Raw genomic sequence first — 108,871 nt, forward strand, 5'->3', positions numbered from 1 at the left:
AAACTTTGTGCATATGAAGTTCCTAAAGAATTCCCAATCAACGGCTTTATGGTCTTAAAACAAATGAACAATCCTATTAAGACAAGAATAAATAAAACATAGATTTGATTTCTCGTTACCATATTATTGGCTCCAAAAGACCATAAAATAAAGTTTTTTAAACTTTGATTTTCTGCATAAAACTGCAGTAAAGAAACAATTGCACCAGCAAATGCAGATACTAAAAAACCGAAAATAATTAAATAAGATTTATCCTGAAATTTATTGGATATAGACAACAAAACCAGCATTAACAATAAGCTTCCTGCAATAGCTGCCAAACTTAAAAAACTATTTTGAAGAAACTCCGGAAGCAAAATATCATGTGAAAAGAATATATAAAATGCAACCGATAAACTTGCTACGGATGTAATTCCTAATATATCAGGTCCTGCTAATGGATTTTGAAAATATTCCTGCATCAAAAAACCTGAAGTTGGGATGGAAATTCCTGCCAAAAGCATTACCATCACACGATTAACCCGAATTTCAGCAATTTGACTATTCGAAGAATCCTGAAAAAAATCCTGAAAGCTTAAACTTAAAAATCCTGTGTTCAGATTAAGAAGCGCGGTTAAAATAATTGCGATAAATAACAAAAAACACAGGATTTTAAACTTATTTGACATTATAAAGTCTGAAAAGTTTTATTTTAAAAGAGTATTAATCTTATTATTCAACTCATCTTCTGTCATCATTCCTAGAAACTCTTCAGTTTTAGCTCCTTTTCTAAAGAAAGTAAAAGGAATAGAACCTCCGTCCCATTTTTGAAAGTTTTTAGGAAAAAAATTAGCATCAAGTTTTTGACCATCAAGCAAAACGATATTTTTAGCTAAATCATGCTCTTCAGCAAAGTTTTTCACATCGTCATTCCATACCGTTCTTTCATCCAAGCTCACAAATGTAAATTTTACAGGTTTTCCCTTCAATTCCTGCATTTTATTCTTAAAATGAGGTATTTCTCTCATGCATGGTCCGCACCAAGTAGCAAAGAAATTCGTAACATACAGAGTATCGTTATTTTTAGCCAGATAATCCCCTATTTTTTCAGGAGCTATTTCCGGAGAAATAAATGTATTGTTAACAACATCAGTATTTTCCGTTACAGAAGTTGAGTCTATACCTGTTTCGTTATCATTTTTAGGTTCTTCTTTTTTACAGCTTGATAATGCTAATAGAACCAACGTGGATAAAATTATCTTCTTCATAAATTATTTTTTGTCTATTTTTGAATTGAAGTATGGAACAACAAATCTATAAAGGGAAACTTACACAGTTTCATTGGCTAAAAATAGCGAAAAAGGAAGAACTGACCAAAAATACTTTTTCTCTGGAGTTTGAAATTCCTGAGAATTTGAAGGAGAATTTTAAGTTTGAAGCGGGTCAGTTTGTAAGTGTAAAATTTCAATCAAACGGTCAAGAAGTTATTAATGATTATTCAATGACTTCAGCTCCGTATGAAAAGAAAATCACTTTAGGAATGAAAATAAATTCTTCTAGTGGAACGACTTCACAATTGTCTAGAAATTACAATGTAGGTGACCAATTACTGGTAAGTGAACCTAGCGGAAGATTTACCTTAATCTCAAAACCAAGTGAATTCAGAACTATTGTTGGTTTTGCTGCCGGAATTGGAATTACACCAATCTTAAGTCATTTTAAGGATATTCTTCATAATGAACCAAGAACACGAATGTTCTTATTTTTTGGTAATAAAAGTTCAGAAGATATAGCTTACAGACAAGATTTAGAGAATCTTGCAAAAAAATATAGTGACAGATTGCAAATTTTTTATTTCTATTCACAAGAAAAAACTGCCAACAATTTCTTCTATGGAAGGCTGGATGAGAAAAAATTAAGTTTAATAATCAATCAAATTCTTCATTTGGATGATACGGACGAAGAATCTACCATTTGGGATGCCGTAGATGAAGTTTTAATTTGCGGAAAAGGGGAGATGATTAAAAATCTTGCCAACGCATGTTATCATCACGGAATACCTAAAAAGAATATTCATTTTGAACTTTTTGAAGAATTTAATGATGACATTTATCCTATTGAAAAAGAATTTCCGTTAATAGAAAACGTAGAAGTTGAGTTTAAAATGCTTGGAAAAGAATATCAAACAGAACTTCCAACAAATAAAGAAAAAATTTTACAACAATTATTAGTTCAAAAATTTCCGGTTCCATACTCATGTAAATCAGGAATTTGCGGAAGCTGCGAATGTATTTTAGAAGAAGGCGAGGTTGAACTTTTAGAAAATGAATATTTAACGGAGAAAGAAGAGGAAAAAGGACACATTTTAGCATGTATGTCTATAGCGAAAAGTAAAAAAATAAAGCTTAACTTTGACTTGAGTTGAGAATTATAAAAAACATATTAAATCTTGCTTTCATATCAATTGAAATTGGTATCTTATTGATATGCCTTTGTAACGCCTGGGTTTTTGGCCTTACAAACGGTAGAACCTATACTAAAATATCAAAAATTCCTCCAAGAGAGGTAGCTCTGGTATTGGGTACTTCGCCTAAAATGAGGTCAGGACTTTCAAACCCTTATTTCACAAAAAGAATGGATGCTGCATCTTTGCTTTACCATCATGGGAAAATAAAAAAAATTATAGTAAGTGGTGAGAAAAGTAAAGGATACAATGAGCCTGCCGCTATGAAAAACTACCTGATTTACCAAGAAGGCGTACCAGAAGATATCATTATTGAAGATCCTAAAGGTTTTAATACTTACAAAAGTATTTTACGTTGTAAAGATGTTTATAACCAAAAAAATGTAATCATAGTTTCACAAGGCTTTCATAATCTTCGTGCCTTACTTTTTGCAAGAAACAAGGATATGAACGCATTAGGTTTTGATGCACAAGACGTAACCAAACCCGAAAGCTACTACAGAAACCAATTTCGGGAAATACTTGCACGAACTGTTGCTGTAGTATATTTTGCTCTAGGAATTTCTCCCGATTAAACTTAAAAAATTAGAAGAAATTAGAACGGATATCCAAATGCAATGTTTAAAGTAGGTTTGAATGGGTTAAAATTATTAAATCTCCATTTTTCACCAGAAGGTTTATTTGGATCATAAATTTTATAGGCTAAATCGAGCCTCAATGTAATGTACGCTACATTTACCCTTAAACCTAATCCACTACCAATTCCCATTTGTCCTAAAAATTTATTGAATTTAAATTCGTCTCCATAACCATCATTGTAATTTTTAAGACTCCAGGTATTTCCTATATCTGTAAATAAAGCACCTTCATACATATCATTAAAAGGAACTCTAAGCTCAATGTTTGTAGTCAGCTTTAAATTATTTGTCATATAGGTACGAACTCTTTCATCAACCTGAGAATCAGCAGGTCCCAAACCTCCAAAAGCAACCCAAGCTCTAATATCATTTGAACCACCATTAAAGTAAGACCTCACAACAGGCATGTCTTTAGAGTTTCCGTATGGAATTCCTATACCTATAAATTGGCGTAAAACCAGTGTATTTCTATTAAATTTAAAATATTTTCTAGTATCAATATCAAACTTCACAAATTGAGCATAAGGAACCCCGAAAATTGTTCTTTGAGGACTCGTTACAATACCTCCTTCATCTCTCTTTTGATTAAAAATACTTAAAAGATTACCTGCTAATTCTACTTTTCCGTTAAAATAAAAAGCATTGGGATAATCTTTTTTACCAACTTCATTATATACAAAATTGTAAATCATTGAAGAAATAAGAACATCCTGTGTTTGTCTATCTTTATTTACCAAAGTACCGATGAATGCTGTATAAAGATCTGCTCCTTTAGAATCTAGCCCTCCCTGATATTCCAAATCTTCTGTAATATATTGAGACACCTGATCTCTGGTTAATTGCCCTGTCTCAAAATCTTGCTTAACATCCGGACGATATGCAAAATAATTACCAAAAATCTCTTCTCTTATTGCATTATCATTCACGAAATAATCATAATAAGCAGACTTATTTTTAGTTAAACTCAATTGAGTATTAAAAAGTGTAAGCTTATGATAAACTTGGTCATTTACGCTTGCCTGAAAATTAAGACCTGTATTAAAGTTTACTCTTCCCAAGCCAATATTATTCTGAACAGAAGCTCCTAAAAGAATAGATGAAGTAGGAGTATATTTTTTAGGAATTAATTTATAATAGTTAAACGGTAATAACAATCTTGGGAAATTAAGTGAAGCCTGAGCTGACAATTCATATGCTAAAACTCTTTTATTAATATCCTGAGTACTTCTTATTGAACCAAATGTTCCAGATAAACTTGTGGAAAGATTTTCCATTCCTCGAAATACATTTCTGGTTGTTAAATCAATTGAAGGAGAAACACCAAGATTCAAAATCTGAGAATAATTGATATCTGTTCCGACTTTCAATTCATATTTGTCCAGAGGTTTTAATAAATATAAAACATCTACAATACTATCGTTAGGAGTTGTTCCGCCTCCTTGTCTTAAAGAATCTCTAGCTTTCAGAATACTAAAATTGTTAGTTGCTAACAAGTTCCTTTTTGTTACATCAAGCTTTTTTTGGTCATAAACCTGTTTACTATCAACAATAATAGATCTCCAAAGCGAAGAAATTTTATATCTATCATCCATTTTATGGAATCTTATTCTTCGTAAGCTATCTTTTATTGTATTTCTGGGAAAATCACTTGCCTTATCCACTATAGCAACATCAATATTTCCAATGGTCGCAACTTTATAAGGAGAGTCAATAGAATCTTTATGTATTTCTAATGTTAAAGGAACCTGTTTTGTACTTTTCAAAGAATCAGCAATAAAATAAACTTCATCATTAGAACTATTAAATCTATAATATCCATTTTTTCTCATCAGATCAGTAAGCCTTGTAACTTCTTTTTCAAGAACTGTTTGATCCAGAATTTGTCCGGATTTCACATGTGTCTCTCCAATAGAATATTTATAAACATTCTTAATGTTTTGATCAGGAATATTATAATAATAATCTTTTATATAAGTTGGTTCGTTATGCTTTATAAAATAAGTTACAGCCGCTTTTTTTGTAGCAGAGTCTAAATCATGCTTAAATTTCACTTCTGCATCCCAAAAACCTTTGTAAGTAAGCCTTTTTTCAATTGATTCTGCACTTTTTCCTGTTCTTGACTGATCCAAAATAACCGGAGGAGTTCCCCAACTGTGATATAATCTATCTAAAAACAAACTTTTACCCACACTGCTTTTCATATTATATTTAATGAATAATGAATCTCTCAATTTCTGATCTCTCATTTCACGAGGATAGGTCATATATTCATTAAGAATAGTATCATATTTCGGGTTTGCAGCATTATAGAGCAACAAACTTAAAGGCATGAAAAGAAGTTGTTTCTTATTAGGCTTTTGCTGAACGTAGCTTTTTAATTCTTCATCAAAATTTTCTTTCTTATCTTCAAACTGAAAATTGTTCTTTGCAAGTAGATATTCACCTTCAGGAACCTTCTTTGTTGTACTACAAGCGTAAAGGAGACCAACAAATGTTGCAAATGAAATAATTTTATAATATTTTTGAGGAGAATTCTTATAATGCTTACAGCTCATACAATAAAAATTTTACAGTCTTTAGATAAAAAGAAGTTCAGACAAAAATACAACTTGTTTTTGGTTGAAGGTAATAAAATCATTTGTGAACTTTTTAATTCTAACTTTAAAATTAAAGAAATATTCTCTACTGATCCACAAAAATTAGACCGCACTAGTGTACCTATCACTCATATCTCTGAAAATGAGCTTAAAAAAATTAGTTTTTTGCAACATCCAAAAGATTCTGTAGCAGTTTGTTGGCTCAATGAGAAAGAAATACAGGAAGATAAAAATATTCAACTTGTTTTAGACGGCATTCAGGATCCAGGAAATTTAGGTACAATTATACGTTTGGCAGATTGGTTTGGAATAGAACAAATCATTTGTAGTGAAGACACTGTTGATTTCTATAATCCTAAAGTAATTATGGCAAGTATGGGCTCTTTTACAAGAGTAAATATCGTTTATACTAATCTGATAGAATACCTTTCAAATACGCAAAACGTGAATATTGGAACCGACATGGAAGGAGAAAATATTTATACTTTTCAGAAACCTGAAAAGATTAATTTAATTCTAGGAAATGAAGGAAACGGAATGCGTACCGAAACAGAAAAACTTCTTCAAAAAAGCATCAGTATTCCAAGGTTTGGAAAATCACAATCCACAGAAAGCCTAAATGTTTCTATGGCTGCAGGAATTATTTTAGGGCAGTTATTTTCAAAATAAAAAAATTAAGAGATTAGAAATTAACATTAAAATAACTAATTTCTAATCTCTATTCTTAATATTTTGCTTAATAAATCTATATAAGCTGTTCCAAACTAGAAACACTTTTATTTTTTTGATAAGTTTCTAATTTTTTTCTTACAAATTTTAATGCAACAGGTGCTAGATATATTAAAGCTGCTCCCAAAAGTTTTTTCTTCCAGTTTGAGCTTTTAATATTTTTTCTTGCATAATTACCCACTAATGCGGTCACTCCCAATCTTACAACATTATCTAAAGCGTTACCTGTAAGCGCAGTTCCGGCAATTCCTAAAGCTGTATTTTTACTGATTAGCCTATCTTTTACTTCAGATGCAACCTGTTTTGCAATAACATCTTTTCTCAGTACAATTTTTTCATCACCATTTTCATCCACTTTTTCTTGCAGATATTGGTCTGTCAACCCATTTGTGAATGCACTTAAGCTTTCTTTTGTATTTTTAAACGTCAAAAGATCCTCCAGCTCATTAATTTCTCCCTTCAAGAGTTTTTTCTTTATCCTTAACTCATTTAAACTTTCATAATTTCTCCCCATAGTTAGTGGTTTAAAAATTTAATAACATTATCTGCAACAGAATTCACTATCTTATTTTTAAAGATAACAATAATAACCATGATTACAAAATAGAATGCTGCTACAATCAGGAAACCCCATGCCGTACTGTCTAAGGCTTTACCTATAAGAAAGGCAATTCCGAAGTTGAATAAAACAATAAAAAAAGCAAACGCAACAAGCAATACTACAAAATAGGTGATAAGCCCCGCAGAAAGAGAAGATTTTTCAGTCGCCTCTATTTTCAATAAGTCAATTCTCTTAGATGCGTATTCTTTAATAGTCTCTATCATTGTTTTTTTTTAAAATTACAAAAAAAGGAACTTTTATACCCAAAGTTCCTTCTATAATTTAATAAAAAAATTAAATTATTTATTTTTTAAGATCATTTAATTCTGCTTCTACATCTTTTACAACATCTGTAGTTTTAGAAACAATTTGATCTTTATATTTATCATAACCATCTTTTACTGTGTGAGCTACGTTATTAGCTGTTTCTTTAAAAGTAGATGAAATATTACTATATTGATCTTTTACCTTTTCAGAAACTTCACCGTATTTATTTTTAGCCTGATCTTTTAAATCATTAGCTTTAGTTTTGATTTTTTTTCTGGTTTCTTTACCTTCTTCAGGAGCATATAACATTCCTAAAACCACACCTGCCGCAGCACCTGCAAGAAGTCCTGCCAATATACCTGCTGTATTTTTTCCTTTTCTAGACATTTTTTGCTTTTTTAATAGTTAATAAATATTAGTTTTTTACGATAATAAAGGTACAATTAATATACCAAAAGGTAAAGTCATCCTATTAAAAATTGTTAAATCTTTTCAACATAGGACAAAATACTTTCTATTGTTTCTTCCTTTGTAAGATTTGTATTATCTATTACAATAGCATCTTCTGCCTGTTTTAACGGTGAAATTTCTCTTTCGCTATCAATTTTATCACGCTCAATAAGATTTTCTTTCACTTGCTGCTCATCTGCTTCAATACCTAAACTTAGGAGTTCATTATATCTTCTTTTTGTTCTTTCATCAATACTTGCAGTAAGAAAAAACTTATAATCTGCATTGGGTAAAACAACTGTTCCAATATCTCTTCCATCCATAATAATTCCTCCTTTTTCCGCTAAAGAGCGTTGAGACTGCAATAAAAAGTCTCTCACTTCTTTTTGTTTGGCTACCAAACTTACATTATCAGACACCTCATTAGTTCTGATTTGCTTTGAAATATCAATATTATTAAGGAAGAGAATTAGCTCTCCATTATTATTTTTAAATTCAAGATTGATTTGGTTAAGAGAAGAAAAAAGATTATCAAAATCTATTAAGCCATTTTCATTAAGACAATTTTGTAGAGCAAACCAAGTAACCCCTCTATAAAGAGCACCTGTATCTAAATGAATAAGACCAAGTTTGTCTGCAATGACTTTAGATATTGAACTTTTTCCCGTAGATGAGTACCCATCAATTGCTATTACTGGTTTTTTCATTTCACAAATTTCCTGAATTTTTCTTAAAAACCAAGAAACCTTAAGAAAATATCTTAAGGTTTCCATATATATTTTTATTGTTTAAGACCAAAACTATTCCCCACGATGACTGCTAAGATCCACAGAAACACCAATTTGATTTACATTTGAAGAATTATGATATCTGATATGAGCATAGTCTAAACGGAATCTTGAAATTTTAATTCCAAAACCTCCCGAAAGACCTGAAAAGTTTCTTTGATCTGCTACAGCAAGTTCATTCCCTCTCTTTACATTATATCCTAATCTTATATTGAAATTTTTCTCAGGAAACAGTTCTGCACCTACTGAAAAATGATCTGCAATTTTCCTTCCGACATTTACTTCCTGTCCGTTTACATTATATTCCGAAGAAATATCAAACTTTTGCAAATCATGAGCTGTAACAGTAATAGCAAGAGGAATTGCCTTCAAAATTTTTGTATATCCTAAATCTATTCTAAAAGGAAGATTTTCTCTTGTTCCGTTGAAAGATTTAAACTGATATCCAAAGTTTCTTAAAACTAATGAAGCGACTTCTTTACTTTTCTTATTATGATAAGTAATACCTGCGCTACCTGCAATAGCAGAAGAAGTATAATTATCAATTTTTGAAGTGATGAAGTTTAGTCCACCTCCGATTGTCCAGTCTTCTTCAAACTGATAAGCATATCCGGCTCCAATGGCTACATCTGAAGCGGAAAAAGTTCCGTTTTCAAAACCACTTTCATCCGTTCTTGGTATACTTCCATAACTCATGTACCGTGCATTGACAGTAGCCATATGACCATTATCAAAATCTTTGGCATAAGCAATTGTTCCGTATTTAGAGTCTGCCAAATAAGCCGCTCCGTTGATTGAAAGCTGTTTGTCTGAATCTTTATTCAACAAAGCAGGGTTTGCAATAGCAAATGATGCATCATAATCTCTTATAGTAATTGCATCTCCGCCTAAAGCAGCCTGTCTGGCAGATACAGGAATATTTAGGAAAGGATAAACATTTGTTCCCGTTTGTGCAAAAGAAACAATTCCTGATAGAAATAATGAAAAAATGACAATTTTCTTCAATTCAGTTTATTATTAATGCAAAAATAATTCTTTTTCGTACTTTTCAAAATATTTCCTACATTATTTATACTTAAATATTTTTCTTTTATCAATATTTTTAATGATTATATTTGCAAAGTCAAATTTTTGACAAGCTAATCTAACAAAAAGTTATTTAATATAAAGATGAAATACAAAAGAATCCTTCTAAAACTTAGTGGTGAGGCCTTAATGGGGAACAGACAGTACGGTATTGATAATGAAAGATTGCAAGAATATGCCACTGAAATAAAGAAAGTAGTTAATAAAGGCTGCGAAGTTGCTATTGTAATTGGAGGAGGAAATATTTTCCGTGGAGTAGCAGGTGCTGCAAAAGGAATGGATAGAGTACAGGGAGATTATATGGGAATGCTTGCAACAGTAATCAACGGAATGGCTCTACAAGGTGCTTTGGAAGATGCAGGGATTAAAACAAGACTTCAATCTGCTATCGAAATGGATAAAGTAGCCGAACCTTTCATCAAAAGAAGAGCTGTAAGACATCTTGAAAAGGGCAGAGTAGTAATTTTCGGAGCAGGAACAGGAAACCCTTATTTTACAACTGATACCGCTGCAACATTAAGAGCTATTGAAATTGGTGCCGATGTTATTTTAAAAGGAACAAGAGTAGACGGAATCTATGACAGCGATCCTGAAAAAAATGCAGATGCTGTAAAATATAATTCTTTATCTTTTGATGAAGTTTTCGAAAAAAATCTTAAAGTAATGGACATGACTGCATTTACTTTAAGCCATGAAAATAAATTACCAATCATTGTTTTTGATATGAATAAAGATGGTAATCTGGAAAAAATCGTAGACGGAGAAAATGTTGGTACTTTGGTTGATTTGTAATTAAGACTTTACTACTACTTATCAATCAACAATTATATAAATGTGTAACCTTTCAAATTTTTATTATATAATGGAAGAATTAGATCTTATATTAGAATCTGTAAAGCAGGACATGGAGGCAGCTGTAAAGCACTTGGATCATGCATTTCAAAGAATTAGAGCAGGACGTGCTTCTACAACAATGGTTCAGGATGTGATGGTAGAATATTATGGAGCAATGACTCCCATCAACCAGGTTGCTAACGTTTCTATTCCGGATGCAATGACAATTTCTATTCAACCTTGGGATGCAAAAGCAATTAACGATATTGAGAAAGCAATCATTAATTCAAACTTAGGTTTTGCTCCTTCTAATAATGGTATTAATATAATTCTTAACGTACCACCTTTAACAGAGGAAAGAAGAAGAGATTTAGCAAAACAGGCTAAAGGAGAAGCAGAAGACACTAAAATTGTTGTAAGAAATGCAAGACAAAACGGATTAAAAGAACTTAAAAAGTTAGAAGGCGTTTCTGAAGATGTTGTTAAAGGAATTGAAGCTGAAATCCAAACTCTTACTGATAAGTATGTTAAACTTTGCGATGAACAACTTAAAGTAAAAGAAGCTGATATTATGAAAGTATAATTTTCAGTTTTGAAAATAAAATATTTAAAAGAGATTTCAACATTGAGATCTCTTTTTTATTTTGAATAAATCTTAAAAAATAAAAAGATTCAGAAAAAACTGAATCTTTTTATTTATAGATATTTTAGTAATACTACTGATACCTTTTATGTTCTTTATTTTTACTAAATCTTCTGGTAATAGGTTTAAATAACGCTTTGTATTTCTCCGCATCAAACAATTGAGAATCTGTAAGTGCTTTATAAGTCATCAAAACCCCAAAAGGAAACAAAATCATATTCGGAAGCCAAGCTGCTAGATAAGGATTCATTTTCCCACCCCAAGCTACGTTTTCAATACCTAAATTCATCACATAGAAAATAATAAAAATTACAATCGCAATGATAACCGGAACACCCATTCCTCCTTTTCTAATAATGGAACCCAAGCTCGCCCCAATCAAGAAGAAAATAATACAGGTAACCGAATAAGAAAGAATTCTTTGCTGATAAATAACAACCTTACTGAAATACTTTACATTTTGTTTGATTTCCGTAGTTTTTCCGTCTAAAGTGGTTTTAAGATTCTCTAGTCTATTATGAGCATTGTAGATCATTTCAAGCTTTTTGTCTGTTTTTACAGTATCAATTTTTACTTGAAGTTTGGGTTTTGCTTTAGTTTTGCTTTTTTCCATATAGCTAACCACAGAATTCGTCTGATTCAATGCATCATTGGTTGTATTTTCAAAAAACTGTTTGTTATCTTTTTTAATATTCGCAATGGTTGTATTAAGCTCATTGAATGTATTAAAACGATAATCATCAGTAATTTGTTCTTTTTCAATAGCTTTATTAATGATTTCACTAATATCAAAATGAGAAACTAAAGTATCAAATTTTATTGCCTGATCTGGTTGTCTTTCACGAGCATTTCCTCCTTTACCCTCCAAAGCATCTTCATAAACATATCCGTTGTGCAAAACCAATTTCAAAAAATTCTTATTTGCTGCAGGAACAAATTGTCCTTTTTCGGCAACAATTGATTGTTGACTTTCAAAAGCACTGGATTTCTTATGAACAAAAACACCTTCTATATTTTCACCATTTTCACCATAAATCTTATCAAACTTCACCATATATCCTGGAATCTGATCTATAAACTGCCCTGGTGTAAAATTCAGTGCCGGTTTAGTTTGAGCAATATTAAAAAGCATATTCTTTGCTTTCTTCTGAAAATCTGGAATAATATTATTTGAAAAGAAATACAGCATGATTGCTAATAGAGTAGTAACTCCCAATAAAGGCAACATCACTCTCGTTAATGAAATTCCGGCGGCTTTCATGGCTGCAAGTTCATACCGTTCACCAAATTCTCCAAACGACATAATACTTGCCAAGAGAATAGTAAGCGGAAGTACCAAGCTTACCACACTTACTCCCATATAAAAAAGAAGTTTGAGGATTTGCCAATAGCTCAATCCTTTTCCCATAAATTGCCCCAATTGAACCCAGATAATGTTTACAATAAATATGAAAAACAATACACTGAATATAAAGAAAAACGGTCCGAAGAAGGTTTTTATGATATATTTGTCCAGAATTTTTAACATGCGCCAAAATTAATGAAAAAGCCACAAAGTTTTCTTTGTGACTTTAATATTTATTATTTTTTTAAGATGTGAAATCTAAAATTCAGTTTACAACTCGGTAATAATGTAGTTTTTGAATTTATTTTTATCGAAAACAAACATATTCGGGTCTAAGTCCTGATTTTCTTTGTATTCTTTAATGGCAATTACTGCAACATCTTTATTATTTCCATGCTGTTCGAGTTTCACCATTTGTTTTTTTGAAGAATCAACAAAAAGGTAAACATATTTTAATCCGTTTGCTTTCACTGGAGTAAGTTTAATAAAATCTGTACTTACACCATTCACGGTTTTCTTACCGTTATATGTTACATTGTAATCATTTCTATAGGTTGTAAGATAGTTGATAGGGGAGAACATTGTAGAGCTTCCGTTTGGCTTAGCAATGGTAACTTCCATATCTTCTGCATTAATATTATAGATTTTATTTCCATCAAAAATCTGTTCTGTATCCATGATTTTCAACTTATATTTATCTCCGGCTGCATAATATATTCCCGGTTCTGTTTTTTCAACCTGACCATTTACACCACTTCCAAAAGAAAATTTGAAATATGTATTCTTTTTAGAATTGTAGTTTGCTGTGATATCATCTAATATTTTCTTTGCTTTTGCATCTATTTTTTGTGCATTTGAAAAACCAATAGCTCCTACAACAAAACTTCCTAATATAATTTTTGAAACAATTCTTTTCATTTTATTTATTTATAATTCTTAGACATCCTTAATTCATAAAAGTTAAACCTGAAATGTCTGTTTATCCTTTATCCACGCAAATCTTCCAAAAACTGTTCCAAAGAATGAAGGTCGCTTATTAAAACTTCTCTGGCTTTTGCCCCATTAAATCCTCCAACAATTCCACTTGCCTCCAATTGATCCATAATTCTTCCTGCTCTGTTATACCCTAACTTCAATTGTCTCTGAAGCATAGAAGTAGAACCTTGTTGAGTAGAAACAATAATTCTTGCGGCATCTTCAAACAAAGCATCTTTTTCGTTAGGATCAAATGCACCTACAGTACTTGTTGAATCTTCAGAAACATATTCAGGTAGCATAAATGCAGAAGCATACCCTTTTTGCTCACCGATATATTCTGCGAGTCTTTCAACTTCAGGAGTATCTACGAAAGCACACTGAAGTCTTAGAATTTCATTTCCGTTGAAATAAAGCATATCTCCTTTACCAATCAACTGATCTGCTCCCGGAGAATCCAAAATTGTTCTGGAATCTACACTTGAAATTACTCTAAATGCAGCTCTTGCTGGGAAATTTGCCTTAATCATACCCGTAATTACGTTTACAGAAGGTCTTTGTGTTGCAACAATAAGGTGAATACCTACTGCTCTTGCTAACTGAGCCAATCTTGCAATCGGTAATTCAACTTCTTTTCCTGCAGTCATAATCAAGTCTGCAAACTCATCAACCACCAAAACGATATAAGGTAAATAACGATGTCCGTTTTCAGGATTTAATTTTCTTTCCGCAAACTTTTTGTTGTATTCTTTTAAATTTTTACAGAAAGCATTTTTAAGCAAATCATATCTTGTATCCATTTCGATACAAAGAGAATTCAGTGTATTAATTACTTTATTGGTATCTGTAATAATTGCTTCTTCTGCATCCGGTAATTTTGCCAGATAATGTCTTTCAATTTTAGAATATAAAGAAAGTTCTACTTTTTTAGGGTCAACCATTACGAATTTCAATTCGCTTGGATGCTTTTTATAAAGTAGGGAAGTAAGAATAGCATTAATACCAACCGATTTACCCTGACCTGTTGCACCCGCCATCAATAAGTGAGGCATTTTTGAAAGGTCTGCCATGAAGATTTCGTTAGAAATCGTTTTACCGAAAACAACTGGTAAATCCATATCTGTATTTTGGAATTTTTGCGATGCAATTACTGAACGCATAGAAACCATTGTAGGATTTTTTCTCGGAACCTCAATTCCGATAGTTCCTTTTCCCGGCATTGGTGCGATAATTCGGATTCCTAAAGCTGAAAGATTTAATGCTATATCATCTTGTAATTTTTTAATTGCAGCAACTCTGATTCCCGCTTCGGGTACAATTTCGTATAATGTAACTGTTGGACCGATTGTCGCTTTAATTTCAGCGATACCGACATTAAAGTTTTTAAGAAGTCCAACAATTTTGTTTTTATTTTCTTCTAATTCTTCTTTGTTGATTGAAATTTCTTCGTTTCCGTAATCTTTTAAAAGCTCGATAGTCGGCATCTGGAAATTTGCTAAATCCAATTTATGATCATATAAGCCATGCTTATCAACCAATTCTTGAGATTTTTTATCCGAATCATCCAAAATATCTACAACCGGAGCAACTTCTACGTTAAATTTAATATCTTCTTTTGGTTCAGAAGAAAAAGAATTTGATGATTTGATATCGAAGGCTTGTTCTGGAGATGATGTAGGAATACTTGGCTTTGTATTTATATTTAAATTAACTGATTGTGAAAAATCGTTCTTATCATTTTCAAAAGAAGTCTGGTTAGGAGTTACAATTGTATCTAAATTAGTTGAGACAGGAACTTCAGGAAACCCTTTAGGAATATTTACAGGTTCTGGCTCTGTAACTTTTACGGTAGGTTTAGGTTCTACCTCTGTAATGGTAACTTTTGACTGACGCTCTTCGGTATTTTCATTTTCTTCAATTAATTCTTCATCTGCTTCAAAATTTTCATCAGAATTAGGCATCATAGATTTTACCTTTCCGATGGTATTTTCATTAATTTGATTTAGTTTATTTTTGATAGAACTCGGTCTCAAATTAAACTCCAAAATAAAATACAAAAGAATACTTGCTACCAAAACTAACCAAAGCCCTACAGTTCCGATAATAGCATTCATAGAATCCATAATTTGATAACCATAAACTCCACTCAAAACTCCCTGACCTTTCGTAATAGCTCCGAATAAAATTGGAAGCCAACAAATAAAAAACAGAGAGTGACCAACCGTTTTCCATGGCTTGAAAATTTTCTTTTTCAGAATTAATGTTCCGAATACAAAAAATAAAAATGCGATTATAAATGAGGCAACTCCTATACTTTCAAAAATGAAAATATTGCCCAACCAATCACCTAATTTCCCAAAAATATTTGAAGATTTAATGGTTTTATCGAGCATGGTTCCTGCCTGACTTTGATCTGCCTTCCAATTTGCTAAATATGAGACAAATGAAAAAGTAAGAACTAAAGAAAAAAGTATAAAAGTAAGCCCGAAAAATACTCTCGGCTTAGATAAAAACTTGCCTTTTTCAGGCGATTCCGGCTGTTGTTTTTGTGTCTTTTTGTCCATAATATCAATGTTCGCAAATTTAATGTTTTTTCAACATTAAAGAACCCTTTTTAACTAAAAAGAACGATTAAACATTCCTTAAATATTTACATATTTCGTTTCCAATCGATTTAAAATGAGAAATGATAATGTTTAATTATAGAAGCATGGAGAAAAAACACATTCTCAAAAAATAAAAACAACGAATCCGAAAAATATTTTTTTCGGATTCGCTATAAAATGAAATATTAAGATTTTCTTAAAAGAGCTTGTGTACTACAACGAAAAGCTCCTCCAAAACTTCTGCTAATAGAAAAATCAACATATTCAACAGTTACTCCTTCTTTTTCTATTTCTTTTCCTATATGTTCGAAGGTAGGATCAGTTATATAGACTTGAGGTGAAACTGGTAAACCATTTGTTGCCAATTTCGTTGCTTCTTCAAACGAAACTTTGATTTTCTTCCAATTTTTAAATGTTTCAGGAATTCCGTCTAAAAATGCTTCTTCGCAGACAACCATTAAACCTTCTTTTACTAAGCCTAATGCACAATCCAAATGCAGTATATTGGGATGCAATCTTACAGACTCTACTGTATATCCCTGTGGTTTTAATAATTTAGACAACCACGAAATGCCTAAATTATTTGATGCTAATCCTGAATTTCCTACAAAGATTTTATTACCTAAAACCAGCACATCTCCTCCTTCAAGAAACGGACCGTTTCCCAAATCTTTACTTGTCAGCTCCGCAACTTCGGGTTGAGGAACTGCCACATACCAACAATCTTCAGGATATACATTTTCATTAAGCAAATTTCTAAGCGGAAAAACTTCTCCACGCCTGTGCAAAAAACGCAAAGAACCTTCTATAACAAAATTACCAATTGTAAAAAAGGGATCTCTGGCAAAAAAATTTGAATATCCTTTTGAACCTGTAACCTCTTTTTCTATAGCTGTCAGTTTTCTTGGCCGAAGAACTTCTACATTATATTTTTCAAGAACCGATTTTAAATTGGCTCGTTCCTGTTCCCATTGTTTTTGAAGAATAGGGAATGCTTCTGAAAAATCTTTTCCTAGATTTTCCTTCCCCATACTTTCTTCTATTAGCGATTTATCTAAAAAACGCAAATCATCTTCTCTTAGTTCTTTTGGGTAACCAAATTCAGATTGGGCAAGAACTACTTTTTTCAACGGCGCAAATTCGCTTTCAACAAAAATCATAATTGTACTATTTTTATGGTTCAAATTAAAATACAAGCTGTTTATTCACTCACTAAAATTCCCTTAAATAGATAGGTGTAAGTTACTGATAAAAATTCACATTAAATTGAAATATATAAAAAATTGAAACACTTAAAAACAAACCAGCTGAAAATTCTATTTCAATAATTCTTATAATAAAACATTATATATTAAAACTCATAAAACATAGACTGATCTCATAACGATAATAGATACTATAAATCTCTTTTGGCATCACATTTAAAATTAAATATTTCCCAATAAAAAACGTGTTATTAAGAATCATTCAAAATAACAAAAAGAGGCTCTAAAATGATAAAAAACATCTTTTTTTATATGCTTTATTGTTTATCATCCTTATTTTTGCAAGTCAAGTAAAAAAATCATGAAGAAGCTCCAGGATATTATTATCTCAACCAGAACAATGGCTGTGCTGTTATTGGTGTATGCATTTGCCATGGCTTATGCAACGTTTTTAGAAAACGATTACGGAACACCAACAGCCAAAGCCTTAATTTACGAAGCAAAGTGGTTTGAACTTATCATGTTCTTACTGATTCTCAATTTTATAGGAAATATCGGGAGATATAGACTTTGGAAAAGAGAAAAGTGGCCGGTTTTGATTTTCCACCTGTCTTTTATACTAATTTTTATTGGTGGTGCCATTACAAGATACATCAGTTTTGAAGGTACAATGCACATCAGAGAAGGTGAAAGCTCAAACGAAATTGTAACGGACAAAAATTTCTTTAAAATTCAAATTGAAGAAAAAGGCGATGTTCTTAATTATCAAGACATTCCTTATCTGATGTCTCCACTACATAAAGACCTGAAAGCAACGTACGACTTTCATGGGAAAACTGTAAAAATTGAAGCAAAAGAATATATTCAAAGAAAAAAAGACAGTTTAATTGCTCAAGCAAATGGGACTGAATACCTTCATTTAGTTTCAACGGGAAATACAGGAAGACAGAACATCTACATCAAACCAGGTGAAACAAAATCTATTAATGGTACTTTAGTTACCTTTAACAGAGCCATTGAAGGAGCGGTAGAATTCAGAAATGACGGAGGAAAATTGATGATAAAAACTCCTGTTGATGCGTCTTTTATGACGATGGCAACTCAAGCTACTGGAAATACAAAGAAAGATGAATTTCAACCTTTAGTATTAAGAAGCTTATATACAATTAACGAACTGAAACTTGTTGTTCCGGAAGGTCTAAAAAAAGGGAAACTGATTGCCATTGAAGGTGACAGAAAGAAAGACCAAAATGTTCCTGACATGCTAACTATTGAAATTCAGGGACCAAAAACAAAGCAATTAGTAGATTTATCTGTAGAAAAAGGAAATCCAAACGCATACAAACAAGTAACAATGGATGGATTGAATATCATGGTTGGTTTCGGACCTAAAATTTATAATACTCCATTCTCACTTAAGTTGGATGATTTCGTAATGGAAACTTATCCTGGAAGTTCATCTCCAAGCGCATATGAAAGTCATGTAAAAATCATTGATGAAGGAAAGGAAACTCCCTATAAAATTTATATGAATCATGTTTTAAACCATAAAGGATACCGTTTCTTCCAATCTAGTTTTGATCCTGATAGAATGGGAACCGTTCTCTCTGTAAATCATGATTTTTGGGGAACTTTAATTTCTTATATTGGTTATGCCTTTTTATTCATTGGTATGTTCATCATTTTCTTCTGGAAAGGAACTCATTTCTGGAAATTAAATAAAATGTTGACTGATGTTAGCAAAAAGAAAATGATAACTGTTCTTTTATTGTTTTTAAGCCTTGGGTTAAATGCTCAAAAGATAGAAACACACGGAACTACAGACGGAAGCAGAGAACATATCCATGTAGAAGGAGACGGTCACACTCATGATGCAGCTCCGCAACAACAACCTAAACAAAACTCTTTAGCAGCTCCATTAAACAAAATGAGAGTTATCTCTCCTGACGAAATTATTGCGAGAAATAAAATCAGTGCAGAGCATGCTGATAAATTTGGATATCTTTTGGTTCAAAATTATGACGGAAGAATTGTTCCTATCAATACTGAAGCTCTTGACGTTTTAAGAAAATTATACAAAAAAGACGAGTTTAAAGGAACTGACGGGAAATCTCTTACTGCGAACCAATGGTTTCTTTCAATCAATACAGATACTCCAAGCTGGACGATGGTTCCAATGATTAAAATAGGATCGAAAGGAGGTGATGAATTGAAAAACAAAACAAAAGCTAATGAAGATGGTTACACCTCTTTAATGAATCTTTTCCCAGCTGATGCCAACGGAAATTTATCTTATATTCTTGAAAATGATTACAATATTGCATTCCGTAAAAAACCAGCAGAACAAACAAATTACGATAAAGAAGTAATTGCTGTAAATGAAAGAGTTCAGATTTTTAATGAATTTTTCAGTGGCCAGTTTATGAGAATTGTTCCTGTTAAAAACGACCCAAATCATACTTGGCATTCTTGGTTAGACCAAAAATTTGAACCGGATATGGAGTCTCAGCAAGTAATGGGACCATATTTTGCAGAAGTTTTACAGGCTCAACAATCCGGAAACTGGGCAAAAGCCGATGCTGAATTGGCAAAACTTTCAGATTATCAACAAAAATGGGGTAAAGCAGTGGTTCCTGCAAAATCTAAAGTTGATTTAGAAGTTTTCATGAACAAAGTAAACATTAACTTCAAACTATTAATTTTCTATACTTTAATTGGCGGATTGTTATTGCTTTTGGGCTTTGTTGAATTATTCAAGCCCAACAGAATTTTAAACAAAACCATCAAAACAATTATTGTAATTGGTATTGTAGGATATGCTTTCCACTTCCTTGGATTAGTTGCAAGATGGTACATTTCTGGACACGCACCTTGGAGTAATGGATATGAAGCAATTATCTTCATCTCTTGGGTAGGCATTACAGCCGGATTATTGCTTTACAGAAATTCGAATGCGCTAATTCCTGCAGCCGGATTTATGGTAGCTGTTATTATGATGGGATTTGCCCACGGAGGTTCGGCTCTTGACCCACAAATCACACCGCTTGTTCCCGTATTAAAATCTTATTGGCTGATTATTCACGTTGCAATTATTACGTCAAGTTATGGTTTCTTTGCATTGTCTATGATTATTGCTGTAATCAGTTTGGTATTCTATATAATTTCAAACAAAAAGAACTACAAACTACATCACGATACAACATTAAAAGAATTAGCTATTGTTTCCGAAATGTCTTTAACAATTGGTTTGTATGCTTTAACAGTAGGAAATTTCTTGGGAGGAATTTGGGCAAATGAATCTTGGGGTAGATATTGGAGCTGGGATCCTAAAGAAACTTGGGCATTCATTTCTATTATGGTTTATGCTTTTGTATTACACATGAGATTAGTTCCTGGATTAAGAAGCCGATGGGCATTCCACGTTGCGACGATGTTTGCGTTTTGCTCTATGGTTATGACATATTTCGGAGTTAATTATTATCTGAGCGGACTTCACTCTTACGCAGCGGGAGACCCTGTTCCTGTTCCGGCTTGGGTATATATAGGATTAGCAACCATGATAACTTTAGCATCAATATCTTATTTTAAATTTAAAACTTTAAACAGAAAATAGATTTTAAAATATCAATAAATAAAATCCCGAAAAAGTTATTTTCGGGATTTTTCATGCATTTACATTATCTAAAGTATAGAATCGAAGTTAAAAAAAAATAATAAATCATGAAGTATAACTCAAAATTTTATTATATCTTTATGATATCAAAATAATATCAAATTCTTAAAAAACTTGTCTATGGAAAAAATCTTAAAACCAATGTCGGGATACCTTACTTTAGTTATCTGTCTGGGACTTTTTGTTGCAGCTGTTTATCTTTTTATTACAGGAGTTGACAACAACATCACATTTGTTATTTTAGCTGTTTTATGTTTTATTCTTTCATGCTTTTTCTTGAAAGGGTTAATGATTATTCAGCCTAACCATTCAAGAGTTTTGAACTTCTTCGGTAAATATGTAGGAACTGTAAAAGAAAACGGATTATTCTTCATTAATCCATTGTATTCATCGCAAAAAATAAGCCTTCGTTCAGAAAACCTGCAAGGTCAAACTTTGAAAGTAAATGACAAAATGGGTAATCCCATCGAAATTGCAGCTGTAATTGTATGGAAAGTAGGAGACACTTATAAAGCAGCTTATGAAGTAGAAAGGTACACTGAATACGTAAGAATGCAGAGCGAAGCAGCTGTAAGACACTTAGCCGTAAGTTTTCCTTATGACAATCTTGAAGATGAACATGCAGACATTACACTAAGAGATGGAGGAGACCAGGTAAACAAAATCTTGGAACAGGAATTATTAGAAAGATTAGCACCCGCAGGAATTATCATTCAGGAAGCGAGAATTACACATTTAGCTTATGCATCAGAAATTGCAGGAGCAATGCTTCAGAGACAACAGGCAACCGCAATTGTAGCAGCAAGAACCAAAATTGTAGAGGGAGCTGTAGGAATGGTAGATTTGGCTTTGAAAAAACTTTCTGAAGACAACATCGTTGAACTTGATGATGAAAGAAAAGCAGCAATGGTAAGCAATTTAATGGTGGTACTTTGTGGTGAAAAAGCCGCAACACCTATCCTAAATGCCGGAACTCTATATAATTAAAACGTAATCAAAAATTAAGATTAAAAGCCTTTACGTTAAAAAAACAGAATAAAATGAAATCAGAAAAAGCTCAAAATCCTTCCGAAAACAAAGGCAAAAAATCTTTTGTCATAAGGATAGATGAGTCTACATACAAACTTCTGGAGAAATGGGCAAATGACGAATTCAGAAGTGTAAACGGACAGATTGAGTATTTACTTCATCAAAGTTTAGTAAGTTCCGGAAGAAAAAAGAAAGAATAATTTATGATAATCAATATTTCAATTAACCTTTAACCAACAAAAAAGCAGAGAAAATATCTCTGCTTTTTCTTTCCTCATATATCAATTAAATTAATCAAATATCGTCGTAAAATAATTACTAATTACGCTCCAAAAATTTTTTCCTAGAAAATAAATAAGAGTAGAAGTTATGATTCCTTTTACAGTAAAGAATATTATTCCGCCAATTCCGAACTTTTTCACCCATTGCTTCCATTTAGAATTTTTCTTTTCTTCTGTCGGTTTGTTTATCGTATTGTTATTTTCCATTTCTGAAACTCAAATGATTACCTTACAAAGATAAGTATGTTTATAATCATTCCAAATAAAAAACATACAAAAAAAATTAAAATTTTGCGGTTCGCATAATATTTTTAACTTTATAGAAAACGAAAAGTAAAATTTTTATGTCTAAAAAAGTAAAGGATTTTGGAATCGAGAAAACACTCAAAAATCTAGGAATTAAAGATGAAAACAAAGGAACTTCAGTAGGTGGAAAATATTTTGCGTCAGGAAAAACAATAGAAAGTTTTTCGCCGGTAGATGGTAATTTGATTGCTAAAATAAAGACTTCTGGTGAATCCGATTACGACAAAGTAATTGAAACCGCTGAAAAAGCCTTCAAAGAATTTAGATTGATTCCGGCTCCAAAAAGAGGGGAGATTGTAAGACAGCTAGGTCAAAAATTAAGAGAATACAAAGACGATTTAGGAAAACTTGTTTCTTATGAAATGGGTAAATCTTTACAGGAAGGTTTAGGTGAAGTTCAGGAAATGATTGATATCTGCGATTTTGCAGTAGGAGTTTCAAGACAACTTCACGGTTACACAATGCATTCAGAAAGACCAGGTCACAGAATGTATGAGCAATATCACCCTCTTGGAATCGTAGGAATCATTACTGCATTCAACTTCCCGGTTGCAGTTTGGTCTTGGAATACAGCATTAGCGTGGATTTGTGGAAACGTTACTATTTGGAAACCATCCGAAAAAACACCACTTTGCGCTATTGCATGTCAGAATATTATGAATGATGTTTTAAAGGAAAACAATCTTCCTGAAGGAATTTCAAGTGTTTTGGTTGCTGATCATGAAGTCGGACAAAGATTAGTTGATGACAAGAGAGTTTCATTAGTTTCTTTCACTGGTTCAACAAGAGTTGGAAGAATGGTTTCTTCTAAAGTAGCTGAAAGATTCGGAAAATCTATCCTTGAACTAGGAGGAAATAACGCCATCATCATTTCTCAGGATGCAGATATTAATATGTCAATTATTGGTGCTGTTTTTGGAGCTGTAGGAACTGCTGGACAAAGATGTACATCAACAAGAAGGCTAATTATTCATGAAAGCGTTTATGATGAAGTAAAAAACAGACTGGTAAAAGCTTACGGACAGTTAAAAATCGGAAATCCTTTGGACGAAACCAACCATGTTGGGCCACTTATCGACGTAGATGCAGTAAATCAGTATGAAGAAGCTATCAAAAAATGTAAAAAAGAAGGAGGAAAATTCATCGTTGAAGGCGAAGTTCTGAAAGGAAAAGGCTATGAATCGGGATGCTATGTAAAGCCAGCCATTGCTGAAGTTAAAAATTCATACGAAATTGTTCAGCACGAGACTTTTGCCCCAATTTTATATTTAATCAAATACAAAACTTTAGAAGAAGCGATTGCAATTCAGAATGATGTTCCACAAGGATTATCATCTGCAATTATGACTCAGAATTTAAGAGAAGCAGAATTATTCCTTTCTCATGCAGGTTCAGATTGCGGAATCGCCAACGTAAATATCGGAACTTCAGGTGCTGAAATCGGAGGTGCTTTTGGTGGTGAAAAAGAAACAGGAGGTGGTAGAGAATCAGGTTCAGATGTATGGAAATATTATATGAGAAGACAAACAAACACTATAAATTACACAACACAACTTCCTTTAGCACAAGGAATTAAATTTGATATTTAAACTTTTAATTTAATTAATAAAAAGATTTGAAAATTAAAAATTAATAACCAAGAATGCTTAATTTTTTAATCATTCAATTTTCAAATCACACACAAAAAATATGGAACAGACAATTGATATAAAAGCAAATAAAGTAAAAGAAATAGTAGGTAAACACGTTTTGGCAGATGGTTTTGATTTCGTGATGGACATTGAGAAATCACACGGTTCATGGCTATATGACAAGCTTACCAACAGAGAATATTTAGATATGTTTTCGATGTTTGCTTCGGCATCTATCGGTTACAACCACCCTTATTTAGTTGAAAAATCAGCTTGGTTAGGAAAAATGGCTGTCAACAAACCAACATTGGCAGATGTTTACTCTGAGGAATATGCACAATTTTTAGAAGTTTTCGAAAGAGTAGTTATCCCAGAAGAATTACAGTATGCTTTCTTTATTGAAGGCGGAACTTTAGGCGTTGAAAATGCAATGAAGGCATGTTTTGATTGGAAAACCCGTAAAAATTTCGAAAAAGGATTAGATACAGAAGCAGGAATCTGCATTCACTTCAAACAGGCATTTCACGGAAGAAGCGGATATACACTAAGTCTTACAAATACGTCAGACCCAAGAAAATACCAGTATTTTCCAATGTTTGAATGGCCTAGAATTTTGAATCCTAAATTAACTTTCCCAATTACAGAAGAAAATTTAGAGGAAACAATCAAGAATGAAAAATTAGCTTTAATTCAAATTGAAGAAGCCATTTTGATGAACCCAAATAAAGTAGCTTGTATAATTATCGAACCAATTCAGGCTGAAGGGGGTGACAATCATTTCAGAGACGAATTTTTATTAGGTCTAAGAAAGATTTGTGATGATAATGAAATCTTGTTAATTTTTGATGAAGTTCAGACTGGTATCGCCATTACAGGAAAAATGTGGGCTTTCCAACATTTTACAGCAAAACCAGACATCATTTCTTTTGGTAAAAAAGCTCAGGTTTGCGGAGTTTTAGCTAATAAAGAAAAATTTGACGAAATTCCGAATAACGTATTCAGAGAAAGCTCAAGAATTAATTCTACTTTCGGAGGTAACTTTATCGATATGCTTCGTTTCCAATTGGTAATGGAAGTCATTGAAAAAGAAAACCTTGTGGAAAATGCTAGGGTTGTAGGAGATTATTTATTAGAAGGTTTAAAAACATTAGCTGAAAGGCATCCTGACTTAATTTCAAATGCAAGAGGAAGAGGTTTGATGTGTGCAATAGACCTTCCATCTCAACAACAAAGAGACAAATTAAGAGAAGAACTTTACAATGACGGATTAATCATCTTACCTTGCGGAGACCAGTCACTTCGATTCAGACCTCACCTTAATGTCACAAAAGAAGAGATACAGCTTGCTTTAGACAAAATTGAAAACAATATTAATAAAATTTAAAGATTATTGTTTGTAATTTCTGAAAAAAGTCATACATTTAGGTACTCAAAATGAAATAGAATATGGAAACAAGTACAAGAGTATCAGTTTTTGAAAGTGACAAGCCTTCAGAAATACAATTAATAAAATCCAAATTGGATGATGCACAGATTGTAAATGCCGTTGAAAACAGTTATCTTACTTTTACGACAACGCCAACCGCAACATCGCTGAAAGTAATGGTGGATTTAAAAGATGAGCAAAAAGCATTTGAAATTATTGATGCTTATCTTCAACAAAACGAAAATTATAAATAACAATTTCATAATTTTAAATTTTACTACTTCGAACCGAAAATTAATTTTAATTAGTTTTCGGTTTTTTAATTTAAAATTTCAATATTTTTAATAACAATAGATTATTTTTGAAAATTTAATTTAACTAAACACTTAAAAAAGCATCCTATTTTCAACATAATACCTATCACATCATATGAACTCTACAGAAACTAAATTAAGAAAAGCTGAAACTGAGGATAAAAATATCATTTGGGGCATTCTACAACAAGCAATTGAAAGAAGAAGGCAGGACGGAAGTACTCAATGGCAACAAGGTTATCCGAATTTGGGAACTGTTGAAAATGACATTGAAAAAGAGGCAGGATATGTAATGACAATAGATGAGGAAGTAGCTGTATATGTAGCTTTGATTTTGAATGACGAACCAGCTTATAACAATATTGAAGGGGCATGGTTAAGTAACGGCGAGTTTGTAGTTGTACACAGAGTTGCCGTTGATGAAAGATTCGCGGGACAAGGAATGGTAAAAAAACTTTTCGACCATATCGAAGAATTCACAAAATCGAAGGGGATTCAAAGTATAAAAGTAGACACAAACTATGACAATACAGCTATGCTCAAAATTCTCGAAAGTAAAGGATATGCATATTGTGGAGAAGTTTTTCTGGCTGGAGGAATTAGAAAAGCCTTTGAGAAGATTATAATTTGAGCAAAAAGTTAAATCGAATCTCATTGAATTTTTAAAATACTCTTTATTTATAAACTCTATCAGTCCATGTTCGGTTAGTTCAGAACTAATTTTTACTTTTGCTAAAATTTATATACGATGCATAAGAGTATAGAAATTGATGAAAAAATTTTTCAAGATGCCGTAAAATTCTATGGTAGCATCTTTGGCATCCCTCCTTTAGCTTCCAAAATATATGCCTACTTACTTTTCGATTACGAAAAAGTAGGTATCACTTTTGATGAATTTGTTGAAGTTCTTTCAGCTAGTAAAAGCTCTGTTTCTACAAGTATTTCACTTTTACTTAATGCCGAACTTATTATAGATCACAACAAAATGGATGAAAGAAGGCGTTATTTTTTCATCAATGAAGAATATAAAAAAATAAGGTTTGAAAAAATTGTAAAAAAAATGCAAGTTGAACTCAAATTATTGGATGATTTTAACAATTTTAAAAAAAGCAAAGATCAGGAATACAATGAGCGAATAGAAGCCTATAAAGCCCTTTTAAATAAAAACATAGAAAATATTCAGGAATCTCTTAATAAACTATAATACATAATGAATAATAAACTACTTATACTTTCCATTGCTGTGCTTTCTCTTACAGCCTGCAAGAAAGAAGCTCCAAAACAGGAGGGGCCAAAACCATATCCTGTAGTAAACGTTGAAGCAAAAAATATAATAGGCTATCAAACATTTCCAGCTACAATACAAGGTAGAGTAAACAATGATGTCCGAGCCAAAATACAAGGGTATATTACCCAAGTTTTAGTAGATGAGGGTCAATATGTAACTAAAGGACAACCTTTATTTCGTCTTGAAACCAACATTTTAAACGAAAATGCAGCTGCTTCAAAAGCCGGAATAGGTGCTGCAGAATCTAATATTGCTGCCGTTCAAGCTGCTGTAAATGCAGCAAATGTGGAAGTAAATAAGCTAAAACCTCTTGTCCAGAAAAATATTATCAGCAATGTTCAGCTACAAACTGCTCAGGCAAATTTGGCTCAGGCTCAGGCTCAGCTTCAACAGGCAAAAGCTGCTAAAAGTCAAGCCGTTGCTAATTACAAAGGAGTAGAAGCTAATATTGAATATTCAATTATTCGTGCTCCTATCTCTGGAGTTATTGGAAAACTTCCTTTAAAAGTAGGTAGCTTGGTTGGGCCGACAGATCAAACTCCTTTAACTACAATTTCCGATACATCTCAGATTTATGCTTATTTTTCAATGAATGAAAAAGAATATTTTGATTTCCTTGAAAAATCTCTAGGTGCTTCAATGCCTGAAAAAATAAAAAACCTTCCAATGGTAGAATTACAACTGGCAAACGGAAGTTTATATCCTGAAAAAGGTAGAATCGAAGCTGTTACAGGACAAATCGATCCTACAACAGGAACTATTCAGTTCAGAGTCGGATTTACGAATGCTCAAAAATTATTAAGTAATGGTAACAGCGGTACAATAAGATTCCCACAACATTACGATAACGTCCTTGTAGTTCCTGAAAGTGCTACATATGAACAACAAGGTATAGTCTATGTCTACAAAGTAGAAAAAGATACCGCTAAAAATGTCGTAATCGATGTAATTGAAAGAATCGACAATATGGCTCTTGTAAAATCTGGAGTAAATAAAGGAGAAACTATCATTGCAGCAGGTATTGGAGGGTTAAAGCCTGGAACTGCCGTAAAACCAAAACCAATAAAAATGGATAGTCTTGTTCAATCTATAAAACCGAAATTCTAAAAAATGATTAAAAATTTTATAAACAGACCGGTTTTATCCACCGTAATCTCAATTTTAATTGTGATACTCGGTGTTTTAGGACTTATCGCTTTACCGGTTACCCAATATCCTGATATTGCTCCGCCTACAGTTAGTGTTTCGGCAAACTATACGGGTGCAAACGCTGAAACAGTAATGAAAAGTGTTGTCGTTCCTTTGGAAGAGCAAATCAATGGGGTTGAAGGGATGGACTATATCACTTCTTCAGCTGGAAACGATGGTTCTGCACAAATTCAGGTATTTTTCAAGCAAGGAATCGATCCTGATATTGCTGCTGTAAACGTACAAAATCGTGTAACAAGAGCTACACCGTTACTCCCAAGTGAAGTTACACGTTCTGGGGTTGTAACACAAAAGCAACAAACCAGTGCACTGATGTACATGTCTTTCTATTCAGAAAACAAAGATTTAGATGACGTATACCTTCAAAACTTCCTGAATATCAATGTTATTCCGAATTTAAAAAGAATCAATGGAGTAGGTGATGCCAATGTTTTCGGAGGCAAAAATTACTCGATGAGAGTATGGCTAGACCCCGCAAAAATGACAGCTTACGGTATCTCTCCAACTGATGTTACCAACGCAATCAATGAACAGAGTAGAGAAGCTGCGGCTGGTTCTATCGGACAAAACAGTGGTAGTTCTTTTGAATATATCATAAAATATGTGGGTAAATTCAACAATAAAGAGCAATACGATAACATTATCATTAAAGCTCTTCCGAGCGGACAAAATTTAATGCTTAAAGATGTTGCTAAAGTAGAATTAGCTGGTCAATCTTACTCAGGAATCGGAGAAAACGGAAACAACCCTTCAATCAGTATGGGTATTTTCCAAACTCCGGGTTCAAATGCACAGGAAATTATCAAAAACATTAAAACATATCTGAAATCAGCGGAAGGAAGTTTTCCGGAAGGAATTAAATACACGTTCAACTTTGATACTAATGAATTCTTGGAAGCTTCAATAGAAAAGGTTATCCATACCTTACTTGAGGCATTTATCTTAGTGTTTATTGTTGTATATATTTTCCTTCAGGATTTCCGTTCAACTTTAATTCCGGCAATTGCAGTTCCTGTTTCTATTGTGGGAGCTTTCTTTTTCCTGAATTTGTTCGGATATTCCTTAAACTTATTAACACTATTCGCTTTAGTACTTGCCATTGGTATTGTTGTGGATGATGCCATTGTCGTCGTCGAGGCTGTTCATGCCAAGATGGAACATGGTATTGCTGATGCAAAAAAAGCAACAGTAGAAGCTATGGACGAAATTACAGGGGCAATTATTTCAATTACATTGGTAATGGCATCTGTATTCATTCCTGTAACGTTTATTTCTGGACCAACAGGAGTTTTCTATCAACAATTTGGTATTACTCTTATTGTTGCAATCGTGATTTCTGCAATCAACGCATTAACACTGAGCCCTGTTTTATGTTCATTATTTTTAAAACCTCATTCAGAACATCATAAAGAATATCAGAATCTAAATTTCCTTCAGAAGTTCTTTTATAAATTCAATATTGCTTTTAGAACTGGTACAGAAAGATATGGAAGAGGATTTGTTTTTCTTTTGAGACATAAATGGGTTACATTATTAATCTTTGCAATTACAGGAGGAATTTTATTCTGGACAAATTCTACCATGAAAAAAGGATTTGTACCTACAGAAGATAGGGGAATTATCTTTACAGACGTTCAACTTCCACCGGGTGCTTCAATGGAAAGAACTTATAATGTTCTTAAAACATTGCAGACAAATGCAATGAAAATACCTGGAGTACAAAATGTTACCCTTTCAACAGGTAGAGGTTTCTTATCAGGAACCGGAAGTAATAATGGTCTAGCTTTCATTAAATTAAAACCTTTTGAAGAAAGGAAAAAAGATAATCTTACATCCGAAGATATTACTAAAAAGTTATTTGGTATTGCAGGTAAAGTACCTGATGCCAGAGTTGTGTTCTTCCAACCGCCAAGTGTACCTGGTTTTGGTACGAGTGCAGGTTTTGAGATGGTATTACTCGATAAATCCGGTGGTGAATATGTTGATTTGGATAAAAAAACCAACGAATTCATCGGAAAACTAATGGAAAGACCTGAAATTGAATTTGCACAAACTTCATTCAATACAAGATATCCTCAGTATGAAATGAAAATCAATGTCCCGTTAGCAAAACAATTGGGAGTTTCAGTAAGTGATATTTTGGCAACAATGCAAGGATATATCGGAGGTATTTATACGGCTGATTTTACGAAATATGGTAAACAATTCAGAGTAATGGTTCAGGCTCTTCCTGAAAACAGGCAAAATATTGATAACCTAAATGAATTGTATGTAAAAACAGGTTCAGGTTCTATGTCTCCAATTTCACAATTTGTAACCTTGACTAAAGCGTACGGACCACAATCAGTAAGTCGTTACAATCTATTTACTTCAGTAAAAATTACAGGCTCAAACTCGGCAGGATTCAGTTCCGGAGATGCTATTACTGCAGTACAACAAGTTGCTAAGGAAGCGTTAAATCAAAACTACGATGTAGAATTCACTGGATTAACAAGGGAAGAATTAAATTCCGGTTCACAAACTCTTTTGATTTTTGGGCTAAGTTTAATCTTCGTTTATTTTATCCTTTCCGCACAATATGAAAGTTATATTCTTCCGCTAGTTGTTGTAACTTCTCTACCTCTTGGGGTAATGGGAGCTTATTTAGGACAAAAAGTAATGGGCTTGGAAAATAATATTTATTTCCAGATTGCATTGATCATGTTGGTCGGCTTATTAGCCAAAAATGCCATTTTGATTGTCGAATTTGCCGTTCAGAGAAGACATCACGGTGAAACAATTGTAATGTCCGCCATTAATGCTGCAAAAGCCAGATTAAGACCAATTTTGATGACCTCTTTCGCGTTCATCTTTGGTCTATTACCATTGGTTTTAGCAAGTGGAATTGGTGCAGTAGGTAACAGATCTATCGCAACCGGTGCAGCAATCGGATTATTAATAGGTACTATTTTAGGACTTGTTGTTATTCCTGTATTGTATGTCATTTTCCAACATTTACAGGAAAAAATAAAACCTATTAAAAAAGAGGAAATCAATTTAGCAGAATAATTTAAAAGTTAAAGAAATTAGGAGTTAGAATTATAAACTAACTTCTAATTTTTAGACTCAAATTTCTAATTAAATCAAATGAAGAGTTTATTAAATATTATAAAAGGAATAACTTTTTCAGTCACAATTCTTGCAGCTGTTTCATCTTGTATGGCTCGAAAAGAATATGAAAGACCGAATAATGTTGTTGACGAAAAGCTTTTCCGTACAGATATGCTTCCTTCAGATAGTACAAATGTTGCCAATATTTCTTGGAAAGAAATTTTCACAGATCCAATACTTCAAGGGCATATTTCTAAAGCTTTAGAAAACAATTTAGATATAAGAATTGCTCTGCAAAATATTAATTCGGCAGAAGCTTATTTAAAGCAAAGTAAAGCGGCTTATGAACCCACCATTACTGTTGGTCCCGGATATACTTTCCAGACCCAGTCTTTAAATACCCAAACCGGTAGATTATTTGGAGACAGAAGATACATCAATCAGCTTGATATTACCGCAAGTATTAGCTGGGAAGCAGATCTTTGGGGAAAACTAAAAGCTCAACAAAAAGCTCAATTGGCTACTTATTTAGGCACTGTTGCAGCTCATAAAGCTGTAAAAAGTGATCTTGTAGCTTCCATTGCCTCAGCATATTATCAATTATTAACTTTTGATTCTCAGAAGAAAATAATTACAGAAACAATTGCTGTTCGTGAAAAAAATCTAGAAACAACTAAAGCTTTAAAAGCAGCAGGAACATTAACAGAAGTCGCTGTTCAGCAGAGTGAAGCTCTTGTTTTCAATGCAAAGTCATTATTAATAGATATTGACACGCAAATTCAATTACTTGAAAACACAATGAGCCTTTTGATGGGAGAATCATCTCATACCATTGAAAGGTCAACATTGGCAAACCAAAAAGTTCCGGTTGATTTAAAACTTGGATACCCAGCTCAATTATTGGCAAACCGTCCTGATGTTATGAGAGCTGAATTTAATTTAATGAATGCCTTTGAATTAACAAATGCAGCTAAAGCTCAATTTTATCCAACTTTAAAAATTACTGGTAACGGAGGACTTCAATCAATGGACATTGATCATTTATTTAATGTAAATTCATTATTTGCAAGTGTTGTAGGAGGTTTAGCTCAACCAATTTTAAACAAAAGAGCCATTAAAACCAATTACGAAGTAAGCTTAGCCAATCAGGAAGCAGCTTATCTTAATTTTAGAAAAACCGTTCTTACCGCAGGAAAAGAGGTTTCTGACGCAATCAGGGTATTTTCTGTTCAAGATTCTTATATCAATTTAAAAAGAAAAGAACTTGAAGCCTACAAAAAATCTGTGGATTATTCACAAGAACTAGTAAATTATGGTATGGCAAATTATCTTGAGGTTTTAAATGCAAGTGTAAACTCTCTAAATGCTGAGCTTAATATTTCAAACGCTGAATACAGCAAAATGAAAGCTGCTGTAGAGCTTTATCAAGCTTTAGGCGGTGGTTGGAAATAATTATTTTTTAATTATATTTTTTCAAAAAAACGTATGCTAAATAGTATACGTTTTTTTATGTATTCGCTCTTAAAACATCTTAAAAATTGATTATCACATACATATTTTCACATCTTATTAAATAAAATTCAATAAAATATTTGTATATGTGGTTTAAATACTTACTTTTGTAGCGCTTCGGTAGTATAAAACCACAAAAGGGGGATTGGCGCAGTTGGCTAGCGCGTTTGACTGGCAGTCAAAAGGTCATGGGTTCGAATCCCATATTCTCCACTTAATTGAATTTATTTTATAAAAAGAATATGAAAAAACTTTTTTTACTTTTATTAACAGCATTTTTGTTTATCGGATGTAGTTCAGATGAAGATACAATATATGATTACATTGGAACATGGTCGGGAACTTATGAAGGTGCAGACAAAGGTAATTGGAATATCGTAGTTGCTAGTGACGGAAAAGTGACAGGAACTATGCATTCTGAAGTAAACAATGAGAATTACTATATTTCAGGTCGTCTAAGTGAATCCGGAGAGTTGAATGCTGTGGTTGGAACTCCTGATGATGGTGAATTTAAAGGTACCCTGAATAGAGATGATAAAAAAGGTAACGGAAATTGGAGAAACTCTATCCCAACACCTATTATAACTGGTACCTGGAAAGGAGAGAAAGACAAAAAATAATAAAATTTGTTACAAAATAATAAAAGCCTGTAGTTTTACAGGCTTTTACTTTTTTATATAAATCCCATTCGGGTAATTTTCCCTTCTTTTTTCAAAGCAACAAAATGAAGAATTAAATCATCTTCATCAAAATGTTTTTCAAATATTAATTCTACTTTATTTTCTAAAAAAATATTCTCTTCAAATTTTTCAACCTGATAATTTTCAAAATCAAGTTTTAAAGTAATAAACTGAACTTCATCAAATGAAAATTGTTTATCAACCTTCAAACTTTTATTCCATAAATCTGAAGAAAAAGAAACTTTATTTTCGAGATTCAGTTTAGTTCCAAATTGAAAATTTGTAAGCATAGCTTGCCCTTTTTCGGTACGCAAACCTTTCTCCACCGTTCTTTTACCTCTTTCTGAAATTGTATCTAAATCTTTTATTTCCGTCATCAGTTTTGCAAACTTCTGATAGAGTAGAGGCTCTTCCGATTCTTTGATAAACTTATCCAAAGCCAATCTTATCATTTTCCCAACTTTAGAACAATGCCCAAATTCAGAACTGTTCTGACGTACTTTTTCATAAGTCGGACTTTTCTTAAAAGCAGTTTTATTAAATCCACTTTTCTTCCGAACAATATTTTTACCATTCAGATTGTAAAAAACAAGGTCTCCAACAGCTCCCTTTATTTTAATTATACTTTCATAAGTAGCCATATTCTAAAATTGAATCCAAATATAATGATAATTAAATTAATACATTATTTTAACATATATTTATAATATAGTTGTAGTATAATACACCTATAATTTAATTATAAATTGTATATTTGCTTAATATTTAGTTAAATGAGTTAAAATCAGATGAATATGACAACTAGATTTCTGCAAAAAAAAATAAATTTGAAAAAAGTAACTGTTTTAGTAACGGCATCATTATTTGCCATTTCTTGTGGTAGTTCGAAAAATGTTGTCACAAAGAAAAAAACAGGGACTAAAACAGTTGCTAAATCTGAAAATCTGAGAAAACTAGATTCAAAATTTGATGGAAACATCTCGAAATCTATCAACAAAATTTTAAAAGACGCTGAAAAATATATCGGAACTCCTTACAAATTTGGAGGTAATACATCTTCAGGTTTCGATTGCTCCGGCTTCACAGTAAAAGTTTTTGAAGAAAATGACTATAAATTACCAAGAAGATCATCTGACCAGGCTGAAACAGGCAATAAAATAGACATTAAAGATGTAAAGCCTGGAGATCTTTTATTTTTTTCTACTGCCGGAGGTAGCAGAGTTTCTCATGTTGGGATTGTTCATGATATTGCCAATGATGGTGAAGTAAAATTTATTCACGCTTCTACTTCTAAAGGAGTAATTATTTCATCTTTAAACGAAACATATTGGAATAAAACTTATTTACATGCTCAAAGAGTATTATAATTTCTGTTACAATTATCAATCTCCAAAAACGGAAAATTTCTAAAATATTAGACTTCACTTTTGGTTTATAATTATCTTCGAAAACATTTATTAAAGGTTAATCTAAATCATTTTTCACTTCTAAAATTTCAAAAAATTTGCACAAACTTTTTGTATCTTTGGCGATATATAATTTTTAATTTAGAAACATGTCGTTACAACAAACAATTGAAAACATCTGGGATAATAGAGATTTATTGCAAAACGAAGACAGCCAAAAGGCAATTAGAGAGGTTATTTCTTTATTAGATTCTGGCGAACTTCGTGTTGCTGAACCTACAGAAAACGGATGGCAGGTAAATGAATGGGTGAAAAAAGCTGTAGTAATGTATTTCCCAATCCAGAAAATGGAAACTATTGAAGTAGGTCCGTTTGAGTTTCATGACAAAATTCCTTTAAAGAGAAATTATGCTGAAAAAGGAGTGAGAGTTGTACCTCATGCTATCGCAAGAGAAGGTTCTTTTGTTGCTTCAGGAGTTATTATGATGCCTTCTTATGTAAATATCGGAGCTTATGTAGATTCAGGAACGATGGTTGATACTTGGGCTACGGTAGGAAGTTGTGCACAAATAGGTAAAAATGTTCACTTGAGTGGAGGTGTTGGTATCGGAGGTGTATTAGAACCACTTCAGGCTGCCCCTGTAATTATTGAAGATGATTGCTTTATTGGTTCCAGATGTATCGTAGTAGAAGGTGTACATGTAGAAAAAGAAGCTGTTTTAGGAGCTAACGTTGTATTAACAGCATCTACAAAAATCATCGATGTTACAGGTGAAGAACCAATCGAAATTAAAGGAAGAGTTCCTGCTCGTTCGGTAGTAATTCCTGGAAGTTATACAAAACAATATCCAGCAGGAGAATATCAGGTTCCTTGTGCTTTGATTATTGGTAAAAGAAAAGAGTCTACAGACAAAAAAACATCTCTTAATGATGCATTAAGAGAGAATAATGTTGCTGTATAAATCAGTTTCAAACTAATACCCAATAACTTTGAAAGAAAAATTTCTTAAGATAATACTAAACCCTAAATATATATTTGGGGTTTATCTTATTGTAGCAGTTGTGACTGCTCTTTCTAAATATTTTAGAGGATATCAGGCGATTAATAATTATATGATTTTTAAAAATGTATTTTTAAATACACTTCAGGAAAGAAATCTATACTTACAATACCCTGATCTCTATTTTGATTCAAATCATTATGGTATTTTCTTCAGCCTATTGGTCGCACCTTTTGCGTTAATGCCCGATTGGCTCGGAATTTCACTCTGGAATATTGCAAATACAGCAATTTTTCTTTACGCCATTTACAAACTTCCATTTTCTAATCCTAAAAAAGCTCTTTTCGGGTTGCTTTGTTTACAGGAGTATATTACAGCAGCAATAAGTTTACAATTTAATATTGCTTTGGTTGGTTTACTTATGTTATCTGCTATTTATATTTATGAAAAAAAGGAATTAAAGTCTGTAACAGCCATCATGATAGGAATTTTTGTGAAACTTTACGGAATTGTTGGTTTATCACAGTTTTTCTTTATTAAAAATAAAACTAAATTTATTCTTTCAGGAATCATTGTCGTTATTTTATGCTTAGTTATTCCTATGATATACTCAAGTCCACAATTTGTGTTTCAAAGCTATGCAGATTGGTATCATTCATTAGCTGAAAAAAATAACAGTAACCAAGTTCTTGGAAATATGCAAGATATTTCTTTGATGGGATTTGTAAGAAGAATTTTAGGGAATGCTTCAATTTCAAATCTTACTTTTTTAGCTTTTGGAATTCCTCTATTTGCTCTTCCTTATATTAGGATAAAACAATATAAAAATTATGCCTTTCAATTAATGATTTTAGCGTCTACTTTATTGTTTTTAGTACTATTTAGTTCAGGTTCAGAATCTCCTACCTATATTATTGCAGTGGCAGGAGTCATGATTTGGTTTACATTACAAAAAGAAAAAACACCATTAATTTTGGCAATGCTTATTTTTGTAATAATACTTACATGCTTTTCTCCTTCTGACTTATTTCCAAAATTCATCAAGAAAAATTATGTCATTAAATACTCTTTAAAAGCCGTACCTTGTATTATTGTTTGGTTAAGAGTGATTTATGAACTTTTAACCAAGGATTTTGAAAAGGATTATACTTTGAATTAGTTTTATGAAGAAAATTTCCATTGTCATACCCGCATACAACGAAGAAGGTAATGTTACCCTTATTCATGAAAAAATAAAAGAAATTTTTTCGGGGTTAAAAAATTATGATTTTGAAATTATCTTCGTAAATGACGGAAGTCGTGATAATACACAAACTAAACTTGAAGAATTATCTCAGAAATATGAAGAAATTAAGTATATAGAATTTTCCAGAAATTTTGGACATCAACCTGCCGTAAAAGCCGGGATGGATAATGCCAAAGGAAACGCTGTTATTTCGATGGATGGAGACCTTCAGCATCCACCAGAATTGATACCTAAAATGATAGAAAAATGGGAAGAAGGCTATGATATCGTTTTTACCATTAGAACTTATCCTAAACAAATATCAATTTTTAAGAGAAAAACATCCGACTTTTTCTATAAAATTTTATCCAGTTTATCAGATGTAAATCTTACAAAAGGTGGAGGTTCAGACTTTAGACTCATGGATGCCAATGCAGTAGAAGTGATGAGAAATTTTAAAGAAGATGACTTATTTTTGCGTGGACTTACAAGTTGGATGGGCTTCAAACAAACAGGAATTGAATTTACCGCTTCTGAAAGAGCTTCAGGAGAAAGTAGTTATAACCTAAAAAAAATGCTCACTTTTGCGTTTACAGGTATTACTTCATTTAGTGTAAAGCCTCTTTATATTGCAGCTTATTTAGGCTTTCTATTATCAGGATTATCAGTTTTTGGATACATTTCCTATGTGATTTATGCCTTTGTTGTAAAGACAGAAATTTCAGGATGGGCATCATTAATTATGACTATAGTATTTTTTGGAGGTCTTCAACTTATTATGTTAGGAATTATCGGTATTTACTTGGGTAAAATATTCAAACAGGTGAAAGAAAGACCCAATTATATTATTAAAAATAAAAATTTTTAAATGATTTTATTAAGTTTTGATATCGAAGAATTTGATATGCCTTTAGAATATAAGGGTGAAATTCCCTTTGATAGACAAATCTCAATATCACAAAACGGACTTGAAAATATTTTAAATATTCTCAAAAAACATAATGCAAAAGCTACATTTTTTTCAACAGTAGTTTTTGCAGAAAACAGCAAACATCTTATTGAAAGATTATTAAATGAAGGTCATGAATTGGCTTCTCATACATGGTTTCATTCAGAGTTTGAGGAAAAACATTTACAGGAATCTAGAGAAAAGTTAGAAGAATTATTTTCTACCAAAGTTATAGGTTTGCGAATGCCAAGAATGATGTCTGTAAGTAAAAAAGCTGTTGAAAATGCAGGATATACTTACAATTCATCTATTAATCCTACGTTTCTGCCAGGAAGATATAACAATCTGAAAGTCTCAAGAACCTATTTTAAAGAAGGAAAAGTAACACAAATTCCGGCTTCGGTTTCTCCGAATTTCAGAATTCCGTTATTTTGGCTAAGTTTCCATAATTTCCCACTGTTTTTTTATAAAAAATTGGCTTCAAATGTAATAAAAAAAGATAATTATCTAAATGTTTATTTCCATCCTTGGGAATTTTCGGATATTAAAGATGAAGCCTTTAAATTACCTGGTTTTACTGTGAAAAATACGGGAAAAGATATGATAAAAAGGTTTGATGAGTTTGTAGGATGGCTTAAAAGTAAAAATCATACCTTCGGAACTTTTCAGGAATTTCAAAAACAAATTACACTATGAAAATTGCATTTGATGCAAAGCGTTTTTTTCACAATACATCTGGTTTAGGCAACTATTCTAGAGATTTGGTGAGAATACTTTCAGAATACTATCCTGAAAATGAATATGTTTTATTAAACAAAAATAAATCTGAAAGAGGAAAAGATATTCTTGAAAAATCTAACGTTCATTTTATTGCCACTTCCAAAGGAAATATGTCTCGACAATTGAAAATGGGAAAAGATGCACAACGAGAAAATGCAGATATTTTTCATGGTTTATCTGGAGAATTACCTTTAAGATGGAACAAAAAACCAATAAAAAAAATTGTTACAATCCATGATTTAATATTCATGAGATTTCCTCAATATTACTCATTTTTTGACCGTAAAATTCACTTTTGGAAATTCAAAAAAGCAGCACATCTTGCTGATGAAATTATTGCTATTTCTGAACAGACTAAAAAAGATATTATTCATTATTTAAAAGTTCCTGAGAGGAAAATAACCGTTGTTTATCAAGGTTGTCACAAAGCTTTTAAAGAAAAACAATCTGATGATTTTATAAAAAAAACAAAGGAAAAATTTCATCTCCCGGAAAGATTCATTCTAAATGTAGGAACCATTGAAGAAAGAAAAAACCTGTTGAGTGTCGTAAAAGCTATTAAAGATACTGATATTCCTTTGGTTGTAGTGGGGAAAAAAACAAAATATTTTAAAAAAATTGAGCAATTTATCCATAAAAATAAAATGGAAAAACAAGTTCAGTTTCTTGAAGGAATTTCGATGGATGAACTTGCTGTTTTATACAAACTTGCTGATATTTTTATCTATCCAAGTTTCTTTGAAGGGTTCGGAATTCCTGTGATAGAAGCCCTTTTCTCAAAAACTGTAACCATTACGAGTAATACAAGTTGCCTACCTGAAGCTGGAGGTCCCAATTCGGTTTATGTTGACCCAAAAGATTATTTGGATATTCAATCAAAAATAAAGTTTTTATGGGATAACGAAGCCGAAAGAAAACGTCGTGCTGAAAAGAGTTTTGAGTTTGTTCAGAAATTTAATGACAAGCTTATTTCAAACAACTTAATGAAAATTTATCAAAAAAATAATTAAAAAATTGTTTTTAGTTTAAAATTTTATTCTACATTTGTATCACAAATTTCAACAATGAAACCGAATTTTTTAACAGTACATCATTATCATCATTATCTCTGCTAAGACGGAAATGATTGATATATACCTATGTTAAAAATCAAAATAATCAAAACCGTCTGAGTAAATAGACGGTTTTTTTGTTTCTTATAATTCCTTAGAAATTTTTTAATCAAACTTTCATTTACTCAGACTAATTAAAAAGAAATGAGTAAATTAAAAATTGCAATTCAAAAAAGCGGAAGACTTTACGAAGACTCTTTACAACTCTTGAAAGACTGTGGAATTTTTGTAAATAACGGAAAAGACCAGCTTAAAGTTTCTGTAGAAAATTTTCCAATGGAAATCATGTACTTGAGAAACTCCGATATCCCTCAATATCTGGAAGACGGAGTAGTAGATATTGCTATTGTAGGAGAAAATTTATTAATAGAAAAGCAAAAAAAAATTGAAATTATTCAGCAACTGGGATTTTCAAAATGTAGAGTTTCTTTGGCTGTTCCCAAAGAAATAGAAACCAATAACTTAGAATATTTTCAAGGCAAAAAAATAGCCACTTCTTACCCGAATACACTAAAAAACTTCCTTGAAAAGAATAATATTTCAGCTGAAATTCACATTATATCTGGTTCTGTAGAAATTGCTCCAAACATTGGTCTTGCAGACGGTATTTGTGACATTGTAAGTTCAGGAAGTACATTATTCAAAAACGGCTTGAGAGAAACCGTAACCTTATTAAAATCCGAAGCGGTTTTAGCCAAAACTTCGAAATTGAAAGATGAAAAAATTAAGATTCTGGAAAAATTTTTATTCAGAATTAAAGCTGTTTTAAAGGCAAAAAATTCAAAATATATTTTGATGAATATTCCTAATGAAAAAATTCAGGACATATCAAAAGTTCTGCCTGTTCTTAAAAGTCCGACTGTAATTCCTTTAGCAGAAGAGGGTTGGAGCAGCATTCATTCTGTAATTGATGAATTCAGGTTTTGGGACGTTATAGACGAACTCAAAGAAAAAGGTGCACAAGATATTTTAATAATTCCAATCGATAAAATGGTCATTTAATATGCTAATCAATAAATATCCCCAAAAAGAAGAATGGGCGAATCTCGTACAACGTCCAACTTTGAAAAGAGAAGAAATTTCAAAAACTATAGAAGATATCTTTACTAAAGTTCAAAAAAATGGAGATCAGGCTCTCATCAACTTTAATAAAAAATTTGATAATATTGAGATTCAAGACATTGAAGTTTCAGAAAATGAAATTATTAAAGCTGAAAAACTTATTACCGAGGATTTAAAAAAAGCGATTCAACAAGCAAAAGAAAATATCACCAAATTTCATGCTTCACAAATTGTTGATATTCAAAAAATAGAAACAACAAAAGGTGTTATTTGTTGGCGAGAAAACAGAGCTATTGAAAAAGTAGGTATTTATATTCCCGGAGGAACGGCACCTTTATTTTCCACCGTTTTAATGTTAGCGATTCCTGCTCAATTGGCAGGTTGCAAAGAAGTCATTCTTTGTTCTCCACCCGACAAAAACGGAAATATTAACCCTGCAATTCTCTACACCGCTCAACTTTGTGGTGTTACTAAAATCTTCAAAACTGGTGGAGCTCAAGCCATTGCAGCCATGACTTTCGGAACAGAAAGTATTCCAAATGTTTATAAAATTTTTGGTCCGGGAAATCAATATGTGGTTGCAGCTAAGGAATTTGCTCAAAATTACGGAGTTGCAATTGATATGCCTGCAGGACCAAGTGAAGTTCTGGTTATAGCAGATGAACAAGCCAATCCTGATTTTTGCGCAGCAGATTTGCTCTCACAAGCAGAACATGGAAGTGATAGTCAGGTAATTTTTCTTTCAACAGATAACGATATTTTTAATCAAACTATTGAAGAAGTAAACCAACAAATTAAAGCTTTACCAAGAAATGAATTTGCTAAAAATGCTTTGAAAAGCAGTCACTTTATTCTGATAAATACAATTGAGGAAGCTATCGACTTTAGCAATATTTATGCTCCTGAACACTTAATTCTTGCTGTAGAAAATTTTGAAAATTATATTCCTTTTATCCAAAATGCAGGTTCTGTTTTTCTCGGAAATTATTCATGTGAAAGTGCGGGAGATTATGCAAGCGGAACCAATCATACTTTGCCAACCAACGGCTTTGCTAAAAACTATAGCGGAGTTTCATTAGATAGTTTTGTGAAGAAAATTACTTTTCAAAATTTATCAAAAGAAGGAATTCAAAATTTAGGAAAAACTATCGAAATAATGGCTGAAGCCGAAGGTTTAACCGCTCACAAAAATGCAGTTTCAATCCGTTTAAAACAATTAGAAAATGACAAAAAATAGCAACAAAAATTTAGTAAGGAAAAACATTTTAGGTTTGCAGCCTTACATCAGTTTCAGAGATAACAATGAGTTTAATTCGCCTGTTTTGTTGGATGCAAACGAAAGTCCTTTTGGAAAATTCAATCGTTATCCTGATTCTACTCAAAAAAAATTAAAAGAAAAATTATCTCAATTTAAAAACATACCTCCTAATCAAATTGCTGTTGGGAACGGAAGTGATGAATTGATTGATTTAATTATTAAAGTTTTTTGCGAACCAAAAGTAGATTCAATCTTAATGATGAATCCTTCATTTGCGATGTACGGATTTTATGCATCTATTAATGAAAATAACGTTATAAAGCTAGATTTAGATAACAATTTTGAAATTAATAAAAAAGATTTCTTGAAGGTTACGAAAGATTTTAAATTAAAAGTTTTCTTTCTATGCTCTCCTAATAATCCAACGGGAAACAGCATAGAAGAAATTGAGTTTTATATTCAAAATTTCAATGGAATTATTGTCGTAGACGAGGCATACATCGAGTTTTCACAACAAAATTCATGTTTAGACTTGATTGACAAATATCCGAACCTTATTGTCCTCCAAACTTTCTCAAAAGCATGGGGAAAGGCGGGAGCCAGAGTAGGCATTGCTTACGCTTCAGAGGAAATTATACAGTTAATTAACTTGGTAAAAGCACCTTACAATGTCAATTCCTTGAGTCAGGAACTGATTATTGATTGTCTTGAAAATGCTGATGAATGTAATGAAAATATTAAAAATATTCTAGCTGAAAGAGAATGGCTTGAAAAAGAACTAAAAACAATTTCTTGCATTCAAAAGATTTTTCCTACAGATGCCAATTTCTTTCTGATTGAATTTAATGATGTTGAAAAAGTCTATACTGAATTACTTAAAAACGAAATTTTGACAAGCAAAAGAACCCCCTCAATTTCGAATTGTATCAGATTAAATGTGGGAAGTAGAAAAGAGAATGAACAACTTCTAAATATTCTCCAAAATATCTAATCTTATGAAAAAAGTACTATTTATAGACCGAGATGGAACTTTGATTATTGAACCTCCAACAGATTTTCAGGTTGATTCTTTGGAAAAATTAGAGTTTTATCCTAAAGTTTTTCAAAATCTTTCAAAAATCGCTAAAGAACTGGATTATGAGTTGGTTATAGTAACTAATCAAGATGGTTTAGGAACGAAAAGTTTTCCTTACGAAAATTTCATAAAGCCACACGAAAAAATGCTCAAAGCCTTCGAAAATGAAGGAATTATTTTTGAGGATATTTTAATTGACCGAAGTTTTGAACACGAAAATTTACCTACCCGAAAACCAGGAGTTGGATTACTTGGAAAATACATTTACGGAGATTACGATTTAGAAAACTCATTTGTAATAGGAGACAGGGTAACTGATATTCTGTTGGCTAAAAATTTAGGTTCAAAAGCTATTTTTATTAATTCAGTTCAAAATAAAGAAGCAGAATTTACAACTGAATGTTGGGAAGATATTTATCAATTTTTAAAACAAATTCCAAGAAAAGCCAAAGTTTCAAGAAAAACCAATGAAACTGATATTGAAATTGAAGTTAATCTTGATGGTAAAGGAAATTCAGAAATATCTACAGGTTTGAATTTCTTCGACCACATGCTTGAACAAATTTCAAAACACGGAAATTTAGATTTAAAAATTAAAGTGAATGGAGATTTGCAGGTTGACGAACATCACACGATTGAAGATACAGGGATAGTTTTGGGAGAAGCAGTTTTAAAAGCACTAGGAAAGAAAAAAGGAATTGAAAGGTATGGTTTTCTACTTCCAATGGATGATTGCCTTTCTCAAGTTGCTCTGGATTTTGGAGGCCGACCTTGGCTCGTTTGGGATGTTGATTTTAAAAGAGAAAAAATTGGTGACTTGCCTACAGAAATGTTTTTCCATTTTTTTAAATCTTTTACCGATTCGGCGAAATGTAATCTCAATATAAAATCAGAAGGCGAAAATGAGCACCATAAAATTGAATCTATTTTCAAAGCATTTGCCAAAGCCATTAAAATGGCAGTAAAACAAACCGATACTAATTTCAATTTGCCTTCTACAAAAGGAAGTTTATAAAATGATAGCAATTATAAAGTACAACGGAGGAAATGTAAATTCAGTCCAAAATGCATTAAACAGACTTAATGTAAAATCAATCGTTACAGATGATTTTGAACTTATTCAAAAAGCCGATAAGGTAATTTTCCCTGGTGTTGGAGAAGCTTCTTCAACAATGAATCTTTTGAAAGAAAAAGGCTTGGACTTGCTTATTCCTTCTTTACAGCAACCCGTTTTGGGAATATGCTTGGGTATGCAATTGATGTGTAAAGATAATGAAGAAGGAAATACTACAGGATTAGGAATTTTTGATATTAAAGTACGAAAATTTCCAGCAAAAAATATTGTTCCACACATGGGCTGGAATACTATTTCAAATTATCAATCTTCTTTATTTTGCAATGTTGAAGATAAAAGTGATGTATATTTTGTGCACAGTTATTATTGCGAATTGTCTGAAAATACTACTTCTGTATGTGACTATATTTTGCCTTTTAGTGCCTCATTACAGAAAGATAATTTCTTTGCAATGCAGTTTCACCCAGAAAAATCAGGAAAAATTGGAAGTGAATTGCTCAATAATTTTTTAAAACTTTAAATATTAAATATGAAAATTATTCCTGCCATAGATATTATTGACGGAAAATGCGTTCGTTTGTCAAAAGGGGATTATGACACAAAGAAAATATATAATGAAAATCCTGTAGAAGTTGCCAAAAAATTTGAAAGTTTCGGAATTAAATTTCTTCATCTCGTAGATTTAGATGGTGCTAAATCAAAACATATTGTTAACCAAAAAGTATTGGAAAATATTGCTAAAGAAACTTCATTGCAAATAGATTTTGGAGGTGGTTTAAAAACAAAAAATGATATTGAAATCGCCTTCAATTCCGGAGCTAACCAAATTACCATTGGAAGTATTGCCGTTCAAAACCCAGAATTTTGCTATGATATCATAGAGAAATATAGTTCGGATAAAATTATTCTGGGAGCTGATTGTGATAACAGAAAAATAAAAACATCGGGTTGGCTTGAAGAGACTGACAAAGATTTGATTGACTTCATTCTTGAATATAAAAACAAAAAAATAGAAAATGTTATTTGTACCGATATTTCTAAAGACGGAACGTTGCAAGGTCCTTCAACAGATTTATACAAAGATATTTTAAGCAAAACCTCAATTAATTTAATAGCCAGCGGAGGGATTTCTAATATTGATGATGTCTACGAAATGCAAAAAATTGGTTGTTCAGGAACAATTATAGGAAAGGCAATCTATGAAGGTAAAATCAATATGAAAGAACTTCAAGATTTTATTGAAAAGACTCTCATCTAAAACAAACAAAATGCTTAAAAAAAGAATTATTCCTTGCTTGGATATCAAAGACGGAACAACCGTAAAAGGGGTTAATTTTGAAGATCTTATAAACGCTGGAAACCCTATAAAATTGGCCAAGAAATATGAAAAAGACGGAGCCGATGAACTCGTTTTTTTAGATATTACGGCAACGATAGAAAAGAGAAAAACGTTCGTAGAATTGGTAAAAGATATTGCCAAAGAATTGAGTATTCCTTTCACCGTTGGTGGCGGAATTTCTTCCATCGAAGACGTTAGAAAATTATTGGAAGCTGGAGCCGATAAAATTAGCATTAATTCTTCTGCGGTTAAAAATCCACAATTAATAAAAGATCTTTCTAATGAATTTGGCAGTCAATGTGTGGTTGTTGCAATTGATACAAAATTGGTTGACGGAATAGATTGGGTTCACATCAAAGGAGGAAGAGAAATTACCAATTATAAAACAATAGATTGGGCTAAAAAAGCTGAAGAATTGGGAGCTGGAGAAATTCTCTTAACCTCAATGGACGGAGATGGAACCAAAAAAGGCTTTGATCTTCGGGTGACAAAACTCGTTTCTGAAAATGTAAATCTTCCTATTATTGCTTCCGGAGGAGCAGGAAATACCAAAGATTTTGAAGATGTTTTTTCACAAACAAAGGCAACAGGAGCTTTAGCTGCAAGTATTTTCCATTTTGGAGAAATATCGATTTCTGAATTAAAACAACAACTAAAACAACAAAAAATTTCCATACGATGAAACCCAATTTTAATAAATCAAACGGATTAATTCCTGTAATTATTCAGGATGAAGCAACTTTACAAGTTTTGATGCTTGGCTATATGAATGAAGAGGCTTTTGAAAAAACTAAAAAAGAGAGTATTGTAACCTTTTACAGCCGTTCAAAAGAAAGACTTTGGACAAAAGGTGAAGAATCCGGGAGTTTTTTGAAAGTAAAAAGTATTCAGATTGATTGTGATAATGACACCATTTTAGTTAAAGTACAACCCAAAAATATTGTATGTCATACAGGCAGTTTTAGTTGTTTTGGAGAAAAGGAAAACAAAGGTTTTCTTTATGAATTAGAGCAAAAAATCTCACAAAGAATCAACGATAAAACAGAAAACTCTTACACTTATTCTTTATATCAAAGAGGGATAAATAAAATGGCTCAAAAAGTAGGAGAGGAAGCCGTGGAGCTCGTGATTGAAGCAAAAGACAATAATGATGAACTTTTCAAAAATGAATCTGCAGACTTATTGTATCATTTTTTAGTTTTATTGAAAGCCAAAAACTTTTCATTAGAAGATATTGAACAGGTATTAAAAAATAGGGTTCAATAAAAAAGCAGTCCCAACAAAGACTGCTTTTTATTTATTTTTCAATTAATATTTTTCGAACAATTTTTTCTGAACCAATAGTAATTATTCCTAAATACGCTCCGTTGGTTACCCCTGAAACACTAATTTTTGATTCATTGTTTTTCTGTAATAAAACTCGCCCTGAAAGATCCGTTAATTCAAATCTAAAATTTTTAACCTTAGAATCAGGAATATCAATATTCAAAATATCTTTTACAGGATTAGGAAAAATATTGGTAGACTCCAACTTTCCGGTTTTTGTTTCATTTACTCCCAAAGTAGAAGTAGCAACGGCAAAATGTTGTATTGCGCCTAAAGAAGCCTTTCCTATATTAAAAATATATACGGGATCTGTATTGGCAAAAGTATCATTTACTGTATGAGGATAGCTGCTTCTTATTTTTTCAAAATATCCTGTAATTACTTCTCCTTTAGCTTCAAATGGCATATAATCAGTAGATTCTGCAGGATCAATATCCGTCAATAACGGAGAATAAAGCTGTGTACAAGTTACCAGTTCTTGAGTAACTGCGGCCGAAGCAGCATTATTACTTGAGTTCCCACCTAAATCCTGATCACAGTAAACTGTATTATTGTTATTACCCATTTTACCACCAACCTGGTCAAGATTGAATACCAACTTTATATCCAAAACTCTATTTGAACCTTGATAAGCTACATTATTAGCATAATGATAACTCCCTTTTAAACCTTGTTCTTCACCAGAAAAATGAATAAATTTAATAGAATACTCAGTAGGAACATCCTTTAAAATTCTTGCAGCTTCCAAAATAATAGATGTTCCACTGCCATTGTCATTAACTCCGGGACCGACAACACTATCAAAATGTCCGCAAACAATAACATATTTATTAGGATAAACTGTTCCTGTCTTGGTTATAATTAAATTTTTAGAACTCGTACTTCCAAAAGTGAAAGGATCTTCTTCTATCTGACTCGCTGAATATCCATAAGAAAGATATTTATTTTTAATCCAATTCAAGGTATTGGCATTGGCAACAGAACCGGTAGTTTTCACCCCTAAATTACTAAACTCTTGTAAGTTAGTTGTAATATTAGTCTGTGTCACCATATTAGCTCTATCCTGATAAGCCTGTTTAAAAGTTTGAGCATTTATATTTAAAATTATTAAAGAAAACAGCAACGAAATAGTAATTTTTTTCACTTTTATTATATTTTTTATCTTTTTATTAATATAACAAATTTAATAATAAAAAAATCCTAAGCAAGTACTTAGGATTAATTATCATCAAATAATAATGAAAATTTATTTTTCTATAATTATTTTTTTTGTCACTATATCTTTATCTGTCTTTATTGTACACAGATAATTTCCATTTTGAAGATTTGAAACACTTAGTCTTGTTTCGTTTTCAGCTTTTAATAATGTTCTGCCAGCCATATCAATAAGTTCCACAGAAAACTGCTTTACATTATCTGGCAAATCAATATTTAAGAAATCTTTTGTTGGGTTCGGGTAAACATTTGCAGACTCTAAAGAAATTGCTTGTGTTTCATTTACTTTTAAAATAGTAGTCGAAGCAACCGCAAAATGCTGGAGAGCTCCTACAGCAGCTTTACCAACGTTAAAAACATAAGTCGGATCAACATTAGCAAAAGTATCATTTACCGTATGTTCTACATTGCTTGGTGTATTTTCATAAAATCCGGTAATAATTTCGCCATTTTCTTCAAAAGGCATATAATCTGATGAGTATGCATTAGACATCACTGTTTGAAGTGGAGAATACAAAGCAGTACAAGTCGCCAATTGTTGTGTAATTGCTAATGAAGCAGCATTATTACTTGATAGACCGCCTTGATCACTTTCACATTTTATTTTATCATTTGTATTTCCTAATCTTCCTCCAACTTGGTCCAAGTTGAAAACAAGTTTAACATTCATTACACGAGTCCCGTTTTGAAAAACCACATTGTTTGCGTAATGATCACTACCATACAAACCTTGTTCTTCCCCTGAAAAATGAATAAATTTGATGGAGTATTCTGTTGGCACATCTTTTAAAATTCTTGCAGCTTCCAAAATGATAGATGTTCCGCTTCCGTTATCATTTACTCCTGGTCCTACAATCGTATCAAAGTGACCACAAATTATAACATATGTATTAGGATATACAGTTCCTGTCTTCGTTACAATTAAATTTTTAGAACTTGTGCTTCCAAAAGTAAAAGGATCTTCCTGAATCTGACTTATAGCATATCCCATTGCTGTATATTTATCTTTAAGCCAGTTAAAAGCAGTTGTATTTTGTGTTGTTCCTGTTTTTTTTATTCCCATATTACCAAACTCCTGTAAATAAGTAGTAATATTTGGCTGTGAAACTTGGTTGGCTCTATTTTGATAAGCTTGAATAAAAGATTGTGCCTGTAGACCAAAACTTGTTAATGAAAAGAGTAGAAGTGTAGTAATTTTTTTCACTTTGAAGGGGAATTTTAAATATTCAGTAAATTTTAGCAAATGTAAATAATAAAAAAATCCCGAGCAAAAAACTCGGGACTATATTGATAACAAAAATTCTACATTATTTTACTTGATCTACAACAGCTTTGAAAGCTTCAGGGTGATTCATTGCTAAATCTGCTAAAACTTTTCTGTTAAGCTCAATGTTGTTCTTTTTAAGAGCTCCCATAAATTGAGAGTAAGACATTCCGTGCTCTCTAGTTCCTGCGTTGATACGCGTGATCCAAAGTGCTCTGAAATTTCTTTTCTTCTCTTTTCTACCACGGTAAGCATATTGCATTGCTTTTTCTACCGCGTTTTTAGCTACAGTCCAAACATTCTTTCTTCTTCCGAAAAAACCTTTAGCTTGCTTAAAAATTTTCTTTCTGCGAGCTCTTGAAGCTACGGCATTTACTGATCTTGGCATAATTTAAATTGTTTTTTTGAAATGTGCGGCAAACTGTTTCATTACACTTAGGTGCACCATTTCAGGGTTAAAATTTTGAATTGTTTTGAATTCTTATAAACCGAATATAGATTTATAAAAACTACTTAATTGCTAATTGACGTTGAACACTTTTCTCGTCCACTTTAGCTACGTAAGAAGTAGTAGTAAGATTTCTCTTCTGCTTAGTTTCTTTCTTAGTTAAGATGTGGCTTTTGTAAGCATTTTTTCTTTTGATCTTACCAGTTCCAGTAAGAGCAAAACGCTTTTTAGCACCTGATTTCGTTTTTAATTTTGGCATTGTTTTGCTTTTTTATGTTTTGTTATCAATATAAGCATGCAAAGATAGGAAAAATATAAATATATTTTTCACTTCATTAGACAATTATTTATCTAAAATTCTATCTTTTGATATTCTCATGTAATATGAAAAACAAAAACCTCAAAAAATTTTGAGGTTTATATTATAGTTGACGAAAAAACGTCAAATTTACTTATTTAGCTGGTTTTTTAGGACTCATCATCATGATCATTCTCTTACCTTCAAGTTTAGGCAATTGGTCTACTTTTCCTACATGCTCTAGTTCCTGAGCTAGTTTTAAAAGAAGAATTTCTCCCTGATCTTTAAAGATAATTGAACGTCCTTTAAAAAATACGTAGGTTTTTAGTTTTGAACCTTCTTCTAAGAATTTCTCGGCATGTTTTTTCTTAAATTCATAGTCGTGTTCATCAGTCTGAGGTCCGAAACGGATTTCTTTCACAACTACTTTTACTTGTTTTGCCTTAAGTTCCTTCTGTTTTTTCTTTTGCTCGTATAAAAACTTTTTATAGTCTAATACTCTTGCAATGAATGGTTCGGCCTTATCGGAAATCACTACTAAATCCAATTCTTGTTCTGTAGCAATTTGTCTTGCTTTATCAATTGGATAAACTCCCGGCTCTACGTTGTCTCCCACCAAACGAAGCTCTCTCACACGAATTTTATCGTTGATCAAGTGAGCGTCCTCTTGTGCAGGACGTCTTTGTGGGCCCCTGTTGTTAAATCTTTGTGCTATTGTCTTAAATTTTATTGGTTAACTTTCTTATTTACAGCTCAATTTTAATTATATCGCTGCTTCATTTTTAAAATAATTGACGAAATCTTCTATGCTCATCACTCCAAGATCTCCTTCTCCACGTCTTCTTACAGAAATTGTGCCATCATTTTGCTCATTTTCACCGACTACCAACATGAATGGAATCTTATTTAATTCTGCATCACGAATCTTTTTACCCGTCTTCTCATTTCTATCATCAATCTGACCGCTAATATCGTGATTTTCTAAAAATTGTGAAACTTTTTTTGCATAATCTACATATTTTTCACTGATTGGAAGAATGATAAACTGATCAGGGCTTAACCAAAGAGGGAAGTCACCTGCAGTATTTTCAAGTAGAATTGCAATAAAACGCTCCATAGAACCAAATGGTGCTCTGTGAATCATTACAGGTCTATGTTTTTCATTATCATTTCCTATGTAGTGAAGATCAAACCTTTCTGGTAAGTTATAATCAACCTGAATAGTTCCAAGTTGCCATTTTCTACCTAGGGCATCCTTCACCATGAAATCAAGTTTTGGACCATAGAATGCTGCCTCACCATATTCAACAACAGTTTTCAAATTTTTGTTTTTTGCTGCTGTGATAATTGCGTTCTCTGCTTTTTCCCAGTTCTCATCAGAACCGATATATTTATCTCTGTTTTCAGGATCTCTTAATGAAACCTGAGTTACAAAATCTTCAAAACCTAAAGATCTGAAAACGTACAATACCAAATCAATCACCGCTTCAAACTCTCCCAACAACTGATCCGGAGTACAGAAAAGATGGGCATCATCCTGAGTAAATCCACGAACTCTTGTTAATCCGTGAAGTTCTCCACTTTGTTCATATCTATAAACTGTTCCGAATTCTGCATATCTTTTCGGTAAATCTCTATAACTCCATTGTGAAGTTTTATAAATTTCACAGTGATGAGGACAGTTCATTGGTTTCAGCATAAATTCTTCTCCCTCATTAGGAGTTTTAATAGGCTGAAAGCTGTCTGCTCCATATTTATCCCAGTGACCTGAAGTTACATATAATTCTTTAGCTCCAATATGAGGAGACATTACAAATTCATATCCTCCTTTTTTCTGAGCAGCAGAAAGGAAATTCTCTAATTTTCTTCTTAGAGCTGTACCTTTTGGCAACCATAGGGGTAAACCTGCACCTACTTTTTCAGAAAAAGCAAAAATACCTAACTCTTTACCTAATTTTCTATGGTCTCTTCTTTTTGCTTCTTCTAATCTTTCAAGATATTCTGTTAATTCTTTTTGCTTAGGGAAAGAAATACCATATACTCTTGTTAATTGAGGATTTTTCTCATTTCCTCTCCAATAAGCACCAGCTGCATTCAAAACTTTAAAAGCTTTTACAATACCTGTATTGGGGATATGACCTCCACGACATAAATCTGTAAAATTATCATGAGTTACAAAAGTAATTTCTCCATCATTAAGGTTAGAAATAAGCTCTATCTTATATGGATTATCTGCATATACTTTTAATGCTTCTTCTTTAGAGACAGGATATAATGAGAAAGTTGAGCCTTTTTTAGCATTTTCCAATACTTTTTTCTCTATTTTCTCGAAATCTTTTTCAGATAAACTTTCGTCACCGAAATCTACATCATAATAGAATCCGCTTTCAATTGCAGGACCTATCGTCAACTTAGCATTAGGATAAAACTCAAGGATAGCCTGTGCCAAAAGGTGGGCAGAAGAATGCCAGAATGCTTTCTTTCCAAGATCATCATTCCAAGTCAATAATTGTACTGTAGAATCCGTGGTGATAGGCGTGGTCGTCTCTACTTGTTTGTCATTAACAACTGCGGAAATGGTATTTCTAGCCAATCCCTCGCTTATAGATTTTGCCACATCTAGCGGAGTAACTCCTGCTTCGAATTCTTTGACACTATTGTCTGGAAGTGTAATTTTTATCATTTTTTACTAAGAAATTTTTAAGTTGCAAAAATAGGCATTTTTTGAATAATATACTATATTTTAGAGTATATTTGACCTGAGATTTAATACTAAACAAACCGGCTCAATTGTTTTTTTAACTATTTCACCAAATCTTTTTCATAAATCAGATCAGATTCTTATTCTATACTCCAAAAAAAATTCCACCTCATCAAGAGACAGAATCTTTTTTTTCGAATTTTTATACTTAAAACTTATAACCCTAAAACACCTAATTTTCCTGTTTGGTCTTCGATGGTATAATTCAGAGCTTTTGCCAAAACAAAAATATTATTAAGGTTTTCCATTAGCTGCTTCCGTCCCTCATCTCTCAATCTATTTTGATCAATAGATTTCATTGCAGCGTCTTTTGCTTTTTGAGTAACGTTTTTTATGTCTTTTTCTGAAATTCTGTTAATAAATGAGTCATCCATAGACTGAATCTCAACGCTTGGAGTAATTCTTATATCTGCATTTGGCAATTCTGTAATGATTAATTTTTTATTAATAGAATCTACCTCAATTTTCATTTTATTTAAATCATAAGAAACCTGAGCATTTGTTTTAGTATAAGTGATAATACTATTACTTGATACTTCTTTCCCTAAAAACTCAATGCCCATCTTCGTTTTCTGCATTGAAGATGTATTTTGCTCCAAAACCACCATCTTATTCATTTTAGAAATCTGATTAGTCAATATATAATAATCTGACTTTTCATTTTTCCCTCCTATGTTCAGGCAAGATTTAAGTCCAAAAAACAGAAGCACCATAAAAATAGCCCCTGCAAAAAACGGTATAATAGTTTTATAATTTCTCAATATTTACTTTTTGAATATTTCTTTAAAAACAGATGAATCATCTTTTTTAAGGATATCAACCAAATCCCTTTCAATATATCCGGTTTTCGGCATCTCTATAATTCTTCCAAGTTCTTTTCCGTATTTTTCAACAATAATAGTCGGAACCTTCTGAATATTATAAAGCCCTTCATCTCCTGTAGGAGATTCTTTTTTACGATTAACGGCAATGATTGTAAGCTTATTTTCAGGATATTTTAACTCTTCCAAAATTTTCATCAATCTTGGAAAATCTCTGTGACTATCTTCACACCAAGTACCCATGAAAACCACAAGATTATAAGAATTAATCTTCGCTTTTTTCAATTCAGCTATTGCTTTTTGGTCAATTGCATATTCATCACGCTCTTTCACATACCAATCTGCGTAAGGTTCTTTTAGAAACTGTTCTTTCAACTGATGTCCCAAAAGCATTTTACCATCATTTGTAGTTTCAACTTCACGGTTTACTACTACTTTTTGAGCATTCAATTGTTGAGATGCCAAGAATAAAGCTGAAACAGCAATGATATTTGTAATAAATTTTTTCATATTATTTTTCAATAATTGTCTTCAAATCAGCAGGAGAGTAGTATTTGTTTTTCAAAACCTTATGGTCTGCTTTTCTGTAAACATTATACTTTTCGCCTGATTTTTCATAAAAAGATTCAACATCTTTAGCTTTGTAAAATTCAACAGTTTCCTCTGCCTGTTCTTCACTGTCACAAGCCTTTGACATATTAGAACGCTGAACTTCGTTGAATAGTTCTACAAATTTGTTGCCAAGTCCGAATTCTAAAACGGCTCCGCTCAAAACATACTGTAAATCACAAAGAGCATCAGCAATTTCTACAATATTATTATCAGCAATTGCTTGTTTTAATTCATTTAATTCTTCCTGTAAAAGTTCTACTCTAAGATTACATCTTTCAGGAGACGGAATTTGTGGGGTATCTAAAATAGGGGCTTTGAAAGTAGTATGGAATTCTGCTACTTGGTTCAGACTATCAATTTTATCCATGAATATTTTTTATTTAAGGCAAATATAAAATTTTTAAAAGTCAGAAGCTAAATATTCAAGGTTAGATTTTTTTAATCAAAAAAAAATACCTCATCAGTTTTTTTTAAATTCTTAAAATAAAAAAGGCCGCTCGTTTTACAAGCAGCCAATATTTAGTTTAAACTTAAATGATTATTAATCTTTAAAAAATCTTTTAGAAACTTCACCAACCTGAATCATGTAAGCACCCGTTGCAAGATTACTAACATTCACAGTACCTCTTTCAAGTTTTCCTGAGCTGATTAGTTTTCCACCCATATCAAAAATTTTAAAGTCTTCAGATGTTGTATTTGAAATATTTAGAATATCTCTTACAGGATTCGGATATAATTTAATACCTGTAAATAAATCTTTTGTATCAACGATATCTCCTCTTCCAGAAGAAACAATATTCAAAGTATAATCTTCAACCTGTCCGTAAGTATATGCTTCACAAGAAGATGTAGGAAGGCTGCTGTATTTCATCATTACTCTCATTCTTGTATTTCCGGAAGTTGCTGTTGAAGGAATCGTAATTGAACCGGTTACTGGAGTTGTTGTAGAACCGGCTTTAGACCAAGCTAATTCTCCACTGTCTGTAAAGTCTCCATCGCCATTATAATCAATATAAACCGCATAAGCTTCGTTATAAACTGTAGATGTCCAAACAGGAGTTATTGAAATCGTGTACGTACTTCCTTTTGTAACATTTGTAGAAACAGATGTAAAGTTTTCATATCCTGCCGTTCCTGTAGAAGTATTATTTATCGTTCCAAATTTTACATTTCCAATTCTTTCATCTGCAGTATTTGAAGCAGAAGATGAACAGTAAGAAACCGTACTTCCTGCAAGAGTGGTAACACTTACTGTATTACTGGAAGTAGAAACATTTCCGGCAGCATCTTTCGCTTTTACCGAAAAACTATATGTTGTTGACGGAGATAAACTTGTTACAGTATAAGAAGTTGAAGCTGTAGAACCAATTAATGAAGAGCCCTGGTAAACATCATATCCTGTAACAGCCACGTTGTCTGTCGCTCCTGACCAAGAAAGATTTGTACTTGTAGAAGTAGTTCCCGAAGCAGAAAGAGTAGGAGCTGTTGGAGCAATTGTGTCTGTACCCGAAGAAGCGTTTACTGTAATATTCACATTATTCACATCAAAGAAAATATGATTCGAGCCTTTTACCATAATTCTTCCTGTAGTTGTAGATACGTTTGGAATCGTTACTGCTTGAGAACCATCATTAGGTGTTTCTGCAAGTAGAGTAGTCCAAGTATTTCCGCTATCTGTTGACCAAAGAATATCTACATTTGCTGCGTTTACTCCATTTGCTGTAGTTCCTGCCACATTCCAGGTTACAGTTTGAGAAGTTCCACCTGCATATGTAGTTGCGGAGTTTTGAGAACTAACATTAAAAGGTCCCGCCGTTCCATTTACAGTAATTACAGCATCATCTGAATTATTTCCTGAACCTCCGGCTCTATTATCTCGAACTGTAAATCTGAAATTATATGTTCTTGCAACATTTGATAAAGCCTCAACTGTAATCTCTGAACCCGCAGTCGTTGTAGCTCCTGCTAAAATTGAAGCCATTCTAGGGAAATACCTTGTAGGAGAAGTAGTCGGAACCCAAGATCTAAAAGTTGGACCTGAAGCTTTTGTAGCACTTGCTGCAGAACTAGCCCCTGTTTGAGAAGAAGAAGCATTATCCATCTGCTCCCAAATATATGTCAAAGAATCTCCGTTTGCATCTGTCCCCGTTCCTGTTAACATAAAAGGAGTCCCTTTTGGAATTGTATAATCTAATCCAGCATTCGCTGTTGGAATTGAATTACCTGTACTTGTGCTTACTGGGCAAGTTTTAGCTTTAATATTATTAGTAATTTGCTGAATACTTACTGCATGAAAAAAAGGATCTGAATGCGCCTGAATATCCTGACTTGTAATTCCGGCATATCCCATGATTGTAGAACCTGAGCCAGGTTCCATATTCACACCTGTACCTTCATTTCCATGAGAGAATGTATGATTTCCTCCAAATTGATGCCCCATTTCGTGAGCAACATAATCGATATCGAAATTATCACCAGAAGGAATTGCATCCGCCGGAGAAGTATAGCCGCTTCCTTTTGAACCATTGGTACAGATACAGCCTATACAACCTGCGTTTCCGCCACCGCCGGAAGCTCCGAATAAATGCCCAATATCATAATTAGCTTCACCAATTACGGAAGTCAAGGTACTTTGAAGTTGAGAATTCCAACTGCTCATTCCTGAAGCAGAAGAATAAGGGTCTGTGGAAGCATTAGTATAAATTACAGCATCATTGTTTGAAATCAAAACCATTCTAGCTGCAAAGTCTTTTTCAAAAACCCCGTTTACACGAGTCATTGTATTATTCATAGCAGCCAAAGCATTGGCTTTTGTTCCTCCAAAATAAGCTGTATATTCACCTGTACAAGAAAGAGCTAATCTAAATGTTCTCAATTTAGCATCATCTGCATTAGGTCTTGCAGCAAGATTTGAGCCTGTAACTCCTTTTTGAGCAACATCAATTACAGTACATTCAAATTTATTAAGGTCATCTTTTTTATCTGATTTTTTGTAAACAACATAAGATGATAAATCTTTAGTATAAGGCTCTATAAAAACAGCAGATTTATCTCCATAAATTTCCATAGAAGAAAGACCAAGTGGAGAAACACTAAAATACACTGTTGCATTCGGATCTCCTAAACCTTCACCTACATAAGATTTAATATCCGGATATTTTGCAGCCAGTTGAGGATCAAAGTTTGAATTTTCTCGTACTTTGAAGTTTTCCATTTTCCCCTCAGAATTTGGGAAAGAAATAATAACTTCTGACTTTTCTCCTGCCGCCAACCTTTTAGGTGCTTTTAGTAAAGCGTTTTTCAATCCGTTAATATCCAGGTTGTAAACCTTAGGATTACTAATACCTGTTTTGTTCTCAAATATTTCTGAAGAAGATTTTCTGTTATCTTCAGACCAAAGACGATCTGTCTGCGCGAATGAAATACCCGTGATAAGAAGCATTCCAATCATTGATAATTGTTTTTTCATATAAATAAATATTCCGATTATGGTATTTCAAATGTAATAAAAAAAATATAATGAAAAACAAAATTTTAAATATAATTTTTAAAGATTAATTCAAATTATAACCAAAAACATTAAACATTACATAAAGTTAAAAATATCAAAAAAAGAAAATAACACCCGTAAAACACGAGTGTTATTCACTTTTTAATGATATAATTCTAATTTACTAAAAACTATCGTCAGCAGTTGGGCCGTACAATCCTGGAACCTTATTTCCCGTTGTTCTAAGATAAACTATTAATTCTCCACGATGATGGTAAAGATGATTGAATAACATCCCTCTGATTACTTGAATTTTTGGGGTAGCTGGGAAAACTTCATTTCCTCCCATTGTCATTCTCCAGGGAGTCATCATTGTAGATTCATCGAAATTTTCTAAAACCTGTTGTGCTTTTTTTACATTTTCTTCAAATTTTGCAACAATATTCTCCGCTTTCGAGATATCACCTTTATCATAACGATAGGTATCCATTGCAAACTCATCAGAATTAAAAGTAGCTTCATACCAATTATATACTTCTGCAATATGCGAAGCGAGCTGAGCAGTTGTCCAGTTTTTTTCGGAAGGCTTCCAATCTAATGCAGAATCAGGAATTGCCTTTAATAATTTTCTTGTATTTTCTGCTTCGTGCAAAAATTCACCTAAAAGAGCTTGTTTTACCATAACATTTGTTTTTTATTTTAAGTAAATTTAAATCCTTTTTAAATATGAAAATTTATTTTAATCATAAATATATGTTAAATAAAAAACACCCTCAGGAAAGGGTGTTTTATTTATATTTTATCTTGAAGTAATTATTTTGTAATATCTCTTCCGATAACTAATCTTTGGATTTCTGAAGTACCTTCACCAATTGTACAAAGTTTAGAATCTCTATAGAATTTCTCAGCAGGGAAGTCTTTTGTATATCCATAACCTCCGAAAATCTGAACCGCATTGTTCGAAATTCTTACACAAGCTTCGGATGCATATAGTTTTGCCATAGCTCCTTCTTTTGTCATTTTTTGCTTAGCATTTTTCAGCGTTGCAGCTCTTTGAATCAGTAGTTCAGCAGCATCAATTTCTGTAGCCATATCAGCCAACATAAAATTAATCGCCTGGAACTCTGAAATAGATTTCCCAAACTGTTGTCTTTCTTTCGCATATTTAAGAGCAGCTTTGTACGCTCCTCTCGCTGTACCTAAAGATAAAGCAGCAATAGAAATTCTACCTCCATCTAAAATCTTCATAGCTTGTTTGAAACCTTCTCCAACTTCTCCTAAACGATGAGAATCCGGAACACGAACATTATCAAAGATTAATTCAGCTGTTTCAGAAGCTCTCATCCCCAATTTATTTTCTTTTTTACCAGAAGTAAAACCTGGCATTCCTTTTTCTAAAACAAAAGCTGTTGAATTATTTTTAGCTCCTTTTTCTCCTGTTCTTGTCATTACAACAGCAATATCTCCAGAAATTGCGTGTGTAATGAAATTTTTAGCACCATTAATAACCCATTCGTCACCGTCTTTTACAGCTGTAGTAGACATACCTCCAGAATCTGAACCTGTATTGTGTTCTGTAAGTCCCCAAGCTCCGATTACTTTTCCTGAAGCTAATTGAGGCAGCCATTTATTTCTTTGTTCTTCGTTACCAAATTCATAAATATGATTAGTACAAAGAGAGTTGTGTGCAGCAACTGAAAGACCAATTGATGGGTCAACTTGAGAAATTTCGTCAAGAATCGCAACATACTCATGATACCCAAGACCAGAACCACCATATTGCTCAGGGACTACAATTCCCATAAATCCCATTTCACCCAACTGATGAAACAAATCTTTCGGGAAAGTCTGACTTTCATCCCATTCCATAATATTTGGTCTAATATTCTTTTCAGCAAACTCTTTTGCTGTTTCTGCTATCATTTTAATGTTGTCAATAGTCTCTGTGTTCATATAGTGTAATAGTTAATTCCCAAAGATAAATAAATTGCACGAACGTTCAAAAAATTATTTCTACCATAGCTCTTTTATCTGCAAAACTTTAATTTTCAATTTTTTATATAAATATATTTAATGATATTTTAATAAAATTTCAGAACTTTGAAGTAATTATTTTACTATTTTAGCCACCCAATTTTTAAAGCATGAAAAAATTTCTATTTCCTATAATTCTGATTTCATCCATATATTCTGCACAAGCTCCAGCTGGATATTATGATGGAACAGCTGGACTTACCGGTTATGCCTTGAAATCTAAGCTACATGACATTATTTCTTCAAAAACCATCAACTGGCATTATGGAGATCTTCCTGAGTTTTACAATCAAACCGATTTGGATAAGTATTATGATCATGATGCAAGTAATACAACCATATTACTAGACATATATTCGGAAATCCCCACTGGACCTGATGCATACGAATATACTTCGGCTAATATCCCAAGTAGTGTCTCAGCTGAAGGAGCAGGATACAACCGAGAACACATGATACCTCAAAGTACGTTTTATAGTAATTATCCAATGTATTCTGATTTATTTTATATAATTCCTACAGATGCATACATTAATCAACGCAGAAGTAATTATCCATACGGAATTGCAGGAAATACAAATTTTTATACATTTTCCAACACTTCGAAAATCAGTAACAGTACCATTCCCAACTGGTCTTATACGGGAAGAGTTTACGAGCCAATCAATGAGTTTAAAGGTGATGTAGCGAGAAGTTTATTATATTTTGCGGTAAGATTTGAAGGAAAATTAGGTACTTTCAATTATAACAACAGTTCAAATCCCGCTTCTGATACCAATCCATTAGACGGAACAGAAGAAAGGGCTTTCGATCCTGCATACATAGCAATGCTTCTTCAATGGCACCAGCAAGATCCTGTTTCTCAAAGAGAAATTGACAGAAATAATGCTGTGTATAATTTACAAAAAAACAGAAATCCCTTTGTAGATAATCCGTCATGGGTAACCGCAATTTGGGGACAAACTCCTGATTCTATAGCTCCACAAACTCCTACAAATTTAACGGTAACGCAAAATAGTGCTTATTTCACAACATTAAGCTGGACACCAAGCTCAAGCACAGATGTAATTGGCTACAAAATATATCAAGACGGAAATTTGGTGGCTTCAACGAAGGAAAATTCAATCAGCATTGATCATTTAACACCTTCTACCACATATAATTTCACAGTTAAAGCTTACGACAACGGATATTTACTATCTACAGAGAGTAATACAGTTTCAACAACAACTCTGGCTTCAGATATTTATGCTAAAGACTTGTTTGTTTCAAAATACTTAGAAGGAACATCAAATAATAAAGGACTAGAAATAACCAATCGAACAGGACACCCTATTAATTTGAATGATTATAGACTTTCTATTCAATTTCCGAGCGGAAGCAATTATTATTTCCCTGCTCCTTTTGAGCTAGAAGGAACTGTTCAGAATAATGAAACATTCGTAATTCTACATCCTGAAGCGAGTTTTTCATGTTATACAATTGGTCAGGCAAAATTTGTGACTGCAGCTCCTCAAATGACTTTTTCTGGAAGTCAATATATAGAACTAAGATATAAGAGCACCACCGTTGATGCTATTGGAATTCCAAGCCAAAATAACTCAACAACTTTAGGTAATGTATCTTTATACAGAAAAGCCAGCATCAATCAACCAACAACAACCTTCAATATCTCTGAATGGGACTCTTATGCAAGCAATTATTGCCAAAATCTAGGCGTTTTATCTACTACAGATATTGTTCTTGCTAAAAATGAAGAAATTAAAATTTACCCAAATCCTGTTAATGAAAATATTTTTGTAAGCGGGAAAGTTGAAAATATAAAAGACGCTCAGATCGTAGACTATTCAGGAAGAGTAATTTATACAGAGAAATCACCTTTTAAAAACAAGAAAAATATCTCTGTTCAGAGTATAACAGCGGGATCTTATCTTTTAAATCTTGATGGTAAATCATATCCGTTTATTAAGAAATAAGATTAAACTTAAATATTAAATTTCGGTTGCAAATTACTTAATTCTCAACCATTAATATAAGCAGATTCACTAATAATCAATATCTATAAGTGTTTCTGCTTATATTTTTTATTTATAAGTATTTATGCTTATATTTGCAAAATGATAGCGGTTATTACCGGTGATATTATAAACTCACAACATGCAGACACTGAAGTTTGGATTACCAAGCTTAAGAATCTTCTCGAAAAATGGGGGAGCACACCTCAAACATGGGAAATCTACAGAGGTGATGAATTCCAGTTCAAGTGCAATATAGATGACGTTTTTTGGCGTTTCTTAGCTATCAAATCCTTAATAAAAAGTCAGGAAAATCTAGATGTAAGAATTGCTATTGGCATTGGTGATGAAAACTTTTCTTCTGAAAAAATCACAGAATCTAATGGTTCGGCTTACGTAAATTCCGGAAGATTATTGAACGATTTGAAAAGTGACGGTCATACTGTTGCCATCAAAACATCCAACGAACCTGTAAATAGAGATTTGAATATTCTATTAAAATGGTCTTCCAAAGATTTTGACAACTGGACGATGGCAACCGCAGAAATTATCCATGAGATGATTATGAATCAAGACATAACTCAGGAAGATTTGGCTAAGAAATTTAATATTTCTCAGTCCTCAATAAGCCAGAGATTGAAACGAGCAAACTATGAGCTAATCGTAGAAACTAATCAATATTTTAGAAAGAAAATTTCAGAATTGTAGACATGATTTTTACTAAACTCATATTGGCACATCTACTTGGAGACTTTATTCTTCAGCCGAATTCTTGGGTTTTAGATAAGGAAAAGCATAAACTAAAAAGCAAGTTTTTATACATTCATGTTCTGATTCATATCATTTTAAGCTTTATTTTCCTTTGGAATCTAGAACTTTGGTGGGTAGCTGTTTTAGTCGGTATCACACATTTTATAATAGATGTTGCAAAACTTAACTTTCAGACTATTAAAAACAAAAAAAATTGGTTCTTTATTGACCAGCTATTGCACCTTTTGGTGATTGCGGGGGTATCTTTTTATTTTAAAGAATTTAGCTTTGAATTTTTTCAAAATAATGATTTCTTAAAAATAGTAATGGCTGCGTTATTTTTAACAGTACCAGCTTCAATTTTCATTAAAACCTTATTGTCATCATGGACTCCTGCTCCTGACACAATAAATAATATACAGACCGAATCTTTATCAAATGCAGGAAAATATATTGGTATTTTAGAACGTTTACTCGTTTTTACTTTTATTTTGGTAAATCATTGGGAAGGAGTAGGTTTTATGATAGCTGCAAAATCTGTATTCAGATTTAGTGATTTGGCTCAGGCAAAACAAAGAAAGTTAACAGAATACGTATTAATCGGTACACTTTTGAGTTTTGGAATGGCTGTTTTAACAGGAATTTTAATTAAATAATATAAATAAATCTAACTAATAAGTATTTAGAAAATGGAAAAGAAAGAAATGTTGTACGAAGGTAAAGCGAAACAAGTATTTGCTACCGATAATCCTGATCAGGTGGTAGTACGTTTCAAAGACGATGCTACTGCATTTAATGCTCAAAAAAGAGGGTCTGTAGATTTGAAAGGCGAAATGAACAACGCTATCACAACTCTTATTTTTGAATATTTAAATGAAAAAGGGATTAAAACTCATTTCATCAAACAACTAAACGAAAGAGAGCAATTAGTAAGAAAAGTTTCTATCATTCCGTTGGAAATGGTTGTAAGAAACTATTCTGCAGGAAGTATGGCTCAAAGATTAGGCGTTGAAGAAGGAATAAAATCTCCAGTTACAATCTTCGACATCTGCTACAAAAAAGATGAGTTGGGAGATCCGCTTATCAATGATCACCACGCTGTTTTCTTAGGAGCTGCGACCTATGAAGAGCTTGACGAAATGTATGAATTAACTTCAGATATCAACGAAATTCTAATTGAATTATTCGACAGAATGAATATCATCTTGGTTGATTTCAAAATTGAATTAGGTAAAACTTCTGACGGTGAAATCATCTTAGCAGATGAGATTTCTCCTGATACATGCAGACTTTGGGATAAAGATACAATGAAGAAATTGGATAAAGACAGATTCAGAAGAGACCTTGGTGAAGTTACTGAAGCGTATGTTGAGATCTACAACAGATTGAAAAATGTGCTTGGCAAATAAATTTGAGAAACTAGAAGTTAGATACTAGAGGTTAGTATGAAATCACATCGCATAGAAGATTTAAAAGTTTGGAGTAAATCAATGACTTTAGTAAAAGAAGTTTATTTGGTTACTGCAGAATTACCAAATGAAGAAAAATTTGGTTTACTATCTCAAATCAGAAGATGTGCTGTTTCAATACCTTCAAATATCGCAGAAGGAGCTGGAAGAAACAACAAGAATGAGTTTTATCAATTTCTAGGAATTGCGTTTGGTTCAACCTACGAATTGCAAACTCAATTACAATTATTAATAGATTTAGATTTTATTCCCGAAACTAAAATAGTTCCTTTAAAAGAACTTCTGGCTGAAATACAAAAAATGATTTATTCATTAAAGACAAGTTTAAAATTATAATTGAAGTTAACTTAGACTAATTTCTAATCTCTAATATCTAACTTCTAATATAGAAAAAATAGAAATGAAAAGTTTAGACATTCATAAAAGTGAATATTTAAAACAGTTTGAAAATCAAACCTACGGAAGAAATCTTTTCAGAACACAGGAAGAGGAGAGGCTTGATGCTCCAAACGAGGAGTGTGGTATCTTCGGAATGTATTCTGATAATGATTTAGATACGTTTTCACTTTCACAGTTTGGTCTTTTTGCGCTACAGCACAGAGGTCAGGAAGCTTGTGGTATTTCCGTTCTTAAAAACGGAAAAATCACCAATCTGAAAGATGAAGGTTTGGTTTTGGATGTTTATAAAGAGATCCAGGATCCGGAAGCTTTTATGGGAAATTCTGCAATCGGGCATACACGTTATACCACTGCAGGAGATAAAAAGAAATATAATTTCCAGCCGTTTTTTGCTAAAAACGAATATGACCAAATTATACTTTCTATTGCGCATAATGGTAACCTTACCAACGCAAAAGAATTAAAAACTCAATTGGAAGCTGAAGGCGTTGTTTTCAGAGCAACTTCTGATTCTGAGGTAATTTTAAGATTAATTCAAAAAAATCTTGATTTAGGTCTTCGTGGTGCTATTAAAGCAACCATGGAAAAAATTGAAGGAGCTTATTCGGTTGTCGGAATGACAAGAAATAAATTCTTTGCCTTCAGAGATTTCAACGGAATCAGACCTTTGGTTTTAGGAGCTATCGACGAAAAATCTTATGTTGTTGCTTCCGAATCTGTAGCTTTGGATGCAGTTGGAGCGCAATATGTGCGTGATATTTTACCTGGAGAAATTATTTATACTAATGAAAATGAACCTGGTAAACTTCATTCTTATATGGTAGATGAAGAGAAAGGAAAGCAAAGAATCTGCTCTTTTGAGTACATTTATTTTGCGAGACCAGATTCTACTTTAGAAAATATCAATGTTTACGAAATCAGAGAAAAATCTGGTGAAAAGATTTGGGAACAAGCTCCTGTAGATGCCGATTTAGTTATTGGAGTTCCGGATTCCGGAGTTCCGGCTGCCATTGGTTTTTCTAAGGCTTCAGGAATACCTTTCCGTCCGGTTTTGATTAAAAACAGATATATCGGAAGAAGTTTCATCGTTCCGACTCAGGAAATGAGAGAAAGAGTAGTTAACTTAAAGCTGAATCCTATTATTTCTGAAATCAAAGACAAAAGAGTAGTTATCATTGATGATTCTATCGTTCGTGGAACAACTTCTAAAAGATTGGTAAAAATATTAAAAGATGCAGGTGTAAAAGAAATTCACTTCAGAAGTGTTTCTCCACCAATTATTGCACCTTGCTATTTAGGAATTGACACTCCATCAAAAGATGATTTAATTTCTGCAAATATGACAACTGAGCAGCTTAGAGATTATTTAGGAGTAGATTCTTTAGAATTTTTGAGTACAGAAAACTTAAAAGAAATTTTAGGTTCTTCTAATCACTGTTTTGGATGCTTTACAGAAGAATATCCTGTGGAAAAAGGAGAGGAATTAGAATTATTTAATTAAATTTAATATAAATAAAAAGGTCAAACTCACTGTAATTTGACCTTTTTCATTTCACTATCACGTTCTAAAATAAGTTGACACTAAATCTTATTTATGAAAGTTCAAGAATTATTAAAAAGAGAAAAATTATCTACAGGTGAAAATTCTTGTGATGAAGATTGTAGTATTTAATTATTAAAATTTACGTTTAAATTTCTATGATAAAAATTAATAATGAAATAAAATTTCCTCTTTCAGAGACACTTTTTGTATTTGCCTTAGACTCTGAAGCTGGAAAAGAATTTGATGATAAGAATAAGTTGATTACTGGTATAGGAAAAGTAAATGCAGCATTGGAACTCACAAAACAGATTTATAGTAAAAGACCTCAGTTGATTGTAAATTTGGGTTCAGCAGGAAGTAAAACTTTTGGAAAAGGAGAGGTTGTTTGTTGCACAAAATTTATCCAAAGAGACATGGATGTAAGAGGTTTAGGGTTTGCTAAATATGAAACTCCATTGTCCGGAATTCCTCCGTTGCTGGAGTACGGAATTTCATTAAATGGTTTGAAAGAAGGAGTTTGCGGAAGTGGAGATAGTTTTGAAATGAATCATTCTGAAGATGACTATAATGTGGTAGATATGGAAGCGTATCCACTGGCTTTGATTGCGATGAAAGAAAAAATACCGTTTCTGTGCTTGAAATATATTTCTGATGATGCTGGTGATGATGCGGCAGATGATTGGTCTGTACAGGTGCATTTAGCTGCTGAAGCTTTTAAAAGAATTTTATTCTAGATAAATCAAACAGCTTCCAAAAATTTTTGGAAGCTGTTTTTTTATAATTGTAATATTGCTTTGTCGAGATCGTGATAAAGTAATATCTTCCAATGATTTTCTTTGGCTTCTTTTTGCCATTTTTGTCTCAATTCCATGGCTTTTCTTCCGTCAAAATCACTTTTATAAGAAACATGATACTTCAGATATGATTCTTGAGGAAGATTATCTGCACCATAAAAAGCAGTTTCTCCATTTTCTTGAATCCAGAATACCTGCATGAAAGGCGTATGTCCACCTACAACTTCAAAAGAAATTTCGTTGTTGATTTGTCCTTTGTCTTCATTCATCCAAATAATATTGGGTAATTGAATGAGTTTTTCTAGTGTATTGAAGTCAAATGAAGGATTTTGCTGATTTTCTTTGGCGTAATCTAGCTCACGTTTCTGAATATAAATTTTAGCATTCGAGAATCTTGATTCAAAGCCATTTTCGGAAGGTTTTATTACACCTTCAATATGGTCTTTGTGTAAATGGGAAAGAAGAACTTTAGTGATTTTTTCAGGATTGATGTTTTCTTTTTTAAGAATTTCAAAAATAATTAATTCTCCCTTATTATTTTTCCATCCAACACCTGCATCCAAAATGATATGCTCGGTATTGGTGACAATAAGAAAAGGCTGAACCGACATTTTTATATCTTTTGGGTTATTGAAATTTTCTTCTGTCAGTAAAGAGAAGTTTTTGGTTTTAGTAACGGAAAAGTTACCTTCTTTTAGTGGGATTATTTTCATTGAGAATAATATGAATCTTATATGCAAAGTTCTTTATAATTTTTAAAATGTAAAAATGCTTTTCTCAATTATCCTCATCGTGAAAACTGATTGGTTTTGCAAAATGTGATTATTCTTTTCTAATTTGAAAAGTGGTCGCTTTTTTTGAGGGACGCGTGGTTCTGAAGTAGATCTTTATATTACAAAAGTAGATGAAATTGAACGGGGTGTTCTTAGAAATAATGGTCAGTAAAAACAAAAGCCCCCAATAGAATGGAGGCTAAAAAAACACAAATGATGAAAAAAAATTATTTCGTACGCCAAATATAGGAATTATTGCTTATTTCAGAAAAAAAAAGTGATGTTTTTTTTATTTTTTTTATAATGCTCATATTTTCAATAATTTAAAATTTTATTAGATCCATTTTTTATATAAAAATGACTTTGTTACGTCTGTTTTTTGTCTGTTTTTTGGTGGTATTTTTACCAATGTTCAAGATTTGCGACTTTTTTTTGTCTTTTCACATGTTTTTAGTATGTTCTGAATTAATAATAATTTATATATAATTGATTATTTTAATCAAATTCATTGTTATTTTGGTGCTAATTAAATTTAGTTTTTATAATCAGAGATTGTATGTAATATTATCTACTTATTTAATAGTACAATTGGGACATTTTTATTTAAAGTTCTTAATGAATCAAAATGATAAAATAAGTTGTGTTTGATTTAGTTTGTTGTAAATTGTGCCTTTTAAAATGATGTAGAATGAAAAGTATTTTAAAAATATCTTGGGTTGGTTTAGTTTTCGTATTGTTTAGTTGTAAATCAATTAACTATAATGAAATGTTTTATAGAGATTTGCAGCCCGAAAAGATTTCAGATAAGTTTAGCTTTACGGAAGGTCCATCATCGGATACAGAAGGAAATGTATTCTTTACCGATCAACCCAATGATAAAATTTATTATTGGGATTGGAAAAACAATGCAATAGTTGAGTTTTTAGATAAAACAGGTAGGGCAAACGGAACTCATTTTGATAAAAATGATAATTTGATTACGTGTTCTGATGATAAAGGTGAAATTTGGAAGATATCGAAAGATAAAAAAGTTCAGATTTTGCTTAAAAGTTTTGAAAATAAAAGATTAAACGGTCCGAATGATGTTTGGAATGATGAGTTCGGAGGTATGTATTTTACAGATCCTTTGTATGAAAGAGATTATTGGGTAGATTTTAGTCAAGAAATTCCAGATAAAAGTTTGTACTACAGAAATAAAGAAGGAAAAGTTACGAAACTAGATACTTTCACACAGCCTAATGGAATTGTAGGGAGTGAAAAAATGAAAAAATTATATGTTTCAGATATAGATGCAGGGAAAACGTATATGTATGATATTTTAGGAGAAGGAAAGTTGTCTGAAAAAAAGCTTTTCTGCGAAATGGGTTCAGACGGAATGACGCTAGATATTCATGGGAATCTTTATTTAACAGGAGAGGGTGTTCATGTATTCAACCGAAAAGGTAAAAAGATTTATCATATTCCGATTGATGAAAAGTGGACTTCAAATGTTACTTTTGGTGGAAAGAAAAATAATGTATTATTCATTACAGCCTCAAAATCAGTTTATATTTTGCCAACCAAAGTGAAAGGAATTAAATAAATTCACTGTTTCAATATAAAAAATGGAGATTGCTTAATAAGCGATCTCCATTTTTATTTTTTTGCCTTTTAGTTTTTCAGTGCTAAGTTTTTTCAGAACAATGTTTACTTTACTTCTGGAAACAGCAACATATGATGTAGTATCTTTTACTTCAATTAAGCCTACGTCTTCTTTTTGAAGTTCTCCTTTTTTTATGAGGTATCCCACAATATCTACTTTATTGACCTTATCTTTTTTTCCTGCACTTATATAAATGGTTTGAAAGGGTGTTTTTTCAGGTGTTTTATTAAATCCTACAACACTTTCTTCGGGAGTGTTACTTTTAATAAAAGGGAAGTTTTCTTCTTCTGTCATGATTAAATAAGCAAAACCTTTTGCATTCATTCTTGCGGTACGTCCGTTTCTATGAATGAAAGCATCTTCTTTCGGTGGAAGCTGATAATGCACAATTGATTCAACTTCAGGAATATCTAAACCTCTTGCTGCTAAATCTGTTGTGATTAAAATTCTTGCAGAATCATTTCTGAATTTCAGCAAAGCTCTTTCTCTTTCGTCTTGTTCCATTCCTCCGTGGAAGGTTTCTCTATCGATTCCTTTTTGGCGAAGAAGCTCAGAAATCCGGTCAACAGCTTCTCTATGATTACAGAAAATAAGGGTTCTTTTGTTTCCTATTTTACATATTAAATTGAAAAGTGTATCCAGTTTTTCTTCAGAAATGGTCATTACCTTTTTTAGCTGAATGTTGGGTTTTGTTTCATTTAGTTTTAAGAAATTAATGATTTTTTCATTTTTCAACCCTGTAAAATTTGGAATTTCATCCATTGAAGTCGCAGAAGTCAGAATTCTTTGAGAAACATTTTTTAAAGAATTAGAAATAAACTCCATATCATCATGAAAACCAAGTTCCAGAGCTTTATCAAATTCATCTAAAACCAGAGTTTGAATTGTTTTGGGATCGAAATTGTTGTTTCTTAAATGGTATACAACTCTTCCGGGAGTTCCTATTAAAACAGCAGGAGCTTCAATTAAATTATTGATCTCAATTTTTTTATCGTGACCGCCGTAGCAAACGGAAACTTTAAAGTCTGTTCCCATTGATTTGAAAACCTGTTCGATTTGTAGTGCTAATTCTCTTGCAGGAACTAAAATTAATGTCTGAATCCCCGAAATGTTTTTCTTTAAATTCCTCAAAACTGGAAATAAAAAAGCTAGAGTTTTCCCTGAACCAGTAGGAGAAAGAAGAATTATATCTTGTTGGTTTTCGGTAGCTTTGTATGTAGATTGCTGCATTTGATTCATTTCCTGAATCTGTAGCTTTTTATAAATTGATTCTAATTCCATTTTGCAAAGGTAGTGAATTTAGCTAGGTGGTTTTAGATGTTTGTTTGTGGAAATTAAGTGTATACATATTTTAGGACGAGTCACAATTTTCTTTATTCGTTCATTTTATATAAATTATCAAAAACTTAATATTTCTGTATTATACAGTATACATGTGAGCTTTAATTTTGTGAAATCAAATTTTTCAAATATGAGAATCACTGTCTTTACAGGTTTATTTGTGGTATTAGCTCAGCTATATTCTGCCCAATCTTTCGATAAACAAGCGCACAGAGGAGGAAAATCTTTATATCCCGAAAATACAATTCCGGCAATGAAGAATGCCTTAAAAATGAATGTTACAACATTGGAAATGGACTTGGCTATTACAAACGATAAAAAAGTAATTCTTTCTCACGATTCTTTTCTTTCTCCAGAATTGGTCACAAAACCAGATGGAACTTCTATTCCAAAAGATTCCGGATTTTATTATAAAATTTATGATATGCCTTATTCAAAGATTCAAACATTTGATGTAGGCATGAAAAAACTTAATAATTACCCTGACCAAAAGAAAATGAAGGCTCAAAAACCTCTTTTCTCAGAAGTTATTGATGCATGTGAAAGTTATTCTCGTGAATTGAGCAAACCTTTACCTTTCTACAATATAGAAACAAAAACTCGCCCTTTCTCTGACAATATTTTCCATCCTGAACCAAAAGAATTTGTAGAGCTTATGATGAAAATTATTTTAGAAAAAGGAATTCAGGATCGTGTAATTATTCAGTCTTTTGATCCCAGAACGCTTGAAATTATCCATAAAGAATATCCTAAAATAAAAACAGCATTTCTTGTAGAAAAAGTCGATGAGGAAAAATTGACAGAACAGCGAACTCATTTTAAAAATATATCCGTTGAAAAATTCAAACAATATCCTAATCATCTCAATGGAGTAGCAGGAGATATGAAATTTTTAAGTTTTATTCCTACAATATACAGTCCGGATCACAATCTTGTCACTCCGGAGCTTATAAAAGAATGTCACAAATTAGGAATGAAGGTTATTCCATGGACGGTAAATACCAAGGAAAGATTACAGAAACTAAAAAATATGGGAATAGACGGAATAATCACTGATGATCCCAGAATATTTGAATAGTTTTTTTTCATACTTATTAATAAAAAACGGTCGGAAAATTTATTCCGACCATTTTGTAAATGCAAAAATTGCATTTTGGAGTTAAAAAATTGATTATATCTTAAAACTTATAGTTTAATCCTAACTGGAAAACTCTGTTTGTATTGATATTTTTATCTTCATCTGCTAAACCTGAATTATTAGCAATATGCGTCAAACTATTTACATATCTTGCATTAATACCTAAATTAGGTGTAAAGTTGTAACCAAGACCAAGACCTAAACCAATATTAAACTTCTTGATAGCGTCTTTATTGATACTTTCAGAATAAGATTCTGTTTTTGTAGTTGTGCTACTTCCTGTAGTTGTCGTGATGATGGTTTCACCTTTATTTTTCCCATTTATGAAATAACTGAATTCGGGACCAGCTTCAAAATAAAAGTCTTTAGTTGGTTTGAACTGAACCATCAACGGTACAGAAATATAGTTTAAATAAGTTTTATCATCAGATTGTGTCTTTATTGTCGTATCATCAATTGTTGACTCTGAAGAATAAACTACATTTTTTGCACCAAGCTGGTTGTATAAAACTTCCGGCTGTAATGCAATTTTCTCAGCTAAAGGAATATTAACAAAAGCTCCTGCATGGAATCCTATTTTCTGGTTTTTAACGCTAACTTGTTGCTCACTGAACTGAGAAGCATTACCTCCAGCTTTAATACCAAATCTGATAGGCTCTTTCTCTTTTACTACGGTTGTAGTTGCTACCGCAGTCGTTTTAGTTTCTTGCGTTTCCTGAGCAAAAGATAATGTGCCAGTGACTATTGCCAGTCCTAGAAATAACTTGTTCATAATTTTATTTTTAAATTTTACTTTTATACTTCTGTCTAATTATTCAATCAGACCCAGTATAGTTTACAAAATGCTTGCCAAAAAACAAAAACACTGCATACAAGGCTTAAACAAAGGATTTTTATGTTAAAAAAAATCATTAATTATTGAAATATTTATGAAAAATAGGTTAACAATTATTAAAAAGTCTTAAAGCTGAGCAAACTAAAAGTTGAATTTTATAATAGTAAAAACCGCAACTTTTATAAATGAAAAGACCAGGTTTAAAATAAACCTGGCCTTCTCTATTGAAATCAAAATTTTATATTATTTGAATTTGTAAGCTAAACCTACTTGGAATACGTTGTTTTTACCTTTAAACTGATAATCTCCAACTTTCTTAGCTACATCTGTGATACCAGCAACATATCTCGCTGTAACACCAATGTTTTTAGTGAAATAATATCCGGCTCCTAAACCAATACCAAAATCAAATCCTTTGAAATCGTCAGAATCTACAGTTACATTCTTTCCTTTATATTTAGAATCTAATAAGAAACTAAATTGTGGACCAGCCTCTAAATATAAATTTGGTAAAGCATTGTATTGGAACATTACAGGAACTGAAAGATAGCTTAAGTTCATTTTATCATCACTTGAATTATCAAATTTTGCACCGGCTCCGTTGAATAAAACCTCTGGTTGCACACTGAAATCCTTAGCAACAGGAACATTTACAAAACCACCTCCGTAGAATCCAGCTTTAGCTTTCACATCATCATGAGAGATAGAAGAAACGTTAAGTCCGGCTTTTAAACCAAATGTCTGAGCAAAAGTTAATGAACTTGCAACTACTGCTAATCCTAATAATATCTTTTTCATAATCGAAATTTTAATAATTTATTTTTTACTTCTTTACACCTATTACGCAAATTGCTTGCCAAAAGTTAAATTATGATTAAATTCATGTAAAAATGTTAAAAAAACAAAAAAGCCAGATAATACAACCTGACTTTCTATTGAATTTTAAAATTTGTTACCTATGAAGTGTTATTAAACTCCTTATTAGAACTTATATGCTAATCCAACTTGGAATACATTGTTTTTCACTGCATCAGAACCATTAGGTCTGTCTTTAGCAATATCCGTAAGACCTGCTACGTATCTTGCTGTAATTCCAATATTCGGAGTGAAGTAATATCCTGCACCTAAACCGATACCAAAGTTAAAAGTATTTAAATTATCTTTAAAGTCGTCTGTTGTAGAAGAATTACCACTTGTTTCATTTTTAACCTTGTTTTTTGCACTTAGCATAAATCCGAATTCCGGACCTGCTTCTAAGTAAAGGTTTGGAAGTGCATTATATTGAAACATTACAGGTACTGTAAGATAATCCAAGTTAGTTGAAGAAGAATATTTATCTCCTAATAGTTTATACTCAGCTTTACTACCATATTGAGAATATAATAACTCTGGCTGAACGCTGAAAGAGCTAGCAACAGGAATATTAGCAAACACACCTGCGTTGAAACCTATTTTAGATTTTTGGTCATCGAGATCTTTATCTTTAGATAGAGAAGAAACGTTCATACCTGCTTTTACTCCAAAAGAAACAGGAGATGAAGATTTTGTAGTTTGCGCAAATGCAAATGTACTTCCTATTACAGCTAATCCTAAAATTACTTTTTTCATAACCTTAATTTTTTAATATTTTACTTTTTTTAATTTTAAATTTTACTACTTGTCTGTATTTCAATTTAGACGCATGGTATCTTCCAAATTGCTTGCCAAAAATTATTTTTTTGTCTAAAAACAATAAAAAAACCATCTAAAAACAGATGGTTTTGAAAATTTATTCAACTGATTATCAACAATATAAAACACTAATTAAATGTTTGTTTAAAATTTTAAAAAAATTCTCAGAAATATGAATATTTTGACTTAAAAATCATTCAATTTTCTATAAAAATTTATGGAATCAGTGATATTTTGTTGACTGCATTGATGATCAAATACACAAGAACCAACTCCTGAGAGCAGAGAAAAGTTGATTTTACTGTCAACATTCTTTTTATCATTTAATAACAATCCGAAAATGTCTTCATCTTTGAAATCATTAATATCTATATAAGGATAATATCTCTGTATATTTTCAATAATTATTTTAGAATCGTCTTTAGAAATTAAACCTTCCAAATAAGACAAATGTGCTTCACAAATCAAACCTATGGCAACTGCTTCTCCATGAAGAATAGGATTTCCCTGATTCAAGCATAAACTTTCGATGGCATGACCTATTGTGTGGCCAAAATTCAGCGTCTTTCTGATATTTTTCTCATGAAAATCCTTTTCTACCACTTCCTGCTTGATATCCATCGAAGTTTGAATATGTGGCATAATACTTTCTACATTCAATTTAGAAATAGAGATAAGGTTTTCCCAATGTTTTTTATCTGCAATTAAGCCATGCTTAAGCATTTCTGCAAACCCGCTTCTTAATTCTTTAAACGGAAGAGTTTCTAAAAATTTTGGATATGCAAATATTTTCTCCGGAAAAGTAAAAGTTCCCACCATGTTTTTATAATGCATCAAATCAATCCCCGTTTTTCCACCAATAGAAGCATCACACATTGATAAAAGGGTAGTCGGAATATTAATAAACTGAATTCCTCTCTTATAAGTAGAAGCTACAAAGCCTCCCATATCCGTAATGACACCACCACCAAGATTAATAACAAGAGCTTTTCTATCTGCCTGCATCTCTGTCAGGATTTCCCAAAGCTGATTTGCAGTCTGAATATTTTTCATTTCTTCACCTGCTTCTATCTCAAGAATTTCAAATTCTATCTCTGTCTCCATATTTCCCAAAAGAACAGGAAGACAGTACTCGTGGGTATTTTCATCAACCAAAATAAAGATTTTACTGAAAGTTTTTTCGTTTAAAAAATCATTTAGCTGAGAAAAATTATCGTTTAATATTGTTATCATTTTTGGATTTTCTATAAAATTAATTGGAAAACTATAATGCAAAGTTATGATTCTTAATTTTTAACTCGTAACTAAATTACTATCTTTGCAGAAATTTTTAGAATGAGCAGAGATAATAACAATTCAGAAAGACCAAAGAGACCAAGAATTTCAACCAAGAAAAATTCTGATAATTCTCGTGCTTCTAGATCTGGAAATTCTTCAGGTTCAAAACCTTTCAACAAATCTTTTCCTAAAGCAGGAGAAAGAAATTCTGATTCCAGAAAGAGCGGTGGCACAAGTTACCAAGATAGAATGGATAAGAAATTTGGAAAAACTGAACAAGAACCTTTTATTACCAATTCAGGTGAAGGAAAAAAAACTTTTGGAAAATCTGCACCGAAAAGAGGAGGCAGCAGACCTAACAATTTCGATACAAGAGATAAATACGAAAGAGGTAGCCTAAAATATGGCAGAAGACCCGGAGCAGAAAACAGAGAAGATAAAAATAAATCTTTCGTACAAAAAAGAAGATTAAACAAGATTGATAAAGATATTCATAAAGATACTATCCGTCTTAATAAATACATTGCCAATTCAGGAATTTGCAGCAGGAGAGAGGCAGATGAATTAATCACCCAAGGTTTAGTAGAAGTAAACGGAAAGGTAGTAACCGAAATGGGATATCAGGTTCAGAAAACTGATAAAGTAGTTTTCGACGGACAGAATATCACTCCAGAAAAACCAGTTTATGTACTATTAAACAAGCCAAAAGGTTATATTTCTACTACAAAAGATGATAAAGCGAGAAAAACAGTAATGGATTTGGTAGCAAATGCTTCTCCTTACAGAGTTTTCCCTGTCGGAAGATTAGATCGTTCTACTACTGGAGTTATTCTTTTAACGAATGATGGTCACATGACAAAAAAACTGACTCACCCATCTTTCGACGCAAAGAAAATTTATCATGTAACGCTGGATAAAAAATTGACTCACGAAGATATGAAGCTTATTGCGGAAGGAATTCGTTTGGATGAAGGTGTAGCTGTAGTAGACCAAATTTCTTTCATTGAAGGTAAACCCAAAAATGAAGTAGGAATTGAAATCCATATCGGATGGAATCGCGTTATCAGAAGAATTTTCCAAAGATTAGGATACGAAGTTGAAGCTCTTGACCGAGTAATGTTTGCCGGTTTAACCAAGAAAAACATCAAAAGAGGACACTGGAGAATCTTAACAGAACTAGAAGTTAATAATCTTAAAATGCTTTAATAAGTTTTTAAGTAAAAATAAAAAAGACGTTGAAAAATATTCAACGTCTTTTTTTGTATACATTTGTCATTCTGAATTATCCCAAAACAGTTACTCCCTTCTGAATCAATTCATAGATTGCATCTCTTCCGTTATCTGGTTTTACATTTACAGCGCGGGTTCCATTAAAATGCAGACAAGTCACATATCCGTTTGCAACAGCATCTGTACATGTAAACTTCACACAGTAATCAAGTGCTAAACCCACAATTTCAACCAATTGAATATCATGATATTTCAGAAAATCATCCAATCCTGTTTTCATAAAATGGTTGTTGTCCTGAAAGCCACTATAACTATCAATTTCAGGGTTTTTACCTTTCTGAATAATATGAGTTACCATATCTCTGTTCAAATCTTTATGGAATTCTGCTCCAAAAGTCCCTTGAACACAATGATCAGGCCACATAAATTGAGGAACTCCGTTTAAAATAATGCTTTCACCAACTTTTCTACCATTATTACTAGCAAAACTTTTATGATTTGATGGATGCCAATCCTGAGTTAAAACAATTTGGTCATATTCATTTTCTTCCATCAGAAGATTGATATAAGGAATAATTTCATTGGCTCCAGGAACTGCCAAAGCACCTCCTTCACAAAAATCATTCTGTACATCAACTATTATTAACGCTTTTTTCATATTTAGATTTCTCGAATTTTTGATAAATTTACAAAAAACTAATACTCAAAAAACTGTCCAAAATATAATTATCGGACAAATCGGCAATATAAAAGTTAAAACCAAATACAATGAGTCATTTAGAAAATTTAGAAGAAAAGAAATTTCCAATCGGTCAATTCCAAGAACTGGAAAATATCTGTGATATAAAACTGGACGAATACATAAAAGTAATCAAAGATTTTCCCGGAAAACTAAAAAACCTCGTTGAAAATTGGTCTGATGACGAGCTAGATACACCGTATAGAGAAGGAGGATGGACGGTGAGACAGCTTATTAATCATATTGCAGATAGTCATATCAATAGTTTTATGCGTTTCAAATTAGCCCTTACAGAAGAAAACCCTACCATAAAACCATATGATGAAGCAAAATGGGCAGAGCTTCAGGATAGTATCAATATGCCTATAAAACCTGCTTTGAGAATGATAAAAGGTACTCATCAAAGATGGAATACTTTATTAAAGAGTCTTACTAATAAACAATTTGAAAGAACTTTTCGGCATCCTGAGAAAACTAAGGATTATGATTTAAGATATTACGTTGCTTTATACGCTTGGCATTGTAATCATCATTTTGCGCATATTGATAATTTGAAGAAAGAAAAAGGTTGGTAAAAAATCTTCATAATCGGGTTTACTTTAATGAAATCATTGAGAGAATTTCACTCCTCTCTGAAAATTCACAGAGAAAATGGGGCAAAATGACCGTCTCACAAATGCTGAAACATTGTGATTTAATTTTACAAATCCCGTTAAAAAGAATTGAAATTCCGAAGATTAATATTTTTTTTCAGTATATCGGTATTCTTACAAAAATAGAAATCCAGATTTTTAATAACGGAATTCCCCATAATATGCCGACTTTTCAAAAAGTAATCGTTACTTTTGAGTGTGATTTTGAAGAAGCAAAGCAAAATCTTTTAAAAACATTAGAACAATATTGGGACGCTTATCAAAATGAAAACTTACCTGAAAAGCATAATCTTTTTGGTAAAATGAATGAGAAAGATTGGGGCATCCTGGAATACAAACATCTTAATCATCATTTAAAACAATTTAATGTATGAGTATTTTTGATAAAATATTTGGCGGAAAACAGGAAAGCTCTGAAGAGAAATCTTTCTGGAACAAAATAGAATCTGAAGAAGATTTAGAAAAAGCTATTGAAAATTCTTATAAAAACAAGATTGCAATTTTCAAACACTCTACAAGTTGCTTCATCAGTAAAACTGTATTGAAAAATTTTGAAAAAGAGGTTGAAAACTTTGATGGAAAAGTAGATTTTTATTACTTAGATTTATTAGCTCATAGACCAATTTCAAATAAAATTGCGGAAATTTTTGAGATTCGTCATGAAAGCCCTCAATTGATAGTAATAGAAAACGGAAAGGCTATAAACAACGCTTCACACCAACATATATCTACAAGCATTATTTAATGAAGAATATTAATAATTATCTGGCAAAAGTATTAGATGTTCCACTTGAAAAAGTGAGTCTTTGTAGTGTGCACTATGAGGTAAAAAAAATTCCTAAAAATCAGTTTATCTTGCAATACGGAGAAGTTTGCAGACACATATATTTTGTAGAGAAAGGTCTTTTGAAGATGTATTCTATCGATAAAAATGGGAAGGAACATATTATACAATTTGCTCCTGAAAGTTGGTTGATTTCGGATAGAAGTAGTCTTTATTTCAATGAAAAGTCTGTCTATTACATCGAAACCGTAGAAGATTCTGAAGTAATTTTACTACAGTCTGATTTTATCAGCAAATTGATAGGAGAGTTCCCCAACAGCGTGGAAAAAAGTGATATTTTGGTTCAAAAACATATCAAAAGCCTTCAGGACAGAATTAATTCTCTATTAGCTGAAACAGCAGAAGAAAGATATATGAAATTTATCAAAATGTATCCAGATTTGCTTTTGAGAGTTCCACAATGGATGATTGCGTCTTATCTTGGTATAACACCCGAAAGTTTAAGCCGTGTAAGAAAAGAGCTTGCCAGAAAAAACTTCGTTCCGGATAAATAAATTAAAAGGTTAATCAAAAAGTGAGTTGGTTAGCCTTTATTAATTAACAATTAGAGAATAAAAATAAATTTCTAATTCAATATATCTCCTTAAAGTGAAAAATAAGTAATTATTTATTTTTAAGTTTGCAATTTAATTATTCCAATAAAAAAAAATTATTTTATTTTTGAAAATAAATAAACTATGAGAAAAATTTTAATTCCCGTTTTTCTTTTAATAGCGGGTTTAGCTTCTGCTCAGGAGACCAAAAGTGAAGCTCCGGTTGTTGACTCAACAAAAGCATGGAGTATTGAAGGGCAAAATACATTAATGTTAAATCAAGCAGCATTTTCCAATTGGGTAGGAGGTGGAGCCAATAATGTTGGGTGGCTTGCCGGAGTAAATTACAATCTTACATACGAAAAAGGAAAAGATCTTTGGGAAAATGTTATTATTCTTGGTTATGGTCAAAATAATACAAAGGGTATAGGTACAAGAAAAACCCAGGATATTATTAATCTTTCTTCAAACTATGGGCGTGAGTTTGCAAAACATTGGTATATATCAGGTGGTGCAAGTCTACAGACTCAATTTGCAGCTGGTTATGAAGACGGAAATAATCCTGATGCTGCAAAAATTTCAAATTTCATGGCTCCAGGCTATTTAAGCATGGGAGTTGGAGTTACCTACAGACCAAATGATAATTTTACAATGACATTGCGTCCAGCCAACGCAAGATGGACTTTTGTATTAGATAAAGACCTACAATATGCGGGAAACTATGGATTGAAAAATGATGGAGATTCCTCATTATTCCAATTCGGATTCTTGGGAACAGCTATTTATAAGGTGAAAATTATGGATAACATCAGCTTAATAAATACAGGTTCAGTATTTTCAAATTATTTAGATCATCCTGAAAGATTAGTGCTTTCATATAGTGGAGTTTTAAATATGAAAATCAATAAATTTATCTCTACAAATGTAACCTTAGATTTATTATATGATCATAATCAAATCCAAAAGACTCAGCTAAAACAAACTTTAGGAGTTGGTTTTGCTTATAATTTTGATAATGGTAAAAAACGTTCTGAAAACAAAGACAACCAATCTTGGTTGAATAAATAACTCAGATTTAATTACAATAAAACAAAAGACCAATTCAAAATAATTGGTCTTTTTAATTTCCAGAAAGTTTAAATTAGAATTCCAAAAATAAATACAATTTAACATAATATAAATTATAGGATAAATTAAATATTTTATGAAAACCATATCCTTTCAATTATTTACTTTTTGTATTTTAGAATTATAAAAATTTCATCATCAACAAAATAGAATTCTTATGAACAAAAAAAAACTAACCGCTGAACAAAGCTCAGAGCTTTTAAAAACTTTAAAAACAAGATTCATAAAGAATATAGACCGTCATCAAAACTTAGACTGGGAAAAAATTCAGGAAAAATTAGAGAAAAATCCTGAAAAACTCTGTGCACTAAACCAAATGGAAATAACCGAAGGTGAACCTGACGTAGTTGACTATGATAAAAATACTGACCAATACATCTTTTTCGACTGCTCTCCTGAAAGTCCTAAACGAAGAAGCCTGTGCTATGATTATCAGGCTTGGGAAGCTAGAAAAGCAAATAAACCAGAAAATAACGTCATAGATACAGCTACAGAAATGGGAATTGAAATTCTGAATGAAGAGCAATATCGTAAACTTCAGGAATTGGGGAAATTTGACCTAAAAACTTCGAGTTGGATAAAAACTCCTGCAAATATAAGAGAATTAGGTGGCGCTTTATTCTGTGATCGCCGTTACAACACAGTTTTCACTTACCACAACGGTGCCGATTCATATTATGCAGCCAGAGGTTTTCGTGGCTGTGTGAAAGTATAATTTTTAACTTTCAGACTATTTGAATTAAATAAAAAATCAATAATTATGTTAAATTACTTTCATAATTCTTAATTTAGCATTGTAGAAATTTGATTAAACTTAATAATTCAGAATATGAAAAAATTAGTTTTATTAGCCTCATTATCAGTGTTTTTGTTAAATTGCAACAAAAAACCTGAAGCGCCTGTTGCTGAAATAATTCCTGTTGATACAGTCGATACCGCAGAAAAAGTAGTTGATACCCTTGGAGCTAAATCTTTTTGCTATATCGGCGTAATTGGAAAAGATACTGTTTTTGTAAGCATTGATGATAATTTAGGAACAATTACCGGTAAAATGGCAACGAAAAACAATGAAAAAGACAGTAATAAAGGTGATTTGTCAGGATTTAAAGCTGGTGATACTCTCAAACTAACATACGAATTTTCTTCTGAAGGTAAAAAAGATAACAAAAATGATATTTATTTCTTGCAGACAAAAGACGGCTTAAATGAAGGTATTGGAGAAAAAGATGCGGAAACAGGAAAATATGTGAATGAAAAAAACATCAAATATTCGGGAGGCAGAAATTTGAAAAATGTCGATTGTAATGTTGTCGCAAACGTATTAAAATAAACTTACAAAAAAATGCAACCAATTGGTTGCATTTTTTATAATTCACTTTTTATAATTTCTATAAAATCATTTACTGCTTTATCTCCTGTATTCCATGAAGTAATGAGACGGATTGCTGATGAGTTTTCATCAATTTTTTTCCAAATATAAAACTCAAATTTCTCAGATAATTTTAGAATTAAATCATTCTTCAAAATCGGAAAAATCTGATTGGTAAAGGTCTCGGAGAGAAACTGCATTCCCCTTTCTTTCATTGCATTTTTCATTTTCATTGCCTGTACATTAGCATGTCTGGCCAAATCAAAATACAAATCGTCTTTCAGTAATTCTAAAAACTGAATGCCCAACAACCTTCCTTTTGCCAACAACGCTCCTTTTTGTTTTATATTAAAAGCAAAATCCTGTTGAAGCTCCTGATTATTAATAACAATCGCCTCTCCTATCAAAGCTCCATTTTTGGTTCCTCCCAAATAAAAAACATCTGTGAGCTCAGCTACTTTTTCCAGAGTCAAATCACTGATTTCAGAAGTTAAACCGTGTCCCAATCTCGCGCCATCCATAAAAAGATAAAGGTTATTATTCTTGCAAAAAGCTGATAACTCCTCCAATTCTTTTAAGGTATAAACAGTTCCAAGCTCTGTAGAATTCGAAATATAAACCAACTTAGGCATTACCTGATGTGGTACATTTTTATGATTTTCCAAAACTGGAATAATATCTGAAGGATTTAACTTTCCGTCCTCTTTTTCTATACTCAAAATTTTATGTCCTGTTGCTTCAATTGCTCCTGTCTCATTATTTAGAATATGACCTGTGGAAGCAGAAACAACACATTGATGTGGTCTTAAAATAGACGAAATGACGATTAAATTTGCCTGAGTTCCTCCTGAAACAAAGTATACTTCAGAAAAATTTCTTTTAATTTTTTCTTTGATTAAAGCTTTAGCCTCAAAAGAGTAATTATCCTCTCCGTATCCTGCCTGTTGATCTAAATTATGCTCTAAAAGTGACTGTAAAATGCGAGGATGACATCCCTCCGAATAATCGTTTTTGAATGAAAATTTCATAGAGTGAAATTAAAAAAAGTTAAAATAACAACACCTCTTTATTAATATTATTTTGTTAGATTTGTAATGAAAATCATCTAACATTTTGAGAACTACACTTACAGAAGAGAATTACCTGAAAGCATTATTTCATCTGGTTGATAATGAAGGGAAAGTAACGATTAACGAATTGAGCAAATTTTTGAATGTAAAAATGCCAAGCGTTAATAACATGATGAAGAAGTTTGCTGAAAAAAGCTGGGTAATTTATGAAACCTACAAGCCTCTTCGCGTCACAGAAAAAGGAAGACGGGAAGCTGCTTTGGTAGTAAGAAAACATAGACTTACAGAAATGTTTTTGGTAAAAAAGATGAATTTTGGGTGGGAAAATGTCCATGAAATTGCAGAACAGCTGGAACATGTGCATTCTACCCTATTTTTTGATAAAATGGATGAAATTCTTGATTATCCTAAATTTGATCCACACGGAGAACCTATTCCCGATAAAGATGGAAATATCATTGCTCAGGATTTACAAAAATTAAGTACCTGCGAATTAGGTGAAACTGTAACTTTTGCATCCGTAACACTTTCTGACGATGCTTTTCTTAATTATTTAACGGAAAGAAATTTACTCTTAAATAAGAAAATCAAAGTCTTAAAAATCGAAAGTTTTGACAAATCTATCACCGTAGAAGTTGACGGAAAACAAGAAGTTCTCAGCAGAAAAGCTACAGAGAAAATCTTAGTTAAAAAATAAAAAAATCCCGTTTAAAATGACGGGATTTCTATTTTATAAATTAATTCTACATTAATCTAAAACACTCCAACCTCTCTTCGGATTATTGTTGTTTGATACTTCCTGCTCATTAACAATAATATTTTCTTTTTTCTGACCGATATAATCAAGTTCGCTAAGTTTAGAAAAAATAATTTCCAAACTTTTCAGCATTTGCTGAATGTAAAGAAGGGGTTCTCCACAATTATGATGGTCATAGTTAGTTTCAGCAACGATTGATAATTGATTAAGTAAAGTATGTGGTGCAATTTCACTCCATTCCAAACTGTAATTCAGCATTTCTTCTAATTCTGCTGGAACTAAAACCTGAGTCGAATTGTATAAACGAAGCGCCAGTTTCGCAAAAGATTCAATCAAAAATACAGGCGGTTGATAAGGTATAATATTTCTGAATTGGAAATACATATCCCCAAATGTCGTAACCATTGTATTACACAAGAACTTTACATTTTGTGCTAACGCGGTATTCTGATTTTTATGTGATGCCTTTTGAATGATTTTAAAAGCATATTGCTGCAAATTTCCGATAGATTTTGCATAATTATTATAGTAATCCAGCAACGCAGGATGACTCTGAACCGATGTACAAGGCGGAATAAAATTAGAATCTACCTGCGCAATATTACCTTTCAAATCGACTTTACCAATAATCAGATAATTTCCTCCGGAATAACTGCTGTTCAATGAAGTTACGGGAAGAAGTTCTATATGATGATTGGGATGTGTATTGGGATGTCTAGGTGGAATTTCTTCAGGATCGATGTCTCCGAAAGGAATTTTATCAAACGGATTTACCGATATCAAAATATAGTATTCACCATCAGCTTGTTCTTCGTTCATTGATTTTGCCAATGATTTCACGCTCACTCTCCTATCATTCAATTCTATTCTGTATCCTGCAAGCGTGATGGCGCTGCAATGTTTGATTACCAACTGAACATCATTTGTTGCCGTATTATGAACATCAAAAATAGTTCTGTCCGTAAACTCATTTGAAATAGGCAAAAGTCCGAAATTGTATGATGTAATCCCAAGTGAATTGGAATCTCGAATGGTATCAATTAAAAAATTATCCTGATCATTGAGGTGTCTTTGGGAAACCTTCATCCCATCTACCCAATTGATCGCAAAATGTTTAATAGGCTGTATCATATTAAATATCTTTAAAATTTGTGTGTTTGTGTGTTATGCTTTTCTTACTCCTTCTTCTTCATGCTGAATCACTCTTTTACAAATGACGACTTCGTTTTCAGAAATTCCGTTGGTAATAATATCCTGCTCAAAATCAATATATTTTCTAAAACTGAAAAATGATTTTTTGGTATAGAAAATCCAATAATAAGGTTCTTTTTCCTGATCAGAAAGGTGAATAATCGAACTCGGGTTTTTGTGATTATAATCATCTACAACTCTGTAAAACCAATCCCCAAAAGTAACTCCTGTTGGTAAAGTTTTAGCCTTGATTCTAAATCTGTTAGAATCTTCTAAATTTTTACTTAATTCTACATTCAGAACCATTAATCTGTCAAAATCGGCTCCGTCAAAATCTGGAAGTTTCTGATCCGGAGAATACCTCCAAGTCTTATATATATCAAACGGAATGCTTATAAACTGAATATAACAATAGTAGAAAACCATCGGAACCAGGAAAATAAACATACTCGTCGCTGCCATGATTGGGTACCCCATTCCTCTACTCATCCATTCGAAAATAAAATAAAAAAGATATCCCCCGAAAGCAATACAGGTAAGCGAAAGTATAGATTCAAACAAAATACTCATTCCGAGAGAATCAATATGTTTTCTAAAAAATTTATGTAATAAATTAACGTGAATTATCCCCAAAATAAGGTAAATAATCTGTGAAATAAGATACCAATAAGGATTAAAAAGATTTCCCGCAAATCCAAAAATACCCGGGATTGCAAGACATAAACTGCACAGCAGTACGTATATAATAATTGTTTTGATTTTAATGGCAGGCTTATTTCTTCTGATTACTCCAAGAATAACCATCATAATAATTGCAACTAATGGCATTAAAATATACCTAAAAAAGATTCCTTTTACTGAAGAAATTTCCATTTGTTTCTTTTCTAATTAATATTTTGTTGGTGATTGTAAATATAGTAAAATATTCTACAGAAAGGTTGAGTATCCCAAACGGTTGGCGTTTCGTTCATCGTCTGCTAAAGCAAATGAATATTCTTTCTTTTCTGTGATAAAATTCTCCTCGATGTCTACACTTACAGGTAAAAAATAATCATACATTGCCTGAAGTACTCTTCTAAAAGGGCTTCCGGAAATATATTTTTCCATATCAGAATAAGGAATCGGACCTATGTTCACCACCCAGTTTCTCTGCCCATCCATATGCCTTCCACTTGGAATATACGTTACTCCCAATCTTGAATTTCCTAATAGCATAGAATCATCCTCTTCTTCAATATCATCAATAACATTCGGTACAAAGGTAATTTTTACAGGAACCTGCAAAAAAGCAGTCATACATCTTTCAAACCAATGCTTATCTCCTCTTATTTGGTGAAAAAAGGGCAAAATATAGATAAAAATATAGGCATTTTGTTTATCCAGTAAATTAATCAACGGCCACAGCTCACTTACCGTATCAAGCAAAGCGTCTGTATCGCTGCTGATATCAAAATCAAATTCTTTAAGTAAAGAACTTATTTCCGTAAAAAATATCTCCAACTCAAAAGGTTTGAAAAATTTTCGGGCATCTTCTTCTACTCTTTTCTGCTTACGTATTTCCTTTACTACACTTTCTACATTTTTTCTAGTTGCCCCTAATGAAGGCGGATGAAACAAACCTTCAGGAAGATAATCATAAATACCTTCTCTATACGTTTCTATCGTAAAAACTTCCTCATCAAAACCCAAGTAATTGCTGGAAATACTTTTAATATCCTTCAAATAAGCACGATCATTAATACCAACTCTTTCAATAAAAATATTATTTACGGCTCTATGATATTTTAAAAGATTAACTGCTACAGATTCAGCCTTAAAATCTGTCTGTAGTTTATTGTAATTCATGTCTACAATACTGTTTTCATACATAGTGTTTGGTGTAATTATGGCATGTAAAGATAATATATCTCTTATTATTGAAAAAAATATTTTTAAATTATTTTATCTTAAAAATACTAAATTATTGTTCAAAAAAAGAATTCCATACATCAATATCCGTAAAAATACGGAAAATTATCAAAATCAAAAACCTTGATAATATTGGTTTTATGAATAAGTTAAATTTGTAAACATCCTCTCTTAACCCTAAATTAAGTGTATCTTTGCACCCTGAAAATGTTATTAAAAAAATGAAAAGTATTTATTCTAAAATTCTGATTTTAGCATTCATTACATCTTCACTTTATTCTTATGCGTGGGGATTAACAGGGCACAGAATCATTGCAGAAATTGCAGAAAATCACCTTTCCGGAAAAGCAAGAAGGGAAATAAAAAAAATCATGGGTAAAGAACGCCTTGCTTATTGGGCAAACTGGCCAGATTTCATTAAATCTGATACTACTGGTGTATGGAAGCAGGCTTCTGAGTGGCATTATGTAAATGTTGATCCTCAGACAGATTTTAAAGCATTTGAACAAAACCTAAAAGCTCAAGCCGGAGCTAATCTTTATAGCCAGGTTAAAACACTTTCAAGTCAAATAAAAGACGGAAAAACATCAGAAAAAGACAAAAAAATTGCTCTTATTTTCCTTATTCATATCATGGGAGACTTAGCACAACCTATGCATACAGGAAGAGCCGGAGATTTAGGAGGAAATAAAATTAACGTAACTTATTTTGGAGATAAAACAAATCTACACTCAGTTTGGGACGGAAAATTAGTAGATTCTCAAAAATACAGCTACACAGAATATGCAAAACTTCTTGACATCAAATCTAAAGAAGAAGTAGAACAAATTCAATCCGGAACATTAGAAGATTGGCTGTATGATTCTCATAAAATTGCCAATAAAATCTATGCACAAACTCCAAACGATTCAAAATTGTCTTACGATTATCAATACAAATTCAATGAAACAATGGAAAGACAACTTTTGTATGGAGGGTTAAGATTAGCAAAATTATTAAATGACTTGTTTTAAAATATAATAATTTCTACCATATAAAGTGAGGCTTAGGCTTCACTTTTTTTATTCTATCAAACCAATAAAAACCTTAAAATCAATATTTACAAAGTCATAGAGCTTTAATTTACAATTTATTTTTCAACATCATTTTAATTAAATAAAAAATAATTAAAACATTTGTAACCTTTTCAGTTTTCATATCGTATAATATATGGTAACTCTTTTTTGAGGATAAAATAAATGAGACAATTAAAAATCACTAAGCAGGTAACCAACAGGGAAACTGCTTCATTAGACAAGTATCTGCAAGAAATTGGTAAAGTAGAACTTATCACAGCAGACGAAGAAGTAGAATTGGCACAAAGAATACGTGCGGGCGACAGAGCAGCACTTGAGAAATTAATTAAAGCCAACCTTCGTTTCGTGGTTTCAGTATCTAAACAATACCAAAATCAAGGTCTTTCTCTACCCGATTTGATTAATGAAGGTAATTTAGGATTGATGAAAGCAGCAAAAAGGTATGATGAAACTAGAGGTTTCAAATTTATCTCTTACGCGGTTTGGTGGATTCGTCAGTCGATTTTACAAGCTTTGGCAGAACAGTCAAGAATTGTAAGATTGCCATTGAACAAAATCGGTTCTATCAACAAAATCAACAAAGCATACGCTCACCTTGAACAGGAAAACGAAAGACCACCTTCACCTGAAGAATTGGCTGAAGTTCTTGATATGAGTGAAGAAGATATTAAAGAATCTATGAAAAACTCCGGAAGACACTTGTCTATGGATGCGCCTTTGGTAGAGGGTGAAGATTCTAATCTTTATGATGTATTACGTTCAGGAGAATCACCAAGTCCTGATAAAGATTTGATGCTTGAATCTCTTCAAATTGAGATTGAAAGAGCATTGAATACTTTGACTCCTAGAGAAGCTGACTTGGTAAGATTATATTTCGGATTGAACGGAAAACATCCAATGACTCTTGAAGAAATTGGTGAAACTTTCGATTTAACAAGAGAGAGAGTTCGTCAAATCAAAGAAAAAGCAATTAAGAGATTGAAACATAATACCAGAAGTAAGATTTTGAAATCTTATTTAGGTAAATAATTTTTATCGGAAAAATTTCATAGGCGGAGTCTGTTTCAGACTCCGTTTTTTTTGTAACAAATACACTTATTTCTCCAACTAATCAATATTATAAGATTCAATTATTTTCAATAAATACCAAAAACAAATTATGAAGAAAATATTTTTTACCTCTACTCTATTTTTATTACTTTTCTCATGCAATAGGAACCAGTCAGAAAATCCCCCTCTTATAGAAAACGCTATTGATAACACAGAATCATCTATTAAAGGTTCGTTTGAAAGTGGTCGGGATGATAATATGATTGACAAAATTTATTCTGAATTAATTAAAAACGATAAAAAACTATCCGCTCTTGATAACAAAATTTTAAAAACTTATGAAGCTTCAAGAAAAGCTCTTCAAAATTTTGAACATATTCTTTATAAATCAGAATCTTATTATCGTGAAGCAAATTATCATTCAAAATCTATAACTGATTCATTATTAAAACATCAAATAGAAAATCAGATAAAAAAAAGTTCAGAACAATACGAGTCAAAAACAAAAAATATAAGAAATATCATCTCCCTACTGAATAAAAATAATGAAAAAATTAGCAACTTGTATACAGCTTTCAAAATCAGAAAAACCCTTCCTGAGATTGAAAAATACCAAAGCGCACACCCTCTGAAAACGGATAGTCTCACTCAATTTATCAATAAACAGAACAAGCTCTTGGAGGAATTGAAAATATTAAAATAAACACCAACATCTCATGAAATATACTACAAAATGGCTCACAGATAAAACCCGCACTAAAGAACTCATTGATTTTTTTATTGCTCATAAAACAGACACTTATATTTCCCACGGCGAAATAATTTCAGGAAGAGCCATAGATTCTCATCATTGGAATCCCAACCTTGAAACAATTTTGACAGAACAACTGAATACAGATTTTAATTCTGATGACAATTTCCAACTACAAATTCTGATAGTTGAAAATGAAAATGGAAAAATTGTTGGAATGATGATTTTCAGTATCATCAAAAGTCCTTTCAAAAAATACGCAATTTTAGAAGATATGCTTCTGGATCAGTCAGTGAGAGGGCAATCACTTGGAAGTAAACTTTTGAAGGAAGCAATAAATGAATCTAAAAACTGGGATATCAATTTTATTTTGTTGGAAAGCGGAGTCAATAATCATGGAGCACACAATTTTTTCAGTAAATATGGTTTTAAAAAAGTTTCTGAAAGCTATATGCTTACATTATAAAATTATTTTGACACAAAACGAAAACTTGTTAAAGTATAAAAAGTAAAAAGACTGTCTTGTTGAGACAGTCTTTTTTATTTGTTTTTTAAATTAATAAGTTAAAGTAATACCTGCTCCCCATCCCATCTCATTATCATAATTCCCGGAAACAGACAGATATTTTTGCAAAATATATCGTAATCCTGTACTGAATTCACCATCAGAGTTTACACTAAAATTCCCTCTCAACCTCCTAGAAAGTGGGATATCTTCCCTACTCAACTCCAGCAAAACTTTTCCGTTTTGGTCAATACTAGCATCTGCGGTAATCAACATCGGCAAAACATATTGCATTCCGACAATAAAATTGGCTCTATTTTTTGATGCCTTCTGTTGACCAAACCATGTTTTCTTGCCATGAAAATTCATTCCCATTTCTTCAGCCATTTGTCTTTCCATTATTTCATGATTTTTCTGAACTCTCAATCCTGCATAAGGTAATGCCCATTGAAATTTCCCTAAAAATCTTCCTGCTTTAAAATTTCCATCAAAATGATTGAAATCCCAATTTGAATGAAATTCATTAAGGTTTGCCCATCTCGGACCAAACATCGTCATTGTTTCAGCATGAATTTTATTACTTTGAATATCCAACATCGCCATAGAACTTATCATTCTGTTATCTTTCATAAAATCTTTCCAAGCCAACTTTCTATTCGGAAGTTGTGGATTAGGTTTTGAATTTTCATAACTAAAAATTCGTCCCATCCCTGCCATCATATGATACAAAATATGACAGTGGAAAAACCAGTCTCCATCTTGATTGGCTGCAAACTCGAGGGTTACGGTTTCCATTGGCATGATATCAACCACATTTTTCAATGGTGAATATTCTCCTTTTGAATTAATCAGCCTGAAATCATGACCATGAAGATGCATCGGATGGCGCATCATGGAATTATTATAAAGTGTAATTCTCAGAATCTCTCCTTTTTTTATCAGGATTTTATCCGTTTCTGTGACTGTCTTATTATCCAATGTCCATAAATAATGGTTCATATTTCCTTCCAGAGTAAACTTCAATTCACGAACATCTTCTGTCGGAAGAATTGTTTTTTCAGGAGACTTCAACATATTATAAGACAATCTTTTAATAGGCTTTTCTTCCTTCATTTCCACTTCAGAATGATTAGAATGATTTTCTTTTTCATCTTCCTTAGTTTTAATTCCCATCATTTCGTTCATGTGCTTCATCGTCATTTTTCGTTGATTTTCCGAAATTTCGGGATACATTACCTCATTCATATCCATCACTTGATTGCCCATCGTCATATTCATCGGTTTCATATTTCCGCTCATTTCCATCATACCGTTCATCATTTTCATTCCTTCAAACAGCATTAATCTCGGTAAACCAGGAGCTTCAACTCTTTCACCAGAACCCAGCCAAAGCGAGGTATGCCCAATTCTATCTTCTGAAGTCGCCCGAAATTCAAAACTTTTGTTTTCAGGAATCGTTACTTCAATGTCATAAGTTTCCGAAACTCCTATAATCAGACGGTCAACTTCCACTGGAACAACATCATTTCCGTCATTAGCAATCACTTTTATTTTCCCGCCTCCATAATTCAGCCAAAAATAAGTGGATGAGCCTCCGTTTGCAACCCTCAAACGAACCTTATCACCAACTTTCAAATTTGAATAATCTGAGCTTGGCTGTCCGTTAATGAGAAATTTATCATAATAAACATCACTCACGTCCATAGCTTCCATCCTTTTCCATTCGTTCAACAGTTTTGTTCCAAAATTCCCGGATTTTATAGCTTCCCAATAACTTTGCACCGCATTTTTTTTGATTGCATACCAATCTGTATTAGCCATGTGAAGCCTTCTTGCAATCTGCTTCGGATTTTCGTCCGTCCATTCTCCTAATAATACAGGAATTTCTTTGGTATATTCTATTTTAGATTCTGCTTTTCTTTTTTGGAAAATTAAAACCCCATTCATCCCGATTTGTTCCTGCAGCCCTTCATGTGAATGATACCAATAGGTTCCGTTTTGCGAAACTTTAAATTTATATAAATGAGTTTCTCCAGGCTTTACAGGCTTTGTTGTAAGATAAGGAACTCCATCATGCTCATTGGGTAAGATTACACCATGCCAATGAAAACCTGTATTTTCTTTCAGCATATTGTGAAGATAAATTTCCGCTGTATCTCCTTCTGTAAAATATAACGTCGGAGCTTGTAATTTACCGTTAACAGCAATTGCTCTGCTATTTTTCCCTGTGAAATTAACAATTGTGTCTTTTACATATAAATCGTAGCGAACCGTTTTTCCACCAAAACTTACTTTTCCGTTTTCAGAATTTCTTTTTAAAACAGAAGCTTTCGCTTGAACTTCAGATTTAATCTTTGATTTGGAATCATCCTCCATTTCAACCAAACCCATTCCGCATTTTGGACATCTATCCTGCTTATCTGAAATAATCTCCGGGTGCATCGGGCAAGTATATTTTTTTTGAGATTGAAGCTCAGATTGAGGTTTAGATTTTGATACAGTTTTATCCTGGAGCTTATTGTTAGAATTCAAATCAAGCTTATCTATACTTGATTTCTTATCTGTATTGATGTTTTTTTTGTTTTTTACATCAATTTTCTTTTCTACTTTATTCTTAATTTCTGCTGATTTTTTCTCCGTTTTTGGTATAGATATCTCTTGAGGTTTTGCAATAACTTTTGGTTTTATAACAACAGTTTTTTTTACCAACGTCATTTTACATTTCGGACAATCTCCAGGTTTAGAAGAGATAACCTCAGGATGCATTGGGCATGTATAAAACGTTTTTATTGTTTGTGCTAACGAGAAAACAGAAAACAAAAGCATCAGAAATAATATCAACTTTTTCATAATATTTCAAGCTTATATAAAGGCCGTATATCTTATTTAATACACTCATTGATTAACAAATAGAAACCTAACTTGCCATATCGATGAGAGAAAAATACAATTAGAAATAACTCTAATTAAAACTATACAACCAATTATTAATTAATAAAATACCATCTATTATTTAATAGTTGACTTAACACTTCCGCATGAAAGCATAGAGCTTCCGTAATAAGGATTTACAATTTTAGCCTCATCGCTTAACCAACTTCCGTCTGCCATAGGACAATACTGAATATAAACAGGATTTTCAGAGAGCTTGAACTCCTTAGCCAGAGCAATCATATTATCAGAAAGATTAAAAAAAATTTCTCTTTGAGTATTTATATTTCTAGCTTCTGAAATTGCTGTTGCATCTTTTCTGAGAATATTAAGATTGCCTTCCGAAATCAATTTATAGTCAATTGCAGAAGCTGTTTTGATAAATTCTGTCGCAGCTTTTGAAGTTTTGTCCGCGTCATCTGAAGCCAATGCTGATTTTATCGCTATATAATTTTGATATAGCTTAGAAATTTGCACATCCTTCTTAGATTGTGCCGAAATTGAAATGATTGAAAATATTGAAAATACTATTGAAATGATATACTTTTTCATTGCTTTAAAATTTAGAATTAATAGAATATTTTAACTATTTAAAAATATCGTCGAATGCGATAAAACCGTGTCGTTAATAGACATAAAAATATCAAACGACTTACCTCTCCTAAATTCTAAAATTACAATGATTTATAAAAATCGGAACCGACCTATTTTCAGGTGGTGCATTGATTTGAATTTGAATAAACTTTACAGAAGAAAAAGATTTATCCAAAAAGAAAAACTCATGGTTTTGAATGGTTGAAATTTGTTTTAAAAAATCAACTTTAAGCCAATCTGACTTTTGAGAATCATCAACTTTTATGACCTTAATTTCAGTCTTGCAACATCCTTTTTTCTCTTTAACACCACATTTACTGCAAATATCATCTACTTTCTGACTGACTGAAGCAATTTCTTTCATGCAATAATGAACACTGAAAACAGCTCCGGAAGAAAACCCAAAGTAGAAAACAGAGAATAATATTGCAAGAATCTTTTTCACTACAAGACAAAGGTAGAAATATCTGCTAAATTGCTGTTATATAATTTTGTATAAGTGTTATAAAATTCGGAAAAGAAAAAAACTCCTGAATTTCAGAAGTTTTTGTTTATATCAATAGATTTTTAAATCTTCAGATTATTTGATTTTAAACTCAAGTTTTACATTAAAGAATCTGCCTGTTAAACGAACAGGAACAGGATAAGACAAGTTTGTACTTGCATCGGAAACCCATTGGTTGGCAACCGTATTTCTAATATTAAATGCATTGAAAACCTGTACTCCCAAGGTTAATTCATCAAAATTACTCCAGAATCCATAGGATGTTTTCTTTTGTTTAGGTTCTATAAAAGCATAAGAAAGTCCTAAATCTACTCTTTTGTAAGCAGGTAAAGTTTTTTGATATGAATAAGGGTCTGTAAGAACAGGAGCTCCCGTTGGTAATCCCATTGCGTAAACTAATGTTAAATTCACACGCATTTGAGGGAATTTTGGCATATAATCCTGATAAAACATGGCAAACCTGAATCTTTGGTCTGTAGGTCTTGGAATATAACCCTGTCCGTCAATATTTTCATAAACTCTTGCGTAACTTGCAGATAACCAAGAGTCAACACCTGGAACAAATTCACCAAACAATCTTGTATCAATTCCGTATGCATATCCTGTAGCATTATTTTTTCCTGCATAACGAATTCTTACGTTATCCATGTAATAAGGAATCAGGTTATCCATTTTCTTATAATATGCTTCCGTTGTTAGTTTAAACGGCCTGTCATACATATAGAATTCATAATCATTAGCTAAAATTAGCTGCAATGAACGCTGAGATTTGATATTTGAATTGAAATTTCCATCTAAATCTTTAATTTCTTTATAAAATGGCGATTGATAATAAATACCACCCGATAATTTGAACAACATATCAGATTCCCAATCCGGCTTGATGGCAAACTGGAATCTTGGAGAAAAAATAGTTTCTTTATTAAAACTCCAATTAGAAACTCTGGCTCCGGCATTTACAAAAACCTTACTTGCCCCCCAGAAAAACTTCTGAGAATATTGTGCATAAGCAGAAATTCTAGTTGGTTCAATATGATTTTTTCCTGCAATTCTGTAATATAAATCAAGGTCTGAAAAATCTCCTATCCTAGGATCATCAATTGGTCTAGGCATACTATACCCTGCTGAATCCACCAATTTCCATTCATTGGTTAAATCTTTCAGGTTTTCTTTTTCATATTTAAAGCCAACTTCAATATCCGTATTTACATTTGGCGAAAATTTAGTTCTAAACTGTGTACCATATGTTCTTACAAACAAATCATTTCTGGCATGTTCTATTTGTCCGCCCGCATCATAAGAAGTCACAGGATTTCCTGTAATCGGGTCAAATGTCTGCAAAATATAAGAAGAACCAACCGAATAATACTCTCGTTCTCTATTCTGATAAGAAAAAGCATCCAAAGTAAACTTCCATTTATCCGAAGGCTTGTAATTTGCAGATAAAGTACCCATCATATTCTTATACTTATCATCTTCCTTACCGTTGTAATAAACAGTTAGGTTAAGAGGCATCTGCAAACTTCCAAAATCTACACTCCTTTCTTTAGGAATCATTTCATAATCATTTTTAGAATAATATCCTATGAATGACAATGAGAATTTTGGACTGAAATGATAGTTGAGATACGTCTGAAAATCCATATATCTTGGATTAAAATCTGTATCTTCCTTTAAAGTATTAAGAACAAGGTTTGTATTTCTGTATCTTCCTGAAAATAAAGCCGTAAACTTTCTATTATCATCAGAATCTTTTCCTGCTGCAAAACCTGCCGTTAATCTACCTCCAATCAAACTTCCTTCTCCTGAAAGTTCAAATTTCTGAGGTTCACGATAATAAATATTCAAAGCAGAAGACATTTTGTCACCATATCTTGGTTCAAATCCTCCCGCTGAAAAGTTTACTGTAGAAACCATATCAGGATTAATAATACTCAAACCTTCCTGCTGAGAATTTCTAATCAGGAATGGTCTGTAAATTTCGATATCATTAATATAGATAAGGTTTTCATCATAGTTTCCACCACGAACCATATATTGTGAAGACAGCTCTGTATTTGAGTTTACAGAAGGTAAGGTTTTAATAATACCTTCAATACCTCCTGAAATACTCGCTACATTTTTAGCATCTTTTGCCGAAATTTTTACATTAGTAAGGTCATTGGTTTTCCCGGTTACTTTTTTTTGAAAAACTACCTCTTCAATACTGGTAGTTTTCATAGTATCCTTCTTTTTAACCTGAGAGAATACTAACATGGGAACCATAAGGCTTAGTGGTAAAACTAGTTTTTTCAAAAGAAATATTTTAGAGTTTCTAAAATTAATATTTTTTTAACAATTACAAAATGGATTCTCTTATTCTTGTCAATTTTTGTAACAAATCTTCCAATAAATCCAGTCTCAACATATTTGCACCATCAGATAATGCTGTTTCAGGAGTTGGATGTGTTTCAATGAAAATACCGTCTGCTCCCACCGCAATTCCTGCCTTTGCGATAGTTTCGATTAAATCCGGTCTTCCTCCTGTAACCCCAGAACTTTGATTAGGTTGCTGTAGAGAATGTGTAACATCCAAAATCACAGGTGCAAACTGTTTCATTGTAGGAATACCTCTATAATCAACAATTAAATCTGTATATCCGAAAGAATTTCCTCTTTCAATAATAGCTACTTTTGGGTTATCTGAATCCGTTACTTTCTGAACAGCAAACTTCATAGATTCAGGAGAAAGGAATTGTCCTTTTTTTAACGAAACACATTTTCCTGTTTTTGCTGCAGCTACCAAAAGGTCTGTCTGACGAACCAAAAATGCCGGAATTTGCAACACATCAACATATTGAGCAGCCAAAGCAGCGTGTTCGTTTTCATGAATATCCGTTGTTGTCGGGATATTAAAAGTTTCACCTACTTTTTTAAGGATTTTCAAAGATTTTTCTTCGCCAATCGTTGTAAAAGAGTCTACTCTACTTCTATTGGCTTTCTTGAAACTTCCTTTGAAAATATAAGGAATATTATATTTATTGGTAATCTCAATTACTTTTTCAGCAATTCTCAATGCCATATCTTCTCCTTCAATAATACAAGGACCTGCAATAAGAAAGAAATTTTTGGAATCTTCATGTTGAATATTATCTAAATACTGAATCATCTTTATTTAATTAAAAAGTTCAGTAAAAATACTGAGAAAGTTTCTTTAAAAAAAATTCCCGAAGAGGGAATATCTTCGGGAAGGGAATATTGTTATAAAGAATTGCAATTTTTCAAATTATAATTCTTTCTTTTCACTGTTAACCTACATTTTTCACTTTTGATCACCTGGCTTATGTTTATGAGGTTTTAAATCTGGATGCTTTGGCTGAACCTCTGGTGTAACTCTTCTTCTTTTATCAGGAGTTCCATCTTCTTTTTTAGGTTTTGGACCTGGTTTAATAGCTTCGATTTTAGTCATAATTATTATTTTAGTTTGAAAATTATATATTTACGTTTCCTTTAAAAACAAAGATAATAACGTAATTTTACTATTTATTACGGGAAACCGTATATAATACAAATTTTATAAAATATAACTAATAAATCATCCGTTCATCTTCTTCAAAATCTTCTCAAAAGTATTGATATTCCTGCTGGTAAATTGGTCTTTCAGGCTTTTCTTACCTAAAATTTTACCAAAACTGGAATCTAAAGTACTCCCTTTCGGAACCTGCCAATAAAAAACATCATCAACAATTTGAGCTTCTTCGTTTTCTGTTTTTGAAGCTTTTTCAAATTCATCCATCAAAATATTTTCAACACCATCATTTCCGACAAAAGCATAAATATGAAAATCGTCTTTCTTCTCAAAAGGATTTCCGTTCCAAAAATTGGCTGTCTCTTCCTGAGATTTTATGAACAAAAAGGCTTCATAAGAAAAGTAATCAGACATTGATTTTTCAAGTATTTTCTTTAATTCATCTGCTTTTTTATCAGAAGAAAAAACAATATTTCCGGATGCTAAAATGGAAACAACATCCGTCATTCCAGCATTCTTAAACACTTGACAAACGTCTACCATTTTCATAGTAGTTCCTTTCACATTCACACCTCGAAGAAAAGCACAATATCTCATAGTTTTAGTTTTACCAATAATAATTTCCGATCAACTGCATAGCAAAAGTTTGTAATAAACAAAGAACATATAACGTATTTAAACTTTCAGTTTTCAACTCTTTTAAAAATAATACAAAAAATGGTACAATATATAAACAAGCTCTTGCTGTTTCACCAGTTCCGTAAGCTCCCGTCAAAAACATTACTCCTAAAGCTATCAATCCTGAAAAAGAAAAAGCATTAAGCTGTTTATCTGTAAATAGATTGAAGTTTTTATTTTTAAAGCTAAAAAAGTAAGCTACATACGCAAACGATAAGAAAAACAAAATTTCGCAAATATCTTCAAGTCTTGTAAAGAAATAAATAATTGGAGAATGTAACAACATAAAACCTTTCGGATTTTCAGAGTGACTTGCCTCGAAGAATGTCGTTAAATGATTACTTCCTGTATATTCATAACTTCCATAAAAGAAAGCAACCATTAAAACAGTACAAATAAATGAAGCGATGGCAACCGAAAATTGCTTTTTGAATAAAGTAAATAATGCTAAAAGTCCTAAAAATGCCAATAAAAATAATCCTGAAAAAGATAACATATTGGTAATAATCAATCCGACCGAAGCCATTACAATTCCAAAGAAATTTAATTTATTCGTTAAATAAATTTTTGAAATTCCACATAAAAACAACAATGTTGAAGTAAGAATTATCGCATCAATAGTAACCAATAGATAAATATTCACAGATGGTATAATAGCAAACAATAATAACAAAAATTTTCTTTTTGTTTTTTCGATATTAAAGTTTTTCATCAACAAATTCATCAACGGAAAACTTAGAACCGAAATCGCCAAAAAACCTAAACTCATTCCTAAAATACTTCCATTAAACAATTCTAAAAACGCATAATGAATCAATGTTGTATAAGGTGGATGAGTTTTTGTATGAAGCTGAAAAGATTCAAGATTATTATTAAAATTTAAAATCCAAAGTTTCCAATCTGTAATGTTAACTGCATCGGCATAATATTGCCTTCCTTTGTAATAAAAAGGCTGTAAAAAAGCAATATCTACGCTTCCTTGTCCCATATTTCCAAATACAATCAATAAAATGCATACAAGAAATACAGCAAAAAAACTTAGTTTCTGATGGTAATGATATGCTAAAAAACCGGTTCCTAAAAATAATAGGCAGAATAAACTGCCTATTATTAAAAATGAGGATGGATAGATTACCGAAAACGGAAATAAGAGATTGTTTCCGGTAAACACCACATATTTATTGAGTAAAAAAATGCTTACTGCTAAAAATATCCATACAAAAATTGCTATAAAAAAAACTTTTAAAGGGAAATTTGTTTTTTCTAAATATTTCATCATTCTTAAAAATGTTTATTATTGTGTTGCTTTAATAATTGCTGTTGTAATCTGCTCTTCTTTTTCTTTTGAATAAGTAGAATCGAAAGGTTCCATAATATCAAATAAATACTGATAAAACGGAGTAATTTTCTGTACTTTTTCAGATTCACTTACGGCTTTTTCTTTGCCCATTTCTTTCAGATTTCCAACAAAAGTATTAAACTTCTTATCAATTGGTTCAATAGATCTCACAAGATAATCGTAAGCCTTATTTTTTTGTCCTGTTTGATTATAAGCATCTGTAACAGCCTTTACAACCATTGAATATTCGGCAGGTTTAGCACCCATTGCTCTTCTCAGATATCTTTGTTCCGACTCTTTTAAACTTGCATAATAATCATATTCTTCAAAAATTCCTTTTTTAAGAACTTCAGCAAGTTCCAATCCTTTTTTCTCTTGTCCTGCAACGATGTATCCGTAAACAATTGAACTTAAAGAACGAGGATCATTGTATTTCTGAGCAGGAATTTCTTTTGCTGCCAAATCTAATAATTCAAGAGCCTTCGCTTTTTGACCATTCATTGCCAATGCCGCCGCCGCTCTACTCGCAGAACTTCTATAACTCATAATGTTTGAAGTTGCCGTTTCATCAAAATGCATTTTCTCATTTTTGAAATTACCCCATCTGAAATTTTTAACGGTATTGTAAAGCGAGTTTGCATCTACTCTTCCCATTTCTCCATCCGGAGTTTGTGGTGTATGAATCGGAATTAATCTATAACTAAAACCATCAAACTGAAGATAATCATCTAGGTAGAAAATATTTTCGCTGTCATAAACACCTCCTGAAGAGAAATTAATTGGTCTCTTCCAGTCAAAATTTGCCAAAACATCAAACATCATCAGGTTGTTTTTATAAAGTGTGTTAGCTTTATAATCAATCATAATCTGATTTGCTGTATTCGGAAGATCTGCCTGATTGATAATACCCGCTGCTAAAGCATTATTTTTATTTACAGGTAAAATGAATTTTTTTACAGGTAAGAAATTATATTTTTCATATCTCTCTTCTCCGAAAATCATTTTAAGAACTTCGTCTTTCTGAGGAGATTTCTGTTTTATAAAGTTTACAGCCTCTTTCAAAGTCATTGAATCCTGAGTAAGATATTTTGTAAATCCTTGAAGTTCACTTTCAGGTACTCCCTGTTCTTTTAATGAAGCAAAAATTCCTTGCCAGTCTTCTTTTTTCATTAAATAAATCTGATCATTCACTCCATCCCTGTAATCATCATGCGTCAACTGACCAGGAATAGCATCTGCATTGTACGTTTTTCTTTTTACCTGATCAATATTCCAAGGGGTTGATAAAAGTGTGAAGTTTACTACTTTCACATCATCTCTAAACTGTTCAGTCTCCTGAATTGCCCAAACCGGATAAGTATCATTATCACCATAAACAAATAAAATATCGTTTTTAGGTAATGTTTTTAAAATTGAATATCCATAATCATATGCCGTATATCTGTCACTTCTGTCATGCACATTATAGTTTTGTAAGCCCATCATAAAAGGAACTCCTAATAAAATAACACCTAAACCTATATTGGCTGCATTCGATTTCACTTTTGATTGTAAAAACCAAAGAATTGCACCTGCACCAAGACCTATCCAAATTGCAAAAGCATAGAAAGAGCCAACCATTGCGTAATCTCTTTCTCTTGGTTCAAAAGGTTTTACACCTGTATAGAAAATAATACCAACACTTGTAATAATAAACAAAGACAGAATTGCATAAAATCTTCCGAAATCTCTGTTCATTTGGAAAAAGAACCCGATTAAACCTAATAATAAAGGTAAAAAGAAGAATTTTACAGTACTTTCATTCTTGAATTTAGCAGGCATTTTATCCTGACTTCCCAACAAAGCATCATCAATGAAAGATATACCTGAAATCCAGTTACCTTTAGTGCTTTCCATATTTCCTTCAAGGTCATTTTGTCTACCTACATAATTCCACAACAAATATCTTACAAAGTAGTACCCGTTCTGAAAAGTAAAGAAATAATCCATATTCTGAGCAAAAGAAGGCTTCTGAACGGTAATCAAATTGTATGGCTTTACCTTTAAATAATCTGAAACCGTAATTGTTTTATCTTCATATTTTGCTCTTAACTCATCAAATATTTGTTTAGCTTCAGGATTATCTGCAATATCTTCATTTCCATAATTGAAAGCAAAATCAGGTGCTCCATACATAGAAATGTAGTTGGCCATGACTCCTTTATCTTCATTAAACATTCTTGGCATGAAGCTCACATGAGACTTATTGAAAACATAATTGAATCTGTCACCAGTTTTTCTATAGGTTCCTGTTTTTTCGTCTTTTTCGTAAATATCTCCTGTTTTTTGAGTTTTGTAGCTTCCATCTTCGTTTTTCTCGATACCATTTGCATCAAGGAAAGCTGTGTAATTTTGACCATAAGCTGTAGGCCAGTCCCCATATTGTACCCTGTTATAATAATCCAGCATTCCGATAGCATTATCCGGATCGTTAAGGTTCATTGGAGGATTTGCATTTGCTCTGATAGGAATAACCATCCAACAAGAGAAACCTATAATCATATATACAACTGATAATGCTATAGTCTGGAAAATATTTTTCTTTGCTTTTCTGGCATACTTAATAAGGAAATAACAAATTGCAACCATTAAGACAAAACCTGCAATAGTTCCTGAATGGAAAGGTAATGATAAACCATTCACAAAGAAAATTTCAAGTTTTCCGAACATTGTCATAATGAAAGGGAAAATACCTTTAAATACAATCGCAAGAATAATTAAAGTCACAACGTTTGCCCATAAGAAGTTTTTCCAGGTAAACTTGTAGTTTCTTGCATAGTATACAAAACAAACCGCAGGAATAGCCAACATACACATCATGTGTACTCCCACAGAAAGTCCTAAAATAAAGAAAATAAGAATAATCCATCTTTCATTGTCTTTTTCCTGATATTCGTTTTCCCATTTAGTAATCAACCATACTAAAAGCGCAATGAACATTGATGCCATAGAATAAACTTCCCCTTCTACAGCCGAAAACCAAAACGTATCTGAAAAAGTAAAACATAAAGACCCTACTAATCCAGCAAAAAGAATTGAAATTTCCTGATGCTTTGTAATTTCATCAAAATCTTTGTTTAAAAGCCTTCTTACAAAATGAGTGATTGTCCAGAACAAAAACAAAATCGTAAAAGCACTGAACAATGCAGACATTGCATTGATAACGAGAGAATAGTTTTCACCTTTTCCTAAAGCAAAAATGGCTGCCACAGCACCCACAATCTGGAATAAAGCCGCTCCCGGAGCGTGCGTTACTTCTAATTTTACCGCAGAAGAAATGTACTCACCACAATCCCAAAAACTGAAATTGGGTTCTATGGTGGACAAGTACGTGAAAAATGCAATGACGAAGACTACCCATCCCAAAATGGTATTCCATTGCCTAAAAGTCCAATTTTTCATAGTATTAAATCAATTATGCGAAAATAAGGCTTTTATCTTATTTTAGACCGCTTTTAACAAAATTTAAAAATTTTGGCGCGTTTTTTGAAAAGTATTGTTTCCTTATTGATTGCAATTAGAAAAAATAGATTTGATTTAAATCAGTACTTAGAAATCAAACAAAAGTTTAGTAATTATTTATTTTTTTGTATTTTTGCGGTCAGATTTTTATTGAAAATAACAAACTAATGAGTAATGTTTACGATAATATCCTTGGCCTAATAGGAAATACTCCTATGGTGAAGCTAAATACTGTCACAAAAGATATTCCTGCAACCGTTTATGCCAAGTTAGAGTCATATAATCCTGGACATTCCACTAAAGATAGAATTGCACTTCATATTATAGAAAATGCTGAGAAAAAAGGTTTATTAAAAGAAGGATCTGTAGTTGTAGAAACTACATCCGGAAATACCGGTTTCTCTATCGCAATGGTTTGTATCATTAAAGGATATAAATGTATTCTTGCCGTAAGTGATAAAACAAAACCCGAAAAAATCGCTTATTTAAAGGCTCTTGGTGCAACTGTTTATATATGCCCTGCTAACGTACCTGCGGATGACCCAAGATCATATTACGAAGTAGCTAAAAGAATTGCTTCTGAAACACCTAATTCTGTATACATCAATCAATACTTTAATGAGTTGAACATTGATGCACACTATCAAACTACAGGTCCTGAGATTTGGGAGCAAACTGAAGGTAAGATAACTCACCTTTTTGCTTGTACAGGTACAGGAGGAACTTTATCCGGTTCAGCAAAGTTTTTAAAAGAGAAAAATCCTGATATCCAAATTATCGGAGTGGATGCAGACGGATCTATTCTTAAAAGCTATCACGAAACAGGAGAAATCCACAAAGAGGATGTTCACCCTTATCAGATTGAAGGAATGGGAAAAAACTTAATCCCATCTGCTCTTCTTTTTGATAAAGTAAATGAATTTGTAAGAGTAAATGACGAAATGTCTGCTTATAGGACTCGTGAAATAGCCCTTAAAGAAGCTATTATGGGAGGTTACACAACTGGTGCTGTTACACAGGCATTAATACAATATGCACAATCTCATGAGTTAACTAAGGATAATGTAATTGTTCTAATTTATCCAGATCACGGTTCCAGATATATTACCAAAGTTTACAGTGATAAATGGATGGCAGAACAAGGATTTATAAACAATTGTGTTCATAACTATGATGAAGTTTTCAAAACAGAATTCATCAAGTAATTATAAATAAATTATTATACAAATCAAGCCTTTTTTGTAGACTGCACAAAAGGCTTTTTTACTTAAAAATCACTAAGACAATGTTGGATATTTTTGAAAGAATAAAAGAAAATCCTGGTCCTCTCGGACAATTTGCGGATTATGGTGAAGGTTACTTTATTTTTCCTAGATTAGAAGGACCGATTGGACCAAGAATGCAATTTCAAGGGAGAGAAGTAATTTTCTGGAGTGCCAATGATTATTTAGGACTATGTAATCACCCTGAAGTAATAGAAGCTGATGCTAAAGCAGCTGCAGAATACGGGATGTTTTATCCGATGGGAGCCAGAGCAATGTCAGGAGAAACAGAGCAACATTTACAATTAGAAAGAGAATTGGCAGATTTTGTACAAAAAGAATCTGCATACTTATTAAACTTCGGCTATCAAGGTATGGTTTCTACCATTGATGCTTTGGTAAACAGAAATGATGTTATTGTATATGATGTAGATTCTCATGCTTGTATTGTTGATGGTGTAAGATTACATGCCGGAAAAAGATTTACGTATAGACATAACGATATCGAAAGTCTAGAGAAAAATCTTCAAAGAGCAACCAAAGTAGCTGAAGAAACTGGCGGAGGTATTTTAGTAATTACAGAAGGTGTTTTCGGAATGAGAGGGCAACAAGGTAAGTTGAAGGAAATCTGTGCACTAAAATCAAAATATCAGTTCAGACTTTTAGTAGATGATGCTCACGGATTCGGGACACTTGGTAAAACAGGTGCCGGAGCTGGAGAAGAGCAAGGATGCCAGGACCAAATTGATGTTTATTTCTCTACTTTTGCAAAATCAATGGCTGGTTTCGGAGCTTTCCTTGCAGGAGATAAAGAAATTATAAGATATTTAAAATTCAATTTAAGATCTCAAATTTTCGCAAAATCTTTGACAATGCCAATGGTAATCGGAGGTTTGAAAAGATTGGAATTATTAAGAACGAGACCTGAAATCAAAGCAAAACTTTGGGAAAATGTAAATAAATTACAAAATGGTCTTAAAGAAAGAGGCTTTAATATTGGAGACACTAATACTTGTGTTACACCAGTAATGATGCAAGGTACACCTGTAGAAGCTACTCTTTTGGTAAAAGACTTAAGAGAAAACTACAGAATTTTCACATCGGTTGTTGTATATCCTGTAATTCCTAAGGGAATGATTCTGTTAAGATTAATTCCTACAGCTTCTCATACAGATTCTGAAATTAATGAAACTCTTGCAGCGTTTGAAGCAATCCATGATAAATTAGTAAATGGTTACTATAAAGAGCAAGAACAAAAACTACTACAAGAACAAGGGTTGAGTTTTAAACCAATCTAAGCAATAAAAATAAAAACCACTGAAAATTCACTCAGTGGTTTTTTTATTTCTAAAACTATAATCCTATATAACGTAATGTAAGATTAGATAAACTACCATTTGGTGTTATAATACTATTAACAGTAGAACCTGTATCCCTATAATATCTATTGATTGAAAATATTATTCTATCATTAGCATTAAGTGTTACAAATCCAGACATAGCACTATTACTATCAAATGTAAGACCTCCACTAGGGAATCCGTATGCTGTTCTAATATTTGGTGAAGGCTCTGCACCATTTACAAAAATTTTAGCTTCATAAGAATCTCTTTGGTCAGAATTTGCCGTTGTTGAAGAACTGCTATTAAGCGAAACTACTGCCTGTACATGATAAGTACCAGCTTTTTTTACCACCAACTCTCCCGCTGCATTTACCTCAAAATTTCCTTCATCATTAGCAATAAGACTTGAACTGTTAAAACCTAAAGTTCTTAGATTTGTAGATGAATATGTCAGATTACCTTCATTAAAACTGTTTTTACAGCTTACATAGGTAATCGTCTTGTCTTTTTTCATTTTATTCATTGAGAAAAAAGGAATCCAATTTTGTGTATTATTATTCCACCAATAAAAACCTCTTTCAATTTCTTCTGTTGCAGGATTTTCATAATCTAAAAAAACCAATAAACCGTGCTCTTTAGAATCTGCCAAATTAAGAGAAGTTACTCTTGGAATGATAACACCGTCTGTTTTCAACGGATTACTAATATCTTTTGTTTTTACTTCTAATGTAGTAAGCGGTACATTTGTATTTATACCTACCTGAGATGAGAAGCATGTAAAAGAATTTCCTACTATAGCTAATATATAAATAATATTTTTCATGATAATTAATCTAAGTATGATAATGTAAGTGTATAAATTGATGCAGGAAATACATCAGTACTAGAATTACTTGTCCTTCTAGTTTGAATTGATATCCTCTGACCTTTTGTTAAGGTTATAATACTTGAAATAGTGTGGCTGGTACTTCTATTTGCATTATCCGCTGATGGAATAGGTGACTTAGAAATAAGTGTCGGGGTTGTTGAGTTATTAATAAATACTCCTACTTCGGTAGATGTGGCACCAGTTTCTCCAACTCCTTTAGTTATACCTCCTGTAAAAAGCAAAGAATAATTACCTGTTTTTCCAATGATCAAATCTCCATTACTCAATGTATAGTTGGCATTGGGAGCTTCGATTGTTGAAAATACAGTCTTATACCATATATTCGTACTAGCTGCTCCAGAAGGGATGGTCGGAAAACCAGGGGATGTTACCATAGTTTTGAATAAATTTTTGTCCAGAATTTTACTTTGGAATATATACTGCCATGATTCATTATTATTATCCCAAAAATACAATCCTTCAAAACCAGCTCCTTCGTTATTGTTATCTAAAAAAACAAGCATTCCATTTTGATCTGCACCAGGAGTATCTGATGTAAAATGATTTACTGTAGGAAATAATATCCCTGCAGAATTTTCCGGGGTCTGGATTGACTTGGAAGATATATCTAAAAGAGCCTTCGGACTATCAGTATTAATTCCTACTGATTTTTGAGCCGCTAAGCTGGAAAATGCACACACTATGAATATATAAAAGGTACTAATTTTTTTCATAATTCAATTATTTATTAGTCATTTAAATACGTTAAAGTAAGACAATTGGTTCCATATCCAACATAATCAGTACTTCCTGTCTCTGTCGTTTTCTGCACTGTAGCACTCAACATATCATTTTGTGCTAAATCTAAAATTCCACTTACGGCAACACTACTAGCAGTTGTCGCTTCATTTGGTATAGAGTTAGATGTTGATAAGACCATGCTACCGTTTTTTTTAATTCTATATGTATATATAGCTCTATTAGCAGTTCCTGCATCTTTTTTCAGTGCAGAATTAAAACTTACCAAATATTTTCCACTTTTACCAACTTTTACCTGATTACCAGAAACAGTGAAGCCCGTAGTATCATATCCTTTTATGGTATTAAATAAAACATTATTTTCCGTATCTCCTGAAGCTGAATATCCAACTCCGGTTACTATATAAATACTATCATCATATGTACGTACAAAAGAATTAAGAAATACCACCCATTCATCACCGTCCCAATAATAAAAATTATCCGGTAAAGAAGCATGTCCTGTTAAAAACACAATATGTCCTTTAGCTTGAGCTGTAGGAAAATTATTCACTCTAGGAACTAATATTCCATCCTTACCAGAAGGTGATGAAGCATTATTAGGCTCCATATGGAGGCTTGCCTGGGGATTTTGTGAATTTATACCTACCTGCGCCTTTATACTGAAAAAGCTGGCAAAAAGCATAAAACCACTTATAAAAAATTTTTTCATTTGTCCTTAGTATTTAAATTATTATTTAGCCTTAATATAATTATGATTATTATAAACTTTACCAAAAATAAATTTCATTAAAATAAAAAAAGTAAAGTTTGATTTACTAAACTTATTATTTTCGTCAATAAGTTTAGCAAAAACCGATAGCTACCTACGTGAATTTTTATAAATGAGTAGAGGAATTAATCTTTGTTTAGGGAATTTCATTATATATATTAT

At 32.1% G+C, this 108,871-nt stretch carries 104 protein-coding genes and 1 tRNA gene (1 of these 105 only partly in view); 56 read left to right on the top strand and 49 right to left on the bottom strand.

All coding sequences use genetic code 11. From position 1 onward, the window contains the following. Both OH806_RS13425 and OH806_RS13430 read right to left on the bottom strand, forming a co-directional pair. Nucleotides 1–668, bottom strand: the 5' portion of a protein-coding gene (locus OH806_RS13425) for an iron ABC transporter permease (protein ID WP_264744185.1). The gene continues 304 nt to the left of window position 1, outside the view; the window shows 668 of its 972 coding nt (coding positions 1–668); it begins with the start codon at nt 666–668; the stop codon falls past the left edge of the window. An 18-nt stretch (nt 669–686) separates the two neighbouring features. Then, nucleotides 687–1,247: a TlpA family protein disulfide reductase gene (locus OH806_RS13430; protein ID WP_264744186.1), complete on the bottom strand. Its 561-nt coding sequence runs from the start codon at nt 1,245–1,247 to the stop codon at nt 687–689. Nucleotides 1,248–1,279: 32 nt separating this feature from the next. Here OH806_RS13430 and OH806_RS13435 point away from each other — a divergent pair, with 32 nt between their 5' ends. Together OH806_RS13435 and OH806_RS13440 are read left to right on the top strand one after the other, a co-directional pair. After that, a complete protein-coding gene (locus tag OH806_RS13435) occupies nt 1,280–2,404 on the top strand; it encodes a flavin reductase family protein (protein WP_264744187.1) in 1,125 nt (374 codons plus the stop codon). A 5-nt stretch (nt 2,405–2,409) separates the two neighbouring features. After that, a complete protein-coding gene (locus tag OH806_RS13440; RefSeq protein ID WP_406567642.1) occupies nt 2,410–3,018 on the top strand; it encodes a SanA/YdcF family protein in 609 nt (202 codons plus the stop codon). A 20-nt stretch (nt 3,019–3,038) separates the two neighbouring features. Here the strand turns inward: OH806_RS13440 and tamL are convergent, their stop codons facing one another. Continuing rightward, the gene (gene tamL / locus OH806_RS13445; protein WP_264744189.1) at nt 3,039–5,636 is read right to left on the bottom strand and encodes a translocation and assembly module lipoprotein TamL; all 2,598 of its coding nucleotides are present in this window, start codon (nt 5,634–5,636) and stop codon (nt 3,039–3,041) included. Between tamL and OH806_RS13450 the strand changes: the two genes are divergently transcribed. Next, nucleotides 5,622–6,347: a TrmH family RNA methyltransferase gene (locus tag OH806_RS13450; RefSeq protein ID WP_264744190.1), complete on the top strand. Its 726-nt coding sequence runs from the start codon at nt 5,622–5,624 to the stop codon at nt 6,345–6,347. The genes tamL and OH806_RS13450 overlap by 15 nt on opposite strands. A gap of 76 nt (nt 6,348–6,423) precedes the next feature. On the opposite strand, the gene OH806_RS13455 is transcribed toward OH806_RS13450, so the two are convergent. The 5 genes from OH806_RS13455 to porQ all read right to left on the bottom strand — a co-directional run bounded on the left by OH806_RS13455 (nt 6,424) and on the right by porQ (nt 9,518). Next, on the bottom strand, nt 6,424–6,921 hold the full coding sequence (locus OH806_RS13455; RefSeq protein WP_264744191.1) for a phosphoribosyl-ATP pyrophosphatase: 498 nt from the start codon (nt 6,919–6,921) through the stop codon (nt 6,424–6,426). Nucleotides 6,922–6,923: 2 nt separating this feature from the next. Next, nucleotides 6,924–7,232 (bottom strand): phage holin family protein, encoded by a 309-nt coding sequence (locus OH806_RS13460; RefSeq protein ID WP_264744192.1) that lies wholly within the window; start codon nt 7,230–7,232, stop codon nt 6,924–6,926. Nucleotides 7,233–7,311: 79 nt separating this feature from the next. Further along, nucleotides 7,312–7,662: a YtxH domain-containing protein gene (locus OH806_RS13465; RefSeq protein ID WP_264744193.1), complete on the bottom strand. Its 351-nt coding sequence runs from the start codon at nt 7,660–7,662 to the stop codon at nt 7,312–7,314. 95 nt (nt 7,663–7,757) lie between these two features. Next, entirely contained in the window at nt 7,758–8,432 is a 675-nt protein-coding gene (gene cmk, locus OH806_RS13470) for a (d)CMP kinase (protein ID WP_264744285.1), read from the bottom strand. 93 nt (nt 8,433–8,525) lie between these two features. Then, nucleotides 8,526–9,518, bottom strand: a complete 993-nt coding sequence (gene porQ, locus OH806_RS13475) for a type IX secretion system protein PorQ (protein WP_264744194.1) — start codon at nt 9,516–9,518, stop codon at nt 8,526–8,528. 165 nt (nt 9,519–9,683) lie between these two features. Between porQ and pyrH the strand changes: the two genes are divergently transcribed. Together pyrH and frr are read left to right on the top strand one after the other, a co-directional pair. Then, entirely contained in the window at nt 9,684–10,391 is a 708-nt protein-coding gene (pyrH, locus tag OH806_RS13480) for a UMP kinase (RefSeq protein WP_264744195.1), read from the top strand. A gap of 70 nt (nt 10,392–10,461) precedes the next feature. Beyond that, on the top strand, nt 10,462–11,016 hold the full coding sequence (frr, locus tag OH806_RS13485; RefSeq protein WP_264744196.1) for a ribosome recycling factor: 555 nt from the start codon (nt 10,462–10,464) through the stop codon (nt 11,014–11,016). A 133-nt stretch (nt 11,017–11,149) separates the two neighbouring features. Here the strand turns inward: frr and OH806_RS13490 are convergent, their stop codons facing one another. The 4 genes from OH806_RS13490 to OH806_RS13505 all read right to left on the bottom strand — a co-directional run bounded on the left by OH806_RS13490 (nt 11,150) and on the right by OH806_RS13505 (nt 17,162). Beyond that, nucleotides 11,150–12,604: an LptF/LptG family permease gene (locus OH806_RS13490; RefSeq protein ID WP_264744197.1), complete on the bottom strand. Its 1,455-nt coding sequence runs from the start codon at nt 12,602–12,604 to the stop codon at nt 11,150–11,152. An 87-nt stretch (nt 12,605–12,691) separates the two neighbouring features. Beyond that, nucleotides 12,692–13,339, bottom strand: a complete 648-nt coding sequence (locus OH806_RS13495; RefSeq protein WP_264744198.1) for a LolA family protein — start codon at nt 13,337–13,339, stop codon at nt 12,692–12,694. A gap of 68 nt (nt 13,340–13,407) precedes the next feature. Continuing rightward, nucleotides 13,408–15,960 carry an FtsK/SpoIIIE family DNA translocase gene (locus OH806_RS13500; protein ID WP_264744199.1) on the bottom strand — a complete coding sequence of 851 codons (2,553 nt, stop codon included), beginning with the start codon at nt 15,958–15,960 and terminating at the stop codon, nt 13,408–13,410. 227 nt (nt 15,961–16,187) lie between these two features. Further along, nucleotides 16,188–17,162, bottom strand: a complete 975-nt coding sequence (locus tag OH806_RS13505) for a dimethylarginine dimethylaminohydrolase family protein (RefSeq protein ID WP_264744200.1) — start codon at nt 17,160–17,162, stop codon at nt 16,188–16,190. 406 nt (nt 17,163–17,568) lie between these two features. On the opposite strand from OH806_RS13505, the gene OH806_RS13510 reads away from it, so the two are divergent. From OH806_RS13510 to OH806_RS13520, 3 genes are all read left to right on the top strand, one after another. Next, nucleotides 17,569–20,820, top strand: a complete 3,252-nt coding sequence (locus OH806_RS13510; protein ID WP_264744201.1) for a cytochrome c biogenesis protein CcsA — start codon at nt 17,569–17,571, stop codon at nt 20,818–20,820. Nucleotides 20,821–21,000: 180 nt separating this feature from the next. After that, on the top strand, nt 21,001–21,867 hold the full coding sequence (locus OH806_RS13515; protein ID WP_264744202.1) for an SPFH domain-containing protein: 867 nt from the start codon (nt 21,001–21,003) through the stop codon (nt 21,865–21,867). A 53-nt stretch (nt 21,868–21,920) separates the two neighbouring features. Beyond that, nucleotides 21,921–22,109: a type II toxin-antitoxin system antitoxin gene (locus OH806_RS13520; protein ID WP_264744203.1), complete on the top strand. Its 189-nt coding sequence runs from the start codon at nt 21,921–21,923 to the stop codon at nt 22,107–22,109. 90 nt (nt 22,110–22,199) lie between these two features. Here OH806_RS13520 and OH806_RS13525 read toward each other — a convergent pair whose 3' ends face one another. Next, nucleotides 22,200–22,397 carry a hypothetical protein gene (locus tag OH806_RS13525; RefSeq protein WP_264744204.1) on the bottom strand — a complete coding sequence of 66 codons (198 nt, stop codon included), beginning with the start codon at nt 22,395–22,397 and terminating at the stop codon, nt 22,200–22,202. A 137-nt stretch (nt 22,398–22,534) separates the two neighbouring features. Here OH806_RS13525 and amaB point away from each other — a divergent pair, with 137 nt between their 5' ends. The 10 genes from amaB (at nt 22,535) to OH806_RS13575 (ending at nt 33,586) form a co-directional block, all read left to right on the top strand. Next, complete coding sequence (gene amaB, locus OH806_RS13530) at nt 22,535–24,085, top strand: L-piperidine-6-carboxylate dehydrogenase (protein WP_264744205.1); 1,551 nt, start codon at nt 22,535–22,537, stop codon at nt 24,083–24,085. 100 nt (nt 24,086–24,185) lie between these two features. Then, entirely contained in the window at nt 24,186–25,511 is a 1,326-nt protein-coding gene (gene lat, locus OH806_RS13535; RefSeq protein WP_264744206.1) for an L-lysine 6-transaminase, read from the top strand. Between the two features lie 62 nt (nt 25,512–25,573). After that, the gene (locus OH806_RS13540; protein WP_264744207.1) at nt 25,574–25,807 is read left to right on the top strand and encodes a DUF2007 domain-containing protein; all 234 of its coding nucleotides are present in this window, start codon (nt 25,574–25,576) and stop codon (nt 25,805–25,807) included. Nucleotides 25,808–25,982: 175 nt separating this feature from the next. Beyond that, nucleotides 25,983–26,498 carry a GNAT family N-acetyltransferase gene (locus OH806_RS13545; protein WP_264744208.1) on the top strand — a complete coding sequence of 172 codons (516 nt, stop codon included), beginning with the start codon at nt 25,983–25,985 and terminating at the stop codon, nt 26,496–26,498. Nucleotides 26,499–26,615: 117 nt separating this feature from the next. Next, entirely contained in the window at nt 26,616–27,071 is a 456-nt protein-coding gene (locus tag OH806_RS13550) for a transcriptional regulator (protein ID WP_264744209.1), read from the top strand. A gap of 6 nt (nt 27,072–27,077) precedes the next feature. Next, nucleotides 27,078–28,262, top strand: a complete 1,185-nt coding sequence (locus OH806_RS13555; RefSeq protein WP_264744210.1) for an efflux RND transporter periplasmic adaptor subunit — start codon at nt 27,078–27,080, stop codon at nt 28,260–28,262. Between the two features lie 3 nt (nt 28,263–28,265). Further along, nucleotides 28,266–31,412, top strand: coding sequence for an efflux RND transporter permease subunit (locus OH806_RS13560; protein ID WP_264744211.1), 3,147 nt, complete (start codon nt 28,266–28,268; stop codon nt 31,410–31,412). A 78-nt stretch (nt 31,413–31,490) separates the two neighbouring features. Continuing rightward, nucleotides 31,491–32,906, top strand: coding sequence for an efflux transporter outer membrane subunit (locus tag OH806_RS13565; RefSeq protein ID WP_264744212.1), 1,416 nt, complete (start codon nt 31,491–31,493; stop codon nt 32,904–32,906). Between the two features lie 199 nt (nt 32,907–33,105). Beyond that, nucleotides 33,106–33,179 (top strand) — tRNA-Ala (locus tag OH806_RS13570). A 29-nt stretch (nt 33,180–33,208) separates the two neighbouring features. Beyond that, nucleotides 33,209–33,586, top strand: a complete 378-nt coding sequence (locus OH806_RS13575) for a hypothetical protein (RefSeq protein ID WP_264744213.1) — start codon at nt 33,209–33,211, stop codon at nt 33,584–33,586. A gap of 53 nt (nt 33,587–33,639) precedes the next feature. Here OH806_RS13575 and OH806_RS13580 read toward each other — a convergent pair whose 3' ends face one another. Beyond that, on the bottom strand, nt 33,640–34,287 hold the full coding sequence (locus OH806_RS13580) for a hypothetical protein (RefSeq protein ID WP_264744214.1): 648 nt from the start codon (nt 34,285–34,287) through the stop codon (nt 33,640–33,642). 186 nt (nt 34,288–34,473) lie between these two features. Here OH806_RS13580 and OH806_RS13585 point away from each other — a divergent pair, with 186 nt between their 5' ends. The 14 genes from OH806_RS13585 to hisIE all read left to right on the top strand — a co-directional run bounded on the left by OH806_RS13585 (nt 34,474) and on the right by hisIE (nt 47,194). Beyond that, on the top strand, nt 34,474–35,013 hold the full coding sequence (locus OH806_RS13585) for a C40 family peptidase (RefSeq protein ID WP_406567638.1): 540 nt from the start codon (nt 34,474–34,476) through the stop codon (nt 35,011–35,013). Between the two features lie 188 nt (nt 35,014–35,201). Then, on the top strand, nt 35,202–36,014 hold the full coding sequence (locus OH806_RS13590) for a 2,3,4,5-tetrahydropyridine-2,6-dicarboxylate N-succinyltransferase (protein ID WP_264744216.1): 813 nt from the start codon (nt 35,202–35,204) through the stop codon (nt 36,012–36,014). 22 nt (nt 36,015–36,036) lie between these two features. Then, nucleotides 36,037–37,212, top strand: a complete 1,176-nt coding sequence (locus OH806_RS13595; RefSeq protein WP_264744286.1) for a glycosyltransferase family 87 protein — start codon at nt 36,037–36,039, stop codon at nt 37,210–37,212. Between the two features lie 4 nt (nt 37,213–37,216). Further along, nucleotides 37,217–38,146 carry a glycosyltransferase family 2 protein gene (locus OH806_RS13600; RefSeq protein WP_264744217.1) on the top strand — a complete coding sequence of 310 codons (930 nt, stop codon included), beginning with the start codon at nt 37,217–37,219 and terminating at the stop codon, nt 38,144–38,146. Continuing rightward, entirely contained in the window at nt 38,147–38,923 is a 777-nt protein-coding gene (locus tag OH806_RS13605) for a polysaccharide deacetylase family protein (protein WP_264744218.1), read from the top strand. Further along, a complete protein-coding gene (locus OH806_RS13610; RefSeq protein ID WP_264744219.1) occupies nt 38,920–40,017 on the top strand; it encodes a glycosyltransferase family 4 protein in 1,098 nt (365 codons plus the stop codon). Before OH806_RS13605 ends, OH806_RS13610 begins: the two co-directional genes overlap by 4 nt. A gap of 246 nt (nt 40,018–40,263) precedes the next feature. After that, on the top strand, nt 40,264–41,121 hold the full coding sequence (gene hisG / locus OH806_RS13615) for an ATP phosphoribosyltransferase (RefSeq protein ID WP_264744220.1): 858 nt from the start codon (nt 40,264–40,266) through the stop codon (nt 41,119–41,121). Between the two features lies 1 nt (nt 41,122). Next, complete coding sequence (hisD, locus tag OH806_RS13620) at nt 41,123–42,418, top strand: histidinol dehydrogenase (protein ID WP_264744221.1); 1,296 nt, start codon at nt 41,123–41,125, stop codon at nt 42,416–42,418. Next, nucleotides 42,405–43,430, top strand: coding sequence for a histidinol-phosphate transaminase (gene hisC, locus OH806_RS13625; RefSeq protein ID WP_264744222.1), 1,026 nt, complete (start codon nt 42,405–42,407; stop codon nt 43,428–43,430). Before hisD ends, hisC begins: the two co-directional genes overlap by 14 nt. Before the next feature lie 4 nt (nt 43,431–43,434). Next, nucleotides 43,435–44,529 (top strand): bifunctional histidinol-phosphatase/imidazoleglycerol-phosphate dehydratase HisB, encoded by a 1,095-nt coding sequence (gene hisB, locus OH806_RS13630; RefSeq protein ID WP_264744223.1) that lies wholly within the window; start codon nt 43,435–43,437, stop codon nt 44,527–44,529. A 1-nt stretch (nt 44,530) separates the two neighbouring features. Further along, nucleotides 44,531–45,109, top strand: a complete 579-nt coding sequence (hisH, locus tag OH806_RS13635) for an imidazole glycerol phosphate synthase subunit HisH (RefSeq protein WP_264744224.1) — start codon at nt 44,531–44,533, stop codon at nt 45,107–45,109. A gap of 9 nt (nt 45,110–45,118) precedes the next feature. Beyond that, nucleotides 45,119–45,847 (top strand): 1-(5-phosphoribosyl)-5-[(5-phosphoribosylamino)methylideneamino]imidazole-4-carboxamide isomerase, encoded by a 729-nt coding sequence (gene hisA, locus OH806_RS13640; protein ID WP_264744225.1) that lies wholly within the window; start codon nt 45,119–45,121, stop codon nt 45,845–45,847. A 10-nt stretch (nt 45,848–45,857) separates the two neighbouring features. After that, nucleotides 45,858–46,610, top strand: coding sequence for an imidazole glycerol phosphate synthase subunit HisF (gene hisF / locus OH806_RS13645; protein WP_264744226.1), 753 nt, complete (start codon nt 45,858–45,860; stop codon nt 46,608–46,610). Next, nucleotides 46,607–47,194 (top strand): bifunctional phosphoribosyl-AMP cyclohydrolase/phosphoribosyl-ATP diphosphatase HisIE, encoded by a 588-nt coding sequence (gene hisIE / locus OH806_RS13650; RefSeq protein WP_264744227.1) that lies wholly within the window; start codon nt 46,607–46,609, stop codon nt 47,192–47,194. Before hisF ends, hisIE begins: the two co-directional genes overlap by 4 nt. 31 nt (nt 47,195–47,225) lie before the next feature. Here the strand turns inward: hisIE and OH806_RS13655 are convergent, their stop codons facing one another. The 12 genes from OH806_RS13655 to OH806_RS13710 form a co-directional block, all read right to left on the bottom strand. Beyond that, complete coding sequence (locus tag OH806_RS13655) at nt 47,226–48,398, bottom strand: M28 family peptidase (protein ID WP_264744228.1); 1,173 nt, start codon at nt 48,396–48,398, stop codon at nt 47,226–47,228. 102 nt (nt 48,399–48,500) lie between these two features. Further along, entirely contained in the window at nt 48,501–49,673 is a 1,173-nt protein-coding gene (locus OH806_RS13660; protein WP_264744229.1) for a M28 family peptidase, read from the bottom strand. 103 nt (nt 49,674–49,776) lie between these two features. Beyond that, nucleotides 49,777–50,121 carry a 50S ribosomal protein L20 gene (gene rplT / locus OH806_RS13665; RefSeq protein WP_034694451.1) on the bottom strand — a complete coding sequence of 115 codons (345 nt, stop codon included), beginning with the start codon at nt 50,119–50,121 and terminating at the stop codon, nt 49,777–49,779. A gap of 121 nt (nt 50,122–50,242) precedes the next feature. Beyond that, nucleotides 50,243–50,440: a 50S ribosomal protein L35 gene (rpmI, locus tag OH806_RS13670; protein ID WP_034676300.1), complete on the bottom strand. Its 198-nt coding sequence runs from the start codon at nt 50,438–50,440 to the stop codon at nt 50,243–50,245. Nucleotides 50,441–50,633: 193 nt separating this feature from the next. Then, nucleotides 50,634–51,134: a translation initiation factor IF-3 gene (infC, locus tag OH806_RS13675; RefSeq protein ID WP_264744230.1), complete on the bottom strand. Its 501-nt coding sequence runs from the start codon at nt 51,132–51,134 to the stop codon at nt 50,634–50,636. Between the two features lie 108 nt (nt 51,135–51,242). Further along, nucleotides 51,243–53,162 (bottom strand): threonine--tRNA ligase, encoded by a 1,920-nt coding sequence (gene thrS, locus OH806_RS13680; protein ID WP_264744231.1) that lies wholly within the window; start codon nt 53,160–53,162, stop codon nt 51,243–51,245. 233 nt (nt 53,163–53,395) lie between these two features. Continuing rightward, nucleotides 53,396–54,001, bottom strand: a complete 606-nt coding sequence (locus OH806_RS13685) for a DUF4230 domain-containing protein (RefSeq protein ID WP_264744232.1) — start codon at nt 53,999–54,001, stop codon at nt 53,396–53,398. Between the two features lie 3 nt (nt 54,002–54,004). Next, the gene (locus OH806_RS13690; RefSeq protein ID WP_264744233.1) at nt 54,005–54,571 is read right to left on the bottom strand and encodes a thioredoxin family protein; all 567 of its coding nucleotides are present in this window, start codon (nt 54,569–54,571) and stop codon (nt 54,005–54,007) included. Between the two features lies 1 nt (nt 54,572). Beyond that, nucleotides 54,573–55,040, bottom strand: a complete 468-nt coding sequence (locus OH806_RS13695; RefSeq protein WP_264744234.1) for a nucleoside triphosphate pyrophosphohydrolase family protein — start codon at nt 55,038–55,040, stop codon at nt 54,573–54,575. Between the two features lie 174 nt (nt 55,041–55,214). Next, nucleotides 55,215–58,142: a reprolysin-like metallopeptidase gene (locus OH806_RS13700; protein ID WP_264744235.1), complete on the bottom strand. Its 2,928-nt coding sequence runs from the start codon at nt 58,140–58,142 to the stop codon at nt 55,215–55,217. A 205-nt stretch (nt 58,143–58,347) separates the two neighbouring features. Next, a complete protein-coding gene (locus OH806_RS13705) occupies nt 58,348–58,845 on the bottom strand; it encodes a DinB family protein (RefSeq protein ID WP_264744236.1) in 498 nt (165 codons plus the stop codon). Nucleotides 58,846–58,976: 131 nt separating this feature from the next. Beyond that, the gene (locus tag OH806_RS13710; RefSeq protein WP_264744237.1) at nt 58,977–60,116 is read right to left on the bottom strand and encodes an acyl-CoA dehydrogenase family protein; all 1,140 of its coding nucleotides are present in this window, start codon (nt 60,114–60,116) and stop codon (nt 58,977–58,979) included. 191 nt (nt 60,117–60,307) lie between these two features. Between OH806_RS13710 and OH806_RS13715 the strand changes: the two genes are divergently transcribed. The 7 genes from OH806_RS13715 (at nt 60,308) to OH806_RS13745 (ending at nt 67,107) form a co-directional block, all read left to right on the top strand. Continuing rightward, entirely contained in the window at nt 60,308–62,173 is a 1,866-nt protein-coding gene (locus OH806_RS13715; RefSeq protein WP_264744238.1) for an endonuclease, read from the top strand. Between the two features lie 141 nt (nt 62,174–62,314). Beyond that, nucleotides 62,315–62,920 carry a SatD family protein gene (locus OH806_RS13720; protein WP_264744239.1) on the top strand — a complete coding sequence of 202 codons (606 nt, stop codon included), beginning with the start codon at nt 62,315–62,317 and terminating at the stop codon, nt 62,918–62,920. Between the two features lie 2 nt (nt 62,921–62,922). Beyond that, the gene (locus OH806_RS13725; protein WP_264744240.1) at nt 62,923–63,618 is read left to right on the top strand and encodes a DUF3307 domain-containing protein; all 696 of its coding nucleotides are present in this window, start codon (nt 62,923–62,925) and stop codon (nt 63,616–63,618) included. 33 nt (nt 63,619–63,651) lie between these two features. Next, nucleotides 63,652–64,371: a phosphoribosylaminoimidazolesuccinocarboxamide synthase gene (purC, locus tag OH806_RS13730; protein WP_264744241.1), complete on the top strand. Its 720-nt coding sequence runs from the start codon at nt 63,652–63,654 to the stop codon at nt 64,369–64,371. Nucleotides 64,372–64,407: 36 nt separating this feature from the next. Further along, on the top strand, nt 64,408–64,767 hold the full coding sequence (locus OH806_RS13735; protein WP_264744242.1) for a four helix bundle protein: 360 nt from the start codon (nt 64,408–64,410) through the stop codon (nt 64,765–64,767). A gap of 64 nt (nt 64,768–64,831) precedes the next feature. Next, nucleotides 64,832–66,331, top strand: coding sequence for an amidophosphoribosyltransferase (purF, locus tag OH806_RS13740; protein ID WP_264744243.1), 1,500 nt, complete (start codon nt 64,832–64,834; stop codon nt 66,329–66,331). A gap of 197 nt (nt 66,332–66,528) precedes the next feature. Then, a complete protein-coding gene (locus OH806_RS13745; RefSeq protein WP_264744244.1) occupies nt 66,529–67,107 on the top strand; it encodes a 5'-methylthioadenosine/S-adenosylhomocysteine nucleosidase family protein in 579 nt (192 codons plus the stop codon). A gap of 41 nt (nt 67,108–67,148) precedes the next feature. Here OH806_RS13745 and OH806_RS13750 read toward each other — a convergent pair whose 3' ends face one another. Then, complete coding sequence (locus tag OH806_RS13750) at nt 67,149–67,880, bottom strand: MBL fold metallo-hydrolase (RefSeq protein ID WP_264744245.1); 732 nt, start codon at nt 67,878–67,880, stop codon at nt 67,149–67,151. A 748-nt stretch (nt 67,881–68,628) separates the two neighbouring features. Between OH806_RS13750 and OH806_RS13755 the strand changes: the two genes are divergently transcribed. After that, the gene (locus OH806_RS13755; RefSeq protein WP_264744246.1) at nt 68,629–69,522 is read left to right on the top strand and encodes an SMP-30/gluconolactonase/LRE family protein; all 894 of its coding nucleotides are present in this window, start codon (nt 68,629–68,631) and stop codon (nt 69,520–69,522) included. 33 nt (nt 69,523–69,555) lie between these two features. Here OH806_RS13755 and OH806_RS13760 read toward each other — a convergent pair whose 3' ends face one another. Continuing rightward, a complete protein-coding gene (locus tag OH806_RS13760) occupies nt 69,556–70,863 on the bottom strand; it encodes a DEAD/DEAH box helicase (protein ID WP_264744247.1) in 1,308 nt (435 codons plus the stop codon). A gap of 190 nt (nt 70,864–71,053) precedes the next feature. Between OH806_RS13760 and OH806_RS13765 the strand changes: the two genes are divergently transcribed. Beyond that, entirely contained in the window at nt 71,054–72,001 is a 948-nt protein-coding gene (locus tag OH806_RS13765; protein WP_264744248.1) for a glycerophosphodiester phosphodiesterase family protein, read from the top strand. A 100-nt stretch (nt 72,002–72,101) separates the two neighbouring features. On the opposite strand, the gene OH806_RS13770 is transcribed toward OH806_RS13765, so the two are convergent. The 4 genes from OH806_RS13770 to aroB form a co-directional block, all read right to left on the bottom strand. After that, a complete protein-coding gene (locus OH806_RS13770; RefSeq protein WP_264744249.1) occupies nt 72,102–72,833 on the bottom strand; it encodes a porin family protein in 732 nt (243 codons plus the stop codon). Between the two features lie 306 nt (nt 72,834–73,139). After that, complete coding sequence (locus OH806_RS13775; RefSeq protein WP_264744250.1) at nt 73,140–73,694, bottom strand: porin family protein; 555 nt, start codon at nt 73,692–73,694, stop codon at nt 73,140–73,142. A 183-nt stretch (nt 73,695–73,877) separates the two neighbouring features. Beyond that, on the bottom strand, nt 73,878–74,504 hold the full coding sequence (locus tag OH806_RS13780) for a porin family protein (RefSeq protein WP_264744251.1): 627 nt from the start codon (nt 74,502–74,504) through the stop codon (nt 73,878–73,880). 249 nt (nt 74,505–74,753) lie between these two features. Continuing rightward, a complete protein-coding gene (gene aroB, locus OH806_RS13785; protein ID WP_264744252.1) occupies nt 74,754–75,800 on the bottom strand; it encodes a 3-dehydroquinate synthase in 1,047 nt (348 codons plus the stop codon). Between the two features lie 102 nt (nt 75,801–75,902). Between aroB and OH806_RS13790 the strand changes: the two genes are divergently transcribed. Continuing rightward, entirely contained in the window at nt 75,903–77,051 is a 1,149-nt protein-coding gene (locus OH806_RS13790) for a pseudouridine synthase (RefSeq protein WP_264744253.1), read from the top strand. 76 nt (nt 77,052–77,127) lie between these two features. Here the strand turns inward: OH806_RS13790 and pncA are convergent, their stop codons facing one another. Beyond that, nucleotides 77,128–77,733, bottom strand: coding sequence for a bifunctional nicotinamidase/pyrazinamidase (pncA, locus tag OH806_RS13795; RefSeq protein ID WP_264744254.1), 606 nt, complete (start codon nt 77,731–77,733; stop codon nt 77,128–77,130). A 110-nt stretch (nt 77,734–77,843) separates the two neighbouring features. Between pncA and OH806_RS13800 the strand changes: the two genes are divergently transcribed. The 7 genes from OH806_RS13800 (at nt 77,844) to OH806_RS13830 (ending at nt 82,302) form a co-directional block, all read left to right on the top strand. After that, nucleotides 77,844–78,389, top strand: a complete 546-nt coding sequence (locus OH806_RS13800) for a YfiT family bacillithiol transferase (protein WP_264744255.1) — start codon at nt 77,844–77,846, stop codon at nt 78,387–78,389. Further along, on the top strand, nt 78,383–78,841 hold the full coding sequence (locus tag OH806_RS13805; RefSeq protein ID WP_264744256.1) for a DUF1569 domain-containing protein: 459 nt from the start codon (nt 78,383–78,385) through the stop codon (nt 78,839–78,841). The genes OH806_RS13800 and OH806_RS13805 overlap by 7 nt, the downstream gene beginning before the upstream one ends. Beyond that, nucleotides 78,838–79,212: a bacillithiol system redox-active protein YtxJ gene (gene ytxJ, locus OH806_RS13810; RefSeq protein WP_264744257.1), complete on the top strand. Its 375-nt coding sequence runs from the start codon at nt 78,838–78,840 to the stop codon at nt 79,210–79,212. Before OH806_RS13805 ends, ytxJ begins: the two co-directional genes overlap by 4 nt. Beyond that, nucleotides 79,212–79,805, top strand: a complete 594-nt coding sequence (locus OH806_RS13815; protein ID WP_264744258.1) for a Crp/Fnr family transcriptional regulator — start codon at nt 79,212–79,214, stop codon at nt 79,803–79,805. The genes ytxJ and OH806_RS13815 overlap by 1 nt, the downstream gene beginning before the upstream one ends. 183 nt (nt 79,806–79,988) lie before the next feature. After that, the gene (locus OH806_RS13820) at nt 79,989–80,912 is read left to right on the top strand and encodes a DUF3078 domain-containing protein (protein ID WP_264744259.1); all 924 of its coding nucleotides are present in this window, start codon (nt 79,989–79,991) and stop codon (nt 80,910–80,912) included. Between the two features lie 217 nt (nt 80,913–81,129). Next, entirely contained in the window at nt 81,130–81,687 is a 558-nt protein-coding gene (locus tag OH806_RS13825; protein WP_264744260.1) for a DUF4256 domain-containing protein, read from the top strand. Between the two features lie 114 nt (nt 81,688–81,801). After that, nucleotides 81,802–82,302 carry a hypothetical protein gene (locus OH806_RS13830; protein ID WP_264744261.1) on the top strand — a complete coding sequence of 167 codons (501 nt, stop codon included), beginning with the start codon at nt 81,802–81,804 and terminating at the stop codon, nt 82,300–82,302. A gap of 35 nt (nt 82,303–82,337) precedes the next feature. Here the strand turns inward: OH806_RS13830 and OH806_RS13835 are convergent, their stop codons facing one another. Further along, a complete protein-coding gene (locus tag OH806_RS13835) occupies nt 82,338–83,369 on the bottom strand; it encodes a threonine aldolase family protein (protein WP_264744262.1) in 1,032 nt (343 codons plus the stop codon). A gap of 85 nt (nt 83,370–83,454) precedes the next feature. On the opposite strand from OH806_RS13835, the gene OH806_RS13840 reads away from it, so the two are divergent. Next, the gene (locus OH806_RS13840) at nt 83,455–84,108 is read left to right on the top strand and encodes a metal-dependent transcriptional regulator (protein ID WP_264744263.1); all 654 of its coding nucleotides are present in this window, start codon (nt 83,455–83,457) and stop codon (nt 84,106–84,108) included. A gap of 51 nt (nt 84,109–84,159) precedes the next feature. Here the strand turns inward: OH806_RS13840 and OH806_RS13845 are convergent, their stop codons facing one another. From OH806_RS13845 to OH806_RS13855, 3 genes are read right to left on the bottom strand one after another with little or no spacing between them, the layout of a single operon-like run. Next, complete coding sequence (locus OH806_RS13845) at nt 84,160–85,299, bottom strand: hypothetical protein (protein WP_264744264.1); 1,140 nt, start codon at nt 85,297–85,299, stop codon at nt 84,160–84,162. Nucleotides 85,300–85,332: 33 nt separating this feature from the next. Further along, nucleotides 85,333–86,232 carry a TssN family type VI secretion system protein gene (locus tag OH806_RS13850; protein ID WP_264744265.1) on the bottom strand — a complete coding sequence of 300 codons (900 nt, stop codon included), beginning with the start codon at nt 86,230–86,232 and terminating at the stop codon, nt 85,333–85,335. Between the two features lie 54 nt (nt 86,233–86,286). Continuing rightward, nucleotides 86,287–87,204: a type VI secretion system baseplate subunit TssG gene (locus OH806_RS13855; protein WP_264744266.1), complete on the bottom strand. Its 918-nt coding sequence runs from the start codon at nt 87,202–87,204 to the stop codon at nt 86,287–86,289. Nucleotides 87,205–87,488: 284 nt separating this feature from the next. Here OH806_RS13855 and OH806_RS13860 point away from each other — a divergent pair, with 284 nt between their 5' ends. From OH806_RS13860 to OH806_RS13875, 4 genes are all read left to right on the top strand, one after another. Beyond that, the gene (locus OH806_RS13860; protein ID WP_264744267.1) at nt 87,489–88,280 is read left to right on the top strand and encodes a S1/P1 nuclease; all 792 of its coding nucleotides are present in this window, start codon (nt 87,489–87,491) and stop codon (nt 88,278–88,280) included. Between the two features lie 225 nt (nt 88,281–88,505). Then, the gene (locus OH806_RS13865) at nt 88,506–89,372 is read left to right on the top strand and encodes a sigma-70 family RNA polymerase sigma factor (RefSeq protein WP_002979276.1); all 867 of its coding nucleotides are present in this window, start codon (nt 88,506–88,508) and stop codon (nt 89,370–89,372) included. A 130-nt stretch (nt 89,373–89,502) separates the two neighbouring features. Beyond that, nucleotides 89,503–90,096, top strand: a complete 594-nt coding sequence (locus OH806_RS13870) for a hypothetical protein (protein ID WP_264744268.1) — start codon at nt 89,503–89,505, stop codon at nt 90,094–90,096. A 13-nt stretch (nt 90,097–90,109) separates the two neighbouring features. Beyond that, nucleotides 90,110–90,610, top strand: coding sequence for a GNAT family N-acetyltransferase (locus OH806_RS13875; protein ID WP_264744269.1), 501 nt, complete (start codon nt 90,110–90,112; stop codon nt 90,608–90,610). A 90-nt stretch (nt 90,611–90,700) separates the two neighbouring features. Here the strand turns inward: OH806_RS13875 and OH806_RS13880 are convergent, their stop codons facing one another. The 9 genes from OH806_RS13880 to OH806_RS13920 all read right to left on the bottom strand — a co-directional run bounded on the left by OH806_RS13880 (nt 90,701) and on the right by OH806_RS13920 (nt 103,645). Next, nucleotides 90,701–93,499 carry a multicopper oxidase domain-containing protein gene (locus OH806_RS13880; protein ID WP_264744270.1) on the bottom strand — a complete coding sequence of 933 codons (2,799 nt, stop codon included), beginning with the start codon at nt 93,497–93,499 and terminating at the stop codon, nt 90,701–90,703. 159 nt (nt 93,500–93,658) lie between these two features. Then, entirely contained in the window at nt 93,659–94,132 is a 474-nt protein-coding gene (locus OH806_RS13885; protein WP_264744271.1) for a DUF3347 domain-containing protein, read from the bottom strand. A gap of 109 nt (nt 94,133–94,241) precedes the next feature. Beyond that, nucleotides 94,242–94,619 (bottom strand): HYC_CC_PP family protein, encoded by a 378-nt coding sequence (locus OH806_RS13890; RefSeq protein ID WP_264744272.1) that lies wholly within the window; start codon nt 94,617–94,619, stop codon nt 94,242–94,244. A gap of 135 nt (nt 94,620–94,754) precedes the next feature. Beyond that, entirely contained in the window at nt 94,755–96,974 is a 2,220-nt protein-coding gene (locus OH806_RS13895) for a TonB-dependent receptor plug domain-containing protein (protein WP_264744273.1), read from the bottom strand. 43 nt (nt 96,975–97,017) lie between these two features. Next, nucleotides 97,018–97,827 carry a 3-deoxy-8-phosphooctulonate synthase gene (gene kdsA / locus OH806_RS13900; RefSeq protein WP_264744274.1) on the bottom strand — a complete coding sequence of 270 codons (810 nt, stop codon included), beginning with the start codon at nt 97,825–97,827 and terminating at the stop codon, nt 97,018–97,020. Nucleotides 97,828–97,980: 153 nt separating this feature from the next. Then, on the bottom strand, nt 97,981–98,127 hold the full coding sequence (locus tag OH806_RS13905; RefSeq protein WP_264744275.1) for a hypothetical protein: 147 nt from the start codon (nt 98,125–98,127) through the stop codon (nt 97,981–97,983). 126 nt (nt 98,128–98,253) lie between these two features. Beyond that, entirely contained in the window at nt 98,254–98,784 is a 531-nt protein-coding gene (locus OH806_RS13910) for a DUF1697 domain-containing protein (protein ID WP_264744276.1), read from the bottom strand. 10 nt (nt 98,785–98,794) lie between these two features. Continuing rightward, complete coding sequence (locus tag OH806_RS13915; RefSeq protein ID WP_264744277.1) at nt 98,795–100,144, bottom strand: hypothetical protein; 1,350 nt, start codon at nt 100,142–100,144, stop codon at nt 98,795–98,797. Between the two features lie 15 nt (nt 100,145–100,159). Then, nucleotides 100,160–103,645, bottom strand: coding sequence for a glycosyltransferase family 117 protein (locus tag OH806_RS13920; RefSeq protein ID WP_264744278.1), 3,486 nt, complete (start codon nt 103,643–103,645; stop codon nt 100,160–100,162). 227 nt (nt 103,646–103,872) lie between these two features. Between OH806_RS13920 and OH806_RS13925 the strand changes: the two genes are divergently transcribed. Both OH806_RS13925 and OH806_RS13930 read left to right on the top strand, forming a co-directional pair. Continuing rightward, a complete protein-coding gene (locus OH806_RS13925) occupies nt 103,873–104,910 on the top strand; it encodes a PLP-dependent cysteine synthase family protein (RefSeq protein ID WP_264744279.1) in 1,038 nt (345 codons plus the stop codon). 83 nt (nt 104,911–104,993) lie between these two features. Continuing rightward, nucleotides 104,994–106,265, top strand: a complete 1,272-nt coding sequence (locus OH806_RS13930) for an aminotransferase class I/II-fold pyridoxal phosphate-dependent enzyme (RefSeq protein WP_264744287.1) — start codon at nt 104,994–104,996, stop codon at nt 106,263–106,265. A gap of 55 nt (nt 106,266–106,320) precedes the next feature. On the opposite strand, the gene OH806_RS13935 is transcribed toward OH806_RS13930, so the two are convergent. Genes OH806_RS13935 through OH806_RS13945 form a run of 3 tightly spaced genes read right to left on the bottom strand, consistent with a single transcriptional unit; the run spans nt 106,321 to nt 108,649 of the window. Then, complete coding sequence (locus tag OH806_RS13935; protein ID WP_264744280.1) at nt 106,321–107,133, bottom strand: hypothetical protein; 813 nt, start codon at nt 107,131–107,133, stop codon at nt 106,321–106,323. Between the two features lie 5 nt (nt 107,134–107,138). After that, the gene (locus tag OH806_RS13940) at nt 107,139–107,879 is read right to left on the bottom strand and encodes a hypothetical protein (protein ID WP_264744281.1); all 741 of its coding nucleotides are present in this window, start codon (nt 107,877–107,879) and stop codon (nt 107,139–107,141) included. Nucleotides 107,880–107,926: 47 nt separating this feature from the next. Beyond that, the gene (locus OH806_RS13945) at nt 107,927–108,649 is read right to left on the bottom strand and encodes a hypothetical protein (RefSeq protein WP_264744282.1); all 723 of its coding nucleotides are present in this window, start codon (nt 108,647–108,649) and stop codon (nt 107,927–107,929) included. Nucleotides 108,650–108,871: the final 222 nt, after the last annotated feature.

Source organism: Chryseobacterium oryctis, from assembly GCF_025971925.1.
GTDB lineage: Bacteria > Bacteroidota > Bacteroidia > Flavobacteriales > Weeksellaceae > Chryseobacterium > Chryseobacterium oryctis.

Excerpts from the sequence above, each read along its gene's own strand:
- OH806_RS13430 (WP_264744186.1), bottom strand. The coding sequence starts at position 1,247 with ATGAAGAAGATAATTTTATCCACGTTGGTTCTATTAGCATTATCAAGC.
- OH806_RS13435 (WP_264744187.1), top strand. The coding sequence starts at position 1,280 with ATGGAACAACAAATCTATAAAGGGAAACTTACACAGTTTCATTGGCTA.
- OH806_RS13450 (WP_264744190.1), top strand. The coding sequence starts at position 5,622 with ATGCTTACAGCTCATACAATAAAAATTTTACAGTCTTTAGATAAAAAG.
- tamL (WP_264744189.1), bottom strand. The coding sequence starts at position 5,636 with ATGAGCTGTAAGCATTATAAGAATTCTCCTCAAAAATATTATAAAATT.
- OH806_RS13455 (WP_264744191.1), bottom strand. The coding sequence starts at position 6,921 with ATGGGGAGAAATTATGAAAGTTTAAATGAGTTAAGGATAAAGAAAAAA.
- OH806_RS13460 (WP_264744192.1), bottom strand. The coding sequence starts at position 7,232 with ATGATAGAGACTATTAAAGAATACGCATCTAAGAGAATTGACTTATTG.
- OH806_RS13465 (WP_264744193.1), bottom strand. The coding sequence starts at position 7,662 with ATGTCTAGAAAAGGAAAAAATACAGCAGGTATATTGGCAGGACTTCTT.
- cmk (WP_264744285.1), bottom strand. The coding sequence starts at position 8,432 with ATGAAAAAACCAGTAATAGCAATTGATGGGTACTCATCTACGGGAAAA.
- pyrH (WP_264744195.1), top strand. The coding sequence starts at position 9,684 with ATGAAATACAAAAGAATCCTTCTAAAACTTAGTGGTGAGGCCTTAATG.
- frr (WP_264744196.1), top strand. The coding sequence starts at position 10,462 with ATGGAAGAATTAGATCTTATATTAGAATCTGTAAAGCAGGACATGGAG.
- OH806_RS13490 (WP_264744197.1), bottom strand. The coding sequence starts at position 12,604 with ATGTTAAAAATTCTGGACAAATATATCATAAAAACCTTCTTCGGACCG.
- OH806_RS13495 (WP_264744198.1), bottom strand. The coding sequence starts at position 13,339 with ATGAAAAGAATTGTTTCAAAAATTATATTAGGAAGTTTTGTTGTAGGA.
- OH806_RS13500 (WP_264744199.1), bottom strand. The coding sequence starts at position 15,960 with ATGGACAAAAAGACACAAAAACAACAGCCGGAATCGCCTGAAAAAGGC.
- OH806_RS13505 (WP_264744200.1), bottom strand. The coding sequence starts at position 17,162 with ATGATTTTTGTTGAAAGCGAATTTGCGCCGTTGAAAAAAGTAGTTCTT.
- OH806_RS13510 (WP_264744201.1), top strand. The coding sequence starts at position 17,569 with ATGAAGAAGCTCCAGGATATTATTATCTCAACCAGAACAATGGCTGTG.
- OH806_RS13515 (WP_264744202.1), top strand. The coding sequence starts at position 21,001 with ATGGAAAAAATCTTAAAACCAATGTCGGGATACCTTACTTTAGTTATC.
- OH806_RS13520 (WP_264744203.1), top strand. The coding sequence starts at position 21,921 with ATGAAATCAGAAAAAGCTCAAAATCCTTCCGAAAACAAAGGCAAAAAA.
- OH806_RS13525 (WP_264744204.1), bottom strand. The coding sequence starts at position 22,397 with ATGGAAAATAACAATACGATAAACAAACCGACAGAAGAAAAGAAAAAT.
- amaB (WP_264744205.1), top strand. The coding sequence starts at position 22,535 with ATGTCTAAAAAAGTAAAGGATTTTGGAATCGAGAAAACACTCAAAAAT.
- lat (WP_264744206.1), top strand. The coding sequence starts at position 24,186 with ATGGAACAGACAATTGATATAAAAGCAAATAAAGTAAAAGAAATAGTA.
- OH806_RS13540 (WP_264744207.1), top strand. The coding sequence starts at position 25,574 with ATGGAAACAAGTACAAGAGTATCAGTTTTTGAAAGTGACAAGCCTTCA.
- OH806_RS13545 (WP_264744208.1), top strand. The coding sequence starts at position 25,983 with ATGAACTCTACAGAAACTAAATTAAGAAAAGCTGAAACTGAGGATAAA.
- OH806_RS13550 (WP_264744209.1), top strand. The coding sequence starts at position 26,616 with ATGCATAAGAGTATAGAAATTGATGAAAAAATTTTTCAAGATGCCGTA.
- OH806_RS13555 (WP_264744210.1), top strand. The coding sequence starts at position 27,078 with ATGAATAATAAACTACTTATACTTTCCATTGCTGTGCTTTCTCTTACA.
- OH806_RS13560 (WP_264744211.1), top strand. The coding sequence starts at position 28,266 with ATGATTAAAAATTTTATAAACAGACCGGTTTTATCCACCGTAATCTCA.
- OH806_RS13565 (WP_264744212.1), top strand. The coding sequence starts at position 31,491 with ATGAAGAGTTTATTAAATATTATAAAAGGAATAACTTTTTCAGTCACA.
- OH806_RS13575 (WP_264744213.1), top strand. The coding sequence starts at position 33,209 with ATGAAAAAACTTTTTTTACTTTTATTAACAGCATTTTTGTTTATCGGA.
- OH806_RS13580 (WP_264744214.1), bottom strand. The coding sequence starts at position 34,287 with ATGGCTACTTATGAAAGTATAATTAAAATAAAGGGAGCTGTTGGAGAC.
- OH806_RS13590 (WP_264744216.1), top strand. The coding sequence starts at position 35,202 with ATGTCGTTACAACAAACAATTGAAAACATCTGGGATAATAGAGATTTA.
- OH806_RS13600 (WP_264744217.1), top strand. The coding sequence starts at position 37,217 with ATGAAGAAAATTTCCATTGTCATACCCGCATACAACGAAGAAGGTAAT.
- OH806_RS13605 (WP_264744218.1), top strand. The coding sequence starts at position 38,147 with ATGATTTTATTAAGTTTTGATATCGAAGAATTTGATATGCCTTTAGAA.
- OH806_RS13610 (WP_264744219.1), top strand. The coding sequence starts at position 38,920 with ATGAAAATTGCATTTGATGCAAAGCGTTTTTTTCACAATACATCTGGT.
- hisG (WP_264744220.1), top strand. The coding sequence starts at position 40,264 with ATGAGTAAATTAAAAATTGCAATTCAAAAAAGCGGAAGACTTTACGAA.
- hisD (WP_264744221.1), top strand. The coding sequence starts at position 41,123 with ATGCTAATCAATAAATATCCCCAAAAAGAAGAATGGGCGAATCTCGTA.
- hisC (WP_264744222.1), top strand. The coding sequence starts at position 42,405 with ATGACAAAAAATAGCAACAAAAATTTAGTAAGGAAAAACATTTTAGGT.
- hisB (WP_264744223.1), top strand. The coding sequence starts at position 43,435 with ATGAAAAAAGTACTATTTATAGACCGAGATGGAACTTTGATTATTGAA.
- hisH (WP_264744224.1), top strand. The coding sequence starts at position 44,531 with ATGATAGCAATTATAAAGTACAACGGAGGAAATGTAAATTCAGTCCAA.
- hisA (WP_264744225.1), top strand. The coding sequence starts at position 45,119 with ATGAAAATTATTCCTGCCATAGATATTATTGACGGAAAATGCGTTCGT.
- hisF (WP_264744226.1), top strand. The coding sequence starts at position 45,858 with ATGCTTAAAAAAAGAATTATTCCTTGCTTGGATATCAAAGACGGAACA.
- hisIE (WP_264744227.1), top strand. The coding sequence starts at position 46,607 with ATGAAACCCAATTTTAATAAATCAAACGGATTAATTCCTGTAATTATT.
- rplT (WP_034694451.1), bottom strand. The coding sequence starts at position 50,121 with ATGCCAAGATCAGTAAATGCCGTAGCTTCAAGAGCTCGCAGAAAGAAA.
- rpmI (WP_034676300.1), bottom strand. The coding sequence starts at position 50,440 with ATGCCAAAATTAAAAACGAAATCAGGTGCTAAAAAGCGTTTTGCTCTT.
- thrS (WP_264744231.1), bottom strand. The coding sequence starts at position 53,162 with ATGATAAAAATTACACTTCCAGACAATAGTGTCAAAGAATTCGAAGCA.
- OH806_RS13690 (WP_264744233.1), bottom strand. The coding sequence starts at position 54,571 with ATGAAAAAATTTATTACAAATATCATTGCTGTTTCAGCTTTATTCTTG.
- OH806_RS13695 (WP_264744234.1), bottom strand. The coding sequence starts at position 55,040 with ATGGATAAAATTGATAGTCTGAACCAAGTAGCAGAATTCCATACTACT.
- OH806_RS13700 (WP_264744235.1), bottom strand. The coding sequence starts at position 58,142 with ATGAAAAAACAATTATCAATGATTGGAATGCTTCTTATCACGGGTATT.
- OH806_RS13705 (WP_264744236.1), bottom strand. The coding sequence starts at position 58,845 with ATGGTAAAACAAGCTCTTTTAGGTGAATTTTTGCACGAAGCAGAAAAT.
- OH806_RS13710 (WP_264744237.1), bottom strand. The coding sequence starts at position 60,116 with ATGAACACAGAGACTATTGACAACATTAAAATGATAGCAGAAACAGCA.
- OH806_RS13715 (WP_264744238.1), top strand. The coding sequence starts at position 60,308 with ATGAAAAAATTTCTATTTCCTATAATTCTGATTTCATCCATATATTCT.
- OH806_RS13720 (WP_264744239.1), top strand. The coding sequence starts at position 62,315 with ATGATAGCGGTTATTACCGGTGATATTATAAACTCACAACATGCAGAC.
- OH806_RS13725 (WP_264744240.1), top strand. The coding sequence starts at position 62,923 with ATGATTTTTACTAAACTCATATTGGCACATCTACTTGGAGACTTTATT.
- purC (WP_264744241.1), top strand. The coding sequence starts at position 63,652 with ATGGAAAAGAAAGAAATGTTGTACGAAGGTAAAGCGAAACAAGTATTT.
- OH806_RS13735 (WP_264744242.1), top strand. The coding sequence starts at position 64,408 with ATGAAATCACATCGCATAGAAGATTTAAAAGTTTGGAGTAAATCAATG.
- purF (WP_264744243.1), top strand. The coding sequence starts at position 64,832 with ATGAAAAGTTTAGACATTCATAAAAGTGAATATTTAAAACAGTTTGAA.
- OH806_RS13745 (WP_264744244.1), top strand. The coding sequence starts at position 66,529 with ATGATAAAAATTAATAATGAAATAAAATTTCCTCTTTCAGAGACACTT.
- OH806_RS13750 (WP_264744245.1), bottom strand. The coding sequence starts at position 67,880 with ATGAAAATAATCCCACTAAAAGAAGGTAACTTTTCCGTTACTAAAACC.
- OH806_RS13755 (WP_264744246.1), top strand. The coding sequence starts at position 68,629 with ATGAAAAGTATTTTAAAAATATCTTGGGTTGGTTTAGTTTTCGTATTG.
- OH806_RS13760 (WP_264744247.1), bottom strand. The coding sequence starts at position 70,863 with ATGGAATTAGAATCAATTTATAAAAAGCTACAGATTCAGGAAATGAAT.
- OH806_RS13765 (WP_264744248.1), top strand. The coding sequence starts at position 71,054 with ATGAGAATCACTGTCTTTACAGGTTTATTTGTGGTATTAGCTCAGCTA.
- OH806_RS13770 (WP_264744249.1), bottom strand. The coding sequence starts at position 72,833 with ATGAACAAGTTATTTCTAGGACTGGCAATAGTCACTGGCACATTATCT.
- OH806_RS13775 (WP_264744250.1), bottom strand. The coding sequence starts at position 73,694 with ATGAAAAAGATATTATTAGGATTAGCAGTAGTTGCAAGTTCATTAACT.
- OH806_RS13780 (WP_264744251.1), bottom strand. The coding sequence starts at position 74,504 with ATGAAAAAAGTAATTTTAGGATTAGCTGTAATAGGAAGTACATTTGCA.
- aroB (WP_264744252.1), bottom strand. The coding sequence starts at position 75,800 with ATGATAACAATATTAAACGATAATTTTTCTCAGCTAAATGATTTTTTA.
- OH806_RS13790 (WP_264744253.1), top strand. The coding sequence starts at position 75,903 with ATGAGCAGAGATAATAACAATTCAGAAAGACCAAAGAGACCAAGAATT.
- pncA (WP_264744254.1), bottom strand. The coding sequence starts at position 77,733 with ATGAAAAAAGCGTTAATAATAGTTGATGTACAGAATGATTTTTGTGAA.
- OH806_RS13800 (WP_264744255.1), top strand. The coding sequence starts at position 77,844 with ATGAGTCATTTAGAAAATTTAGAAGAAAAGAAATTTCCAATCGGTCAA.
- ytxJ (WP_264744257.1), top strand. The coding sequence starts at position 78,838 with ATGAGTATTTTTGATAAAATATTTGGCGGAAAACAGGAAAGCTCTGAA.
- OH806_RS13815 (WP_264744258.1), top strand. The coding sequence starts at position 79,212 with ATGAAGAATATTAATAATTATCTGGCAAAAGTATTAGATGTTCCACTT.
- OH806_RS13820 (WP_264744259.1), top strand. The coding sequence starts at position 79,989 with ATGAGAAAAATTTTAATTCCCGTTTTTCTTTTAATAGCGGGTTTAGCT.
- OH806_RS13825 (WP_264744260.1), top strand. The coding sequence starts at position 81,130 with ATGAACAAAAAAAAACTAACCGCTGAACAAAGCTCAGAGCTTTTAAAA.
- OH806_RS13830 (WP_264744261.1), top strand. The coding sequence starts at position 81,802 with ATGAAAAAATTAGTTTTATTAGCCTCATTATCAGTGTTTTTGTTAAAT.
- OH806_RS13835 (WP_264744262.1), bottom strand. The coding sequence starts at position 83,369 with ATGAAATTTTCATTCAAAAACGATTATTCGGAGGGATGTCATCCTCGC.
- OH806_RS13845 (WP_264744264.1), bottom strand. The coding sequence starts at position 85,299 with ATGATACAGCCTATTAAACATTTTGCGATCAATTGGGTAGATGGGATG.
- OH806_RS13850 (WP_264744265.1), bottom strand. The coding sequence starts at position 86,232 with ATGGAAATTTCTTCAGTAAAAGGAATCTTTTTTAGGTATATTTTAATG.
- OH806_RS13855 (WP_264744266.1), bottom strand. The coding sequence starts at position 87,204 with ATGAATTACAATAAACTACAGACAGATTTTAAGGCTGAATCTGTAGCA.
- OH806_RS13860 (WP_264744267.1), top strand. The coding sequence starts at position 87,489 with ATGAAAAGTATTTATTCTAAAATTCTGATTTTAGCATTCATTACATCT.
- OH806_RS13865 (WP_002979276.1), top strand. The coding sequence starts at position 88,506 with ATGAGACAATTAAAAATCACTAAGCAGGTAACCAACAGGGAAACTGCT.
- OH806_RS13870 (WP_264744268.1), top strand. The coding sequence starts at position 89,503 with ATGAAGAAAATATTTTTTACCTCTACTCTATTTTTATTACTTTTCTCA.
- OH806_RS13875 (WP_264744269.1), top strand. The coding sequence starts at position 90,110 with ATGAAATATACTACAAAATGGCTCACAGATAAAACCCGCACTAAAGAA.
- OH806_RS13880 (WP_264744270.1), bottom strand. The coding sequence starts at position 93,499 with ATGAAAAAGTTGATATTATTTCTGATGCTTTTGTTTTCTGTTTTCTCG.
- OH806_RS13885 (WP_264744271.1), bottom strand. The coding sequence starts at position 94,132 with ATGAAAAAGTATATCATTTCAATAGTATTTTCAATATTTTCAATCATT.
- kdsA (WP_264744274.1), bottom strand. The coding sequence starts at position 97,827 with ATGATTCAGTATTTAGATAATATTCAACATGAAGATTCCAAAAATTTC.
- OH806_RS13905 (WP_264744275.1), bottom strand. The coding sequence starts at position 98,127 with ATGACTAAAATCGAAGCTATTAAACCAGGTCCAAAACCTAAAAAAGAA.
- OH806_RS13910 (WP_264744276.1), bottom strand. The coding sequence starts at position 98,784 with ATGAGATATTGTGCTTTTCTTCGAGGTGTGAATGTGAAAGGAACTACT.
- OH806_RS13915 (WP_264744277.1), bottom strand. The coding sequence starts at position 100,144 with ATGATGAAATATTTAGAAAAAACAAATTTCCCTTTAAAAGTTTTTTTT.
- OH806_RS13920 (WP_264744278.1), bottom strand. The coding sequence starts at position 103,645 with ATGAAAAATTGGACTTTTAGGCAATGGAATACCATTTTGGGATGGGTA.
- OH806_RS13925 (WP_264744279.1), top strand. The coding sequence starts at position 103,873 with ATGAGTAATGTTTACGATAATATCCTTGGCCTAATAGGAAATACTCCT.
- OH806_RS13935 (WP_264744280.1), bottom strand. The coding sequence starts at position 107,133 with ATGAAAAATATTATTTATATATTAGCTATAGTAGGAAATTCTTTTACA.
- OH806_RS13945 (WP_264744282.1), bottom strand. The coding sequence starts at position 108,649 with ATGAAAAAATTTTTTATAAGTGGTTTTATGCTTTTTGCCAGCTTTTTC.